We start from the raw sequence: 110141 nt of genomic DNA on the forward strand, positions 1-110141 counted from the left end.
TCGCCACTGCAAGGGATCGGTGCCGGCTAGGTCGGTCTGTCCCGTTTCGCCGGACTTGGGGGCTCTGCCGCGGTCAGGCGGATGATTTGCCGGGCGAAGAATGCTCCGGTGAGGATCACGCCGAACAGTCTCAGCGTCTGCATGGCCAGGACCAGGCCGGCATCGGAATGGGTTTCCACCGCGATGATCGCCATCGCATCGAGCCCACCCGGGCTGGTGGCCAGGTACATGGACAGGAAATCCGTTCCGGTCAGCGAGGCGAGCAGCCAGGCGAGTCCGGCGCAGAGCAGGATCAGCACCAGGGCGCCGACGATCATCGCTGGCAGGCGTCGCCAGACATGACTCAGCGTCTCGCGGTCGAAGCGCAAGCCGATGTAGCAGCCGATGGCCGCGTAGCCGAATGCCAGCAGCTCGCTGGGCAGGGTGATGGTCAGCATGCCGGCCAACTGCAGGGCGGCGCCGAGCAGCAGTGGTACCAACAAGGCCCCGGCGGGTAGAAACGCAGCGGCGACGACGCCGGCCAGGATCACGCCGATGCCCAGGGCCAGATCCCCATGGCTCGTCAGCGGCGCGTTGGCGATGGCCTGGCTGACGCCGCTCGTCGCCCCCAGCCAATGGCTGACCAGGGCGCCCGCCATCACCACGCACACCACCCGCACGTACTGCATGGTGGCCACCAGGCGTGAGTCGGCGCCGTAGTCCTCGGCCATGGCCACCATCGCGGATGCGGCGCCCGGCGCCGTTCCCCAGGCGGCGGTATTGGCGGAAATACCGCCGAACCGCACGGTTCCCAGGCCCACCAGCGCACTCAGGCAGACGGTCAGCAGCGTCGCGAACAGCATGATGTGCCAGGAGGTGGCCAGCGACACCAGGACCGACCAGGTCATGGTGTGGGCGACGAGCAGGCCCACGCAGCCCTGGCCGAACCTGAAGACGTGCTTGTGCAGGCGCAGCCCCGCGCCGCACACGCCGAAGACGATGGCCACCAGCATGGGCCCCAGAAACAGGCCTGCCGGTACCCCGACGGCATGCAGGGCGTGCCCGGCAATCGCGGCGCAGAGGACCAGGGCCAGCCAGCGCAGTGCCTGGGCGGGCCATGGGAGAAGGTTGTGTTGCGCTGGCATTGGCATTCCGACGATCACGCGCGTTAGCGCTTCGAGGCAAATTATCGACAGGCTGATTCATCACGTCTATTTTCTAATCTTTTATGAACGATAACTTTTGTGAATGAATCATGGACCTGCGCGACCTCAGCTACTTCGAAACCATTGCCGAAATCGGCCACCTGGGGCGGGCTGCCGACAAGCTGAACCGCAGCCAGCCGGCCTTGACCAAGAGCATCCAGCGGCTCGAGGAGTCGCTCGGCGCGCGGCTGTTCCAACGTGATGGCCGGGGTATCAGGCTGACCGAAGTGGGTGAGCTGCTACTGATCAGAAGCAGGCAGCTGCAGGCGAGCGTTTCCGAGACGCGACGCGAGGTGCACGACCTGGCCAACGGGCTGATCGGTAACGTGCGCCTGGGATGTGCAGCCAGCATGGCCGAATACCTGCTGCCGCAGCTGGCCGCCTCCCTGCTGGAGCGGGCGCCCGAGGTCAGGCTGAGCCTGTCGATCGGCCAGGATGACGTGTTGAAAAGCTCGCTCAGATCCGGGCAACTGGACGCGATCATCAGCCCCCTGCATGCCCAGGACCCGCAGTTCGTGACCTATCCGATCCTGGAGGACGAGGCGGTGGTGGTGGCCAGCGTCGACCATCCGATTTTCGCCGCGCCATACGGCCTTGCCGATTTGACCCGCTACCGCTGGATACTGCCGTCGCCGGCGGTTTCTTCCAGGCGCTGGGTCGACAACCTGTTCGCCGTGCACAAGTTGGCGGCACCTGTGGTGCAGATCGAAACCAACACCATCTCCATGCTTCCCAGGCTGATCGCCCGCACCCATCTGTTGAGCTTTCTGGCCAGGGAAACGCTGCAGTTCAGCCAGGGCATGAACAGGCTGCGGGAAGTGCAGTTGCCTGAAACGACCATGCAACGAACCGTGGCGGTGACCGTCCGGGCGGGAGGCTATCTGCCCTCGGCGGCGGCCACCCTGGTCTCGATGCTGCGCGAGAACGGCCGCCGGTTCTTCAGTGGCGACTGAATGACCATCGAGTAGCCGGGCGCCATTGCCGACGTTTTTCTCCAGCGAGCGCTTGACGAGGTAGAACGATCGTTCTACCTTAAGGCCATGAACAAGACGACGACCGATACCCGCGAAAAGATCCTGGCCAGCGCCGAGCAGCTCATCTATCGGAACGGAATTCATGCCACCGGCATGGACCTTCTGGTGAGAACGTCGGGCGTCGCCCGGAAAAGCATCTATCGCTACTTCATGACCAAGGACGAAGTGGCCGAAGCCGCGCTGAAAGCGCGGGATATCCGCTGGATGTACTGGTTCAGAACCGAGTGCGACAAAGGGGCTACGCCCCAGGCCCGCATCCTGAGCATGTTCACCGTGCTCAAGGGCTGGTTCGAATCCGAGGGCTTCTGCGGGTGTGCGTTCATCAACACGGCGGGGGAGGTGGGCGACCCCGATGACCCCATCCGTCAGCTCGCCAGGCTGCACAAACAGAAATTGCTGGATTACACGCTCGAGTTGACCGGGCAATTGAATATCGAGCACCCGCAGGCACTGGCCAAGCAGTTGCTGGTATTGATCGAGGGCGCGATCACCATGGCACGTGTGATGGGTGATTACAGCGCCGCCGACAGCGCAAGGGATGTTGCGCAGCTGTTGTTAGAACAGGCCTCGCCCTGACGACCTGAGCTTCAAAGACGTTACCCCAACCGATCTATCCACGTTGCCTGGAGGCACTACCATGCCTGATGCCCAAACTCGCCCGCCACTTCCGCCGTTCACCCGCGAAACCGCGATCGAGAAAGTACGACTCGCCGAAGATGGCTGGAACAGCCGCGATGCCGAAAAGGTCTCGCTCGCCTATACGCTGGACACCAAGTGGCGTAACCGCGCCGAGTTCGCGACCAACCGCGAGGAGGCCAAGGGCTTTCTCACCCGCAAATGGGAGAAAGAGCTGGACTATCGCCTGATCAAGGAGCTGTGGGCCTTCACCGACAACCGCATCGCCGTGCGCTACGCCTACGAATGGCACGATGACTCGGGCAACTGGTTCCGTTCCTACGGCAACGAAAACTGGGAGTTCGCAGCCGATGGCCTGATGCACCGCCGCTTCGCCTGCATCAACGACATGCCCATCAAGGAAAGCGAGCGCAAGTTCCACTGGCCACTCGGCCGCCGCCCGGACGATCACCCGGGGCTGACGGAACTGGGTTTGTAAGCATCAGCCTGCCGGACAGGCCCCCGACGGTCGTGCTGTCGGGGGCGTCAACCGCGCCGCGGAGTGCCTGCCGCTGTAGCAGGACGCCATGGCGGACCTCACGCACCTGGGTGAGCCCGATCCTCAGGGACCGGTAGTGGCAAGTCCTGGGGTTTCGAGGGCTGGACCTCATCGGGCGCGACGGTCGAGATGGCATCGAGCGTACGCTGCCCGTTCAGCGGCCCGACCCGCGCCTGCAGCACATCTGCCAGCTGCCTGAGCCGGCTCTCGGTGAGCCCGACATTCCTGCTGATGCGGATATGGGACTGCAATTGCGATTGCACGCCGGCGGCTTTGCCAGTCGGGGTTGTCATGTTCGAAGACCGCACCGAACAGGTGGTTCAGGCAGTCATCTATGGCAGGCGCGACTTCGAACAGCGGGCCTTCACCGACTGGACGATCAGTTTGGCCTGGTTCGCCCGGAGACGGCCGAGGTACCGACCTTCGTTCGTGGCACTTGGGGCAAACATGGTGGTGCGGTAACCACCCGTGAGGTGGCCGAGCGGCGTGAGCGCACCAGCCCGGCGAGCAGCAATCCGATCATCTTGCAGGTGCGCTGGTGATCCGGCGGCAGGTCCTTTCAGCGCGATGCCCGCATGCCCCTGGTATCGCCAGGTGGTGCCGGGAGTGCGGTTGGACCGGTCGTCAGCGTGGCACCGCCCGTCAGGCGCCAGTCAGTTTTGCTGAACAACGGCTTTCCCAGGGGACACGAACCCAATAGGAACGAAAGCGCCATCGGCGCTCCTTTGAACTGACTTGGAGAACCCAGATGAAGGCAATCGTCTACAACGGCCCGCGTGACGTCAGCGTCCAGAACGTCCCAGATGCGAAGATCGAGAGGCCAACGGATGCGCTCGTTCGAGTCACCTCCACCAATATCTGTGGCTCCGACCTCCATATGTACGAAGGCCGAACCACCTTCGAGACCGGCCGCGTCTTCGGCCACGAGAACCTCGGCGAGGTGGTCGAGGTCGGCGCGGGGGTCGAGCGGGTCAAGGTGGGAGACATGGTCTGCTTGCCCTTCAACATCGGCTGCGGTTTTTGCGAGAACTGCGAGAAGGGCCTTACCGGCTATTGCCTGACTGCCAACCCAGGCAGTGCCGGCGCCGCCTATGGCTTTGCCGAGATGGGTACCTATGACGGCGGCCAGGCGGAATTGCTGCGCGTTCCCTTCGCGGACTTCAACTGCCTGGTGCTGCCCGAGGATGCCAGGGAGCGCGAGGACGACTACGTCATGCTCTCCGACATCTTCCCCACCGGATGGCATGCGACCAGGCTGGCGGGGCTGCAGCCCGGGGAGTCCATCGCCATCTACGGCGCCGGCCCGGTCGGCCTGATGGCGGCGCACGCCGCGCTCATCCAGGGCGCTTCGCAGGTCTTCGTCATCGACGATCAAGCGGACCGCCTGAAACTGGCCGCCCAGATGGGCGCCACGCCAATCAACTCGGTCGAGCAGAAGGCCGTCGACGAGATCCTCAATTACACCAATGGCAAAGGCACCGATCGCGGTTGCGAGTGCGTGGGCTACCAGTGCTGCGACAAACATGGCCATGAGGTGAATCACCTGACCATGAACAACCTCGTCGCCTCGACCAAGGCGACCGGTGGGATCGGCGTGGTCGGGCTGTTCGTTCCCCAGGATCCTGGGGCTGAAAATGCCTTGGCCAAAGAGGGCAAGATGGCGTTCGACTTCGGTGCCTTCTGGTTCAAAGGGCAGAAAATCGGCACCGGCCAGGCCAACGTCAAGGCGTACAACCGCCAACTGGCGGAGCTGATCCACCACGGGCGCGCCACGCCTTCGCAGATCGTTTCCCATCGGTTGAAGCTGGACGATGGCCCAAGCGCCTACAAGCACTTCGATGCCCGTGACCAGGGCTGGACGAAGGTAGTGATGAAACCGGCTGCGTGAGGCTCCGGGGAGCCGCCTTACCCATGAGGCGGCTCCCCCTCATGGCGTGGGTACGGGGCCCGCTGCTGGCTGCCGAGGCGGTGCCCACCGCGGAGCGAAAATCGCTGGTCTGGCGCGGGTTCGCCAGCGGCCGTTGACAGGCGAGCGCACGAGGATGCCGTGGGCCAGGTGCTCGGGCATCGAGGTGAGTCGTTTCGGTGACAGCCCGGGCGGATCGTCCACGGGCCATTGGTCATTTGTGACAAGCAAGCCCTCTGTCCGATGGTGTATTTTTGCCCGGTCTCGAGGGCTACCCGGTATCTGCAGGCCTTGCCTGCTTGGCCGCGGGAGCATCCGCTGGCGGGCCGTACCTGACGATGGAAACAGCATCCCGCACGTCTGTCTTTCGAACCCCGGCAGCAAGGGCGCAGTCCATTGCAGGGTTTGTCTGCCATTCTTGCAGCCCCCAGGACAACCCGTAATCAAAGCCGGCTACGCCAGCATGGCTATCCTCCGATCATTCTACGTTGGCCGGACTCGTCGCCGGAGAGCAGTGGTGCGTGTGAACCAGAACCTGAATCACCTTTCTCGCGAAGAACTGGAAGCGGAAGTGCTGCGATTGCGCGCAGCGGTGCATGGCGCCGAGCGGACGGCTGCCCCGCGAGCCATCGCGGAAGCAGCGCCAAGCCAGCGTGCGGCGCGCCAATGGGCGGTATTCGACAGCGCCGTGGATTTCGCCATCATCCTCATCGACCCCTCGGGGACGATCACCAACTGGAACTCGGCCGCTGCACTGGTGTTCGGCTGGAGCGCTGAAGAAATGTGTGGCCAGCCGGCGGATCGCTTCTTCACGTCGGAGGATCGCCAGACGGGCCGGGTCGAACACGAGATGCAGCAGGCGCTGCGAGAGGGGCGCGCATCGGACGAACGCTGGCATATCCGCAAGGACGGGCAGCAGATCTGGGCCTCCGGCGAAATGATGCCGCTGTTCGCCGACAACAATGTCCACCTGGGCTTCATGAAGATCCTGCGTGACCGCACCCGTGAACACCTGGCCGGTCGTGCGATGGAGGAAGCCAAGGAGCGTTACCGCCTCGCTTCCAAGGCGACCAACGACGCGATTTGGGACTGGGACCTGGTGGCCAATCACGTCCTCTGGAACGATGCGCTCGAGCACGCCTATGGCCATGCGCTGGCCACCATAGAAACCAATGGTGATTGGTGGATGGCGCAGATTCATCCGGACGATCGGCAACGTATCGATACCTCGATCCATGCGGTCATCGATGGCGAGGGCACTGCCTGGACGGACGAATATCGATTTCGTCGCCAGGACGGCACCTACGCCGAAGTGCTCGATCGAGGGCACGTGATCCGCAATGTGCAGGGCAGGGCCGTGCGCATGATCGGTGCCATGCTCGACCTGACCCAGAGTCGCTCGGCGGCCACCGCGCTGCGCAAGAGCGAGGAGCGATTCAGGACCATCGTGGAAACCATAGAGACCGCATTCGCCATCGTCGAAGTCAAGTTCGACGAGGCCGATCGCCCGGTGGACTACCGATTCATCGAGGTGAATCCGGCCTTCGAGCGCGAGGCGGGGGTCAACCTGCGCGGTAAATGGGTGACCGAGTATGCCCCGGATCTGGAGCAGTTCTGGTTCGACACCTATGGAGGTGTGGCCAAGACACGCGAGCCGGCGACGTTCGAGAGCTATGCCGAGGCCTTCGAACGCTGGTTCGACGTGCGTGCCGTTCCGGTCGGCGACCCTGCAGAGCGGCAGATCGGCGTCTTTTTCAATGACGTCACCGCCCGGCGAAATGCCCAGGAACGTCTACGCATCAGCGAAGCGGTCGCCCGCGAAAACATCGAACGGGTGCAGCTCGCCCTTGCCGCCGGCGCGATCATCGGCACCTGGCACTGGGACATCCCGAGCGATCGCTTCACCATCGACAGTGCCTTTGCCGACGCCTTCGGTCTCGACCCTGCTTTGGGGCACAGCGGTCTTTCTCTCGAACAGGTCAACGCGACGGTACACCCGGATGACCGCGCGGGGCTGGTGGCGGCCATCAACGATGCCATCACGCGCGGCGGTTCCTATGCCCACCAGTACCGGGTGTTGCGTGCGGACGGCAGGTATTACTGGATCGAGGGCAACGGCCGCGTGGAGTATGCGCCGGACGGCACGCCGCAGAGCTTTCCCGGCGTGCTGATCGATGTCGAGGAGCGCCGCACGCTGGAAGCCGAACGGGATCGTGCCACGGCAGCGCTGCGAGCGCTCAACGAGACCCTGGAGCAACGGGTCGCAGCGCGCACCGCCGAGTTGATGCAGACCGAGGAGAAACTGCGCCAATCCCAGAAGATGGAGGCGGTCGGCCAACTCACCGGTGGCCTGGCACACGACTTCAACAACCTGCTCACCGGCATATCGGGCTCCCTGGAGCTCATGGGCGTGAGGATGGCGCAAGGGCGGGTCAACGACCTGGAAAAATACCGGCTGGCGGCGCAGGGGGCGGCCAAGCGGGCATCTGCATTGACGCACCGCTTGCTGGCGTTTTCACGGCGACAGACCCTGGACCCCAGGCCGACGGACATCAATGCGCTGATGCTGGGCATGACCGATCTGATCCAGCGTACCGTAGGGCCGAGCATCAGCGTGGAGACCGTAGGCGCCACGGGGCTGTGGTCGGCGCGGGTCGACGCCAGCCAGCTGGAAAACGCGCTTCTGAATCTGTGCATCAATGCCCGTGATGCCATGCCAGACGGCGGCCGGATCACCATCGAGACGGCCAATCGCTGGATGGATCGCAATGCCGCCCGCTCCCATGACCTGGAGGAGGGGCAGTACCTGTCCATCTGCGTGACCGATACCGGTACCGGCATGACGCCGGATGTGATCGCCAAGGCATTCGATCCATTCTTCACCACCAAGCCCATCGGCCACGGCACCGGGCTGGGCCTGTCGATGATCTACGGGTTTGCCAAACAGTCGGGCGGGCAGGCGCGCATCTACTCGGAGGTCGGCCTGGGAACGACGCTGTGCATCTACCTGCCACGCTATCTGGGTGACGCCGTGATCGAGCAGGAGGAACCCGGCCCGCGGGACGAACCGCGGGCCCAGTCTGGCGAGACGATTCTCGTGGTCGACGATGAGCCCACCGTTCGGATGCTCTTGGCCGAGGTGCTGGGAGAGCTTGGTTACACGGTGATCGAGGCGGCGGACAGCATGGCCGGGCTCAAGGTACTGCGCTCCGATGTGCGTATCGATCTGCTGATCACCGACGTAGGCCTGCCCGGCGGCTTGAACGGTCGGCAGATGGCCGAGGCTGGGCGTGACGTCCGCCCCGGTCTGGGGACCTTGTTCATCACCGGCTATGCGGAGAACGCGGTGATTGGCAACGGCCATCTCGAAGCGGGGATGCAGGTGCTGACGAAGCCGTTTTCCGTCGACACCCTGACCGCGCGCGTCAGAGAGCTGATGGGGGATTCCTAGGCTGCGCCGGGCGGGGTGCCATCGCAGCCCGGTCGATCCGGGCTGCCCCGTCGCAAGTCAGCGGGGGCAGCGGGTAGCGAACCCGTGCCTGTGGAATCCGCAGCACTGTATGAAACGCTTATCGCAGCCGCCATGCCCCAGGTTGGCCAGGGGGGCGATACGGAGCGACCCTGGCGACCGACGAGTGGTTAAGTGGGACTTAAAACGCCCGTTGACATCTACGCGCCATCAACCAAAATCTTCCTTCAACTTCAGGGAACATCTGTTGATGGCGAAGATGCCTCTCAAGGTGGCGGTGCTTCATATCAGGCAGTACTTCCAACCATTGGTCGTGAACATCACCCCCCTTACCAGCCGTACCATGGATGTAACGTTACTCGACCCGAAAACCGGCGAGTCCGTTACCCTCCAGGCTATTCCTTGCCGCAGAATGATTTCGCCCGCCGAGCTTTTCCAGCTGATCAACCTGATCGAGTCACAGGCCGAGGCCCGCATGCCCAGCGTGTTCTCCAGCCACTTCGTGAACAAGCTGCACCAGCTGTGAAGTGTGGCGGGACAAACCGCACGGCCATGGCGTAAAATTTTCTGAACGTTCCCTCGAACACTTTTTCTCATCTGCATGGCTAGAGCAGATCAGCATGAACACCTACATCCAGCAATTTGCGAGCGCGGTCGCTGAGCGCTTCACCGTGGTAGTCGAATCGCATCAGGGAATGGTGAGATTGCAGTGCCTGGATAACGCTGGCCAGCTGATTACCACCCGCGTGTTCACTGACCGACAACTTCGCAACGGCGCGCTGGTTTGCATGGTACTGGCCGATCTGAAGCTCTCGCTCTACCAGCAGGACGGTCACCCTCCGCTTACCCCGCTACCCGAAACCCACCACCCCAGCGCGTCCTGATCACGGCAACGCCTCGCAGTCGCAAGAAAATCCCTGCCCAGCGCTTCGATTGCCCCTTCGGCGTCCTGCTCTCCGTTCGTGGGCTGGTCGGGAGGCTCCAGCGATAGCGGTTCCTCCGGCGGGGAGGCGGTGGGTCAGGGCATCAATCGGCTGCCATGTCTGCGAGCCGATCCATCGCGCCTCACCGGTACCTCGACCGCGGCCCACAATGCCTTGCTCGAACGCACGGCGTACGGCGTCCACCTGCCGCGCCAGAGCCGCGTCATGGGCTGCCAAGCGTCACGGGCTCTCACCCATTGCTGACACACACATCGGCCAGCTTCAGATAGCTGAGCGTCTGCGTGTTTCCCTGTGAGTTCTCGTAAGTCATTTTCACCTGCACCACCTCGCAGGTCGTCGATTGCGGTTCCTCGATGCGAATGACCCTGGCGATATCCAGCTTCATGCCGTAGGTATAGGCCGTGGTTTCGCCACGCTCTTCAGCCTGCAATGGCGAGCTGTTCAAAACCCAGAGGCCCAGCAGGCCTGCGATCAACCCGGTTTGACGTTTCATCCGAACTCCACAAGGCTGAGGACCCGCAGCCTGAACGGTCCTGCATAAGGCCCAGGTCGCGAGCGCACCTGAGCCGGTGAAAAGCGCCTAGCGCCTGGCATGTCCGCGCCAGGCACCTGCTGGCCGAGCCTGATCACCTGCGCACGGCGAGTGCCTCGGTAGTGGCCTGCGGGGCAATGCCCATGGTCCGGTGCAGCTCGACCCAGCGCCGTGATACATCGCTGCCGGCCTGCACCTGGCTGCGCTGGATGTCGAACAGACTGCGCTCGGCGTCCAGCACCTCCAGCAGTGACACGGTGCCCACCTCGTACTGGTTACGCGCCAGCTCGACGGCGCGCGTGGCGGCAGCCGCGGCCTGGTCCAGACGCTGGCGACGTTGCCAGTCCTGGCCATAGGCGTGAATGGCGCTCTGGGTTTCCCGCAGTGCCTGGCGCAGCGAGGTCTCGTAGGCCAGGAGCGCCTGGGCCCGGCGTGCATCGCTGGTTTCGATGCCAGCGCGAATGCGCCCAAAGTCGAACAGCGGCTGCAGCAGCCCAGCGGTCAACGACCAGGCAGGCGCGCTGGCCCCACGCTCGAACCCGCCCAGGGCGCCCAGCGTCAACTGCGGGTAACGCGCCGCCCGGTTGGCAGCCAGCACCTCACCCGCCGCCTGCAGGCGCTCTGCGGCGGCGCGGACATCCGGCCGTTCCCGCAGGATCTCCACGGGCACCTCGAGCAGGCTCGTCAGGGCATCCTGGCGCGGCTTGCGCAGCGTCTCGGCGCCCTGCGCGAGGATCGCGTCGACCGCCTGCTGCTCGGCCGCCAGCAGGTAAGCCAGCGCGTAACGCGCATCGGCCTGTTGCTGCCGGGCAAGGGGAATTTCCGCCTCGGTCACCTGCACCTGGGCTTCGATGCGCTCGACATCGAGACGATTCACCGTGCCCTGGGCGAAGCGCTCACGGGTGACCCGGGCGGTTTCCCGCTGTGTGGCGCTGGCACGGGTGGCGATCGCCAGTTGCTGCTGCGCCAGGCGATAGCTCAGGTAGGTGTTGGCGACTTCCGCCATCAGCCCGATGCGCAAGCTGCGATAGTCCTCGGCGGCGGCCCGCAGCTCGGCGTCGCCGGCGTTGCGCAAGGCCCGCAGCCGTCCGGATACATCCAGCTCCCAGGCCAGGTCCAGGCCGTAGAAATGCGTGGTGGTGCGGCCGTCCTGGGCGTTGCGTGAAGCCCCGTAATCGGCGCCGATGGCGATGTCGGGCAGCAGCGCAGCCGCTGCCTGGCTGCGCTGGGCGCGCCGTTCGCGGACCCGCTCGGTGGCGCTCAGCAGGTCCAGGTTGTCACGCAGCGCCAGGCCGATAAGGCGCTCGAACGACCGATCCTCGAAGCTCTCCCACCAGCGTGGCGACAGGGCAGCCAATGCCGAAGGCGTCGTGGCTGGCGCCGCCACCAGCGTCGGCCGGGCTTGCTCCTGGCTCGCACAACCGGCCAGGCCGAGCACCGCCATCAGCGCGAGCGAGGCTCGCCTGTACAGGGGCCGCTTCATAGCGCACCTCCCGATGGCTGTGCAGCCCCGGCCTGGTTGTGGCGCCGCGACAGGCGGTCCAGCGCCAGGTAGACCACCGGCGTCGTCAGCATCGTCAGCACCTGGCTGAGCATCAGCCCGCCGACGATGGCCACGCCCAGCGGCTCACGCAGCTCGGCCCCGGTGCCGAACGCCAGCATCAGGGGCACCGCGCCGAGCAGGGCGGCCAGGGTGGTCATCAGGATCGGCCGAAAGCGGGTCAGGCAGGCCTGGTGGATCGCCTCCCGTGGCGACAAGCCCTCGACGCGCTGGGCATGCAGGGCGAAATCGATCAGCAGGATGCCGTTCTTCTTGACGATGCCGATCAGCAGGATGAGCCCGATCAAGGCCATGATCGAGAAGTCCAGTTGCCAGGCCCACAGCAGCAGGATGGCGCCGATGCCCGCCGAGGGCAGCGTCGACAGGATGGTCAGCGGGTGCACGAAGCTCTCGTAGAGCACACCGAGGATGATGTAAACCGCAAGCATCGCGGTGAGGATCAGCAGCGGCTGGCTGGCCAGCGAGGCCTGGAACGCCTGGGCCGCCCCCTGGAAGGTGCCGGTGACCGACGCCGGCATACCGACCTCCAGCTGCAGCGCCTCGAGCTGGGCCACCGCATCGCCCAGGGCCACACCCGCGCTGAGGTTGAAGGAGATGTTGGCCGCCGGCAGCATGCCGTTGTGGGCGATGACCTGGGGGCCGCTCTCCTGCGCCTCGAGGCGAGCGAAGGCGCGCAGCGGGACCATCTCGCCGGTGGTCGGCGAGCGCAGGTGGAAGAACGCCAGGCTCTCGGCGTTACCGCGCTGCGCCGTGCTCAATTCGAGCACCACCTGGTACTGGTTGGTCTCGGTCTGGTACTCGTTGATCTGCCGCTGGCCGAAGGCGTCATACAGGGCGTTGTCGACATCGGCGGCCGAGAACCCGTAACGGGCCGCCTCGTCCCGGTCGATGGTCAGGCGGGTGATGTTGGCGTCCAGCTGCAGGTCATGGGAAACGTCCTGGAACGCCGGCATCTGCCGCAGGCGCTCGGTGAGCGTCCGGGTCCATTGTGCCAACTCGGCACTGCTCTGCGCGCGCAGCACGTACTGGTACTGGGCACGTGGCACCCCAGCGCCGATGTTGATGTCCTGAGCGGCCCGCAGGAACACCTGAATCCCGGGCACCTGGGCCAGTTGCGGGCGCAGGCGGTCGATGACCTGGCTGACGTTCTCATCACGCTGCCCAGGGTCATTCAACACCAGCCAGATGCGCCCATTGCCGATGGAATCGCTGGAGGCGCCTCCGACGCCGTGGTTGTAGCTGATGACTGCCGGATCCTGGCTGAAGATCGCCTCAAGCTGCTTGTGCTTGGCGACCATCTCGTCATAGGCGATATCCGGCGCGGCCTGGGTGAAGCCAATGATGAAGGCGGTGTCCTGCAGCGGGAAGAACCCCTTGGGAATCATCACGAAGCTGGTCACGCTCAGGACCACGCTGAGCATGAAGATACCGAGCATGCTGCGTTGATGGTCGAGCGCCCACCGAAGTGCGCGGTCGTAGCCCCTGACCAGTCTGCTGGTGAAGCCCGGGGTGCTGCCCTCGCGGTGTTTGGGAGCCTGCATGAACAGCGCCGCCAGCGTCGGCACCAACGTCAGGCAGACCACCACGGAGATCAGGATGGCCGCGGTCGCCGTCAGCGCAAACTCACGGAACAGGCGGCCGATCACGCCGCCCATGAACAGCAGCGGAATGAACGCCGCCACCAGCGAAACGCTGATCGAGACCACGGTGAAACCGATCTCGCGCACGCCTTTCAGCGCCGCGCCATAGCGGCTTTCGCCTGCCTCCAGGTGGCGGTGGATGTTCTCGACCACGACGATGGCATCGTCGACGATGAAACCCACGGCAATCACGATGGCGACCAGCGTCAGGTTGTTCAGGCTGAAGCCCGCCAGGTACATCACCGCACAGGTCGCTATCAGGGAAACCCCCAGTACGGTTGACACGATCAGGGTTGCCGACCACTGGCGCAGGAACAGCGCCATCACCCCGACGACCAGCACGATGGCGATCACCAGGGTCAGCATGACTTCATGCAGCGAGGAGCGAATGGTGCGGGTACGGTCATTGAGCACCTCGACCTCCATGGCCGCCGGCAGCGCCGCGCGCAGGCCTGGCAGGGCGGCCTGGATACGCTCGGCGGTGGCCACGATATTGGCTCCCGGTTGGCGCCGGATCACCAGGGCGACACCGGGGCGGCCATTGGGCCAGTACTGGGTGTAGTCGTTTTCCGCGCCCAGCTGGACGGTGGCGAGGTCCTTGATCCGCACCGCCGAGCCATGGCGATAGGTGACGATGATGTCGGCGTACTCGTGCGCCTCGAACAGCTGGTCGTTGACCGCCAGGGTGGAGATACGGTTGTCGCCGAACAGCGCACCCTTGGGCAGGTTGACGCTGGAGCGCTGTACGGCCTCGCGGATATCGGCCAGTGTCACCCCGGCGCCGGCCAGCACCTCCGGGCGCGCCTGGATGCGTATGGCAGGCCGTTGCTGGCCGACGACTTCGATCAGGCCGACGCCCTGGACCTGACTCAGCTGCCGCGCCAGGACGGTTTCGGCCTGGTCGCTGAGTTCGGTCATCGACAGGCTGTCGGAGTTGGCGCTGAGGATCAGGATCGGACTGTCCGCCGGGTTGACCTTGCGCCAGGTCGGCAGGCTTGGCATGTCTTCGGGCAGCCGCGCCGCGGCGGTGTTGATCGCGGCCTGGACTTCCTGGGCCGCGCTGTCGATGTCTTTTTCCAGGCTGAACTGCAGGTTCAGGGTAAGCTGGCCGAGGGAGCTGGACGAGGTCATCTCGGTGATCCCGGAAATGGTGCTGAGCTGCACCTCCAGCGGTGTCGCCACCGACGAGGCCATGGTCTCGGCGCTGGCGCCCGGCAGGCTGGCGGTAATCTGGATGGTCGGGAAATCCGCCTCGGGCAGGGGCGCGATCGAGAGCCGTGGAAAGGCCAGAATACCCAGCAGTACCAGGGCGATGGTCAGCAGAATGGTGCCAACCGGATGATCCATGAACCAGGCATACAGGCTGCGACCGGTCATCAGAACACCCTCCGCTCGGTCACTGCAGCCGCCTGGGCCTCGTCGAGAATGCGCACGGCAATTCCCGGACGCAGCCTGGAGTGCCCATCGACCACCACGGTATCGCCCGCGCTCAGGCCGCTGACCACGGCGAACTGCTCATCGCTGTGGCGCACCTGGACCGGTTGCGGCGCGACGCTGCCGTCCACCACCCGCCAGACCAGCACCTGATCGCTCCCTAGGCGCAGTGCCCGCTGCGGCACCACCAGGGCATCCGGCAAGGTCCGTACCTGCAGGTTCACCGTGACCGACTGATCCGGCCACAGGCGGCCATCGGGGTTGGCGAAGTCGGCCTTGACCCGGATCGTCCCGCTCTGGCTCAGGACCCGGTTGTCGAGCAATGCCAAACGCCCCTCGCCGAGCAGCTCACCGCCGTGCCCCGCGTACGCCTGCAGCGGCGCCGGATCGTTCTCGCGCGCGAGCAGCGCCTGCAATTGCGGCAACATCCCCTGGGGCAGCGCCACCTCGACGCTGATGGGGTCCAGCTGCACCACGGAGAACAGCCCCAGCGCGTCGCCGACCCTTACAAAGGCGCCTTCATGCACGTTGTGAATCCCCACCCGACCATCGTTCGGCGCATGGATGCGGGTATGGGAAAGCTGCACCTGGCGCGCCGCCACGCTGGCTTGCTCGGTGCGTACGGTGGCCCGCAACTGGGCCACCAGGGCACGCTGCTGATCCAGGGTCTGGGTTGAAATGGCCTGGCTCTTGGCCAGCGACTCATAGCGGCCCAGGTCCAGGCTGGCGGACGCCAATTGGGCCTGGGCCACGGCCAGTTGTGCCTTGGCCTGATCCAGGGCAGCCACGATGCTGCGATCATCGATGCGTGCGAGCAGATCGCCACGCTTGACGAACTGCCCTTCCTTGGCCGGCAGCTCGACCAGCAGACCATCGACCTGCGGGCGAATCTCCACGCTGCGCTGGGAACGCACGGTGCCCAGTGCGCTGACCATTACCGGCACCGCGCGCTGCGCCACCGTGCCGACCCGTACGGGCACCGCCGCCGGCGCCACTGCGCCAGTCGTGGCCACCGATGATGAAGGCCAGAAGTAGAGACCACCGGCAACTGCCGCGCAGCCCGTGAACAGAGCCGAACCAAGCCATTTTCTGAACGCATTGGGCATAGCCACGACATTCCCCTCCCCCTAGATGATGGTCGCACTCTAGGGCGCAGAGACTGACGTCAAGGTGACCGCTTACTGACAGGAAAATGTCAGGCGCTCGCAAAGGCCTGGCCGCCGAAACGGCGCGCGACAATCAGCGAAGCGTGTCGCTGGTCAGGGAGAAGCCGAAGGTATTGAGCCCCTGTTCGCTGCGGGCAAACACACGACCGCCATGCATGGACGCCACTGCCCGCACGATGGACAGGCCCAGGCCATGGTGCGCGTCGCTGCGCGCCCTGGCGGCGTCGGCACGATAGAAGCGCTCGAACAGGTGCTCCAGATGCGCGCTGTCGATAGGCTCACCGGCGTTGGACACGCTCACCTCGGCCTGCAGGCCGTCGCGCACCAGGCTGACCGTGATGGTGCTCGCCGGCGCCGCATAGCGCGCGGCATTGTGCAGCAGGTTGGCCAGGGAGCGATGAAACAGGCGCCGGTCGATGCGCACCCGCATGTCGCCCTGGATGACCACGTTCAGCTGCTTGTCGAGCAGGGCGGGCTCCAGGTATTCCACGGTCTTGGACGCCTCCTCGTACAACGAAACATCGCTCAGCTCGGTGGCTCGCTGCCCGCTTTCCGCCCCGGCCAGGAACAGCATGTCGTTGACGATGTTGCCCATGCGCTCGAGCTCTTCCAGGTTGGACTGCAGCAGGTCCTGAAGCTCGTTGGCGTCACGCTCGTGGACCAGTGCCACCTGGGTCTGGCCGATCAGGTTGGTCAGCGGGGTACGCAGCTCATGGGCGACGTTGGCGTTGAAGCCTTCGAGCTGACACCAGGCCGCTTCCTGGCGCGCCAGCGCGCCGTTGAACGACACCGCCAGTTCCTGCAACTCGGCCGGTAGCGCTTCGGTTTCCAGGCGCTGCTTCGAGTCGCCGGGCGGCAGGCTGTTGGCCTGGTTGCTCAGGCGCCGCACCGGCTCCAGGCCAAAGCGCGACACCCAGTAACCGAGCAGCACCGCCAGGGCGATGCCCAGTGCCGAGGTGAGGATCAGGGTCTTGGTGAAATTGCCCAGAGTGGCCATAAACGGCGTCGAATCCAGACCGACGATGAAGCGCAGCTGCGGGCGGTTCCCCTGCGCGGGTATGGTCTTGCTCAGCAGCATCATCGGGCAGTGCTGGCCGGCTATCTCCATGATCGCGAAGCCGTCGGCATGCCGGGAGCGATCCACGCCATCCGGCATCGCGCCGCCATAGCGGTAAACCGGGTCTTCGCTCAGTACCCAGTAGCGCACCCGCTGGTCCGCGGGCGTCAGGCTGTCCAACTTGTCGCGCATCACCGCCCACATCGCCGGCGATCCATACTTCGAGAGCACCGGGTCGAGCACCGAATGGCGCAGGGCCAGCTCGTTGTGCATCTGGGTTTCCAGCGACTGCTTCAACGAGCAGCGCAACAGCACGGCGCTGGTCGAGGTGATCACGATGGCTGCCAACGCGAACATCAGGGCCAGCCGCCTGGCGATTGATCCCTTCATACCGGGCTGTCGCCTGGCCGGCCACTTTCTTCACGGCTTTCCAGCACGTAGCCCATGCCGCGCACGGTGTGCAGCAGCTTGCGTGCATAGGGGGCGTCTACCTTGGCACGGACACGCTTGATCGCCACCTCGACCACGTTGGCGTCGCTGTCGAAATTCATGTCCCAGACCTGTTCGGCGATCATCAACTTGGAGAGGATTTCGCCCTGGTGCCGCGCCAGCAGGCTGAGCAGGGAGAACTCCTTGGCCGTGAGATCCAGGCGCAACCCGGCTCGGGTGACCTTGCGCGCCTGCAGGTCCATCTCCAGGTCGTCGATGCACAGGTGCGTGAGGTCGGCGCTATCGCTGGCGCGGCGACGGATCAGCGCCTGAATCCGCGCGACCAGTTCGACGAACGAGAAGGGTTTGCCCAGGTAGTCGTCGGCACCTTCGCGCAATCCGCGCACGCGATCGTCCACCGTGCCCCGGGCCGACAACATGATGACCGGGGTCTTCTTCTGCAGACGCAGCCCCTGCAACACACCGTAGCCGTCCTTGCCTGGCAGCATCACATCGAGGACCACCACGTCGTAATCCAGTTCGAGCGCGCAATGCAGGCCGTCGATGCCGTTACTGGCGACATCGACGATATACCCCAGCTCGGTCAGACCCCGATGCACATAGGAAGAGGTCTTTTCTTCATCCTCGACGATGAGCAAACGCATACGGCACCTCCTCTCATTGGGCGCAGGCCGGCATGGAGCGCCTACCGCCCAGATCACTCCCCAGCATACCGGGCACCGGTTGTCTGCAAGCTGACCGCTCCCTGACATTTCTGTCAGAAAAGCCCGACTCTCCGTTTGCACCGCGATACCGCGGAGCAGCAGGCCGGACGCTCTGTCACGGTCAGGCTTCAGCCGGCTGGCGTGCCCGCAGCAGGCTGGGCCTCGGGCTGGCTTCCCGGCAGGAAGCGCGCCACGTCGATGGCGTCGATCTGATCCGGGTGCAGGTGGCGCTCGGCGTAGCGCACCGGCATTTCGCTGCGCAGGAACAGGGCGAACAGGTCGCCATCGATATGCCCGTTGTCGCGCAGCCTGGCGAGGATCTCGATGGATTCGGAGAGGGTCTTGGCCTGCTTGTACGGGCGGTCGGAGGCCGTCAGGGCTTCGAAGATATCGGCGATGGCCATGATGCGCGCCGGGATGGACAGCTGGCTCTCGTCCAGCTTGCGCGGGTAGCCGGTGCCGAGCAGGGTTTCGTGGTGGGTGCCGGCGTACTCGGGCACGCGCTTGAGGTTCGACGGCAGCGGCAGGTTTTCCAGCATGACGATGGTCTGGATGATGTGCTCGTTGATCTTGAAGCGCTCCTCGGCGGTCAGCGTGCCCTTGCTGATGCTCAGGTTGTAGAGCTCGCCATGGTTGTAAAGGTGCTCCGGCACGCTGATCTGGAAACCGTACCTGGGGTCGAAATCCTTGGTTTCCGGGCGCGGGAAGATGTGCTGCGGCTTGTCGGCCAGCAGCCGCTCGCGCGCCGGCAGTGGCTCGACGGGCAGCTCGGCCACACGCAGCAGCTCGGCCTGGGAGAGCCCCAGGCGGTCATCGAAATGCCGCAGCCAGGTGCGTTCTGCCGCTTTGTGCAGGGTGCCAACGTGCTCGGGGTTCATCAGTTCGCTGCCGATGTTGCAGCCGGCGATAAAGGCAAATTCCGCCTGCAGCGCCTGGGCGGAGGCCTGGTACTGCGCGTCGGCCTGTGCACGCTCCTGCCCATCGAGCAGTTGCTGCAGGCGTTCGAGCTGGGCGTCGCGCAGCAGCACCTCGAAGCGCATGCGCACCTCGTGGATGCGGTTGTAGATGGTTTCCAGCTTGGTGGCCTTGTCGACCACGTGCTCGGGTGTGGTGATCTTGCCGCAGTCGTGCAGCCAGGCGCCGATACGGAATTCGCGCCACTCGTCTGCGGTGGTGAAGCGAAAGCTCGCCAGTGGTCCTTCGTCCATCTCGCTGGCCGCCTCGGCGAGCATCATCGCCAGCTCCGGCACCCGCTCGCAGTGGGCGCCGGTGTAGGGGCTCTTGGCATCGATGGCGCCGGCGAGAATCTCGATCATGCCGTCGATCAGCGCCCGCTGCGAATCGATCAGGTTGTGGTTTTCCAGGGCCACGGCGGCCTGGGAGGCGAGGGCGCCGATAAAGGCCACCACCGGCGGCGAGAAGGCGATGACCTGGCCGGTTTCCACGTCCAGGGCATTCATGAACTGCAGCACGCCGATCACTTCACCACCGCGTGGTGCCAGGGGCACGGTGAGCATGGAGACGGTATGAAAGCCCGATTCGGCGTCGAAGCGGCGGGTGCCGCTGAGGTCGAAGCGGCTTTCGCCGTACACGTCGTCGATCACCACGGTTTCGTTGTGCAGCGCCGCGTAGGTGGACACGTGTCGTTCGTTGGGCAGGCCGGTGTGCGGGTCGTGCAGGGGAATCTCGACCGTCGGCAGCTCGTCGTCCATGGAGCGCAGGGCGAAGCGCAGCGTGCCGTGCTCGGTCTTCAGGTACATGGTCGCCGCCTGGGCATTACAGGTGCGCTTGCCCTGCATCAGGATATGGCGCAGCAGGGCGTCACGGTCGCGCTCGGAGGACAGCAGCAGACCGTTTTCCACCAGGCTGGCGAGCTTGAGCTGGGAGGCCTGCAGCGCCTGGGTCTGGCTTTGCAGGGCCTCTTTCATTTCGATGTGGTTGCGGTTGAGGGTCTCGATCTCGGCGAACAGCGAGGCCGGCGGCAGTTCGCCGGAAAAATCCATCTGGCGGATCTTCTGCGTGTCCTGCACCAGCAGGTCGATGGTGCGATCGATGCTCTGCATACCGCCCAGCACCAGCGGCATGGTGCACAGCAGGATGCCGACGGACAGGCCCAGCACCAGCAGGGGCGGCGCCCCCAGGGTCAGGGCGAGCAGCGGCGCCAGCTGCAGCAGCAGGAACAGGGTGACCACCAGGCTCCTGCTCCTGAAGCGTAGTCTGAATCGCTGCTTGATTTGCCCTGATGACATACTGCAACCTGCGCTACGGTCCCATCGCGTATTTCACGTACCATCCGACCAGGCAACGGTGCTGCGGCTGGATGTGCAACGCTCAGTTCGACTCAGGGAATGAGATTAAAAAAGGAGAGTACTGTGTTTGCACCTTTCAGGATATGGCCACTTGCTGGCGTATTGCTAGCAACTTCGGTTTTTGCCGCCGAACCCCGTTCGTCGATCGGTTACGTGATGAAGGTCCAGGGTGAGGCTAGCGTCACCCGGGACGGCGCGACCGTGCCGGCGACGATCGGCACGCCGCTGTATGTCGGCAGCACGGTGAAGACCGGCCCGGCGGGCTCCATGGGCGTGACCCTGGAGGACAACACGGTGATGTCCTTCGGCCCCAACAGCGAGCTGACCCTGGACGAATTCATCTTCGACCCCGCCCAGGACGACCTGAAGCTGAGCGCCAAGATCAGCCACGGCACGCTCGACTACATTTCCGGCACCATCGCCAAGCTCAAGCCCCAGGCCGTCGAGATCAACACCCCGACCGGCACCATCGGCGTGCGCGGCACGCACTTTCTCGTCAAGGTCGATTGAGTGCCAAACGCTATGTTCTCCAATCGACTGCGTGCGTTCGCCATCCTGCTCTGCGCACTGCTGGCCAGCGGCTGCGCATCCAAATCCTACGTGGTACTGGTGGAAAGCCCGGACGGCAGCACCGGCGCCATCGAGGTCAAGACCGACAAGGGCATGACCCGGGTCGACCAGAAAGGCTATGCGGTCAACCTCGACGGCAGCAGCGCCAGGCCCTTCCAGGTCGAGCCGCCCAGGCTCGAGAAGGATTTCTCCGCCGCGCGGGCCGCCCAGCCGGCGTTGCCGAAAAGCTACCTGCTGTATTTCAGGACCGGTGGCGCCAGGCTCACCGAGAAGTCCCAGGCGGAAATTCCCGAGATCTTGCAGACCGTGCGTGACCGCGGGCCGTCGGCGGTGTCGGTGATCGGTCATACCGACACCGTTGGCAGCAAGATCGACAACGAGGACCTGGGCCTGCTGCGCGCCCGCGCCATCGCCCGCCAGTTGCAGGAGAACGGCCTGCAGGCGCTGGAGCTGGTGGTGACGTCCCACGGTGAGGGCAACCTGTTGGTGAAGACCCCGGACAACACCTCGGAGCCCGCCAACCGCCGGGTGGAAATCACCGTTCGCTAAGGCCCGCCTTACTTGCTGGCCATCACCAACCGGTTACCGCGCTCGCCGCTGCGCAGGCGCTGCAGGTGATAGGCCACCAGGCCATCCCGGGGGCGCTGCCCGGCGAGCGTTTCGAACGCCGCCAGCGCCTCGTCAGCGCCACTCGCCATCAGGCGGTAGGCCGCCTCGTAGGCCTCATCGCGGTCAGTTACCGGCACGGCCATCGCCTCCAGCGGTTCGAACACCGGCACGGTCTCGGCCTTGCCCTTGAGCAGCACCTCGCCGACCGGGCGCATCGGCACCTCGGGGCAGCGCTCGCGGATGGCGCCGGACACGCAGACCAGGGTGCCGATCTGGCCGTTCAGGCTTTCCAGGCGCGAGGTGGTGTTCACCGGATCACCCAGGGCGCGGTAATCGAAGATCACCGCGCCGCCGAAGTTGCCCACCACCACCTCACCGCTGTGCACGGCGATACGGGTCTGGCCGAAGGTGATGCCGCGCTCGCCCAGAGCGGCGACGTAACCCTGGGCGAAACGGTTGATCTCCAGGGCGCAGGCCAGGGCGCGCTGCGGGTGATCGGCCTGGGGAATCGGCGCCGAGAACATGATCGCCACCGCGTCGCCGACGATGCGATCCAGGGTGCCCTCGTGGCGAAAGGCGATGGCGATGACCTGTTCCAGGTACTCGTTGAGCAGGCTGACTGCCGCCTCGGGGGCCTGGCGCTCCATCATCGCCGTGAAGCCGGTGATGTCGGTGAACACGAAGCTGCAGCTTTGCCGCTGCCCACCGAGTGCCAGTTGCTCGGGGTGGGCGACCAGGTGACTGACCAGGTTGGGCGACACGTAGCGCGAGAAGGCTTGCTGGATCCAGCGTTGCTCACGCTCGGCGGCCATGTGGCGCACGATGCTGGCCGCGCCGTAGACCAGCATCAGGCCCAGCGACGGGGTGAACAGGTCGAGCAGCAACCGGTGCGTGGCGAAGCCGTACCAGGCAGCCAGGTTCAACGCTGCAACCAGCCCCAGCATCAGCAGTGCCGACAACAGGGCCGGGGCGTACAGCGCCGCTATGCCGAGCATCAGGCCGCCCAGCAGCAGGGCCAGACCTTCTACCGCCGTGGCCCAGCCGGGGCGCAGCAGCAGGCTGTCGGTCAGCACCTGTTCCAGGGCCTGGGCGTGGACCTCGACGCCGGGAATGATCCCGCCCAGGGGGCTGAAGCGCAGGTCCTGCAGGCCCTGGGCGGAGGTGCCGACCAGGACGATGCTGCCGTCAAGCGGCGGCGCCGAGCCGTCCAGCACCTGCCAGGCGGGGATGCTGCGGCTGGCCTGGGGCCGGGTGAAATACACCCACAGCTCGCCGCTGGCCGCCGTGGGGATCTGCACCCGGCCGATATCCACCCGCTGCACCCCGGCATCGCTGCTGATGATCCGGTAGCGCCCCGTGCGCTGGGCCACCCGCAGTGCCTCGGCGACCAGCGAGGGGCGCAGCTCGCCGGCCAGGGACACGAACAGCGGCACCCGCCGTACCACGCCATCGGCGTCGGGTCTGAAGGTCATGGCGCCAAGCCCGCGGGCGGCCTGCTCCAGCTGCGGCAAAGGGCGCGCTGCACCCTGGAAGGCGGGCACGAAAGCCAGTGGCGAGGGGCCTTGCTGCACCAGGCCGAAGCGGCTCAAGGGTGGCCCGTCGACCCCCGGGCTCTGCTCGGCGGCAAAGCCGAGCACCACATTGCCGCGCTCCAGAACCTCGGCGAATTGCCCGTCGTGGTCCGGCAGGGCCGCCAACTGCGTGGCCAGGGCCGGCGGTAGCAGGTTGCCGCGCAGCAACTGTTCGGGCGAGGTGCGATCGGGCTCGGCGAACAATACGTCGAACACCACCGCCGCGGCACCGGCCTGCTCGAGGCGCTGCACCAGCGCGGCCACCTGGGTGCGCGGCCAGGGCCACTGGCCGATGCGCGCGAGGCTCTGCTCATCGAGGTCGACGACGCGCACCGGCGCCTCCTGGTAAGGCCGCGGCTGCCAGCGCTGGTACTGATCGAATACCGCGTGGCGAGCCTTCTGCACCAGCACCGGGTCGAGCAGAAACACCATGCAGAGGCCCAGCAACACGGCCAGGCAGAAGCCGCCGCCTGAGGAAAACAGACGAGACTTAGCCATGTATCAGGGCTCTGGGCAGGGGGGAGAACTGCAACTGGATCATGGACGGTACCTGGGATGCGGGCAGAGGGGGCGGCTGCCCCTGGCGCAAGCCTAGCGCGCAGCGGATTCGATCAAGGCGGTGATTCGTTTGGTCGCGACTTTGCCACATAAACCCCTTCCATGGAGGCTCAGCAGGGCGCCGCCTTCACGAAATCGATAAAGGCCCTGAGCGGCGAGGGCAGGTAGCGGCGCCCCGGGTAGTACAGGTACGGGCCCGAGAAACTCTGCCACCAGGGCTCCAGTACCGGCTCCAGCGCGCCGCTCTGCAGGTGCGGGCGTAGCCAGTCCTCGAACAGGTAGACCATGCCCAGGCCGTCGATGGCCGCCTGCACGGCCAGGTCGACGGCGCCGCCGATGCGCACGATCAGCGGGCCGTCGGGATCGACGCTGATGGTCTCGCCATCGCGTTGGTACTCCCACAGCGGCATGGCGCCGCTGGCGAACTTGCCGCGCAGGCAGGCGTGCTGCAGCAGGTCGCGCGGGTGCCCGGGGCGCCCGTGGGCATCCAGGTAGGCGGGCGAGGCGGCGGTGGCGCAGCGTTGCAGGCGCGGGCCGATCGGCACGGCGATCATGTCCTGCTCCAGGCGATCGTCGTAGCGAATGCCGGCGTCGCAGCCCGCCGCCAGCACGTCGACGAAGCTTTCCTCGGCAATCACCTCCACGCGGATGTCGGGGTAGGCTTTCAGGAACGGGGTGATCAGCCTGGGCAGCACCAGCCGCGCGGCGCTCAGCGGCACGTTGAGTTTCAGGGTACCGGTGGGGCGGTCACGAAACTCGTTGACCACGTCCAGCGCCGCGGTCACTTCGCCCAGCGCCGGCACGATGCGGTTGATCAGCAGCTGGCCCGCTTCGGTCGGCAGGATGCTGCGCGTGGTGCGGTTGAGCAGGCGCACGCCAAGGCCGGCTTCCACGCGCCGCACGGCGTCGCTGAGGCTGGAGGCGGATTTGCCACTGAGCCGTGCGCCTTCCCGGAACCCGCCGGCGTTTACCACGGTGACGAAGGCCAGCAGATCCTGGATGTCAGTGTTCACTGTTCGCTCTCCCGTACGGCCCGTGCTGATTGCACTCGATTATCGGCGCAGTGGTCAACGCCTATAGTGGCCCCGACATCCACTGATCGAGGCAGATGACATGAGCAACGCCAGCCAGGCCGGGACCTTTTCTCTCGGTGAACGCACCGTCAATCGCATGGGCTACGGTGCCATGCAGCTCGCCGGGCCCCAGGTGTTCGGCCCGCCCCGTGATCGCACTGCGGCGCTGGCGGTATTGCGCGCCGCACGCGATGCCGGGGTCAACCATATCGACACCGCGGACTTCTACGGCCCGCACGTCACCAATCAGCTGATCCGCGAAGCGCTGCACCCCTATGGCGATGAGCTGGTGCTGGTCACCAAGGTCGGCGCCCGGCGTGAAGCGGATGCATCCTGGCACCCGGCCGCGACACCCGCCGAGTTGACCCAGGCCGTGCACGACAACCTGCGCAACCTGGGTGTCGAGGCGCTGGACGTCGTCAATTTCCGCGCCTGGGGCACGCTGCATGCCCCCGACGAAGCGTCCATCGAGGAAGCGTTCGGCACCCTGGCCGACCTGCAGCGCCAGGGGCTGATTCGTCAGCTGGGCCTGAGCAACGTATCGGCGCTGCAGATCAGCCAGGCCCAGCGCATCGCGCCGGTGGTCTGCGTGCAGAATCACTACAACCTGTCGCACCGCGACGACGAGTCGCTGATCGCCGAACTGGCCCGCCAGGGCATCGCCTATGTACCGTTCTTTCCGCTGGGTGGCTTCTCGCCGTTGCAGTCCGAGGCGTTGTCCGGCGTGGCGGTTCGCCTGCAAACGTCGCCGCTGCGGGTGGCGCTGGCCTGGCTGCTGCAGCGCTCGCCGAACATCCTGCTGATTCCGGGCACTTCGTCTGTGGCGCACCTGCAGGAGAATCTCAGTGCCAGCGAGCTGGTGATCCCCCCGGCGTTGCTGGCCGAACTGGACGCCCTGGCCTGACAGAGACCCTTAGCGCAACAGGGACTTCTTGTAGCCGATATGCGATGCCTCGAAGCCCAGCTCTTCATAGAAGCGCTGGGCTTGCTTGCGCGTGTGGTCGCAGCTCAGCTGGATCAACTGGCAGCCGCGTGCGCGGGCTTGCTCGAAGGCCCACAGGAACATCTCTCGGCCGATGCCGGCGCCGCGGCAGTTCGGGTCGATGCGCACGGCTTCGATCTGCGCGCGCCAGGCGCCCAGGCGCGAAATGTTCGGCAGGAAGGTCAGCTGCAGGGTGCCGATCAGCTGATCCTCGTCGGTGACCACGGCCAGCAGCTGGTTGGGATCGGCGTCGATGGCCTCGAAGGCGCTGATATAGGCCGGTTGTAGCGGCGTGGAGGCCGCTTCGCGAGACTGGCCGAGCGGGTCGCTGGCCAGCAGGGCGACGATGGTTTCCAGGTCGGTGCGCTGTGCTTTGCGAAAGGTCAGGGTCGACATGGGGTGGTCTCCGGGGCGGGCAATGGATGTTCATTGCCGGAAAACTACATTAGCGCTAATGTATTTGGCAAAGGTGTGATGGAGCCGGCGATGACCGTGAAGATCGAACCTGGCCTGGGTGAGTTGCTGCGCTACGTGTCCGAGTTGGTGGAGCGCGGGGCCGAGCAGCATTATCAGGACATGGGCCTCACCTACCGCGCGCGCTATACGCCAGTGCTGCGCGCCCTCGAGGCGGGCGCCCGGACCATCACCGAAATCACCGCGCGCACCCACCTGACTCAAGGGGCGATCAGCCAGACGGTGAGCCAGATGGAGGCGGACGGCCTGATCACCCGCCAACGCGGCGCCGATGCGCGCAAGAGCGAGATCCACCTGGCGCCGGCCGGTCAACGGCTGATGCCCCTGCTGATCGGTCACTGGGCGGTGACCTTTCGCGCCATCGAACGGCTCGAAGAGGAGATCGGCCATCCGCTACGCCAGGTGTTGCAGTCGGCGGCTCAGGCGCTCCAGCATCAGGACTTCTCGCAGCGCCTGAGCGCGGCCAACGACCAGCCGTCACAGGAGTACCCGGCCATGCATGAGCCCCGCTCGACAGGCATCCGCGTGGAAGGCGGCGTGGTGGCCTTTCCCGTGCACTTCATGCGCGGCGGCACCTCCACCGGCCTGGTGATCGACGAGCGCTGCGCGCCCCAGGACATCGCCCTGCGCGAGGAACTGCTGCGCCACCTGATGGGCGTGCCGCTGCACGGCGAGGCGCCCGGCAACCGCCAGCTCACCGGCCTGGGCCGCGGCCCGGCGACCAGCAACAAGGTGTTCTTCGTCGAACTGGAAAACGCCGACGGCAAGCGGCGCCTGGTCAGCACCCTGGCGCAACTGGCCGCCAGCCACTCGGCCATCGACTGGAGCGTGAACTGCGGCAACATGTCCTCGGCGCTGCCGCTGTGGGCGCTGGACATGGGCCTGGCTGACGGCGCGAGCGGTGATTTCGAGATCGACATCCGTAACATCAACACCGGGGTGATCACCACCGGGCGGGTGCTGCGCGATGCCGACAATGCCCTGCGCAAGGTGGCGATCCCCGGTGTACCGGGGCAGTTTCCTGGGGTCGATCTGTTCCTGCATCACCCGGTCGGTGCCAAGACCGGTGCCTTGCTGCCCACCGGTAATGTGCTGGATGTCATCGGTGGTCACGCGGTGTCCTGCGTGGACGTGGCGGTGCCGATGGTGATCATCGACGCCGCCTGCTTCGGCAAGACGGCGCGCGAGCCGCTCGCCGAATTGGAGACTGATAGCGCCTTCATGCAGGCGCTGCGCGAAGTGTGGATCGAGGCGGGGCTGCGCATGGGCCTGAAGAAACGCAGTGGCGATTTGATGAGCCGGGAGGACATCGGCCGCAGCGAGACCATCCCCAAGGTGTGCATCATCGGCCCGGCCGCGGCGGGCGGCACCCTGTCGGTGCGCTACTTCACCCCGCAGACGCTGCACGCCTCCATGGCTGTATCGGGTGGCTGCTGCCTGGCCGCCGCCGCGTTGATTCCGGGCACCGTGGCCGCCCGCCTGGCGGCCGCCGCACCGCAGGTCGGCGAGCAGTTCGGCGAATATGCGGTGGCCATGGAAAACCCCGCCGGCACCCTAGACGCCACTGTGGTGGCCCGCGATATCGGCGCCGGGCTGGAGGTCAGAACCGTGGCCTACCGGCGCAGCGCCCAGGTGCTGCAGCGTGGGCATGTGCCGCTTTACAACGCTTCTCAGGAACTGACTGCGGCTTTGGTGGCGTTGAGGTAGCGTCAGCGCATCACTAACCGCTCCGGCATTTCCCAACCGCCGCCCAGTGCCCTGAAGGCGGCGATGGCGGCGCGGGCCGATTCGGTCTGGGCTTGCGCCCTGGCGTCGGAGGTGCGCAGCAGGGTCTGGTCGGCGTTGAGCACGTCGATCAGGCTGGCGGCGCCGTTCTGGTAGGCGATCAATGACGACTGCCTGGCGCTTGTCAGGGACTTCTCGCCGGCCGTCAAGGTGGCCGCCTGGGCCTCGCGGTTGACCAGCGCCGAGAAGGCATTCTCTACATCCTCACTGGCACGCAGTACCGACTGACGATAGGCCGCCAGCGCTTCGGCTTCGCGGCCTTTGGCCTGGGCGATCTGAGCGTTGATACGGCCGAAATCGAACAGCCGCCAGCGCAGGCCCAGCACGCCCGCCGATTGCGCGACACCACTACTGAACAGGTGGCCACTTTGCGTGGTGGCGCTGCCCAGCAGGGCGCTGAGCGAGAATTTCGGGTAGTACTCGCTGATCGCCTCGCCGATGCGCGCATTGGCGGCGACCAGGCGCTGCTCGGCGGCGATCAGGTCGGGCCGGCGGCGCAGCAGGTCAGCGGGGGTGCCCGTCGCCGCGAGTTGCGGCGCACGTGGAATGGCGTTCGCGGCCGCGAGTTCGGCGCGGTGGGTGCCCGGCGCGCTGCCGAGCATCACGTCCATCGCGTTCATGGCCGCATCGAGGCCCGTCTGCAAGACCGGCATGCTGGCCCTGACTTGCGAGAGCTCGCCTTCGGTCTGCTGCACCTGGTACTCGGCGGCCAGGCCCCGGGTGTGCAACAGGCGCACCTTCTCCAGCAACGCCTGCTGGGTATCGACCTGCCGCTCGGCAATCGCCAGGCGCGCCTGCAGGCCGCGGATGCTGGTGTAGATATCGGCAGTTTGCGCGGCAACCGCCAGCCGTGTGGCGACGACGCCGGCTTCGGACGCCTGGTAGTCCGCCAGAGCGGCTTCCCTGCCTCGGCGCAGGCCGCCATATACATCCAGTTCCCAGCTCGCTTCGAGGTTGGCCTCGTAGCTATTACCATAGCGGTCGTAGCCGGGCGTGGCGTCCAGCACCCGGCCCAGGGGCGTTTCCACCGATTGATAGGCACGTGCCGCCTGGCCGTTGACCGTGGCTGAGGGAAGCAGCGCCGCATTGGCAGCGCCCAGGCCGGCGCGGGCTTGCAGGACGCGGGCCCGGGCCTGGGCGATGTCGAGGTTCTGCGCCAGGGCTTCGTCGATCAACGCACTCAACTGGGCGTCGCCGAAGCCCTCCCACCAGTGGGCGAAACTGGCGGGTGCCGGCGCGGCTCGCCGCTCCACGGCGGCCTGCCCGAGGTAATGGTCGGCCAGTGGCGCGTCCGGGCGATGGTAATCCGGGCCGACCGCGCAACCTGCCGCCAGGCTGGTGCTGATCACGAGGGCAAGAGGGCGCATGGCAGGCATGGGATTTCTCGTAGGCGAAAATAGATGGTGACCATATTATATATCGGTCACTTGCTGTCAATCAGCTCACCGTGGAGTTAAGCTCTAGGCATGAACGACGACATGAACAACTCGACCACACGCGGGCCGCAGGATCACGAGATCCGCGACCAGATCATCAACGCCGCGACCCTGCATTTCGGCCACTACGGCTATGAGAAAACCACGGTTTCGGACCTTGCCAAGGCGATCGGTTTCTCCAAGGCCTACATCTATAAATTCTTCGATTCCAAGCAGGCCATCGGTGGGGTGATCTGCACCAATCGCCTGGCCATGATCATGGGCATCGTCGACGCGGCACTGGCCGACGCGCCGAGTGCCTCGGAGAAGCTTAGGCGCCTGTTTCGCTCGATTTCAGAGGCTGGCAGCGATCTGTTCTTCCACGACCGCAAGCTCTACGACATCGCGGCGGTGGCCTCGCGTGACCAGTGGCCGTCGGTCAAGGCGCACGAGCTGCGCATTCGCGAGCTGATCCAGCAGATTCTCCTCGAGGGCCGTGAAGCGGGCGAATTCGAGCGCAAGACGCCGCTGGACGAAACCACCAACGCGATCTTTCTGATCCTGCGGCCCTACGTCAATTCCGCCCAATTGCAATACAACCTGGGCGACGCTGCCGAGGCCGCCGCGCACCTGCCGGCGCTGATATTGCGCAGCTTGGCTCCGTAGTCATGCGCCTGTGACCATTGACAATATTGGTCACTGGTTTAAGAATGAGGTTCCTGAATTGCTCTTGAGTGATGGAACCCATGCGCCTCGTGCCCGCCGTTCTTGCTGTTTGCCTGCTGCCTCTCGTCCTGGTGGCGTGCGGCGATTCGTCTGTCCAGAAAGACCCCCGCAACAAGCCGCCGCTGGTTCGGGTGGCAGCGGTCGAGCAGGCAGCCGGGGCCGCTCGTTCCTTCACCGGTGTGGTGGTCGCGCGGACCCAGAGCGACCTTGGCTTTCGCGTCTCGGGCAAGGTGCTGGAGCGTCTGGTCGACACCGGCGAAACGGTCAGGCGCGGCCAGCCGCTGATGCGCCTCGACCCCATCGATCTGCAGCTGCAGGCGCGGGCCCAGCAGGAGGCCGTCGCCTCTGCCCGGGCGCGGGCCAGGCAGACGGCTGACGACGAAGCCCGTTACCGCGGGCTGGTCGCCGCCGGGGCGGTGTCGGCCTCGGCCTACGATCAGATCAAGGCGGCTGCCGATTCCGCCAGGGCGCAGCTCAGCGCTGCCCAGGCCCAGGCCGATGTGGCGCGCAATGCCACCGGTTACGCCGCCTTGCTGGCCGATGCCGACGGCGTGGTGATGGAAACCCTGGCCGAGCCCGGCCAGGTGGTCAGCGCCGGGCAGCCCGTGGTGCGGCTGGCGCGAGCAGGTCAGCGCGAAGCCATCGTGCACCTGCCGGAAACCCTGCGCCCGGCGCCGGGTTCGAGCGCCCAGGCTGCCCTGTATGGCAACCGCGGCGCCTCCGTTACGGCCAGACTGCGCCTGCTCTCCGAGGCAGCCGATGCCACCACGCGGACCTTCGAGGCCCGCTATGTGCTCGACGGTGCGCTGGCCCAGGCGCCGCTCGGTGCCACCATCACCCTAGATATCGCCGCGGCGAGCGATGCAGCCCAGGCGCTGCAGGTGCCTGCTGCCGCGCTGTACGACCCGGGCAATGGCCCCGGTGTCTGGGTGGTCGCAGGCGAGCCGGCGAAAGTCGCCTGGCGCCCCGTTCAGGTAGTCGGTATCGGCGATGAGGCGGCGCGTGTCGCCGGCCAGATCAATGCTGGCGAGCAGGTGGTGGCCCTCGGTGCCCACCTGCTGCGTGATGGCGAGGAAGTGCGGCGTGCCCAGATTGCTGTGCCTGTAGTCGCTGGGAGCCAGCCATGAGCGAAGGCCGTTTCAACCTGTCGGCACTGGCGGTTCGCGAGCGGGCCATCACCCTGTTTCTCATTCTGCTGATCGCGCTGGCCGGCACCTTGGCGTTCTTCCAGTTGGGCCGCGCCGAAGATCCGCCCTTCACCGTCAAGCAGATGACCATCATTTCCGCCTGGCCGGGCGCCACTGCCCAGGAAATGCAGGATCAGGTCGCCGAACCACTGGAAAAGCGCATGCAGGAGCTGCGCTGGTACGACCGCAGCGAAACCTACACCCGTGCGGGCCTGGCGTTCACCATGGTGTCGCTGCTCGACAGCACGCCGCCTGCGCAGGTGCAGGAGGAGTTCTACCAGGCCCGCAAGAAGCTCGGTGACGAAGCCAGGAACCTGCCGGCTGGGGTCATCGGGCCGATGGTCAACGACGAGTTCTCGGACGTGACCTTCGCGGTGTATGCCCTGAAGGCCAGGGGCGAGCCGCAACGCCAACTGGTACGCGAAGCCGAATCGCTGCGTCAGCGCCTGCTGCATGTGCCGGGGGTGAAGAAGGTCAACATCATCGGCGAGCAGGCCGAGCGCATTTTCGTGTCCTTTTCCCATGACCGGTTGGCGACGCTGGGCGTGACTGCACAGGACATCTTCGCTGCACTCAACAGCCAGAACTCGCTGACCCCAGCCGGCTCGGTGGAAACCTCCGGCCCGCAAGTGGTGATGCGCCTGGATGGCGCGTTCGACACCCTGGCGAAGATCCGTGACACGCCGATTGCCGTGCAGGGGCGCACCCTGAAACTTGCCGACGTGGCGACCGTGGAGCGTGGCTACGAAGATCCCGCCACCTTTCTGGTGCGCAACGGTGGCGAGCCCGCGCTGCTGCTCGGCGTGGTGATGCGCGAGGGTTGGAACGGCCTCGACCTCGGCGCGGCGCTGGATGCGGAAACGGTGAGCATCAATGACGCCATGCCGCTGGGCATGACGCTGGACAAGGTCACCGACCAGGCGGTCAACATCAGCTCGTCCGTCGATGAGTTCATGGTCAAGTTCTTCGTCGCCCTGCTGGTGGTGATGCTGGTCTGCTTCATCAGCATGGGCTGGCGCGTGGGCGTGGTGGTCGCGGCTGCCGTACCTTTGACCCTGGCCATCGTCTTCGTGGTGATGGCGGCCACCGGCAAGAACTTCGACCGCATTACCCTGGGTTCGCTGATCCTCGCCCTGGGCCTGCTGGTGGACGACGCCATCATCGCCATCGAAATGATGGTGGTGAAGATGGAGGAGGGCTACGACCGCTTCAAGGCATCGGCCTACGCCTGGAGCCACACTGCGGCGCCGATGCTCTCCGGTACGCTGGTCACCGCCATCGGCTTCATGCCCAACGGCTTCGCGCAGTCCACGGCCGGTGAGTACACCGGCAACATGTTCTGGATCGTCGGCATCGCGCTGATCGCCTCCTGGGTGGTGGCGGTGGCGTTCACTCCTTACCTGGGCGTGAAACTGCTGCCCGAGATCAAGCAGGTCGAAGGTGGCCACACGGCCATCTACGACACCCGCCACTACAACCTGTTTCGCAGCCTGCTGGGGCAGGTCATCGCGCACAAGTGGCTGGTAGCCGGGGTGGTCTTCGCCGCGTTCGTGGTGGCCTTGCTGGGTATGGGACTGGTGAACAAGCAATTCTTCCCAACCTCCGATCGTCCCGAGGTGCTGGTCGAACTGCAGATGCCGTACGGCACCTCCATCGAGCAGACCAACGCCACGGCTATCAAGGTCGAGTCCTGGCTGCGCGAGCAGGAGGAGGCCAGGATCGTCACCACCTACATCGGTCAGGGTCCACCGCGCTTTTTCCTGGCCATGGCACCGGAGTTGCCCGATCCGTCGTTCGCCAAGATCGTGGTGTTGACGGACAGCCAGGAATCCCGCGAAGTCCTCAAGCTGCGCCTCCGTGAGGCGGCCTCCGAAGGGCTGGCGCCCGAGGCCAAGGTGCGCGTCACCCAACTGGTGTTCGGCCCGTATTCACCGTACCCGGTGGCCTACCGGGTAATGGGGCCCGATGCCATGCAGCTGCGCGAGATCGCCAGCCGCGTGCAGGCGGTGTTGCAGGCCAGCTCGATGATGCGCACGGTGAACGCCGATTGGGGCCCGCGGGTGCCGACGCTGCACTTCTCCCTGGATCAGGATCGTCTGCAGGCCGTTGGCCTGAGTTCCAACGCCGTGGCGCAGCAACTGCAGTTCCTGCTCAGCGGCGTGCCGATCACCGCGGTGCGCGAGGACATCCGCGCCGTGCAGGTGGTCGGTCGCGCGGCGGGAGAGATTCGCCTCGACCCGGCGAAGATCGCGGGCTTCACGCTGGTTGGCTCAGCGGGCCAGCGCATTCCGCTGTCCCAGGTCGGCGAAGTGAACGTGCGCATGGAAGACCCGGTCCTGCGCCGCCGTGACCGCACGCCGACCATCACTGTGCGCGGCGACATTGCCGAGGGGCTGCAACCGCCGGACGTGTCCACGGCCGTGTGGAAAGACCTGCAAGCGATCATCGAGACGCTGCCGGCCGGCTATCGCATCGAGATGGCCGGCTCCATCGAGGAGTCCGGCAAGGCCAGCAAGGCGATCGCGCCGTTGCTGCCGATCATGATCGCCCTGACGCTGCTGATCATCATCCTGCAGGTGCGCTCGATCGCGGCCATGGTCATGGTGTTTCTCACCTCGCCGCTGGGCCTGATTGGCGTGGTGCCGGTGCTGCTGCTGTTCCAGCAGCCGTTCGGCATCAACGCGCTGGTCGGGTTGATCGCGCTGTCGGGGATCCTGATGCGCAACACGCTGATCCTTATCGGGCAGATCCACCATAACGAGCGCGAAGGGCTCGCTCCGTTCCAGGCCGTGGTCGAGGCCACCGTGCAGCGCGCTCGCCCGGTACTGCTGACGGCGCTGGCGGCGATCCTCGCCTTCATCCCGCTCACCCACTCGGTGTTCTGGGGAACCCTGGCCTACACCCTGATCGGCGGCACCTTCGTCGGCACCATCATGACCCTGGTGTTTCTGCCGGCGATGTACGCCATCTGGTTCAGGATCCGCCCGAACGATGAACCCAAAGGCGCGCACGCCTAATCCCGGGCGAGCAGCGCCGGGCTGCTCGTCGCCAACCTGGCTGAGAGGCTGCAATGATCAATTTCTACAAGCACAAGCGCATCGTGGTAACCGGTGTCGGTATCGTCGGTCCGCTGGGCTGCGGCACCGAAACGGTGTGGCAACGTTTGCTGGCCGGGCGTTCGGGCATTGGTACGCTGCCGGTGGCCATTACCGAGGGCACTGGGGTAACGGCGGGTGGGCAGGTGCCTACGCTCGAGGAGGACGCGGTCGCTGGCTACCAACCCGACCTCGTTATCGCGGCCAAGGAACGCAGGAAGATGGATCGCTTCATCGAGTTCGCCCTGGTGGCCGCGCACGAGGCATTACAGCAGGCGGGCTGGCAGCCCAATACGGAAGAGGCGCGGCAGCGTACGGCGACGATCATCGCGTCGGGGGTGGGCGGTTTCGGCGCGATGGCCGAGGCCGTCCGAGTAACCGACGCTCGTGGGCCACGCCGGCTGTCACCGTTCACTGCGCCGTCGTTTCTCGCCAACATGGCAGCGGGGCACGTGTCCATAAGCCACAGTTTCAAGGGTCCGCTCGGCGCACCGGTCACCGCCTGCGCGGCCGGTGTGCAGGCGATTGGCGATGCGGCCCGACTGGTCAGAAGTGGCGAAGTCGATATCGCCATCTGTGGCGGTACCGAGGCGGCTATCGATCGCGTCACCCTGGGCTGCTTCGCGGCTGCTCGCGCGCTGTCGACTGGTTTTGCCGAGCGGCCGCAGGAGGCGTCGCGCCCCTTCGACCGTGACCGCGACGGATTCGTCATGGCCGAAGGCGCTGGGTTGCTGGTGATCGAGTCACTCGAACACGCACTGGTGCGCGGCGCTACGCCGCTCGCCGAACTGGTGGGTTATGGCACCAGCGCCGATGCCTATCACCTTACCGCCGGCCCCGAAGATGGCAGCGGCGCGCGCCGTGCCATGCAACTGGCGCTGCAGCAGGCAGGCGTGAAACCTGAACAGGTGCAGCACATCAACGCCCATGCCACCTCCACCCAGGTTGGTGACAAGGGTGAGCTGGCCGCCATTCAGGCGCTGTTCGGCGCCAACGCGGGTGTGGCGATCAGCTCGACCAAATCCGCAACGGGCCATTTGCTGGGAGCCGCCGGCGGGATAGAGGCGATCTTCACCGTGCTGGCGTTGCGTGACCAGATCGTGCCGCCGACCCTGAACCTCAACAACCCGGACGAAGCCGCCGCGGGGCTCGATCTGGTCGCGCTGAACGCCCGGTCTATGCCAATCACCCATGCACTTTCCAATGGCTTCGGCTTTGGTGGGGTGAATGCCAGCGTGCTGTTTCGTCGCTGGGAGGGCGCATGATGAGTGCGCAGCCAGAAAGCGTGACGAGTGTGTTGCCCCTGCGGGGCGGTATCGCGCTGACAGGCAGGGTCGTCGCGTTGCTGGCGGGGCTGTCGGCGATCAGCATCCTGTCCACCAACATTATTCTTCCGGCGTTCCCGGCGATCGGCCTGCAACTGGGGGTGTCCTCCCGCGAGCTCGGGCTGACGCTCTCCAGCTTCTTCATCACCTTCGCGCTCGCGCAACTGGTGGTGGGGCCGCTGGCCGACCGTTTCGGCCGCAAGCGCCTGGTGCTCGGTGGGCTCACACTGTTCGTGGTCGGCTCCCTGGTGGCCGGCCTGGCGAGTTCGTTCGGCATGCTGATCGCCGGTCGGGTGATCCAGGCCCTGGGCGTCTGCGCCGCTGCGGTGCTGGCGCGGGCCATCGCCCGTGATCTGTTCGACGGCGAGACGCTGGCTCGGGCCCTGTCACTGACCATGATCGCTACCGCCACGGCCCCCGGTTTCTCGCCGCTGCTGGGCAGTTTGCTGACCACCGCCCTGGGCTGGAGGGCGATATTCGTAATAGTGGGAATTGCCGCCGTCGTCATCGCGGTTTTCTACGCCCGTGGCCTTGGCGAAACGCTGCCACCCGAACGCCGCGTCATGCAGTCGGTGCCGCAGGTGATGGCGTATGGTCGCCTGCTCGGCGACGGCCGCTTCATTCTGCCCGCCGCGGCCGTGAGCCTGCTGATGAGTGGCCTGTTCGCCTCCTTCGGCGCGGCACCGGCGATCCTGATGGGCGGTATGGGGTTGTCCTCTCTGCAGGCCGGGCTGTACTTCGCGGCGACCGTGTTCGTGGTGTTCGCTGCCGGTATGGTCGCGCCACGCCTGGCCCGGCGTTTCAGCAGCCGCCGGGTCGCCAGCTTCGGCCTCGCTACCGCGGCTGTGGCTGGCGGCCTGCTGTTGATCGGCCCGAGCGACCCCGGCCTGGCCTGGTACTCGCTGTCGATGGTCACGTTTCTCTGGGGCATGGGCCTGGCCAACCCGCTGGGCACCGCCATCACCATGGGGCCGTTCGGCAACGAAGCGGGCCTGGCCTCCGCGCTGCTCGGCTTCCTGACCATGGGCGCGGCGGCGATCACCACCTGGCTGGTGTCGGTATTGGACTTCGCCCCCGTGACCACCTTGGGCGCGACTCAGGCGGTGGTTTGTCTGCTTGGCCTGGGGTTGTTCGGGATGAGCAACCGGCTGGCAAGGTTAGCGAGTCATCAGTAACGGGCTGCGGCCGATGATGATCCGGCCTGGTTCAGTTCGCTGACGTCGCTGCGGAACCTGGCCAGATCACCGCTTGCGCCACGATCACGTCCTTGCCGTTGAAGGTGAGGGCCGGGGCGCCGTGAAGTTGGTAGCCCATCTCCAGGGCGGCACTGACCCGCCGGCAGAAGTTGGCGTCATCGGGGCCGGTCAGTACGCGGTAGATGGGCAGGTCGTCTGGTGGGCGATTCATGGGGGCGGTTCCTTCAAGCGGTCGGGCGTGCGTTTATGAACAGCGCGCACGGCGACGTCAAGCGCGCTTCTTTCTTGTCACCGGGCACACCCGTGATCACGGCGGGTTTCGATAGTGGCTCGGCGTTACGCCCACTTCACGGCGAAAGATCTGCGAGAAATGGCTGGCGCTCGAATAACCCACCTCCAGGCCGATGGCGATTACGCTGAGGTCGGTTTCCAGCAGCAGTTGCCGCGCCCGGGCGATGCGCAGGCGGATGAAGTAGCGTGATGGCGCCAGGCCGGTGGCGCGCCTGAACAGCCGGCTGAAGTGGTACTCGCTCAGTTGAGCGGCCTTTGCCAGCGCCGCCAGGGAGAAGTCCTCGGCCAGTTGCCCGTTCATCAGCGCGATCACCCGGTGCAGCTTGTAGGCCTGCAGGGCGTTGCCGCGTCGGCCGGTTGCTTGCTCATCCCGGTAACTGCGCAGCAGGTGCACGGCCAGTGCCTGGGCCAGGCCCTGGACGAACAGCGCGCTGGGTTCGCGGCGCTCGGCGAGTTCCTGGCGCAGTTCTTCGAGCAGGGTGCGCACGCGCTCGTCACGGCCGCCGGAGACGTCGATGAAACCGGGGGTGGCGGCCTGCTTGCCGAGCAGCTCGGTGGCCACTCGCTCGATCAACGCCGGCGAGAGGTACAGGTGCATGACTTCGAAGGTGTCGTCACCGCGGGTCTGCCAGCGCATTTCATAGGGCTGTGCGGTGCTGGTCAGGAAGAAGTCACCGGCCTGTACCTCGGCGGGCTGCCAGGCACCGCCGGGTACCCGTTCCTCGACCAGGGCCGAGCCCGCCAGCACCATCACCAGCAGCGGTTCGGCCACCGCCGGCACCAGCACCGGCTCGGCAGTGCTGCGGTGGCTGAACAACTGCACGCTGACGTCGCTGATGGCGGGCAGCCGGGGCAGGGCGATGCAGTCGCCGGGCAGGTACCGCGACAAGGCCTCGGCGGCAATGCGTGGGGCGCTGTGTTGGGCTGGGTCGGTATCGAAGGGGGTCACGAAAGCCTCTGCTGCCAAGGGTCGCCGATGGCGATGATGGCTTGCAGATTAGCGCAGGTTGCAGGTCTGGACAGCCCGTTCGGCTGCCGACAATGAGGCGGATCGAAATCTTCGCGCAAGATCCCGACAGCCTCGGCAAGGCCGCGAAAGCCGGTGCCTCATCGGTGGGCGACAGTGGAGCCGTCATCTACCGAGGCCGGCGAATACCTCGTTCGGCCTGCATTGCGGAGGAACCACCATGACGACCATCAACCATCCTGAAGTACACGAAGTCGCGGGCAAGGTGGCCCTGGTCACCGGCGCCGCCAGCGGTATCGGCAAGGCCATCGCCCGGTTGCTGCATGGGCGCGGCGCCAAGGTCATCGCCGAGGATATCGACCCCGCCGTCGAGGCGCTGGCTGCGCCGGGGCTGCTGCCCCTGGTCGCCGACATCGGCGAGGACGGCGCCGCCGAGCGGGCCGTGGCCCTGGCGGTGGCGCGCTTCGGCCGCCTGGATATCCTGGTCAACAACGCCGGGATCATCATCAACAAACCGGTGGTGGACATGAGTCGCGCGGACTGGGAGCGCATCCAGGCGGTCAACGCCACGGCGGCCTTCCTGCATTGCCGCGAAGCCATGAAGGCGATGATCCCGAACAGGGCCGGGGCCATCGTCAACATCGCCTCCTATGCCTCCTACTTCGCCTTTCCCACCATCGCCGCCTATGCCGCCTCGAAGGGCGCGCTGGCGCAACTGACCCGCACGCTGGCGCTGGAGGCCATCGAGCATGGCATTCGCGTCAACGCCGTGGGCTCCGGCGATGTGGTGACCAACATCCTCAACGAGGTGATGGACGACGGCCCGGCCTTTCTGGCCCGGCACGGCGAGGCGGCGCCCATCGGCCGCGCGGCGCAGCCGGAGGAGATCGCCGAAGTGGTCGCCTTCCTGGCCTCGGAGCGGGCGAGCTTCATGGTCGGGGCGGTGGTCATGGCCGATGGCGGCATGACGGTGACGGCCGGCTGAACCCGGCCGCCCCCTGTGGGCTAGGGCTTGAGCCGGCGCGCCAGTTCGACCACCCGTTGGCCCAGCAGCTCGGCGGTCTTCAGATCGCCGGCGCGGGGCGCCTCTTCGGCACTGGCATCGGACGGCGAGATGGCCAGGGCGCCGGCGAAACCGCCTGACCAGTTGATGTCGGCCGGGCCACTGTCTTTCTTGTTCGCGGGCATCAGCCCGGTTCCCACCCACACCTGGCCGTGTTGCTGCGACAGGGTCCAGAAGTACTGGATGGTCGAGAACTTGTCGCCGTTGACGGTCGCCGAGTTGGTGAAGCCGGCGGCCACCTTGTCCTTCAGGGCCTGCTTGATCCACAGCTTGGAGCTGGCGTCGGCGAACTTCTTGAACTGCCAGGCCGGGCCGCCCATATAGGTCGGCGAGCCATAGATGATCGCGTCCTGCGCGGCCAGCACCTCGAGCGCGCCCTCGGGCAGATTGCCGTCCTGGTCGATACGCAGCAGGCTGACCTCGGTGTCTTCCTGGGCGGCGGCACCGCGCTGCACGGCCTCGGCCTGCTTGGCGGTGTGGCCATAACCACTGAAATAGACGATGGCGACTTTGATCATGACGGGTTTCCTTCGGGGGCTTGAGGGTTCGCTAAAGCCGGGCCAGGCGGCCCGGGGTGTATTCAGGCTAGCAGGGCATCGAGCCGCTGGTTCAGGGCATCGAGGGAGGTGCCGGTGGCGGGCAGTGGCTGAACACCGTGCTCATCGATGAACAGCAGGCTCGGGTAGGAGGTGACGCCCAGCTGGCGCGCCAGGGCGAAATCCGCCTGGGCGCGGGCCAGGGTCGAGGGCGCGGCCAGCTCGTTCAACGCGGCGTCCTCGTCCAGACCGTTCGCCCGGGCGATGCTGGCCAGCGTGGCCGGCTCCGCCAGGCTGCGGCCGGCCAGGTAGAACGCCGCCTGCAGTTCGTGGGCCCAGTGTACGGCGCGTTCGGGAGCCTGAGCCCGCAACACCGCGAGCGCCTTGGCAGCGTCCAGCGAGTCCATGACCGCCGTGCCCTCGCGTAGCAGCGCCTGGTAACCCTCACCGAATACCGCGCCGGTCAGGCTGGCGATGCGCGCGTTGGCCTCCGGGATATGCGGGTAATGGGCGATCGCGCTGGCGCGGCTGCCGAGAAACAGGCCGCCGCTGATCGCGGTGAACGCGACCCGCTGGCGGTTGGCCGCTTCGAACTCACCCATGCGCTGTGAAAAGCCCCAGCACCAGCCGCAGTACGCATCCATGACGTACAGCACCGCGGGTTCGGAAAGGTTCGGTGCCTGACCATTGGCTTGCATCACCATTTGCCTGCTCCTGCGCCGATCCTGGCATCGGCATCGAGGTAGGTGGCCTGCATCGAGGTGGCGCCGGGCATCAGGGGGCGGGCGGCAACCAGGCGGATATCGGACTGGACGGTGGGCATGCTGAGTTCTCGTGACGGCAGCGGCAGGCTGCGAATGACGCCACTGTATGGTTTCGCCATTCGTGGATAAACTTCACGATGATTAAATGATTGTTAACCAGATCGGTGAAATGAATGGATCGCCTCACGGCCATGCGGGTGTTCATCGACATTGCCGAGCGTGGCAGCATGAGCGCCACCGCCGACGCCCTGGATATGTCCCGGCCGATGGTCAGCCGTTACCTGGAAAGCCTGGAGGCCTGGCTGGGCGTCAGGCTGCTGCATCGCACCACCCGGCGCCTGGCGCTCACCGCGCCCGGTGAAGCGGCCCTCAAGGCCTGCCGGGACATGGTGGCGCTCGCCGATGACATGCGCGCCCAGGCCGGTGAGGCGGGCGAGGTACAGGGCCGCCTGCGGCTGACCTCGTCGCCGTCCTTCGCCGAGGCGCAGCTCACCGCCGCGGTGGTGGATTTCCAGGCGCTGTACCCCCGGGTGGAAATCGACCTGGTGATGCTCGACCGCACCGTCGATCTGGTGCAGGACCGCATCGACCTGGCCATTCGCCTCACCAACCGCATCGACGAGGGACTGGTATCGCGCCAACTGGCGATCTGCCGTTCGGTGCTGTGCGCCTCGCCCGGCTACCTGGCGCGGGCCGGTTCGCCCCAGGTGCCGGCAGACCTGGCCGCGCACCGTTGCATCACCCACAGCAATGGGCTGGCGCCTTCGTACAACCTGGCCAATGGCGGCAAGGTCACCCCCGTGGCTGCGCGGGGCACGCTCTCGGCCAACGAGACCTCCATCCTCAAGGCGGCCGCGCTGGCCGGTGCGGGAATCGCCATGCTGCCGGCCTACTATGTGGGCGAGGAACTGGCACGGGGGACGCTCGAGACGGTACTGGCGGACTACGCCCTCGACACCATCGCCATCCAGGCCGTGTACCTATCGCGTCGCCACCAGCCGTTGCCGCTGCGCCTGCTGATCGACTTCTTCGCCGACCGCTTCGGTGGCGAACTGGCGCCCTGGGACAGGCCGCCGACGGCTTAGACCGCGATGAGCCGGGCCGAGCGTGGATGCACCGGCGACCTTTCAGCCGCACTCGCCACCGGTGGCCACACCGTCGAGCAGCCATTGGCGGAACACCCCCAGCGCCGGCAGTACGGCGTTGCGCTTGGGGTAGGCGAGAAAGTAGGTGCGGCCGCTCGCAACCGGCGTTCCGGTGGTGCGTAGCTGGCCCTGGCGCAATTCTTCCTCGACCAGCACCTGGGGCACCAGGCCCACGCCGATGCCGGCGCGCACGGCCTGGATCAGGTGCGAGGTCAGCTCGAAGCTGGGGCCGGCCTGCAGCTGCGTGCTGCTCACGCCATGCCGGGCGAACCAGGTGGTCCACATTGGCGGGTGGCTGGCGACCTGCAGCAGCAGTTGCCCGGCCACCCGCTCCGGCGTCAGCGGCTCGCCGACATCGCACATCGCCGGGCTGGCGATCAGCACCATGGATTCCTCGAGCAGCGGGTGGGCCACCAGCTCCGGCCAGGCGCCGTCGCCCACGCAGATCGCCGCGTCGAGCTGGCCGTCGCTGAAATCGGCCTGGATGCGCGAATGGATGTGCACCTGTACGCCCGGATTGGCGGCATAGAACTCGTGCAGCCGGGGCAGCAGCCATTTCGAGCCGAAGGTGGGCAGCAGCGCCAGGCGCAGGGTGCCGCCGCCGGAGCCGTAGTCGATGGCCTGCAGGGTCGCGTTGCGAATGCGCCCCAGGGCGTCGGACAGGGTGTCGGCATACAGCCGGCCCACGTCGGTGAGTACCACGTTACGGCCCTCGCGCTGGAACAGGGTGATGCCCAGGAAGGCTTCCAGCGCCTGCACCTGGCGGCTCACCGCGCTCTGGGTCAACGCCAGTTCGGCGGCTGCACGGGTATAGCTCTGGTGGCGCGCCGCCGACTCGAAGGCCAGCAGCAGGGACATCGAGGGCGTCAGTCTGCGCAGATTCATTCATAAAACTCATGGGTTGCCACGGCAAATACCCTTGTAGCACAGGCATGCACTCTCGAAAATGCTCGCTATTAACCGCCTGATGTAATCGCCCGTTAGAGGCGTGCAACCGCCCACAGGGAGATAAACCGATGATCGCCAGCCTGAGCGCTCCGCAACCGACCCAGGCCCGTTACCTGGCCTTTCTCGACGCGCTCGGCGCCGCCGGCTTTCGTGGCGAGATCGCCCGTGACCACGCCAGCCGCACGGTGCTGGCCACCGACAACTCCATCTACCAGCGCCAGCCCCAGGCGGCGGTGTTCCCCCTCGATGAAGACGACGTGCAAGTGCTGGCACGGGTGGTCAGCGAGCCCGCGCACCGCAGCGTCAAGCTGACGCCGCGCGGCGGCGGCACCGGCACCAATGGCCAGTCGCTCACCGACGGCGTGGTGGTCGACCTGTCGCGGCACATGAACCGCATCCTGGAGATCAATGCCGAGGAGCGCTGGGTGCGGGTGCAGGCCGGGGTGGTCAAGGACCAGCTCAACGCCGCGCTCAAGCCCCACGGCCTGTTCTTCGCCCCGGAGCTGTCGACCTCCAACCGGGCCACCATCGGCGGTATGATCAATACCGACGCCAGCGGCCAGGGCAGCTGCACCTATGGCAAGACCCGCGACCACGTGCTGCAGCTGACCACCATCCTGCTCGGCGGCGAGCGCCTGCACAGCCACCCGGTGGATGAGTCGACCCTCGGCGAGCAACTGGCCCGCAGCGACCGCACCGGCCAGGTGTACCAGTGCGCCGAGCAGATCCAGCGCGAGAAGGCGGCGTTGATCGAGGCGACCTTTCCGAAGCTCAACCGCTGCCTGACCGGCTACGACCTGGCGCACCTGCGCGAGGCGGACGGGCGCTTCAACCTCAACAGCGTGCTGTGCGGCTCCGAGGGCTCCCTGGGCTTTATCGTCGAGGCGCGCCTCAACGTGCTGCCGATTCCCCAGTACTCGGTGCTGGTCAACGTGCGCTACGCCGGCTTCATGGATGCGCTGCGCGATGCCCGCAACCTGATCACCCTGCAGCCGCTGTCCATCGAGACCGTGGATTCCAAGGTGCTGCTGCTGGCGATGAACGACATCGTCTGGCACGGCGTCGCCGAGTATTTCCCCGAAGACCCCCAGCGGCCGACCCTGGGCATCAACCTGGTGGAATTCAGCGGCGACGACCCCGACGAGGTCGACGGCCGCGTCGAGCGCTTTATCCAACACATCCAGCAGGACGCCAGCGTGGTGCGCCTCGGTCACACCCTGGCCAGCGGGCGGGCGGCGGTGTCGCGGGTCTACGCGATGCGCAAGCGCGCCGTGGGCCTGCTCGGCAACGTCGACGGCGAGGTGCGCCCCCAGCCATTCGTCGAGGACACGGCGGTGCCGCCGGAAAACCTTGCCGACTTCATCGCCGAATTCCGTGCGCTGCTCGACGGCCACGGCCTGACCTACGGCATGTTCGGCCACGTCGATGCCGGCGTGCTGCACGTGCGCCCGGCGCTGGACATGAAGGACCCGAAGCAGGCCGCGGCCATCCGCCCGATCTCCGATGCGGTGGCAGCCCTGACCCGGCGCTATGGCGGCCTGCTGTGGGGCGAGCACGGCAAGGGCGTGCGCTCGGAATACGCGCCGGCGTTCTTCGGTGAGCTGTATGCCTCGCTGCAGGCGCTCAAGGCCGCGTTCGACCCCTACAACCAGCTCAACCCCGGCAAGATCGCCACGCCCCTGGGCAGTGACGAGGCGCTGCTGAAGATCGACGAAGTGACCCTGCGCGGCGACCTCGACCGGCAGATCGACGAGCGTGTGTGGCAGAGCTACGGCACGGCGGTGCACTGCAACGGCAACGGCGCCTGCTACAACTTCGACCCCGACGACGCCATGTGTCCGTCCTGGAAGGCCACCCGCCAGCGTGTGCATTCGCCCAAGGGCCGCGCCTCCCTGGTACGCGAATGGCTGCGCCTGCAGGGTCAGGCCGGCGTGGACGTGCTGGCGCCGATCGCCAGCGGCCCGCTGGATTTCTTGCGCAGCCTGCCGAGCCGCTGGCGCCATTCGCGCGTAGGCGATGACGACTTCTCCCACGAGGTCTACGAGGCGATGGCCGGTTGCCTGGCGTGCAAATCCTGCGCGGGGCAGTGCCCGGTGAAGGTCAACGTGCCGGAGTTTCGTTCGCGTTTTCTGGAACGCTACCACCAGCGTTACCTGCGCCCGCTGCGCGATTACCTGATCGGCTCGCTGGAATTCAGCCTGCCGTTGTTCGCCCGCGTGCCGCGGCTGTACAACGCGGTGATGGGCTCGCCCCTGGTAACGCGCCTGCTGGCCGAGCGCATCGGCATGGTCGACAGCCCGCTGCTCAGCGATTTCGACTTCAAGGGCCTGGCGGCGCGCCATCGCCTGGCGACCGCCACGCCGGCCGAGCTGGGGCGCCTGAGCGCGGCGGAGCGGGGCAAGAGCCTGATCCTGGTGCAGGACGCCTTTACCCGTTATTTCGAAACGCCGGTATTCGCCGCCTTTATCGAACTGGCCAGCCGCCTGGGCTATCGCGTGTGGCTGGCGCCGTTCATGGCCAACGGCAAGCCGCTGCACGTGCAGGGCTTTCTGCCGGCCTTCGAGCGCACCGCACGGCGCACCGCGAAAGGCCTGCAGGCGCTGGCCGGCTTCGACATCCCGCTGGTGGGACTGGACCCGGCCATGACCCTGGTCTATCGCCAGGAGTACCGCAAGATCGCCGGCCTCCAGTGCCCGGACGTGCTGCTGCCCCAGGAATGGCTGCTCAAGGCCCTCGACGGTCAGCCCAGGCTGCCGGCCAAGGGCGTGGCGTTCCGGCTGCTCGGCCACTGCACCGAGAAGACCAACGCGGCGCCCAGTGCGGCGATGTGGGTGAAGGTGTTCGAGCAGGCCGGGCTGCAGGTGGCGGCCGAGGCCACCGGTTGCTGTGGCATGTCCGGCACCTACGGGCACGAGGCGCGCAACCTGGAAACCTCACGGACGATCTTCGCCCAGTCCTGGGCACGGGCGCTGGATTCCGACGCCACCGCCGAGCCCCTGGCGACCGGCTATTCGTGCCGCAGCCAGGTGGTGCGGCTGAAGAACGCCACGCTGCGCCATCCGATCCAGGCGTTGCTGGAGCATCTGCAATAACGGGATGGTTGGTGATGCTTCCTGCCGCAAGGTAGGGCAGGGAGCATCGCGGCGGGACTGGGATTTTCGCGGGCACGGACTGGGCGTCCCCGCCCGCTCCCACGGGGGAGGGCGAGCCTGCGATTACGTTTAATCGTAGGATGGGTCGGGCCGCGTAGGTGAAAGCCATCGGCTATTCATGGGTTCCACTCATCCTACAGTCTTGGCGCCTAGGCGTAGGGTGGACGACGCTTCACCTACGCGGCCCGACCCGTCCACCGCTTTGCGATCGCAATGGTGGATGAAAAGAGCGTCATCCACCCTACGTAGCTGCTTCTGCCTTGTAGTAGCTTCATCAGTGCCGCCTAAAAAGACCGTGAACAGGTTCTAAAGGATCACCCGCAGGCACTGGCCGGCGTGGTAGAGGGAGAAGCCCGCCTCGTAGTAGCAGCTGCGCAGCCCGGCGCTGCGCAGCGTTTTCATCCGCGACAGGGGAATGGGCAGCACGCTGCTGTCGCTTTTGAGCAGGTAGTCGGCCAGGGCGCGGCCGACCACGGTGCCGGTGGTGTTGCCGCGGCCGTTGTAGCCGGTCACCGCGACCACCCCGGGCGCCGGCTCGAACAGCTTCATCAGGTGGTCCGGGGTGAAGTCGATGCAGCCGGTCCAGTGCATTTCCCAGTCGACCCTGCCGAGGTGCGGGAAGTAGTGCCCCTGGATGCGATCGGCCCAGCTGCGCACGAACCAGTCCGGCTTGTTGTTCGACTTGCCCATGCTGCCCAGCAGCAGGCGGCCCTGATCGTCACGGCGGATGCTGCTCAGTACCGTGCGGGTGTCCCAAGAGCCTTGGCCGTGGGGCAGCACGGCGTCAGCCGCCGCGCCGCTCAGCGGCCCCGAGGCGACCTGGTAGTAATAGCCGCGAAAGAAGCTGCGCTGCACCTCGGTCCAGTCGCCCTCGGTGTAGGCGCCGGTGGAAATCACCACCTTCTCGGCCATGACCGAGCCCTGGGCGGTGCGCACCCGCCAGCCATCGGCCTGCCTGTGCAGTTCGCTCACCGGCGATTGCTGGTGCAGCACGCCGCCCAGGCGCAGCACGGCCGTGGCGAGGCCCTTGGTATAGCCCATGGGGTTGAGGGTGCCGGCGCGGCGATCGAGCAATGCGCCGGTGATCTTGTCGGTGCCGCAATACGCCACGCAGGTGGCGCCGGTCAGCAGCTCGACATCCGCGCCACGGCGGCGCCACTGTGACTCTCGGGCCTTGAGGTCTTCCAGGCCGGCGGCGTTGTGGGCCATGTGCAGGGTGCCCTGGTGGCGCGCCTGGCAGTCGATCCGGTAGCGCGCGATGACGTCGAACACCTCTGCCGGCGCCTCGCCCAGTACCCTGTTGAGGCGGCCGCCGACCTGTTCGCCCAGCGTGGCTTCGACATCGTCAGGCTTGATCCAGGTGCCGGCATTGACGAGGCCCACGTTGCGCCCGGAACCGCCATGGCCGACCTCGAAGGCTTCCAGTACGCACACGCGCTGGCCCGCCTCGAGTAGCTGCAGCGCCGCCGACAGCCCGGTGATGCCGCCGCCGATCACGCACACATCGACCTTTACCTCGCCAACCAGGGCAGCGGCGCTGATCGGCGCCGGCGTCGCCACTTCCCAGAGACATTTTTGCTGGAAGCCACTCATCACGCGTTCCTCTCCAGATACCGCTGGCGGTTGGGTCACCGGCTTGCAGCAGGGCTCACGCACTGTGTGGGAGCGCGCCATGCGCGCGAAATCGCGGGCATGGACTAGGCGTCCCCGCGTGCTCCCACAGGTTGCTCAAAGTCAGTCGAACACGATGCCCTGAGCCAGCGGCAGTTCGCGGGAGTAGTTGACGGTGTTGGTCTGCCGGCGCATGTAGGCCTTCCAGGCATCGGAGCCGGATTCGCGGCCGCCGCCGGTTTCCTTTTCGCCGCCGAAGGCGCCGCCGATCTCCGCGCCGCTGGTGCCGATATTGACGTTGGCGATGCCGCAGTCGCTGCCGGCCGCGCCCTGGAAGGCTTCGGCCTCACGCACGTCGGTGGTGAAAATGCACGAGGACAGGCCCTGGGGCACTTCGTTGTTCAGGCGCAGCGCCTCGTCGAAATCGTCGTAGGCGAGCACGTAGAGGATCGGCGCGAAGGTCTCGTGGCGCACCACCGCGGTCTGGCCCGGCATCTCGACGATGGCGGGGCTGACGTAGTAGCCGTTGGGGAAGGCTTCGGCCAGCTGGCGCACGCCACCGAACACCTGGCCGCCTTCGTCGCGGGCCCTGGCCAGGGCGTCCTGCATGGCGCTGAATGCCTGCTTGTCGATCAGCGGGCCGACCAGGTTGCCCTGGCGCGGGTCGCCGATGCGTACCTTGGCATAGGCGGCCTTGAGGCGGGCGAGCACCTCATCCTTGATCGAGCGATGGACGATCAGGCGGCGCAAGGTGGTGCAGCGCTGGCCGGCGGTGCCGACGGCGCTGAACAGGATGCCGCGCACCGCCAGGTCGAGGTCGGCGCTGGGGGCAAGGATCATGGCGTTGTTGCCGCCAAGCTCCAAAATGCTGCGCCCGAAGCGGGCCGCCACCCGGGGCGCGACTTCGCGGCCCATGCGGGTGCTGCCGGTGGCGCTGATCAACGGCACGCGCGGGTCATCGACCAGCGCCTGGCCGGCTTCGCGGTCGCCGATCACCAGTTGCGCCAGGCCCTGCGGGGCGTCGTTGCCGAAGCGGGCGAGGGCCTTGTTCAGCAGCGCCTGGCAGGCGAGGGCGGTCAGCGGGGTCTTTTCCGAGGGTTTCCAGATCACCGCGTTGCCGGCCACCAGGGCCAGGGTGGTGTTCCAGGCCCACACCGCCACCGGGAAGTTGAAGGCGCTGATCACGCCGACCACGCCCAGCGGATGCCAGGTTTCCCGCATATGGTGGCCCGGGCGCTCGGAGGCGATGGTCAGGCCGTAGAGCTGGCGCGACAGGCCGACGGCGAAGTCGCAGATATCGATCATCTCCTGCACTTCGCCCAGGCCTTCCTGGGTGATCTTGCCAGCTTCGATCGACACCAGTTCGCCGAGGTCGGCCTTGTGCTCGCGCAGCACTTCGCCGAACAGGCGCACCAGCTCGCCGCGACGCGGCGCCGGCACCTTGCGCCAGGCCAGGAAGGCGTCGTGGCCCACGGAGATCTTCGCCTGTACGGCGTCGGCGCCTTCCAGGTTAAGGCTGCCGATCTGGCTGCCGTCGATCGGCGTGTACACCGCGTGCTTACCGCCCTGACAGGCGCTGGTGCTGACACCGAGGCGTTCGAGTAGCGGGTCGACCATGGCGATCTCCTGAGCTGAAGTTGAAATCCGTGATTAGGATCAGTATTAATCCCGAACCTGCCCTCAACAAACGACCTTTAGGCACCATGTCATTCCGCCATGGAATCAAGTTGCCCGGCCTTAACCCGAGACACCCATGTCCAAACGCCTGCTGCCGACCATGACCGCCCTGCAATGTTTCGAGGCCGCGGCCAGGCACCTGAGCTTCACCCGCGCCGCCCAGGAACTGCACCTGACGCAGAGTGCGGTGAGCAAGCAGGTGGCCCAGCTCGAGGCCATGCTCCAGCACCCGCTGTTCCATCGCGTGCGTCGGCGGTTGCAGCTGGCGCCGGCAGGCGAGCTGTACCTGGCCGAGGTGAACAGGATCCTCACCCAGGTGGACATCTCCAGCCGCTACATCCTCTCCTACGGCGGCGAGACCGAGGTGCTCAAGGTGGCCACCCAGCCGACCTTCGGGGCGCGCTGGCTGGTGCCGAACCTCAAGGGTTTCTCCAAGCGCCACCCCAGTATCCACCTGGACATCACGAACGCGCTCGAGCCCTTCGACCTGGTGCAGGCCAAGGCCGACGTGGCGTTCTTCTACGGCACCGGCTCCTGGCCGGGCGCCACCTGCATCGAGCTGTTCGGCGAAGAGGTGATTCCGGTGTGCGCGCCGGACCTGCTGCCCGAGGAGCCGCTGCTCGATGCCGGCGACCTCACCAGCCTGGTGCTGCTGCAGTGCACCTCGCGCCCCGGCGCCTGGCACGAGTGGTTCGAGGAGCAGGGCATCAGCACCGAGAACAGCTACCACGGGCCGCGTTTCGATACCTTCTACCTGTGCATCCGCGCCGCCGAGTCCGGCTGCGGCGTGGCCCTGGTGCCGCGTTTTCTGGTCCTGGAGGAGCTGCAGGAAGGCAAGCTGGTGATCCCCTGGCAGCACTACAAGCCCAGCCAGGGCGCCCACTTCATCGCCTTCGCCGAGCAATCCGCCGAGGTGCCGAAGGTCAGGGCGCTGATCGACTGGATTCTGGAAAAGGCCCGGGCCGGTACGGGCGGCGTTCAGCCAGTTCCTGAATTCAAGGAATGATGGCAGCACTTTATTTCGCTTGTGGAACGGCCCTGCAACTCGCTTTGATAGGCGTATGCTGCTCCGCCACCCGACAGCGGAGGGCTGCGCCCGGAGGCGTGAGGGGCACCCTAAAAGCGACAGGAGGCTTTCGCCATCATGAGCACCCGAGGATTTGTCGATCCGTCTGCCATTCGCGCGCAGTTTTCCAGCGCCATGTCCGCGATGTACCGCGCCGAAGTGCCGCTGTATGGCGACCTGCTCGACCTGGTGGCGCAGACCAACGCCGGGGTGCTGGCAGGCTGCGCGTCGCTCAGGCAGCAGCTCGAGTGGACCGGCGAGATCGAGCGCCTGTCCATGGAGCGCCACGGCGCGATCCGCGTCGGCACGGCCGAGGAGCTGTCGACCATTCGCCGCCTGTTCGCGGTCATGGGCATGCAGCCGGTCGGCTACTACGACCTTGGCTCGGCCGGGGTGCCGGTGCATTCCACCGCCTTTCGCGCGGTGCACGAGGCCGAGCTGCAGGTCAGCCCGTTTCGGGTGTTCACCTCGCTGCTGCGCCTGGAACTGATCGAGGACGAAGAACTGCGCGCCCTGGCCGCGGCGATTCTTGCCAAGCGCGACATCTTCACCCCGCGGGCACGGGCATTGATCGCGCAGCGCGAGGCCGAGGGCGGCCTGAATGCCGCGGACGCCGAGGCGTTCGTCAGCGAAGCCCTGGAAACCTTCCGTTGGCACACCGAAGCCACGGTGACTGCCGCCGAGTACGACCTATTGCATGGCCAGCACCGCCTGATCGCCGACGTGGTGGCCTTCAAGGGCCCGCATATCAACCACCTGACGCCGCGTACGCTGGATATCGACGCGGTCCAGGTGGCCATGCCCGGGCGCGGCATCACGCCCAAGGCGGTGGTGGAGGGGCCGCCCCGGCGCCAGTGCCCGATCCTGCTGCGCCAGACCAGCTTCAAGGCGCTACAGGAGCCGGTGGCGTTCGTCGGTCAGAGCGGCGCGACCGGCAGCCATACCGCGCGGTTCGGCGAGATCGAACAGCGCGGTGCGGCGCTGACCGCCGCCGGTCGCGCGCTGTACGACAGGCTGCTCAACCAGGCTCGCGAGGATCTGGGCGAATCACCCAGCGAGGCCAATGCCCAGCGCTATGCCGACTTGCTGGAACAACGCTTCGAGGCCTTCCCGGACAGCTATCCGGCGATGCGCCGTGAAGGATTGGCGTATTTCCGTTACTTCGTCACCGACGCGGGCAAGGCCGCACGCCATGACGAGGCGCGGCCACGCAGCCTGGAGGCGCTGATCGAGACCGCCCAGGTGCATTTCCAGCCGCTGGTGTACGAGGACTTTCTGCCGGTAAGCGCCGCGGGGATCTTCCAGTCCAACCTCGGTGACGACGCCCAGGTCAGCTACGCCGCCACCGCCAACCAGCAGGCTTTTCAGGCCGCCCTCGGCGCCACGGTGCACGACGAGCTGGCGCTGTACGCCGAGACCCAGCGCCGCTCCCTGGCCGAGTGTGCGCGTGAGCTGGGGCTGGAGGCGCTGGTCTGATTCGCAGCGGGCATCGCGTTAACGACCCTGGCCAGGCCCCTTGCGCGGATCCTGGTCAGCGGTTGCCAGCCCCAGCTCGCTATCCACGCTGACGGACTGCTCGCTGACCACCGCCAGCACGGTGGTGGTCAGGGTGTAATACATCTCGCGGCTGGTCACCTGGCGGCCATCGGCATAGGTCACGCTGAAGCTGATGCCGCCCTCGCCAGGCACCTTGAAGGCCACCGTCTGCCCCGGCCGGATCGAGCCCAGGTCGCGGCTTTGGTCACGCCACTGGGCCACCACCTGCACCGCCGCGGCCGACTCGTTGCGCACCTGGGCGGTCGGCACCGCCCAGTACAGCACGCCAGCGAACAGCGCACTCAACGCCGCCAGAATCACTGCCAGGGCGATCGCCAGCTGTTTGAGTCTGTGCTTCATGGTGTTTTCCCGGTGCCCGTTGGTGTCTTCTGCTGGTAGCGCTGGCCACCCGTACGGCATTGTAGGTCTGCCGGGCGTTGCCTGATGTGAAGCGCCTGGCTAATCGGTGCGCCCGGCGCATTTCAATCAGGAGCAATCAGGAATCTCATGGATATCCGCACCACACGAAAGGATGACTGGACACTGCTGAAACGGATCCGCCTCGCTGCACTTCGGGACACGCCGACCGCCTTTGGCGTGAGTTACCAGGCGGCAGCGGCCGACAGCGACGCGCAGTGGCAGGTTCGGGCGGCGGGCGAGAGGACGCAATTTTGGTTGGCGCTCGACGACGGCAGGCCGGTTGGCCTGGTGGGCGCCGGGTTTCGGGATGCCAGCCGCTATGAGCTGATCGCCATGTGGGTCGAGCCGGCGGCGCGGGGCAAAGGCGTGGCGGACGAATTGGTGGGAGCGGTGAAGGCGCGTGCGGTGGCGCTGGGCCTGGAGGCGCTGTTTCTCGAAGTCGCTCCCGGGAACACCCGCGCCGTGCAGTTCTACCAGCGGCACGGTTTCGTGTTTCTGGACGAATGGGAGCCCATCGACAGCCACCCGCATATTCTGGCGCAGAGCATGCGCTGGAGCTGCAAATAGCGGTTGGAGAAGAGACGAGGCACCTGGGGCAGGTGCCTCGTGGTTCGATCAGCCGAAGATCAGCGTCGAGACATAGAACAGGCCGGCGGCCAGGGCCATGGAGGTGGGCAGGGTGAGCACCCAGGCCAGCAGGATATTGCTGATGGTGCTGCCCTGCAGGCCGCTGCGGTTGGCGACCATGGTGCCGGCCACGCCCGAGGACAACACGTGGGTGGTCGACACCGGCAGGCTGTAGACGTTGGCCAGGCCGATGGCGCAGGCCGCGGTGATCTGCGCGCTCATGCCCTGGGCGTAGGTCATGCCCTGCTTGCCGATCTTCTCGCCGACGGTCTTCACCACGCGTTTCCAGCCGACCATGGTGCCGATGCCCAGGGCCAGGGCCACGGCAAGGATCACCCAGAAGGGCGCGTACTCGGTGGTGGCGGTGAGGTCCTTGCGCAGCTTGTCGAGGTCGGCCTTGTCGCGGGCCGACAGCTCGGGCAGCTTGCCGACCTTCTTGGCCGAATCGTCGAGGCACAACAGGTAGCGACGGATATCGATACGCGCTTCTTCGCTGAGGGTGCGGTAGTCGGTCACGCCGTCGAGGGTGCGCAACAGGGCGCTGATGGTGGGTTCGGTGAGCTTGGGGTCGCAACGGAACTGCCTGGGCAGCTCGGTGTTGGCGGGTTTACCCAGGGCCAGGAACTCGTTCAGGGTCGGCGCGTTGCGCTGGTAGAACTCGCCCAGGTGAATGGCCGCATCACGGGTGCGTTCGATCTGGTAGGTGGTGGTATTGAGGTCGAGCACGAACTTGGCCGGCACGATGCCGATCAGCACCAGCATGATCAGGCCGATGCCTTTCTGGCCGTCGTTGGAGCCGTGCACGAAGCTCACCGCCATGGCCGAGACGATCAGCACCAGGCGGTTCCAGAACGGTGGTTTGTTCTTGCCCTTGGTTTCCTTGCGCAGCACCGGCGTGCTGTGCACCTTGGGGGTCGGCATCCAGTATTTGAGCGCCAGGAACAGCAGGGCGGCGACCACGAAACCGGCGATTGGCGAGAAGATCAATGACAGGCCGATGTCCATCGCCTTCTGCCAGTTCACGCCATCGCCCAGGGGGATGTCGGTGAGCAGCGCGTTGGCCAGGCCGACACCGAGGATCGAGCCGATCAGGGTGTGCGAGCTGGAGGCCGGAATGCCGAAGTACCAGGTGCCCAGGTTCCAGGTGATCGCCGCCGCCAGCAGCGAGAACACCATGATCAGGCCGCGGCTGGTGTTGACGTTGATCAACAGCTCCACCGGCAGCAGGTGGACGATGGCATAGGCCACGCCGACGCCGCCAAGCAGCACGCCGAGGAAGTTGAAGATGCCGGACATGACCACCGCCAGGTTTGGCGGCATGGCCTTGGTGTAGATGACCGTGGCCACGGCGTTGGCCGTGTCATGGAAACCGTTGATGAATTCGAAGGTGAGGACGAAGAGCAGGGCGAGTGCGAGGCTCAGCGCCAACCAGGCATCAAGCCCGCTGAATAGTTCGAACATGGAGGGTTACGTCTGGCTCGTGAGAGAGGTGGGTTGTTCCAGGCAACGCGTGGTTTTGTTGATCGATGCGTTGCCTGGCAGCCGCCGGCCCTGATGAGGGACCGGACAGCCTGCGTTGCGCTCGGCAGTCGTTGGGTGAGCGCTGAAGCGATTTGCCATGCCTGCGATGCTCTCTACCCGTGGAATGCCAAGGCACGCCGCCAGGCAATGCCCGGCAGCGTGTAGTTGGTTTGCGGGCGGCGTCTGCGAGGGCTGGAACGTGCCAGGGGCGGGCTGAATCTGCCCGTGACCAACGGTTTTTCCACTGCAGCCCAGGCTCGAATCATGCCACCTGAAATATCTGGACGCGATTTACCTCGAAAATCGTTCCGGACACAACTAGTGGCGCATAAAGAATCCATATTTTTTGATCTGTGCCGGGGTGCGTCAAGCGGCCCCTCAGGCCTTGAATAGCAGATTGGGTAAAGCGTCGCATCGCTGAGTGCGATGTCACAGTGCGGCCGCGATACTTTGGGATAATAGGTGTAGAACGCGCGCTGGCGACGCAGCGGGGTGTGTTCATCGAGAGCAACCTGCGACGCAGCATCGTCATGTTGTCTGGGGGAGCGAGTCTTCTCGCCGGCCTGCCGATGGACCACAAACCGTTTGTCGGGCGGCGCAGTCTGCAGGGTAAACCGCTGGAATCCTTGGCCTGAAACAGGCGCTAAACAAGCCACCTGCGGGGGCTCACGGGGATCTGTATCCTTGTGGTTTTGTCCACTTAGGGAGCGTGCAGATGGCGAACACGGAACAGGGCATCCTGCGTGGCTCGATTGCCATGGCCCTGCTGGTGGCGGTCTTCGGGGTGGTCATCGGCCTGGCGTCCGGGTCGTTCTCCATCGTCTTCGACGGCGTCTACTCCCTGGCCGATGCCAGCATGAGCGGCCTGGCCCTGATGGTGTCCACGCTGATTCGCCGGCACACCTCGGAGAGCGAAGCCAGCCGCCGGCTGGCTGAGCGGTTCAACATGGGTTTCTGGCACCTGGAACCCATGGTGCTGGCGCTCAACGGCACCTTGCTGTGCGGCGTGGCGGCCTATGCGCTGATCAACGCCGTCGGCAACCTGCTGTCCGGCGGCACGCCGCTGGAGTTCGGCCTGGCGTCGCTGTATGCCGGCATCGCCACGCTGATCTGCTTTGCGTTCGCCTGTTACGAGTTTCGCGCCAACCGGCGCATCCGCTCGGATTTTCTCGCCCTGGATGCCAAGGCCTGGGTGATGTCCGGGTGCATTTCCCTGGCCCTGCTGGTCGCCTTCGTCATCGGTCATCTGACCGAACAGACCCGCTACGCCTGGCTCGGTCCCTACATCGATCCGGCGGTGCTGGCGGTGATCTGCCTGGTGATTCTGCCGCTGCCGCTGGCCACCATCCGCCAGGCGCTGGCGGATATCCTGCTGGTCACCCCGCCAGCGCTCAAGCAGCACGTGGACAGCGTGGCCCAGGCCATCGTCGAGCGGTACGGCTTCATCAGCTACCAGGCCTACGTCGCCCGGGTCGGCCGCGCCCGGCAGATCGAGCTGTACTTCATCGTGCCGGCGGACTGGCCGGCGCAAACCCTCGACGAATGGGACGCCCTGCGCGACGTCATCGGCCAGGCCCTTGGCGAAGAGGGCCCCAACCGCTGGCTGACCATCGCCTTCACCACGGATCCGCAGTGGTCGCGGTGAGGGCTTGCCGTCGAGTACGCCAGTAATTATGAATTAGGCAAGCGCCTGCCCGCGCGCTCGGGTTTCTGTCAGTACGCTTTCATTGGGCGCCGCTGTGCGTTTACCCATTGCTGAGTTACCTAAAAACTGGCTCGTCGTCTGCCTAGCGGTTAAGGTTCGCCATCTTCAGAAATACCCGGCCCGGAGGCGTGTGCAACGCTCTCTGGCATCTGCTCAAGGAATACCTCGCGTGAACCAGCAAAACCTCGCCGATTTCATCTGGAACGTGGCCGATGTGCTGCGCGGCGATTTCAGGCAATCCATCTACGGTCGCATCATCCTGCCCTTCGCGTTGCTACGCCGCCTTGAGTGCGTGCTTGAGCCGACCCGTGACGAGGTTCGTGCCCAGTATCAGGCGATGAAATCCAGCAGCGTCGATCTGGATCTGATCCTGCCCGCTACGGCCAAGGCCAAGTTCTATAACGTTTCGCAGTATGACCTGGCTACGCTGGGTGCTACCGATACCCGCGCTAACATTGAAGACTACATCGCCAAGTTTTCCGCCAACGCGCGGCAGGTGTTCGAGCACTTCTCCTTTTCCGACTGGCTGGTGCAGCTCGACAAGGCCAAATTGTTGTACCTGGTCACGCAGAAATTCGCCGCCATCGACCTGCGCCCCGAGGTGCTGAGCAACCACGAAATGGGCCTGGTGTTCGAGCACCTGATCCGCAAGTTCGCCGAATCCGCCAACGACACCGCCGGAGAGTTTTTTACCCCGCGTGATGTGGTACGCCTGACCACCACCCTGGTATTCGCCCCCGATCACCGCGCCCTCAACCAGGAGGGCGCAGTACGCACCGTGTATGACTGCGCCGCCGGTACGGGCGGTTTTCTGTCTTCGGCCATCGAACTGGTCAAGGATGAATGGAAGGCCCCGGCGCGCATCGTGCCCTACGCCCAGGAGCTGAACCCGGAAACCTATGCCATCTCCGTGGCGGACAAACTCATCCAGGGTTTCGAGACCAAGAACATCAAGCTCGGCAACACCCTGTCCAACGACCTTCTGCCCTCCGAGCGCTTCGACTACTGCCTGGCCAACCCGCCGTTCGGCGTGAAGTGGGAGAAGGTGCAGCCGCAGGTGCAGGTCGAGCACAGCCAGCATGGCTTCTACGGGCGCTTCGGCCCTGGCCTGCCGCGTGTGGGCGATGGCTCATTGCTGTTTCTCATGCACCTGCTGTCCAAGCGCAAACCGCCGGAAGAGGGCGGCACGCGCATCGGCATCGTGCTGTCCGGCTCGCCGCTGTTCAACGGCGGCGCAGGCTCGGGCGAGTCGGAGATTCGCCGCTGGATACTGGAGAACGACTGGGTGGAGGCGATCATCGCTCTACCCAATGACCTGTTCTACAACACTGGCATCGGCACCTATGTCTGGGTGCTTTTCAACCACAAGGACGAACTGCGTAAAGGCAAGGTGCAGTTGATCGACGCCACCGCCATGCACGCGCCCATGCGCAAGAGCCTGGGCAACAAGCGCAAGTACCTGTCCGAGGCGCAGATCGCCGAGATCGCCAAGCTGCACGAAGCCTGTGAAGACGGTTCGAATACCAAGATATTCGCCACTACCGACTTCGGCTACCGCCGCATCACCGTCGAGCGCCCGCTGCGCCTGCGCTTTGCCGTGACGCCGCAAAATCTCGCCGCCTACCGCGAGGCCAAGGGCGCTGATCAGATCGACGCCTTCGCCAGCGTGAGCGGCGAGTTCGACAACCTGCCGGCCTTCCTCAAGGCCGCTGGTATCAAGAAGCTCGGCAAGGCCGCGCTGAAAGCCGCACTGGCCTGCTTCGGCGAACGTGACCCCAACGCCCAGCCGATGCTCGATGACAAGGGCAAGCAGCAGCCCGACCCCGAGCTGCGCGAGTTCGAGAACGTGCCGCTGAGCCAAAACGTCGACGACTACTTCGCCCGCGAAGTGCTGCCCCATGTGCCCGATGCCTGGATCGACACCGGCAAGCTCGACCCCAAGGACGGCCAGGTAGGCATCGTTGGCTACGAAATCAACTTCAATCGCTATTTCTACGTCTACCAGCCGCCACGCCCGCTGGCCGAGATCGACGCTGACCTCAAGGCCGTGGAAGCCGAGATCGCCGCGCTGCTGGGTGAGGTGACGGCGTGAGTCAGTACAAGCCGTATCCGGCCTATAAGAATTCCGGGGTGGAGTGGTTGGGGCGGGTGCCGGAGCATTGGCAGGTAGCTCCCCTCAAACGCGACCTTTCTTTTCTGACAAGCGGATCGCGAGGGTGGGCTGAGCACTATTCCGAAATTGGTGCTTTGTTCTTGCGAATTGGAAATCTCCGGCGAGATAGCCTTGAGCTGGACTTGTCTGACATTCAGTTTGTGGAGGTGCCGGCCGGGGCAGAAGGCGAACGAACCAAAGTTCTCGCCGGTGATGTGTTGTTCTCGATTACTGCTTATCTAGGATCTGTCGCTGTAGTGCCTGAGGGGTTTGTCGCAGCTTACGTCAGTCAGCACGTAGCGCTAGCTCGAATAGCAGGGAATTTTCTTTCGCCACATTGGGTTGGCTATGTTGCACTTTCCTGGGTGGGCAAAACTTACCTTGAGTCTCAGGGATACGGCGGAACCAAAATTCAGCTAAGCCTTGATGACATTGCCAATATGGTTATGACAGTGCCTAGCTCAAAGGAGCAGGAGACTGCTGTTCATTATCTCGACCGCGAGACCGCTCGCATCGACGCACTCATTGAAAAGAAGACCCGCTTTATCGAACTGCTGCGCGAAAAGCGCCAGGCGCTGATCACCCATGCCGTCACCAAGGGGCTTGACCCGAACGTGAAGATGAAAGACTCCGGCGTGGAGTGGTTGGGGGAAGTGCCGGGGCATTGGTGTGTGCTCAATTTCCAGCGATGTGTGTTCATTGCAGAGGGGCAAGTCGATCCAGAGGTATCCCCATATCGGGAAATGACATTGCTTGCGCCGAATCACATCGAGTCTGGCTCAGGATTGATTCTTTACACTGAAACAGCAGCAGAGCAGAGCGCTGAGAGTGGCAAATATCTTTGCCAGAAGGGGGATGTTGTCTACAGCAAAATTCGCCCAGCACTGAGAAAGGTTTGCATAGCACCTGATGTGAGCCTCTGTAGTGCTGACATGTACCCGATGCGTGGTCATTCGGGAATGAGCAATCAATATCTTTTCTGGTTCCTGCTTTCTGAACCTTTTTCGGCATTCGCTGTGCTAGAAGCTGATCGTGTGGCTATGCCTAAAATCAATCGTGAGTCATTGAACAGTGCTCAGCTTCCTATGCCTCCTGCCGAGGAGCAAAAAGAGATCGTTGCATCTTTAGCCCAGGCCACTGCAAGGCTGGATGACTTGAGAGTCAAAACCGAACACAGCATCACCCTCCTAAAAGAACGCCGCTCCGCTCTGATCACCGCTGCCGTAACCGGCCAGATCGACCTGAGGGAGGTGGTGTGAGCCGTATGGTGGATCACGCTTTATCGATCCACCGCGCGGTCTTGCAGGCGGCTGCCTGCCGCCGTGCCTTACATCTGTGGATGAACAGAGCGCGATCCGCCCCGCGTGATATGGTCCGCTTCACTCTTCCTCGCTAACACCTGACAAGGATGTGCCATGACCCAAGGCCGCAGCATTCGACTCTTTCTGGTGGACGGCACGCCCAATGGCCTGCTCACCGCCGAGATCATGAACTGGACGGGCCACGTGCTGACTGGCCCGCGCAGCAAACTTGCGGAGTTAGTGCAGCGCCCGGAGTGCGCGCGTACCGGTGTGTACTTTCTGGTCGGCCCCGACCCGGACGACAGCCTGCGCACCCGCGTGTACATCGGCGAGTCCGATGATGTGGCACAACGCCTGAAAAGCCATAACCGACCGGAAGAGGCGGGCGGCAAGGACTTCTGGGAGCGCGTATGTCTGGTCACCAGCAAGGATCAGAACCTGACCAAGGCCCATGTGAAGTACCTGGAAAGCAAGTTGATCGGTATTGCCACAGCCGCCGGCCGCTGCGTGCTGAGTAACGGTACGGCACATGAATACATTGGGCTGCCAGAGTCCGACCGTGCCGATATGGCGTTTTTTCTCGAGCAGATCCGCACGGTGCTGCCGGTGCTGGGCTTCGAGTTTCTGCGTGAACTCAGCAAGCCCTCGGCGACATTGCTGGCCTCTACGGCGGCACCAGTCAATCGCTCACCGCGCTTCATGCTGGAGGTTCCGCGCTATCGCATCGCTGCGCAGGGTCAGGAAGTCGATGGTGAGTTCTTCGTGTTCAAAGGTTCCAAGGCCCGCCCAGACTGGGTGGGGACAGAGCGTGGCTATCAGAGCCTGTTCAAGCAACTGGTCGCCGAGGGGATGCTGGTCGCTGATGGCAGCGAACACCTGACGTTCAGTGACGACTGTGCTTTCAGCAGCCCCAGTGCTGCGGCTGCCGTCGTGTGTGGCCGCTCTGCCAACGGGCGTACCTCTTGGCTGGTCGAGGGGACCGGCCAGACTTATGCAGCCTGGCAAGACCAACAGTTGAGTTCGCTTCAGCCGTCAGTGGAGGACGCATGAGCGCGTCCAACCCAGATACCACGCTGCAACCTTTGCTCACCGAACTGGCCGAGCTGATCCGGCAGGCGCGACAGCAGGTCCTGCGTGCGGTGGATGCGATTCAGGTGCAAACCTGCTGGGAAGTGGGGCGGCATATCATCGAATTCGAGCAGGGTGGGCAGGCACGAGCCGCCTACGGCAAGAAGCTGCTGGCAACACTGGCCAATGGGCTGACGGCCGAGTTCGGCAAGGGCTTCGATGAGCGCAACTTGCGGCATATGCGCGCCTTCTACCAGGCATTCCCGATTTGGAACGCACTGCGTTCCGAATTGAGCTGGACGCACTATCGCACCCTGCTCAAGGTGGAAAACGACAGCGCCCGGCAGTGGTACATGAACGAGGCCGCCACGCAGAACTGGAGCACCCGTGCGCTGGAACGGCAGATCGGCACGCTGTACTACGAGCGGCTGCTGGCCAGCCAGGATCGCGCAGCTGTCGAGCAGGAGGCCGCGAGCAACCTGCAGGCGCTGGGCAAGAGCCCACGTGAGTTCGTGCGTGACCCGGTGCTGCTGGAGTTTCTCGGCCTGCCCAATGCCGGCACCTTGCTGGAAAGCGAGCTGGAGCAGGCGTTGATCGGTCAGTTACAGCAGTTTCTGCTGGAGCTGGGCAAAGGCTTCGCCTTCGTCGGTCGGCAGCAGCGCATCAGCACCGAGAGCAAGGATTTCTATATCGACCTGGTGTTCTACAACTACCTGCTCAAGTGCTTCGTGATCTTCGATCTCAAACGCGGCGAGCTGACCCACCAGGACATCGGCCAGATGGACATGTACGTGCGCATGTTCGATGACCTTAAACGCGGCCCGGAGGATGGCCCGACCGTGGGCATCATCCTCTGCGCGCAAAAAGATGCGTCCCTTGTGCGCTACTCGGTATTGCAGGGCAGCGAGCAATTGTTCGCCAGCAAGTACAAGCTGGTGCTGCCCAGCGAAGAAGAGCTGCGCGCCGAACTGGATCGGGAGCGGGCGCGCTTGGCCGAGCAGCGCGGGCTGTATGACACGCGGGCGTGAGCCCATTGAGTTGATGGTTGCTGGATTGCGAGGGATGGCATGAGCCACGTGCACCACGAATTTGAACTGGAGCGACATATCGTCGAACAACTGGCTGCAGCCGGTTGGCTGGTCGGTAGCTCCGCGAACTACGACGCAGTGCGTGCGCTGTACAGCGAAGATGTGCTGGCCTGGCTGGAGGCCAGCCAGGCTGAGGCAATCGCCAAGCTGCGTGCGCTCAATGGGGCTGGCACCGAAGCCGCGTTGCTCGATCGCCTGGTCAAGCAACTGGAGAACAAGACCGACGGTGGCACATTGAATGTGTTGCGCAGCGGTTTCTCTATCGCTGGCGCCGGCACCCTGGCCATGAGCCAGGCGCTACCCGAGGATGCTCGCAACGAAACGGTGGCCATGCGTTACGCCGCCAATCGCCTGCGGGTGGTGCCGCAACTGCGTTATTCGCAGGATAAGGCCGATGAACTCGACCTGGCGTTGTTCATCAATGGCATTCCCGTGGCTACGGTGGAGCTGAAGACCGATTTCACCCAGTCGGTGGAGGCGGCCATGGCGCAGTACCGCCAGGATCGTCGTCCGGAGCGCAAGAGCGGTGGCAGCGAACCGCTGCTGACCTTCAAGCGTGGCTCGGTGGTGCACTTCGCCATGAGCGACAGCGATATCCGCATGAGCACGCAACTGGCAGGGGGCGAGACGGTGTTTCTGCCGTTTAACCGGGGCAATGATGGCGCCGCCGGCAACAAGGCCGAGGGCGATGATTACCCGGTGAGCTATCTGTGGAAGACCGTGCTGCAGAAGGATAACTGGCTGCATATCTTCCACCGTTTCGTGCTGTTGGAGCGCAAGGCCCAGCAGGACGTCAACGGCAATACCCGGTTCAAGGAGCGACTGGTTTTCCCGCGCTTTCATCAATGGGACGGGGTGACGCGGATGATCGATGCGGTGCGTCGTGAAGGCGTTGGCCAACCCTATCTGATTCAGCACAGCGCTGGTTCCGGCAAGACCAACACCATCGCCTGGACAGCGCATTCGCTGATCCGTGTGCGTCGCCCTGATGGCGAGCCGTATTTTCATAGCGTCATCGTGGTGACTGACCGCCAGGTGCTGGATCAGCAGTTGCAGGAGGCGATTCGCCAGATCGACCACCAGGCCGGCGTGGTGCGCGCCATCGACCGGGAGCAGTCAAGCCTGCCCAAGAGCAAGCAACTGGCCGAGGCGATGCTGGCGGGCGTGCCGATCATCGTCTGCACTTTGCAAACGTTTCCCCATGCACAGAAGGCCATTCTCGAAGAGCGCAACCTGCGTGATCGCCGCTTCGCCATCATTATCGACGAGGCGCACAGCTCCATGGGCGGCAGCACGGCGGACGATCTGCGCTACGTGCTCACCGGGCAGAGCGAGGATGAGTGGAAAAAGCTCTCGCGTGATGAGCGTTTGTCGGTTTGGCAGTCGTCGCGCAGCCGGCCGAATAACGCCAGCTACTTCGCTTTTACCGCCACGCCCAAGCACTCGACGCTGAGCCTGTTCGGTCGCCCGCGTCAGCCCGAGTTGCCAGTCAGCGAAGGCAACCCGCCTGTGCCGTTTCACCTGTACACCATGCAGCAGGCCATCGAGGAGGGGTTCATCCTCGATGTGCTGCGCAACTACACCAGTTACGACGTGGCGCTGCGCATTGGCAGCGAGCTGGTGGGCGACAAGCGTGTGGACGAGAAGAGCGCGCGGCGCAAGCTGGCCAAGTGGCTGTCGCTGAACCCGGTGAACGTCGGGCAGAAGGTGGAGCTGATCGTCGAGCACTTTCGCAAGAACGTCGCTCACCTGCTCGGTGGCCAGGCCAAGGCCATGGTGGTGACCAGTTCGCGCGCAGCCGCGGTGAAGTATCACCTCGCGCTGGAGGATTATTGCAACCGGCGCGGCTACGCCAATGTACGGGCGATGGTGGCGTTCTCCGGTGATGTGCCCAACCTTGATGTGGATCTGAAAGCACCGCTGGCCGCCAGCCTGCCGGACGAGCATGCCTTCAACGAGCAGAACCTCAACCCCAGGCTGGGCAAACAGGACATGCGCACGCTGTTCGATACGCCGCATTACCAGGTGATGATCGTCGCCAACAAGTACCAGACCGGTTTCGACCAGCCCAAGCTGGTGGCCATGTACCTGGACAAGAAGATTTCCGGCGTGGAGGCGGTGCAGACGCTGTCACGGCTGAACCGTACTTATCCAGGCAAGGATAAGACCTACGTCATCGACTTCGCCAACGAGGCCAAGGAGATACTCGAAGCCTTCCAGACCTTCTACCGCGATGCGCGGATGGCCGATATTCAAGACCCCAACATCGTCTTCGACATCCGCCAACGCCTGGATGGCATGCACCTGTACGAGCGCGCCGAAGTAGAGGTATTCGGTGATGCCATCATCGATCCCAAGGTCACCCACCAGAAACTCTATGCGCTGACCCAGCCTGCCACCGACCGCTTCAATGGCAAGCTCAAGACCCTCACCGATGCCATCGAACAGTGGGAGCGGGCTTTGCTCAAGGCCGAAGAAGTTGGCGACGAAGCAGGCGCAGCCTATGCCGACGCGCAGCGCGCGGAGTACTGCAAGCAACGCGACGCGTTGTTGATCTTCAGCGAGAGCCTGTCCAAGTTCGTGCGTTGCTATGAATACATCGCGCAACTGGTGGACTTGGGCGACCCGAGCCTGGAAGCCTTCGCCAGTTTCGCCCGCCTGCTGCGCAAGCGCCTCAAGGGCATTGGCGCCGAGCAGGTGGATTTGGGCGACCTCAAGCTCAGCCATTACCGAGTCAAACCAGGCGAGCGGCTCGATGGGGTGGTGCAGCAGGGCGAGAGCCCTGGTCTTTATGGAATTACCGACAACGGTCTACGTGAAGCGCGTGACCGCGAGAAGAAGTACCTGACAGAGCTGATCGAGCGCCTTAATGCTGCGTTTGGCAAAGACGTTTCCGATACTGATCAAGTCATGTTGGCGCTGCAGGTTTCCGAGAAGCTGCGTGGCGATCAACTGGTCATGGCGCAGATTAATAACAACAGCCGCGAGCAGGCGATGAGGGCTGATTTGCCGGTTCGGGCCATCGAGGCCATCGTCGGGGCCATGAGCAGCCACACCAGTATGGCGACCAGGCTGCTGAGCGATGAGTCGACACGCGAGTTGTTCATCACTGTGGTGTACGAGCTGCTTAAACGTGATGTAGGGCCGCAGTTACTTGGTTCCGCGCGGCTGTAGGCAATGAGAAAAAACGGCCCTGACCTCACGTGATTGCTGACGCGAGAGCCTTGTGACCAGTAGGTGCTGAAGCGTCCGCCTGGTGAGGTCAATTTTTGAATGGGGCTGTAGAGAATGGGCATACCTACCAACGACCGAGACTGGTTGCTGCGCAGCCCTGATCAGGGGCGGGTGGAACGCATCGAGGCGTATTTCAGCGGCCATGGCTACGACCCTCATCGCCACGACTCCTACGCCATCGGCCGCACCTTGTCCGGTGTGCAGAGCTTTCGCTATCGGCGCGCCATGCGCCACAGCCTGCCCGGCGGCACCCTGGTGCTGCACCCGGACGAGCTGCACGACGGCATGGCCGGCACCGACGCCGGCTTTCATTACCGCATGCTGTATATCGACCCGGTGCTGATCCAGCAGGTGCTTGGCGGCAAGCCGCTGCCCTTCGTGGTTGGCGGCTTGAGCGATGACCCGCGCCTGCGCAGCGCTACCGAATCGTTCATGCAGGCGATGGACAACCCGCTGGAGTCGCTGGAAGAAGACGACGCGATCTACGACCTGGCCCGCGCCCTCGAAGCCGTCGCCGGCAAGCCCCGCGGTCGCCGCGCCTTCGATTACCCCGCCACGCAGCGGGCGCGCGAGTACATCCATAGCCGCAACGGCGCGAGCGTTACCCTGGATGAGCTGGAGCACGTCAGCGGGCGCGATCGCTGGAGCCTGTCGCGGGACTTTCGCGCGCTGTTCGGCACCAGCCCCTACCGTTACGTGACCATGCGCCGCCTGGAGCGCTGCCGTGAGTTGGCCTTGGCGGGCATCGGCCTGGCCGATGCGGCGCTGATCGCCGGGTTCTTCGACCAGAGCCATATGACCCGGCATTTCGTGGCCTGCTTCGGCCTGTCTCCGGCGCGCTGGCTGAGCATGGTGAAGTTGCAGGATCGTACAAGATAGCGCCCGGGGTGCCTCGCTAGAGTGGTGAAAACCAACCGAGGAACCACCTGTGAGCCAGCCCAATCCCTCCACCAAGCACCCCATCAACCTGATCCGCAAGCTCGACCTGATCGCCGAGCAATGGTCACCTCGCGTGGTCGCGGAAATGAACGACTACCAATTCAAGGTGGCGCGCCTGCAGGGCGATTTCATCTGGCATGCCCATGCCGAAACCGACGAAGCCTTTCTGGTGCTCGACGGCCAGTTGCGCCTGGATTTTCGTGACGGCTCGGTAACCCTGGGCAGCGGCGAGCTGTACGTGGTGCCCAGGGGCGTGGAGCACAAGCCCTATGCCGAGGATGAGGTGAAGTTGCTGCTGATCGAGCCGCGCGGCGTGCTTAACACCGGGGCAGAAGGCGGGGAGCGTACGGCGATCAATGATCTGTGGATCTGACCGCCGGGCTGGCGCCCAGGGGCGCCAGCCTTCGTAACGGTATCAAGTGCCGCTTTTCACCTTGGTCCAGATCCGCGTGCGGATGCGGTCGATGTTCAGCGGCATGGCTTCCAGGGCGTAGAGTTTTTCCATCACGTCATCGGGCGGGTAGACGGTGGTATCGGCCTTGAGTGTCGGGTCGACCAGCCCGTCTGCCTGGCTGTTGCCATTGGCGTAATGCACATGGTCGCTGATGGCGGCGATCACCTCTGGCTCGAGTAGGTAGTTCATCAAGGCGTAGGCAGCCTTTTCATTGGGCGCATCCTTGGGCATGGCGACCATGTCGAACCACATCGGCGCGCCTTCCTTGGGAATCACGTAGGCGATGTCGACGCCGTTGCCGGCCTCCCTGGCGCGGGCGCTGGCCTGCATGATGTCGCCGGAGAAGCCGACCGCCATGCACACGTCGCCATTGGCCAGCTCACCGACGTACTTGGAGGAATGGAAGTAGGCGACGTTCTTGCGCATCTCCATCAGCAGCGCTTCGGCCTTCTTGTAGTCCTCGGGCTTCTGGCTGTGGTGCGGCAGGCCCAGGTAGTGCAGGGCGATGGGCAGCATTTCCGGGCCATTGTCGAGAATCGCCACGCCGCATTTGCTCAGCTTGGCCATCAGCTCGGGCTTGAAGATCAGGTCCCAGGAATCCAGGGGCACGTCGCTTCCCAGCACCGCCTTGACCTTCTCGACGTTGTAGCCGATGCCGGTGCTGCCCCACAAATAGGGGAAGCCGTGCTGGTTGCCCGGGTCGTTTCCTTCCAGGGCCTTGAGCAGCGTGGGGTTGAGGTTCTTCCAGTTGGGCAGCTGGCTCTTGTCCAGCTCCTTGAGTGCGCCACCCTGAATCTGCCGGGCCATAAAGTGGTTGGAGGGGAACACCACGTCATAGCCGGAGCGCCCGGCCATCAGTTTGGCGTCGAGGGTTTCGTTGCTGTCGTAGACGTCGTAGTGGGGCGTTACGCCGCTGGCCTGCTGGAAGTTCTTCAGCGTGTCGGGGGCGATGTAGTCGGTCCAGTTGTAGATGCGCACATCTTGCGCCGCCTGGCTGACCGAGGCGACGAGCATCAGCGGGATAAGCGTTTTCAGCATGGGAGACCTCAACCGTTGTTGTCGATGTTGTGGAGGCAGCAGTCAGAAAATCAGTACATAGGTCTTGCGCAACGTTTCTTGTATGTCCCACACGCCAGTGGTGTTGGCCGGCAACATCAGTGCGTCGCCAGCCTTGATTTCGATCGGTTCGCCCACGTCGGGGATAAAGGTGCAGCGCCCGGCGATGAAGTGGCAGAACTCCTGCTGCACGATCTGCCGGCGCCAGCGGCCGGGCGTGCATTCCCAGATGCCGGTTTCCACGCCATCGTCGCGCTCCACGCAGGTCACCGAGGTGACGGCCGCGGGTTCGCTGAGCGGCACGGCGACCGGGTTGTGTTCGTCGAGTGCAACGCGTGCGGTGTCACGGAAATGGGTGATGGTCATTGCTTGCAACCTTACATTGAGAAGAGAGCGTTCACTTCATGAAGCCTTCCATCAGGCTGGCGATACGCTGCGCCATGTAGCGCTGCCAGGGCCGGCTGGATGGGTCGGCCAGCAATTTGTCTTCGCGCACGAAGCTGCGGATGATCGCGTTGTACCCCAGCCAGCGGCAGGGCTCCGGCTCCCAGCGTGGCAGGTCCTGAACACGGGTATCGTGGCGCACCCAGGGTTGGCGGGTGAGCAGGGTGCTGTGGCCGAGAATCAGGTCGGCCAGGGTGCGGCCACCGAGGTTGCTGGCGCCCACACCTTCGCCGCCATAACCGCCGGACAGGGCGATGCCGGCGCTGCGGTCGCAGAGCATGTGCGGGTGGAAGCGCCGCGCCATGCCCAGGTTGCCGCCCCAGGCGTGGGTGATGCGCACGCTGCGCAGCTGCGGGAACAGTTCGCTGAACAGGTAGCGGCGCAGGCCACGCTCTTCGTCGCTGAGGTTGAAGTCGCTGCGCAGGCGGCTGCCGAAGCGATAGCCGCCGCGGGCGCCGAAGATCAGCCGGTCGTCGCGGCTGCGCTGGCCGTAGGTGACCTGGCGGCTGGCTTCGCTGAACGCCTGGCCGCGCTCCAGGCCGATTTCCGCCCAGGTCGAGGCCGGCAGCGGTTCGGTGGCGACGATCAGGCTCTGCACCGGAATCTGGTGGCGCCCCAGCGGCGGCAGCCTGGGCGAGTAACCCTCGACGGCCGGTACCACCCAGTCGGCGCGCACCTCACCGGCCTCGCAGCGCACGCTGCCGGCCTGCCAGCCCAGGGCCGGGGTGCCTTCATAGATGCTCACGCCCATGGCCTCGACACAGCGCGCCAGGCCGCGCACCAGGCGCGCCGGCTGGATGGTCGCGCAATGCGGCGTGTGAATCGCTCCGTAGGCGCCCGGGATGCGCAGGTGCTGGGCCAGTTCTTCGGCGGGCAGCCAGCGATAGTCGTCCTCGTTCAAGCCTTCTTCGCGGTAGCCGCGCAGGTATTCGCGCAGGCGCAGCTCCTGCTCCGGGTAGCGGGCCGCGCAATACAGCACACCGCCCTTGCGGTAGTCGCAGTCGATGCCTTCGCGCTCCAGCACCTGACCGACCTCGTCAGGAATGCCGTGCAGCAGGTCGTAGGATTCGCGCCGTGCCTGTGGGCTGAGGCCGGCGAGCAGGCGATCCTCGCCGAGCAGGTTGCCCATCAGCCAGCCGCCGTTGCGCCCGGAGGCGCCGAAGCCGGCGATCTTTGCCTCGAGGATGACGATACGCAGGTCGGGCGCCTGGCGCTTGAGGTAGTAGGCCGTCCACAGCCCGGTATACCCGGCGCCGATGATGGCCACATCGGCCTGCAGGTCGCCGGGCAGCGACGGGCGCGGGGTCAGCGGCTCATCCAGTTGATCCATCCACAGGCTGATGTTGCGCCAGTCGTTCATGCACCGCTTCCACACGAGATGTATGGGGCAAGCCTAGTGGCCGACTCAGCAGTTGTCTTGCGTGCGTGTCCGCGCGTAAAGGTCTTTCAGATAGGCCTTTGGCGTCATTCCGGTATGCCGGCGGAAGGTGCTGTAGAAGGCGGTCAGGGAGTTGAAGCCGGCTTCGAAGGCCAGTTCGTCCATGCGCCGCAGGTCGTTGCCGGCCTGCAGGCGCTCGAGCAGGTGCTGCAGGCGCGCCTGGTTGACGTAACGGTAGAAGCTCTGGCCGAGCACCTGATTGAGCAGGTAGGACATCTGGTTGCGGCTGTAGCCGGTAGCGCTGGCCACCTGCTGCAGGCTCAGGGCCGGGTCGAGAAACGGCTGACGACGCTGGAAGTAATCCTGCAGGTCCTGGGCCATGAAGCCCAACTGGCGGGTCGACAGGCCCAGCTTGCTGATCGCCGCGCTGCTCTGGATCGGCGCTCGCGCATCGGGGCCTTCGTGCACCAGCGAGGCATATTCGTTGACTCGCCAGATCAGCCCGTCGCGCACGGTGATGGCTTCGGCGGTGCGAAACGACACCAGCCCCTCGCCGCCATGCAGCGTGGTGCGGTACTGGATAAATGCGGTGTGGCCGTCGATACGGATGCGGTCGGTATGCTCCAGCGCTTCTTCCGGGTGGCGCGGCATGGTGCTGAGCACGTAGTCGCGCAGCTCGGCCAGGCCCATGCTGCGGTTGAGAAAGAAGTCGCGGTACTCGACCTCGGGATGATAGAGCGCCATCACCGCGTCAAGGTCGCGGTATTTCCAGCTGTAGTGGTAGCGCAGCACGGTTTCGCGGGTGCGTTCGGTCTGGGCGGGGTCGTCGGGAAGCTCGGGCATGCCGGTTGGGTCCAGAGGTCTGCGGCCAGCTTGCCCGACTGCACCGGCCATCTCAAGTGGGGCAGGCGGGCACATGAGGTGGATCTTTCGTACATGAGTAAAACTTGTTTTTAACGTTAGTACGTTGAGTTTGTTTCATCTGCCTTGACTCCCGACAATGCACGCCATCGTTTATGCATTGGAGATATCGCCATGGCCCTGGCACACAGCCTCGGATTCCCCCGGATCGGACGTGACCGCGAACTTAAGAAAGCCCAGGAGGCGTTCTGGAAAGGTGAACTGGACGAAGCCGGCCTGCGCGCCGTGGGCCGCGAGCTGCGCGCCCGCCACTGGCAGGTGCAGAAGGATGCCGGCATCGACCTGCTGCCGGTGGGCGACTTCGCCTGGTACGACGGGGTGCTGGCCCACTCGCTGACCTTCGGGGTGATTCCCGAGCGCTTTCGCCCGGCGGATGGTAAGCCAACCCTGGACACCTTGTTCGCCATGGCCCGTGGCGTCAGCGGTGAAGGTTGCTGTGGTGGCGCTCACGCCCAAGAGATGACCAAATGGTTCGATACCAACTACCACTACCTGGTGCCCGAGTTCACCGCCGACCAGCAGTTCGCCCTGAGCTGGGAGCAGCTGTTCGAGGAAGTCGCCGAAGCCCATGCCCTCGGCCACAGCGTCAAACCGGTGGTGATCGGCCCGCTGACCTACCTGTGGCTGGGCAAGCTCAAGGGCGAGGCCCAGGGCTTCGACAAACTGGAGTTGCTCGAACGCCTGCTGCCGCTCTACGGGCAGATCTTCCAGCGCCTCGCCGAGCAGGGGGTGGAGTGGGTGCAGATCGACGAGCCGATTCTGGTGCTCGATTTGCCCCAGGACTGGAAGAACGCCTTCGAGCGCGCCTACAACATCTTGCAGCGCGAGCCGCTGAAAAAGCTGATCGCCACCTACTTCGGTGGCCTGGAAGACAACCTCGGCCTGGCCGCCAACCTGCCGGTGGACGGCCTGCACATCGACCTGGTGCGCGCGCCAGAACAGTACCCGACCATTCTCGACCGCCTGCCGGCCTACAAGGTGCTGTCCCTGGGCGTGGTCAATGGCCGCAACGTATGGCGCTGCGATCTGGAGAAGGCCCTGGCGGTGATCGGCCACGCCCACAGCCGCCTCGGCGAACGCCTGTGGATCGCGCCGTCCTGCTCGCTGTTGCACAGCCCCGTCGACCTGGCCCGTGAAGAAGGCCTGGATGCGGAACTGAAAAGCTGGCTGGCCTTCGCCACCCAGAAGTGTGCAGAAGTCGCGCTGCTGACGCGGGCCGTCAACCAGCCCGATGCCCCCGGGGTACACAAGGCGCTGGCCGAAAGCCGCGCCGTGCAGGCCAGCCGGGCGGCGTCGCCGCGCATCCACAAACCCCAGGTGCAGGCGCGTCTCGCCGCGGTGAAAGCGGGCGACAGCCAGCGCCGTTCGCCTTTCGCCCAGCGTATCGCCAAGCAGCGCATTGGTTTGGCCCTGCCGCCATTCCCCACCACCACCATCGGCTCCTTCCCGCAGACCTCGGCGATTCGCCTGGCCCGCCAGGCGTTCAAGCAGGGCAAGCTGTCGCTGGGCGATTACACCGATGCGATGCACAGCGAGATTCGCCATGCGGTGGAGATTCAGGAACGCCTGGGCCTGGACGTACTGGTGCACGGCGAGGCCGAGCGCAACGATATGGTCGAGTACTTCGCCGAGCAGCTCGACGGCTACCTGTTCACCCGCTTCGGCTGGGTGCAGAGCTACGGCTCGCGCTGCGTCAAACCGGCGATCATCTACGGCGACCTGAGCCGCCCGAAAGCCATGACCGTGGAGTGGATCCGCTATGCCCAGAGCCTGACGGGCAAGGTGATGAAGGGCATGCTCACCGGCCCGGTGACCATGCTGATGTGGTCGTTCCCCCGCGAGGACGTCAGCCGCGAGGTGCAGGCTCGCCAGCTGGCCCTGGCACTGCGCGACGAGGTGGTAGACCTGGAAGCGGCCGGCATCAAGATCATCCAGATCGACGAGGCGGCGTTCCGCGAGGGCCTGCCGCTGCGCACGGCCGAGTGGCAACGCTACCTGGACTGGGCGACCGAGTCGTTCCGCCTGTGCGCCAGCGGCGTGGGCGACGAAACCCAGATCCACACCCACATGTGCTACAGCGAATTCAACGACGTGATCGAGTCCATTGCCGCCATGGATGCCGACGTGATCACCATCGAGACCTCGCGCTCGGACATGGAGTTGCTGGACGCCTTCGAGGCCTTCGAGTACCCCAACGAAATCGGCCCGGGCGTGTACGACATCCATTCGCCGCGGGTGCCGGACACCGCCGAGATGGTCAAGCTGATGCGCAAGGCGGTGCAGCGCATCCCGGCCGAGCGCCTGTGGGTCAACCCGGACTGCGGTCTGAAAACCCGCGGCTGGCCGGAGACCGAGGCGGCGCTGGTCAATATGGTGGCGGCGGCGCGACAGCTGCGCAGAGAGCTGGCGTGAGATTTCGGGTCGTCACCAGTTAAACCCTGCGGTGTCGCCAACGACCCGTTCTCATGTGGGAACGGGCGAGGGTGCCTGATCCATGCCCGTGATATCGCGCGCATGGCGCGATCCCACACATGCAGGCGCTGCCTGATGCTGGCATCGCGGGCTTTGGCCGATAGCTGTTCAGCCCGCCAGATACTGCTCGGTCGACACCACCGTCGCATAGGCAAATGCCAGGGCCGCCATATAGGCCGCCTGCACCTGCGCGGCCGGCACCTGCTGGCCTGCGAATTCCTGATCACGGGTCGCGCAGGCATCGTGGATCACCGTGGTGGCGTAACCGAAATCGGCGCTGGCGCGGGCCGCGGCGTCGATGCACATATGGCTCATGGCGCCGACCAGGGTGACCTCCTGCACGCCGGCCTTGTCCAGCTGCGCTTTCAGATCCGTACCGAGAAACGCATTGACCTTGTGCTTGAGCACAACCGGCTCGCCGGCCAACGGCTTCACGTCGCTGTGGATCTGCGCACCGCTGGAGCCGGGCGCGAAGAAGGGTGCATCGGCGCTTTCGAACTCATGGCGTACATGCACCACCGTATCACCGGCAGCGCGGGCAGCGGCGAGCACGCGGGCGGCGTTGGTGGCGGCGGCGTCCATGCCGTGCAGGGTCCACTTGCCGCCTGTGAAGTAGTCGTTCTGGATGTCGATGAGGATCAGGGCGCGTTTGCTCATGTTGGTTTCCGTGATGGGGGTGGTCTCCCCACATTAACCCGCCCGCTGCCAAAGCGGGAGGTGCAGGAGGCGGGGCGGGTGCTGCGGCACTCATCCCGATTCACGAATGGCACCATCTCACACCGAGTCTTCTGCCGCCTTGCCCGCCGGATTGTCGCGGGTGGGCATGGCGAGGATTTCCGGTAGCACGTCGCGGGCGAACACGGCGTGCAGGCGCCATAGCTCGGCGACCGGGTCGCGATGGTGGTCGACGCGAATGTCCCACAGCGGATAGTCCTCGCGGTCGACGATATAGATCACCGCCGAGGACTCGCCTTCGCGATCGCCGCCACGGTCATCGCCCGCTTCCAGGGCGTCGATCAGGCGCTCTACCAGCGGGCGCTCCTCACCCAGGCGAAAGGCATCGGCGACGGCATCGAGCACCTGCGGGCCGGCCAGGCGGTTGCCCTGCACCGAGAACTGCTCGCCGGACAGCGAGCCGGCCCAGGGAATGCACTCGCTGCCCGTCCAGCACACGCTGTCGCCGTTACGGTCGATCAGCGCCAACTGGCGCAGCTGCATGCAGGGGTCGGTGTCCATCAGCTGCTTCAAGGCGGCAGGCGCCGAATGGCCCGCGCGCAGCAGCGCCAGGCCGTCTAGCCCCAGGTACGGGTTGACCTGGGCCTGGGTCGCCACGGCACCTGCGCCAGCGGCGGCATGGCTGAGCAATTTGCCCACGGCGGGCATGGCGGTGGCGGCGGCAACGCCGAACTGGCCGGTTCTCGGGCAGCGGGCAACGATGGAAAAGGTCATGGCGGCTCCTCTGTGCGCGTGTGGCTTAGGCCCCGTCCCGCGAGTGATCGTTCCGCGTGTCGTGCTATCGGTATTTGTTGATAAGCATTATCATTCGCCGTCTTGCCGCTTCGCTTCTGTCCGCATCGCCACGAGCAGCCGTTTACATGGTCGATTTCCCGTCCTCGCCCGAACCTCGCCAGCCCGATCCGTCCGTGACGGAACCGGTGCAACCTGACGCGTTTCTGCGCACCTTTCTCGCCCGTCGTGAACAGATGGAGGCGGTATTGCGCCGGCGCGTCGGCTGCAGGGCGACTGCGGCGGATCTGCTGCAGGAGCTGTTTCTGCGCTTCTGGCGGCGGCCCGGTGCACCGCTCGAAGACCTGGGCAGCTACCTGATCCGCAGTGCCCACAACCTGGCCATCGACCACCTGCGCAGCGAGGGAGCACGTACCCGTAGCGAGGCCGGCCTGCTGCCCGAGCAGCGCGGCGACTTCAGCCTTTCACCGGATGCGGCCCTGGAGGCGGGCAGTGATCTGCGCCGCGTCGACGCGGCCTTGCGGGCGTTGCCGGCGCGCACCCGGCATATCTTTCTGCTCAACCGCATCCATGGCCAGACCTACGGGCAGATCGCCCGCAGCATGGCGCTTTCCCAGAGCGCGGTGGAAAAACATATGATGCGCGCCCTGCAAGCCTGCAAGGCCAGCGTCGTCGATACGCCGGCCGTCCCTTCACACGGAAGCGTCGCGCCATGAGTCAGCCAACCTATCGGCAGCAAGAGCCGCTATCGAGCATCGAACAGGACGCCTGGCTGTGGCTCGGCCGCCTGCAAGGGCAGCCCGGCGATGCCGTGCAGATGGCTTTCGAGCGCTGGCTGGCCGCCGCCCCCGAGCATGTCGACACCTTCGTGCGCATGCAGCGGCTCTGGCACCTGAGCCGCCCGGCCGCCCAGCGCCTGGCTGATGAGGAGCACGCCGCCCTGCAGCAGTACCTGCGTGCACCGAAGCCTCAGCGCCGGTACTGGGCGCCAGCCCTGGCGATGGCTGCCTGCCTGCTGCTGGTGGTGTGGGCCGGCGGCTGGCAGCCGCTGCGCTGGGCCGATGACCTGGGCGCGGACTGGGTGTCGGCGCCGGGCGAGGTGCGCAGCGTAACCTTGGCCGATGGCTCGAGCGTGGTGCTGGACGCCGACAGTGCCATCGCCGTGCGCTACAGCGCGGGCGAACGCCATGTGGAGCTGCGCCGCGGCGCGGCGTACTTCAGCGTGGTGCCGGGGGAGATTCCCTTTACCGTCGCCGCGGCCGGTGGCGAGGCGCGGGTGCTCGGCACCCGTTTCGAGGTGCGCCGCCTGGGCGAGGGCGCCCGGGTGTCGGTGCTGCAGGGGCGGGTGGCGGTGCGCGGCGGGCCGTTGGAGGCGCCGCGGGTGCTGACGGCCAACCAGCAGCTGAGTTTTGCCGATGGCGTCAGCGGCAATCCCCTGGCCGTCAATACCAGTGCCCTGACCGCCTGGCGCGATGGTCGCCTGAGTTTCTACCGCGCGCCCCTGGGCGAGGTGCTCGATGAACTAGGTCGTTACTACCCAGGGCGCATCGTGCTGCTCAACGACGGGCTGCGCGGCAAACGGGTCAGCGGCAGCTTCGCCAGCCAGGATCCCGGGGCGATTCTCGATGCCTTGCAGGGCGTGGTCGGCTTCGAGCAGCACAGGGTGCTGGGGCGGCTGATCATCCTGCGCTGAAAATATTTTCCGGCAGGGGTGAGGTACGTGCAGGTGGCGTCCGTGTAGTGCTGTGAATGCGACTTTTTCGCACTGAGCCAGCCCCCGAGATGAAGAACATCATGAATCACCGCATCAAGTGCCGACAGGATGTCGCCCTGAAACACGTCAGTCTGGCCGCCTGGCTGCTGGGCACTTCGCTGCTGCCCCTGGCACCGGGCGTGCTGGCCCAGGCCGCTGACGAGCAGGCCGCGACCTACGCCTTCGCCATCGCCGCCCAGCCGCTGCCCCAGGCGCTGGACGCCTTCAGCCGCACCACTGGCCTCAACGTGGTGTACACCGATGACGCGCCTTACAGCGTGCAGGCACCGGCCGTGCAGGGCCGCCTGAGCGCCGAGCAGGCGCTGGCCCGGTTGCTGGCCGGCTCCGGCTTCACCTTCGCCCGGGCTGGCGCCACCACCGTGACCCTGCAGGCGCTGCCCGCCGACGGCGTGGTGAACCTCGGTGCGGTGAACATCCAGTCGCAACGCACGCCGAGCACCAGCTACCAGCCGCCGGAAACCACCTCGCTGACCCGCAGCGACACGCCGCTGCTGGAGATCCCCCAGGCGGTGGCCGTGGTGCCGACCCAGGTGCTGCAGGACCAACAGCCGCAGACCCTCGACGAGGCGCTGGTCAACGTCAGCGGCATCACCCAGTCCAACACCCTGGGCAGCACGCTGGATGCGGTGATGAAGCGCGGCTTTGGCGACAACCGCGATGGCTCCATCCTGCGTGACGGCATGCGCACCATCCAGGGCCGCAACTTCACCGCCACCGCCGAGCGCGTCGAAGTGCTCAAGGGGCCGTCGTCGATGCTCTACGGCATTCTCGATCCAGGCGGCGTGATCAACGTGGTGAGCAAGAAGCCGCAGCTGGAGAGCTACCGCGCCATCACCGGCCGTGCCTCGACCTACGGCCACGGCAAGAACGGCAGCGGCGGCACCCTGGATATCACCGGCCCGCTGGGCGAAACCGGCCTGGCCTACCGCCTGGTCGCCGATTATGACGACGCCGACTACTGGCGCAGCTTCGGCACCAACCGCGACAAGACCTTCGCGCCCTCGCTGGCCTGGTACGGCGAAGACACCACGGTGACCCTCAGCCACGAGTACCGCGAGTATTCGGTGCCGTTCGATCGCGGCACGGTTTTCCGTAACGGCAAGCCGCTGGACATTCCCGCCGAGCGCCGACTGGACGAGGCCTACAACATCACCGATGGCCGCTCGCACCTGACCCTCTTCGACCTGTCGCACCAGCTCAACGACGACTGGAAGGCGCACTTCGCCTACAGCTACAACCGCGACCGCTACGACGATTACCAGGCGCGGATCTTCCGCGAGCCCACCTCGCAAACCAGCAACGCTTACACACGCCGGCTGGACGGCACCCGGGGCGCGGTCAGCACCTCGCACTTCGCTACCTTCGACCTGGATGGCAAGGTGCAGCTTGGCGGCATGCAGCACGACCTGTTGATGGGCGTGGACCACGAATACCGCAAGTTCTACCGTGAGGACCTGCTGCGCCAGAACACCGCCGTCCGTTTCGACCCGTTCATCCCGGTCTACGGCAACGTGCCGGTGCCGACAACGGTGGTTGCCAGCGACAGCGACCAGACCGATCGCGTGGTCACCCAGTCCGCGTTCTTCCAGGATTCGGTGCACCTCAACGAGCAGTGGATCTTCGTCGCCGGCGCCCGCTATCAGCTCTATGACCAGATGTCCGGGCGCGGCCGGCCGTTCAACAGGAACACCGATATCGATGGCCAGGTCTGGGTGCCGCGCGTCGGCCTGGTGTACAAGCTCAACGACGAGCTGTCGCTGTATGGCGGCTACACCGAGTCGTTCAAGCCCAACTCGACCATCGCACCGCTGACCAATGGCGCCTCCATCAACGGCGTGCCGCCGGAGGAGGGCAAGAGCTGGGAAGTCGGCGCCAAGCTGGATAGGCCCGGACGCATCACCGGCACCCTGGCGCTGTTCGATATCGTCAAGGAGAACGTGCTGGTGACCCAGACCGTGGGCGGTGAAACCTTTGCCACCGGTGCGGGCGAAGTGCGCTCCCGCGGTGTCGAGCTGGACGTGACCGGGCAACTGACCGATGACCTCAGCCTGATCGGCACCTACGCCGTTACCGATGCTGAAGTGACAAAGGACCCGGAACTCAAGGGCAATGGCCTGCAGAACGTCGCCCGACACACCGCGTCGCTGTATGGCGTCTACGACTTCGGTCAGCTGTTCGGTGCGGATCGTGTGCGCGCCGGTGTGGGGGCTCGCTACGTGGGTGACCGGGAAGGCGATGCGGCCAACAATTTCACCCTGCCGTCCTATACCGTGGCCGATGCCTTCACCAGCTACGACACCCGCCTGGGCGACAACAAGCTCAAGCTGCAGCTCAACGTGAAGAACCTGTTCGACAAGACCTACTACAGCTCTTCGGTGAACAACCTCGCTGTCTCCGTCGGCGAGCCGCGCCAGCTGCAGCTCTCCAGCACCCTGGAGTTCTGACGAGGCGGCATGAACGCAAAAGCCCGGCACTAGGCCGGGCTCTTGTCTACCGCAGGGCGATGCTTACTGCACTTCCACCGCCAGGCTTTCGGCGATCTTCTTGTTCCAGATCGCGGGGCCGGTGATGTGCACCGACTCGCCATTGCTGTCGACGGCGACGGTAACCGGCATGTCCTTGACCTCGAACTCGTAGATCGCTTCCATGCCCAGCTCGGCGAACGCCAGCACCTTGGACTTCTTGATCGCCTGGGCGACCAGGTAGGCCGCGCCGCCGACGGCCATCAGGTACACGGCCTTGTTGTCCTTGATGGCATCGATGGCGGTCGGGCCGCGCTCGGATTTGCCGATCATGCCCAACAGGCCGGTCTGTTCGAGGATCTGCCGGGTGAACTTGTCCATCCGCGTGGCGGTGGTCGGGCCGGCCGGGCCCACCACTTCGTCGCCGATCGGGTCGACCGGGCCCACGTAATAGATGAAGCGGCCTTTCAGGTCGACCGGCAGCTGTTCACCCTTGTTGAGCATCTCGACCATGCGCTTGTGCGCGGCGTCGCGGCCGGTGAGCATCTTGCCGTTGAGCAGGATGGTCTCGCCCGGCTTCCAGCTCTGCACGTCTTCCGGGGTCAGGGTGTCGAGGTCGACGCGGCGCGCCGACGGGCCGGCTTCCCAGACGATTTCCGGGTAGGCGTCCAGAGGTGGTGCCTCCAGCTCCGCCGGGCCGCTGCCATCGAGCACGAAGTGGGCGTGGCGGGTGGCGGCGCAGTTGGGGATCATGCACACCGGCAAGGAGGCGGCGTGGGTCGGGTAATCCATGATCTTCACGTCAAGCACGGTGGTCAGGCCGCCCAGGCCCTGGGCGCCGATGCCCAGCTGGTTGACCTTCTCGAACAGCTCCAGGCGCAGTTCTTCGATCTTGTTCTGCGGGCCGCGAGCCTGCAGTTCATGGATGTCGATGTGCTCCATGAGCACTTCCTTGGCCATCACCGCGGCCTTTTCGGCGGTACCGCCGATGCCGATGCCGAGCATGCCCGGCGGGCACCAGCCAGCGCCCATGGTCGGCACGGTCTTGAGTACCCAGTCGACGATCGAGTCGGACGGGTTGAGCATGGCCATCTTCGACTTGTTCTCGGAGCCGCCGCCCTTGGCCGCGACGTCCACTTCCACCTTGTCACCGGGGACGATGGAGTAGTGGATCACCGCCGGGGTGTTGTCCTTGGTGTTCTTGCGGGCACCTGCCGGGTCGGCCAGGATCGAGGCGCGCAGGACGTTTTCCGGCAGGTTGTAGGCGCGGCGTACGCCTTCGTTGATCATGTCGTCCAGGCTCATGGTGGCGCCGTCCCAGCGCACGTCCATACCCACTTTGACGAATACGGTGACGATGCCGGTGTCCTGGCAGATCGGGCGGTGGCCGGTGGCACACATGCGCGAGTTGATGAGGATCTGCGCCATGGAGTCGCGGGCGGCCGGCGACTCTTCACGCAGGTAGGCCTCGTGCATCGCCTGGATGAAGTCGACGGGGTGGTAGTAGGAGATGAACTGCAGGGCGTCGGCGACGCTCTGGATCAGGTCGTCTTGCTTGATCACGGTCATGTGGGGCGCTCCCTTGTAGGGCAGGAACTTCAAATGCCGGAACGTTGCCGGCGCGTTCTAAAAGGCGCGGCAGTATACCGCGGGGGCGGCGCCCGGGACACCCGTTGGGCACCAGCGATAACGCTACACGGCCGCTAGGCTTTTTCATGGCGCACGGTTAGAGTGGAGGCCAGTTGCCAGTATGGGAGGGAGCCCATGACCTCCAGCAACCAGCCATTCAATAAAAATACCCTGCAGTGCCTGCTGCTCAAGCGCTTCGGTATGGCCGTGGCCACCTACCTGTCGATCACCGCCATCGTGCTGGTCGCCTATTCCTGCGATCTGTTCAGCGTACCCGGCAGTGCGGTCATCCTGCTGGTGGCCGCCACCGTCATCAGCCAGGCGGCGTTTCTCGGGGTGTTCGTCAGCGGTCGCAACCTGGGTTTCGGCGACCCGAGCCTGACCGAGGTACAGGTGCTGGTCGCCCTGGGGCTGACCACGGCGTTGGTCGCCATGCTCGACCACGGGCGCGGCACGTTGCTGGTGGTGTATCCCATGTCCATGCTGTTCGGCCTGTTCCAGCTGCGCACCTGGGCGTTCTTTCGTTGTGCCTGCCTAGCCTTTTTCGGTTTCCTGGCCATCAATCTCCACGAGATCCACGCAGGTACCACCCGCGACCTCGGCCTGGCGGTGTTGCAGGTCTGCGTGCTGGGCCTGGTGCTGGCGTGGCTGAACCTGTTCGCCTGGTACATGCAGCAGATGCGTCAGCGCATGCGCAAACGTCGCTTCGCCCTGCAGGCGCACCAGGAAACCCTGCGCGGCATGATGCGCCAGCTCGAGCACATGGTGGCCACCGACGAGCTCACCGGCCTGTACAACCGGCGGCATTTCCTGCGCATGGCGGCCCAGGCGCTGGAGGGCCTGACGCCCCTGCGCCAGCATGGCCTGGCGTTGATCGACCTGGATCACTTCAAGAGCATCAACGACCGTTTCGGCCATGCCGCCGGCGACCGCGTGTTGCAGGCCTTCGCCAGCGTGGCCAGCGCCTGCCTGCGCGACGGCGACATGATCGCCCGCTACGGCGGCGAGGAGTTCGTGCTGCTGATACCCGATACCGATGCCGAGTCCTTCCTGGCGTGCTGCGAGCGCCTGCGCGTGGCGTTCAGTGAATGCGAGCCGGTTAATGTTAAGGTGCCCAATCTCAGCCTGTCCGTGGGAATGACCCTGGTGACCATGCACGATGATCTCGATGAGGCCCTGCACCGGGCCGACCAGGCGCTCTACCAGGCCAAGCGCAGCGGCCGCAATTGCAGCGCCGCGACCTGGGATCTGGTCGATGCCTGAAGTGCGCGTGGGCGGGCGGCGCTGGGATGTGGCCGCTGCCAGCAACCTGCTCGATGCGCTGCTCGGCGCCGGCGTTGCGGTGCCGTACAGCTGCCGCGCCGGCAGTTGCCAGGCCTGCCTGGTGCGCTGCGTGGCAGGCGAGCCGCACGATGCCAAGCCCGAGGCCCTCGATGCGCAGCGCCGTGAGCAGGGCTGGCGGCTGGCCTGCCAATGCAGCGTGGTGGAGCCCCTGCAGGTGGAGGTGTTCGACCCGACCCGCGACGCCATGCCGGCGCAGGTGCAGGCCGTGCAGTGGCTCAGCGAGCGGGTATTGCACCTGCGCCTGCAGCCGCAGCAACCCCTGCGTTACCGGGCCGGCCAGCATCTGCTGCTATGCACGGCCGATGGCATCGCACGACCGTATTCGCTCGCCTGCCTGCCAGGCGAGGATGCCGACCTGGGGTTTCATATCGATTGCGGCCGGCCCGGCGCCTTCTGCGATGCCGCCCGCCAGCTGCAGGTCGGCGACAGCCTGCACCTGGGCGCGTTGAGCGGCGCTGCCTTGCATTATGACCCGGACTGGCAGGAGCGCCCGCTGTGGCTACTGGGTGCCGGAACCGGCCTGGCCCCCTTGTGGGCGTTGCTGCGTGAGGCGCTGCGTCAGGAGCATCAGGGGCCGATCCGCGTCGTGCACCTGGCCAGCACGGGTGCCGAGCATTACCTGGCGGACCCATTGCTGGCGCTTGCCGAGCGCCATTCGCAGCTACAGGTCGAGTTGATCGAGGCGGCCGCCATGCCGGCATTCCTGGCCGCCTTGCGCCCCCCTTCACGGCAAACGGTGGCCTTGCTCTGCGGTGGCCCCGAGACCGTAGAGGCCCTTTCGCGGCGCCTGTACCTGGCCGGCCTGCCGCGCAGCCAGCTACTGAGCGACCTGTTCCTGCCCCACGCCTGATCCCGAAAAGAAAAGGCCCGCGTCAAGCGCGGGCCTCTATCCTTGCGGTACCAGTCCTCAGACCAGTGCATCACCGACGTGCAGGATCTTCATGCCGTTGGTGCCACCGATGGTGTGGTAGCTGTCACCCTTGGTCAGGATGACCCAGTCGCCCTGCTCGACGAGGCCGCGCTTGAGCAGCTCGTCCACCGCTGCCTGGCTGACTTCGCCTGGGGGCAGGGCTGCCGGGTCGAACGGAATGGTGTACACGCCGCGGAACATGGCCGAGCGCGCCTGGGTGTCGCGGTGCGGGGAGAACGAGTAGATCGGCACCGAGGAGCGGATGCGCGACATGATCAGCGGCGTGTAGCCGCTCTCGGTCAGGGCGATGATCGCCTTCACGCCGGGGAAGTGGTTGGCCGTGTACATGGCCGCCAGGGCGATGCTCTCGTCGCAACGCTCGAAGGTCTTGCCGATGCGGTGGCTGGAGCTCTTGCCGGTGGGGTGACGCTCGGCGCCCAGGCAGATGCGCGCCATGGCCTGCACGGCTTCCAGCGGGTAGGCGCCGGCGGCGCTCTCGGCCGACAGCATGACGGCGTCGGTGTAGTCGAGCACGGCGTTGGCTACGTCGGACACTTCGGCACGGGTCGGCATCGGGTTCTGGATCATCGACTCCATCATCTGGGTCGCCACGATCACCGCCTTGTTGTGACGACGTGCGTGGAGAATGATCTTCTTCTGGATGCCTACCAGCTCGGCATCACCGATTTCCACACCCAGGTCGCCACGGGCGACCATCACCACGTCGCTGGCCTTGATCAGGCCGTCGAGGGTTTCGTCATTGGCTACCGCTTCGGCGCGCTCGATCTTGGCGACCAGCCAGGCTTTGCCACCGGCTTCGTCACGCAGCTGGCGGGCGTATTCCATGTCCGCCGCATCACGGGGGAAGGACACGGCCAGGTAATCCAGGTCCATTTCCGCCGCCAGCTTGATGTCGGCCTTGTCCTTTTCGGTCAGGGCCGGGGCGGTCAGGCCGCCACCGCGACGGTTGATGCCTTTATGGTCGGACAGCGGGCCGCCGATCAGCACCACGCATTCCAGGGTATCGGGAGTGGTGCTTTCCACACGCATGACCACGCGACCGTCGTCGAGCAGCAGCTCGTCGCCCACGCCGCAATCCTTGACTAGATCCGGGTAGTCGATGCCGACCACCTGCTGGTTGCCCTCGGTCAGCGGATGGCTGGTGGAGAAGGTGAAACGGTCACCGACCTGCAGCTCGATACGCTTGTTGGCGAACTTGGCGATGCGGATCTTCGGGCCTTGCAGGTCGCCCAGCAGGGCCACGTGGCGGCCATGCTTGGCGGCGATGTCGCGTACCAGCTGGGCGCGTGCCTTGTGTTCTTCCGGCGTGCCATGGGAGAAGTTCAGACGGGCGACATCCAGCCCAGCCAGGATCAACTTTTCCAGCATCTGCGGCGAGTTGCTGGCTGGGCCGAGGGTGGCGACGATTTTGGTGCGGCGAACGGTCATGCGCGGACTCCTAGATTGAAGCAGACCGCGAGGCTACTACGCCGCCGCGCTGTAGTCATTGTTCCGCTGCACTACTTTTCGCCGGCAACTTGACCACCAGCAGGTCGCAGTCCACCGATTCGAGCAGGCGTTCGGCGGTGTGGCCGATAAGGATGGTGTCCAGCCGGCCGCGGGCAATGGCGCCCATCACCAGCAGGTCGATTTCGTGCTTGCGCACGAAGCGCGGCAGCATGTTTTCCGGGGCACCCTCGAGCAGGTGAGCGGCATCCGGTTCGATGCGATGCTGGCGAACCAGGTCATCGAAGGCCTTGTGATGCTGCTGCGCATCGTCGTTGACGTACTGCTGGTAGGTGGCCAGCAGCTCGGTGTTGTTGAGCAGGGTGCGCGGCAGCGGCGCGTGACAATGCACGATATCGGCGTGCATGCCGAGGGCCGTGGCGAGCGCCTGGCTGGTGTCTATCAGGTGGTGGTCCAGGGCTGCCGGCTTGTCGTCCTTGTGCAGGGGATCGACGGCGGTGCACAGGTTGTGCCCGCGCCATTCGGCGTGGTGCACCAGCCACAGCGGGAACGGGCAATGGCGCATCAGTTGCCAGCAGCTGTCGGTCAGCAGCAGGCGCCGTAGCAGGTTGTTGTGGGCAGCGGACTTGAGCACCAGATCCGGCTGCAGTTGTTCGGCGGTTTCCAGCACCGTCTCGTGCAGGCGCTTGCCCCAGCGAACCTCCTGCTCAAGGGCCAACCCTTCGCGCCGCAGCGGTGCCAGCAGCTCCTGCAGCCAGGTGCCGCGCTGTTCGAGCAGGGCTTGCCGGGCCCTGTTCTGCAGGCTGTTTTCCAGCAGGCTGCCATCCAGGGCGGCGCTATACTCCACCAGCAGCACATGCAGGCGCGCCTGGGACCGGCGGGCCAGCCAGGCGGCTCGTTCCAGGGCCGGGTGGCTGGGTTGGCTGGCGTCGATCACGACCAGTAGCTTTTCGAGTTTCATGGGGGGCGACCTCGCGAAGTGATTGTCTGGCATTGCAGCCCATCCTCAGGGGGCATGCGTTGACCTGCATCAGCCTAGAAGACCGCCGCCGATTGTTCGCCCTCCAACGCAATGCAGCATGTTGCGACCGTTCAGTTTTTCCGGGGGGCGCCGATACGCTGCTCATTGGAGGAGAAACCCATGCGTATTCTGTTACTGCTGTGCTGTGTGCTGGTCGTTGGCGGGTGCACCCGCATGTCGCTCGACCATCATCTGAACAAGGCCTATCAGGCCTATGACCGGGGCGATTGCGAAGACGCCTTGCTGTATCTGTCCCAGGCCGAGCGCTCGAGCCGTTCGCGCAGCTACGTACAGCCGGAGATTTCCCTGCTGCGCGGGCAGTGCCTGGAGCGGCAGAACCTGTACCTGGATGCGGCGCAGACCTACCAGTTCATCATCGGCCGCTACCCGGCCAGCGAATACGCGTTTCGTGCCCGTGCACGGCTGGAAACCCTGCGTCAGCTCGGCCATCATGGCGTGCCGGAGCCCGCCAAGGTATCGCCTGCCGGAGCGCTCTGACGGCTAAGGACTGCTTGCCTGAGGAAGGCCGCAATGCGTGCGTTGATAGGTCTGTTGTTGTTGCCCTGCCTGGCCTATGGGCAGGTCTATCGCTGGGTCGATGAAAACGGTCGGGTGCATTTCGGCCAGCAGCCTCAGGGCGCCACTGCCCAGGTCATCGAGGTGCGCCCCCAGGCCGTCGAGCGCGACCCCGCCGCTCGGGAGCGCGAGCAACGTGCCGAGCGTTATTTTCAGGCGCGTCGCGACGAGCAGGCCCAGGCGGCGCAAGAGCGCCGCGAGCAGCAGGCGCAGCTGGCCAGGGAGTGCGCCCGGTTGCGTGCCGCGCTTGCCTCGATGCCCGAGGGGCGTCGCTATTACCAGCCGGGCGCCAATGGCGAACGTCACTACTACAGCGATCAGGAACTGGACGCGGCGAGAGCGCAACTGGGCAGCCAGTTGTCAGGCCGTTGTCAATGAGCGCTGGTCAGCTGGCCGGGTAGGCGGCATACTCGACCGATACTCATAGCCTTCTGCCATCATGAACGCCAATCGCCATATCGAGCGGCATCAGTTGCCGTACTACCTGAACGTCTTCAATGCCTTTACCGACAAACCGATCGGTCACCTGGGCAACGTGTCGGCGGACGGCCTGATGCTGATCAGCCAGTTGCCGGTACTGGTGGGCGGCTGCTTCGACCTGCGCTTGAAGATTCCCGGTTGCGACGGCTTTCGCTATATCGACTTCACCGCCACCTGCCTGTGGTGCCAGGAAGATGTCACGCCCGGCAGCTTCGATTCCGGCTTCGCCCTGGAAACGCCACCCGAGGATTATCTCGAGATGGTCGAAGCGCTGCGCTATTACTTCAGTTTCCACCCGCTTGCCGCTTCGGTATGACGGCCTGCCAGGCGTGATCCCGCGCCGCCGCGCGGGTTCCGCATGTTTTCTCCCTGTCCGTGTAAGTCATTACTTACAAGCGCTGTAAGCCGAGGTGTCGGTTTGGCGCTGGAAAGCCGACGCTTGTGATTTTATGAGATTCAACCTGTTGAAATTAAAGGATTATTTATTTTGCGCGCCGAGCGGATGCGCCATCCTTATCGGCTGGCAGGGCGTTGTGATAAATCCATGGGGCGTTAATATCTGAACCGTGCTTAGGGACAAGCGCAGGTCGTCAGGGACAATGACCAGGACATCGCGGGACGCGATTCATCAGGATGATGAGTTGGGAGTTTCAGGGAATAGGGACAAAAGAGTGGGCGGGTAAAACCGCCCCTTTTTTTTGCCCGCAGAAAAGTTTCGGCGGCGCTGCCTGGTGATCGCACGCCCTAGCCACTTCAATCAGGCGCCCATGAAAAATGCCGCTCCCTCTCGGGTAGCGGCATCTTCGCTCGCGGCCGGTGCCGCCTCGCTCAGCGCTCGAGGTGCTGCAGCTTGTCTTTCACACCATCCCACTCTTCGGCATCGGGCAGGGCGTCTTTGCGCTCGGTGATGTTCGGCCAGACTTCCGCCAGTTCGGCGTTGAGCTCGATGTACTCCTGCATGCCATCGGGTATCTCGTCTTCGGAGAAGATGGCCTGCGCCGGGCACTCGGGCTCGCAGAGCGCGCAGTCGATGCATTCATCCGGGTGGATCACCAGGAAGTTCGGGCCCTCGTAGAAGCAGTCCACCGGACAGACTTCCACGCAGTCGGTGTACTTGCACTTGATGCAGTTGTCGGTGACGACGAAGGTCATTTCTAGTTTTCTCCTCGGGCTACGGCAGCGAGCGGTTTCTCAATAGGCCGCTCTCAGGCTCTGGAATGGGCTTGCGGGCCAGGCTAAAGGCCGCAGCGCTCCCGGAGCGCGCGGGATTCTATCAGCTAGTTGGCGCTGGCGTTAGACCCGCGCCTTCCATGCATATAACAGTTCGAGTGCCTTGCGCGGGCTAAGGTCATCCGGATCGACCAGCTGCAGCTCCTCCAATACCGGGTGCGGCAGGCTGGCGAACAGATCGCTCTGCATCGGTGCGGCGGATTTCCCGGCGCCCTGGGGCGGCAGGTCATGGGGCAGGCTGGTGGTTTCCAGGCGCGCCAGATGCTCGCGGGCACGCAGGATCACCGGGGCCGGCACGCCGGCCAGTTGCGCCACTGCCAGACCGTAGCTCTGGCTCGCCGGGCCGGGCAGCACGTGGTGCAGGAAGACGATGCGCTCGTTGTGCTCGGTGGCGTTGAGGTGCACGTTGGCCACCGCCGGCTGGCTTTCCGGCAGTACGGTCAGCTCGAAGTAATGGGTGGCGAACAGCGTGTAGGCACGCAGGCTGGCCAGCTGTTCGGCAGCGGCCCAGGCCAGGGACAGGCCGTCGAAGGTACTGGTACCACGGCCCACTTCGTCCATCAGCACCAGGCTGCGGTCGCTGGCGTTGTGCAGGATGTTGGCGGTCTCGCTCATCTCCACCATGAAGGTCGAGCGGCCACCGGCCAGGTCGTCGCTGGAGCCGATACGGGTGAAGATGCGATCGACCATCGACAGCTCGCAGCGCGCCGCCGGCACGAAGCTGCCGATATGGGCGAGCAGCACGATCAAGGCGGTCTGGCGCATGTAGGTCGACTTACCGCCCATGTTCGGGCCGGTGATGATCAGCATCCGCGTGGCATCGTCGAGCTTCAGATCGTTGGCGACGAACGGCGTGGTCAGCACCTGCTCGACCACCGGATGGCGGCCTTGCTCGATCAGCATGCACGGCTCGTCGACGAAACGCGGGCGGTTGAGGTCCAGGTTCAGGGCGCGTTCGGCCAGGTTGCTCAGCACGTCCAGTTCGGCCAGCGCCGCGGCGCTGTCCTGCAGCGGGCCGAGGTGGCCGATCAGCTGCTCCAGCAACGCTTCGTAGAGCTGCTTTTCCCGGGCCAGCGCGCGGCTCTTGGCCGACAGCGCCTTGTCTTCGAACTCCTTGAGCTCGGGGGTGATGAAGCGCTCGGCGCCCTTGAGGGTCTGCCGACGGATGTAGTCGGCCGGCGCCGACTCGGCCTGCTTGCTCGGCAGCTCGATGAAGTAACCGTGCACGCGGTTGTAGCCGACCTTGAGGTTGGCCAGGCCGGTGCGGGCCTTCTCGCGGGCTTCCAGGTCCATCAGGTACTGGCCGGCGTTCTCGCTCAGCGACTGCAGCTCGTCGAGTTCGGCGTCGTAACCGGTCTTCAGCACGCCGCCATCGCGAATCACCGCCGGCGGGTTGTCGATGATCGCCCGCGACAGCAGTTCGGCCAGCTCCGGGTAGGTGCTGATCGTCGTGGCCAGTGACACCAGGTGCGTGCATTCGAGCTGTGCCATGGCCTGCTGCAGCTCCGGCAGGGCGCCGAGTGCGTCACGCAGGCGGGCCAGATCCCGTGGGCGCGCATTGCGCAGGCCGATACGGGCGAGGATGCGCTCCAGGTCGCCGATTTCCTTGAGTTGCGGCTGCAGGGTCTCGAACCGGTAGCGGTCCAGCAGGCAGGCGATCGACTCCTGGCGCGCTTCGAGCACCGCACGGTCGCGCAGCGGGCGGTTCAGCCAGCGGCCGAGCAGGCGGCTGCCCATGGCGGTCTGGCAGCGGTCGACCACCGATTGCAGGGTGTTGTCGCGACCACCGGCGAGGTTGACGTCCAGCTCCAGGTTGCGGCGGCTGGCGCCATCGAGGATCACCGTGTCGTCGATGCGTTCATGGCGCAGGCTGCGCAGGTGGGGCAGGGCGGTGCGCTGGGTTTCCTTGGCATAGGCCAGCAGGCAGCCGGCGGCGCCGATGGCCAGGGTCAGGGTTTCGCAGCCAAAGCCCTTGAGGTCCTGGGTGCCGAATTGCTGGCACAGGCTCTTCTGCGCGGTATCGCGCTCGAAGTCCCAGGGCGCGCGACGACGCGAGCCGCGGCGCTTCTCGGCCGGCAGCCCCTGGGGCCAGTCATCGGGAATCAGCAGTTCGGCCGGGTTGAGCCGCTCGAGCTCGGCCAGCAGGTTTTCCCAGCCTTTTATTTCCAGCACGCTGAAGCGGCCGCTGGTGATGTCCAGCACGGCGAGGCCGAACAGGCGTTCGTCACCCAGCACGGCGGCCAGCAGGTTGTCGCGGTGCTCGTCGAGCAGGGCTTCGTCGCTGATGGTGCCGGGGGTGATGATGCGCACCACCTGGCGCTCCACCGGGCCCTTGCTGGTGGCCGGGTCGCCGATCTGCTCGCAGATCACCACCGATTCGCCGAGCTTGACCAGCTTGGCCAGGTAGCCTTCGACGGAGTGAAACGGAATGCCGCACATCGGAATCGACTGGCCTGCCGACTGTCCGCGGGCGGTCAGGGTGATGTCCAGCAGCTTGGCGGCCTTCTTGGCGTCCTCGTAGAAGATCTCGTAGAAGTCGCCCATGCGATAGAACATCAGCTGATCCGGGTGCTGATTCTTCAGTCTCCAGTACTGCTGCATCATCGGGGTGTGGCTGGAAATCTCGCTATTGCTGGGCTTTGCGGCGGTCTGTCTATTGGACATGGGCTTTTTGTCTAAAACTCGTCTGAATTCTTTGGCATGTTCGGGGCGTGCGCGACGGCGTGTTTCCGGCCCCGGATATAGCGCTGGGTCATGCGACGGTCGGTGTGGCCACCCAGCTTCTGGGCGTCCTTTCCTTCACCATCCGCGTCGGTGAGCGATTTGGCACGCAGATCGTGGATGGTCACGTTGGCGATATTGGCCTGCTCCCGAGCCCTGGCGAATGCGTCTTTAACGGTGGCATATGATACCGGCTTGCCGCCACCGCGGGTGCAGAACAGGGTGAGTCCTCGAACCTTGCGAGGCAGGGCCTTTGCTCGGTCTATTACCGCCTGGATGTCTGGCGTCATCATGACGATCAGCTTGGCGCCGGTCTTCTTCTGCGTGAATTCGATGCCCTCGGCGGAAATGTCTGCCAGGCGGATGGCGAGCACGTCGCTGATGCGCTGGCCGGTTAGGTAGGCGAGCTCGAAGATTATCCGCATGTACTCTGAGCACTGGGCCATCAGGGCGTGGAACTCTTCATCGGTGACATAGCGGTCGCGCTTCTTCTCGGCGTGCCGCCGGATCCCGGCGCACGGGTTGCTGTCGACCAGCTGCCACTCCAGCGCGTACTGGAACACGATGCGCAGAAACGAAAGGATGCGGTTGCACATGTTCGGCGTGCTGGCCAGGTTCACCTTGATGGCCGCGACGTGCTTGGGCATCACGTCGCGCGGCTCGAATTCGGCCAGGATGTCTTTGAGCCTTGCGCCCGCGATCTCGTACTGAGCCACACTGTTGGCTGCCAGGTTCCGGCAGTGATGCTCGAGCACATCGTCGATCAGCTTGGCCATGCCGCCCTGAGCTGGCGCCATCATGTGCTTGGCGTAGGCCAGCAGGGCCGCCTGGTAGTCGGTGTCCAGGCGGATCCACTTGCCCTTCTTCACCAGGTAGTAGGCACCGTGCTTCTGGTACATGCAGGCCGGCAGGTGCCGATCCTTCTTTCGCGGCCGCATGGCTGCTCCCTCCCTTCTAGCCCGTCAACCGCAGGCGCGGCTCTCTCTTCTGTTTGTTGCCCGATACGCTGAGGCGCGATAGTACGACCTCGCGCAGCACCTTGGGCACACCATCCCCGCCGACGACGTAACCGAACCCCTGTTCCTTCAGCCATTTTATCTGGGCGGAAGGGCGGGCGTAGCCGGTCAGCTCGGCCACTTCATCTTGCGATAGAAACATAGCGACCTCGATCCCGGCCGTGGCCGGAGTGGGGTTATTGTTCGATGCGTTTGAACTCGACGAGCCAGACCCAGGGGTTGGCGTGCCACGAGTCATCGCCGTTGATGGACGCCCATAGCCCGGCGAAACCGTGGATTACGGCCTCCTTGCATTCGTGCCGGCTGGGCGATGTTTCGAGGAACTGCCTGCACATGGCCGAATCACCGCCCTCGGCTTCGGCCTGGTCGCCGGTTATGTCCTGTAGGCGCTCGACGCGCACGTCGGTAACTTCGAGAAGGATGCGGCATGCGGCGCGAGGCATGTGGATGCTCGGCCTCCATTCGCCACGTTGGGAGTCGTACAGATTGATCCATGGGTCTGGCTCGCCCGCCGCCACGCTGATCTCACGCTCGCTGTCATCAGCCCGATAGCGCAACTCGTACTCGCTGCTGTAGCCGCCCTCTTCGGAATACCCCGCCAGCATCTCGACAGACCAAGTCTCACGCACCCACAGCCGGTCGCCTGGTTGACCATACGGGCAGGTCAAGCTGCATTCGCCGTCACTCCACCAGGCACCGAATACTTCCGGGCCGGCGTCCTGATTGCCTTGGCGGTCAGTGACCGTTGTGTTGAACCGCTCGACGGTAACGCTGGCGCCGTCGTGCGGCTGCACCTTCATCGCACGGCGCTTCACCGTCTTCCGGCCGTCGAGGATGGCGCGGACCATGGGGCCGCTGAACAGGATGGGTCTTTCCTTGATTGCTGACATAGCGACTCCTCAGGCTTGGGCAGCCAGGGCGGGCTGGGTGGTGTGGGTGGCTGGCCCGCGAAACTCGCCGGCTTCGGGCAGGAATTTGTGGTTTGTGAAGACGGGGATGCCGAGCTGTTTGGCGCGGGCGACTTCGGCGAGGGTGCCGGTGCTGTTCTGCCAGCCGGGCACCAGGACGACGGCGGCGCATTTCTCCATCAGCAGCATGGTGCCGGTCAGCCAGAAATCGTCGGGGTGGTCGAGCTGTTCTTCCATGTGGGCGGTGTTGAGGTGCGGGCACACGGGGAACCAGCCTTGTGCGGCGGCCTGGACGGCGACGGCCCGGGCGTTGGCGATGTTGCTGGTAATGGCTACCCGGTCCGGCCCGCGGTACGGGCCGGCGATGTAGATCAGGTGCTTGGTCATGACGAATCCTCACCGCCGGCGCGGCCGGCATTCTGGTTGTTGGCGTTGGGTCAGGGCTTGGCTGGTGGGGTGCAGCGCAGGCAGGGGCACTCGGCCACTTTGAGGCCGGTGCCTCGGCAGTAGGTGGGGCGGGTCATCCAGGAACCTCAGGAATAGCTGTACTTCAGGTACTTGCCTTTCGGCAGAGGTATCCAGATCTCGCCGCAGTAATCGTCGCCGGAAGGGCTGCCGCCGCTGCGCTGGTCGATGTAGATGTAGCGGAAGGCGGTGCCAGGCTCATCCTGCCGTTCACCGGCGTGCGTGTCTGTCAGCTCGAAGTCATAAACGGGACCGCCGTCGTAGTCGATGAACTGATTTATGCTGGCCAGCTTTCTTGGGCTCACCAGCATCGCGACTTCAGCCATGATCTTGCGGCGCTGATCGTCATGCATCTTGTAATGGTCCGCCATCGATGCTGCATAGCCCGCGTCGAGATGGCACATGCGGGCAATCATGGCTTCGGTCACGGCTGCTCTCCGTGCTGGCGGCGGTGGGCAGACTCAGGAACGCCGGCGTTATGCGCCTTGATCAGATCATGCGCCTGACTTTCAGGGATGCCGCTGGCAATGTGGCCTGATCGCTCGCCATGGATCGCTATCAGCGTATCCCTGTGATCACCGCAAGCGGCGAACCATCGTTCAGGATTCTGCTCACCGCTTACAGGGTGCGGGGCGGCGGCGAGCAGGTAACGCCAGAAAGCGTCCGAGTCATTGAAGGCACTGTGATCATCACATAGAAGATCAATTGCATTGAGAATTGCAGGTGCAGGCTCAACCGGCACCAGCTTCCACCCATCCGGCACCGCCACGCCCGCAGGCTGCTCGTGCTGGATCGAGACAATCTCCTTCAGCAGTGCCGAGCGATACTGCCCCAAGCTCTGGAAGGTGGCGGCGTGGCTGTCGTTACCGATAAGCTGGGCTAGTTGGTTCAGGTGTGGTGCGGGCATAGGTTCACCTCGCCGCGCTGGCGGCCATGGTTGGTGTGGGATACTGGGTGGGCTGCAGGCCTGCTGGCGCGTCTGGCAGGGTGGGCCGGTGGGTCTGTAGCAATTTGGTAAAACTTCGGGCGGCAGCCGGCGGGGAGCTGGCTACGCTTGGGGCAGGACCACTCACGAGAAGGAACTCGCTATGGCTAGCGCCGCTTCTGCATTCGCTGTTATCAACGAACCCATCACTTTCCAGAAAATCGCCCGCGATACGAGCGTCGCCCTCGACGTGATCGAGGCGTGGGTGACGCATGCCCGGTCCTATGAGGACGGGAGCGGTTATCTGGTGTTTTTCAAGGCCGACACCCCGGGCGAGGTGCGGCAGCTGATCCCGCGGCTGACGCCGACCAACCTGCTGATTGTGCTGGCGGCCTGACGGGCGCCGGTTACAGCAGCTCGTCCAGCGGGCCGCGGGGGCAGAGGCTCCACGGCACCTGGATCTTGTGTTCCGGCAGGCGGCAGTGCCAGGCCTGCTGGTACATCTGGCCATCTACGAACTCGACGCCCTCGATGGTGAAGGCGAGCACGGCGATGCTGTCGACGTGGGCGTCGTAGAGCTCTGGCAGTTCGGATACGCCTGGCCCGGTGTAGGCGTGGGCGACGGTGGCCTGGCGGCCCAGGGGCGTTTGCAGCGATTTGTTCATCTGCACGCACGCGCTGATGCGCGGTGCGCTGCTGAACGCCTTCTTGGGTTTGCGCTTGCCGCGCTCGAAGAGGGGGATCACTTCGTATTGCATGGCCGAACCGTGAATAACTGTATGGATGAACAGTATTCTAGGTTCGGCTCTGGCGGGGCGTCGAGGGCTGTTCGTCTGGAGCTCAGCGGGTGCCGGTCTTGAGGCCGTCTAGGTAGTTGACCTCGGCCTGCTGCCGTGGCTGCTCGCGCGCAGGCGGCTTGCCGGCGTTCACCTGGGCCTGCAGGGCGTCGAGCAGCAGCGACTGGCGGGCCTGGCCTTCGAGGTGGGCCTCGATGGCGCGGATGATTTCGGTGTTCATGCTGCTGTGGTTGTCGCCGGCCAGGTCTTCGATGGCTTTGCGCATGCCGTCGGGCAGGCGGACGACGAATTTGTCGGCGGTGCGTGAGTTGAATCCGGGGTTCGACATGGTGGCTTTCCTTAGGGTGATAGCTTACTGACACATTCTGTGGCATTCGTTCAGGCCAGGCGCTGAGCGGTATCACAGTTCGCGGTTACGCCGCCGCCTGCTGGCGCCAGGCGCCCACGGCCTGGTAGATGCGGTGGGCCTGTTCTTCGTCGAGGGACACGCTGTCGGGAATGGCTATCCAGGCGTGGCCGATTACGTGCTTGGGGTTGCAGCCGGCGATGAGGTCGGCGATGGGCTGTTCGAACAGGTCGGGCAGCCGGGTGATGATGTGGATGCCGTCGAGCTCGTACTCGACCGACTTGGCCCACTGCCGGCCGCCGTCCTGACAGATTGCGGACATGTACACCGTCCAGTGGTGGGCGATGTCGCAGAGGGCATCGGCCACGGGCTGCGTAGTGATCTTGCGGCAGGTCTTGTAGTGCAGCATGAGCTGCACCTCGGGCACGCTGGCGTCGACGATGCAGGCCCGGTGCACGCGCAGCAGGCTGCGCATGGCGCGCTCGACCCGGGCGCGGGGGTTGTTCGGCTTGCGTTTCATGGTGACTCCATCGGGCGGCTACTCCACCCAGCAGTGGGGCCAGATGCCTAGGGCGTAGGCCAGCGCTTCGTCGTGGTCGCATTTGGAGCCGACCATGGGGAAGCGCTTGCCGCAGGGCAGGCATACGAACCAGCAGGCTTTCATGGGGTGGTCACGCGGTGCGTGATCCATTCTGTTTCGTGCGGCGTCATCATCAGCGCCGAGTGCTGATGCGTGCCGTCGAGCAGCAGGTGCATGAGCTGGCGCGCACGTGCGGTTATCGCCTCGGGTTGGCTTGGGAAGCGCGGGTAGTTGATCAGGCCGACCACATAGCCGAGCTCTTCGCCGCCGGTGTAAATGAAGTTGGTTGCCTCGATGGTGACGCATAGACCTTCGCGCAGGCATTCCTGGCGGATGATCTGCTTGGCGACTTCGATTGGGCCGGAAAGGTAGATGCGCACCCAGTGCGTATCAGCGACAGTCGTATTCATCAGTGGTTTACCTCGTGGAGCTTGATGTCCGCCTCGGCGATCTCGCAGAAAAACGAGCACGACATCGACGGCTCGTCCTGCAGGCGTCCACCGTCTGGTGGGATTTCGGTCAGGGCGATTCGCTCACCGGTAGCCCGGTCTCGGAAGATGTAGGCAGAAGGGCCGATGTCCGCCTCGATCGACGCGCACTCGTTGAAATCTTCAGGCAGAACCTTGCGCATGTGATTCCAGTACCCCAGGCCGCCTTTGCAGCAGCCCTTGCAGTTCGCGTTTGGGAAGCCCAAGGCGTACATGCGCGGCAGTTCGATCCCGGCGCGCTGAACGATGGCGAAGCAGTCGTCCTTGGTCAGGCCAGCGTCAACCAATGGCGCTATGAGGTCGATGTTGTTGCGGTCTATGAAGTTGTCGTACCGGTCACGTTCGTCCGCCGTGTAACCAAGCACGATCACGTCGTCAGGCCGGCGCCATGCGTCAAGCACATCACGCTTCAGCGCCTTGCTGCACGGCGCGCCGCGCATGCCTTTTATGTAGCGCTTCCTGCGCCAGACCTCGCGAACCGATGCGCCGTACTTCTCGTCGCGAAGCACGATTACCTTCTGCCCGAACCACGTCTCGCAGTCCTCGAGAAAGCGGCGATTGTCTTCGTCCTCTTCAACGATGAAGCTGTTGATGATCACCACTTCATGGGTGGCCGAATACTGAGCCAGGGCGAGTTTGGTCGCGACCGCCGAGGCGGCGCCACATGAGAACTGGCAGACGATCCTGGGTTTGTTCATGGCGATTTCCTAGCAGGCGCCGGCCTCCATGGCTGGATGCGGCGTACTGGCGAAGTGGTGTTGGGTGGGCTATTACAGGTGACCGGCATGGTGCCGGATCACGGAGAGATGAGATGGCAACTACCAAGGCTAACGATGAGTACAAGCCCAAGTGCCCGAAGTGTGGAGGCATTAACTTCGCGGCAGTTCACGACCGCTATCTGCACAACGCGGACAAATCCATCGCGCTGATTGTTTGCGCAGATGAAAGTTGTGAGGTTGTAGTGGCAGCGCTCCCAAATGAGGCCGTGTGGGATAGCTGATCAGCCATCCCCCGGATCCCGCCGCAGCTCCCGCTCGCTCTCTTCGATAAAACGCCTCGCCACGTTTTCCGATATCTGGATTTCGTGGCGCGGCAGGGCGAGCGCGGCGGACGAACCTTCAGGGCCTAGGGCGTGGGCGTTGAGGATGAGGCGTTGCACGGCGTCGGCCTGTTCGGTGATGCCGTGCCAGGCCATCAGCTCGGCGAGTTTGGCGTGGATGCCGGGTCGCACTCGGTGGCGCAGCTATTTCTCGTCCCACTCTTTGCGCTTTTGGGCGGCCTTGGCGCTTCGGGCTTTTTGGGGTTGGGGCATTAGGCCTCCTGCTGCGCTTCGGCCTGGGCCTGCTGCAGCGAGCTGAGCTGTTCAGCGGAAAGCTCGACCGCTCGCTTGGCCGGGCTCCAGGAGAGCGGCGCCGATTTCTTGATCGCCTGGTTGAGCACCTCGAATGCAGCGATCAGCTCATCCGGCACCTCGCCATCTTCGGGAAGGTCATCAACGAAGTAATCGTTAGGGTCGAGCTGGCTGGGGTAATTCGGCTCGCAGTGCTGTAGGCGTAGCACGTCGATGCTGTATTCGCCGTCGCTCACCGCATCTAGAAGCTCATCCAGATCGCGGAAATAGCGGTCGCCATCGAAGTCGGTCACGTAACTGTTACCGTCCCATGCTTCACGCGGTAGTGCCGCCCATCGCTCGTCGTGCTTTTTCTTCTCGCAAGGCTGGCACCAACTGTTGCGCTTCATGATGGTGCCGCAGGTCTTGCAGGGCATGTGAGTGCAGCCGCAGTAGCGTGCCATGTGCTCGGCGTCGGCGCGGGATAATGGCCAGAAGGTTCCATCGGCTGACAGCCAGCCTTCGACGCTGGTCAGCTTGGCGGCTTGCGGGGAGTCGTAGTCGATGCGTGCAGGCTCTTGAGTGGTCATGGTTCACACCTCGTTGAGATTCATCTTCGGCCCGCGCCGGATGCGGTGGTCGCGCAGGCGGTCCATCACGGTTTTGGCGCTGAGGCCGGTGGCTTCGCACATCTCTTTGATGCTGGCGCCGTTGGGTGCCATGCGCTGGAGGGTGGCCAGGCGCTCGGCGGCTTTGCGCTTTTTGGCGGTGTCGGCCGTGTGGCGCTTGTGGTCGAGCTGGCGCAGGGCGCGGCTGGGTTTGGCCTTGGGCTTGCCGGGGCTGGTGATGACGAAGGGCAGCTGTTTGTTGCCGGCGGTGACGATGGGCAGGGTTGGCACGGGGCCGTGCTGGCGCTCGTATTCGGCCATGAGGGCAGCGAGCTCGGCGCTTTTGTCGGTGCGGGGCTGGAGGCTGGGTGCGTCGATCATGGTCAGGCCTCCAGGGGGTGGCCGCTTTCGAGGTGCTTGGCCAGTTGCTCGGCTTCAAGGTAGCTCTGGCGGAAGCCGAGGCAGCGGCCGGTGTCGGCGTCGAGGATTTGCACCATGGCACCCTTGATGAACAGTTGGGTGGCGCGCGGTTTGATGGCGACGCGCTGCTGGGTTTGCTTGCGGGCCTCGGCGCTGCGGCGCAGGAGGGCGGGGATGGCGTCGAGGCTGGCGCGGGCGCGCTGGAGTGCGTTCATGCTGGGCTCCTGGCGATGTGCAGGTTGAGTGCGGCGATGAGGATGCGGGCTTCGTGCATGGCGTCGTCGAGGGCGTGGTGTTTGAGGCCCACGAACTGGACGCTATGCGCGGCCTCGGGGTATAGGTCGGTGATGGTGCGCAGGTCGCGGTCGGTCTTGTCCGGCCAGGGGCGCGGGATGTGGGCGCGCTGGTAGGCGGTGCTGGCGATGACGTTGTCGAAGGTGGCGCCGTTGCCCCACACGTAGCGTTTGCCGTAGATCGCGTCGGGCCTGTCGATGAATTCCGACAGGCGTAGCAGTGCGCTGCTGATGACCAGGCGGTCGCCTTCGTGGTAGATCTCGCGCCGCGCTTCTTCGCTCTGCTTCAGCCACCACTCGATGGTGCCGGCGTCGGTTTCGCCGCCGAAGGCGATGGCGCTGTCTACGTCGACGCGGATGTAGAGGCCGTCACCGATGACGCCGTTCTCGATGCGCACGCAGCCGATGGTGGCGATAGCGGCATTGGGGCCTTTGCCGAGGGTTTCGAGGTCGAGCACGTAGTGGGTTGCGCGCAGGAGGGGGTGGAGGGATTCGATGGCTTGGGCGATGGGGGTTAGGGTCATGATTGTTCTCCCTGCTGTGCGCTCAGAGCAGCTTCTACTGAGTCAAAAACTGCCTGCAAATCGCTCAGATTGGTCAGCCCTGAAGGCTTAAACACTTTCTCGAATGTCAGTTCCCCGATCAGGTATTTATCAGCAGCGGCTGCGAGCAGCGCATTACACTCGCGCCACTTCGGAGATAGCTGACCGCATACGGAGCATGACGATCTTGGATATGGCTTGCCTTCAGCTGCCAGCCGCTGACGGCACCCTTCCGGAGCGGCCGCCCCCGCAGGCTGTACAGATGCGCGTTCATTCCACTCACGAACAGCAACGGCATAGCCTGGCTGTTCCTCGCCGTCATCTTCCTGGATGCCAACCGGGCCGCGCGCCATGCATGCCGAATGCTCGTCCACCATGCCCTGGCAAATGACCACCGACGAACTGTTATCAAGGCGCTCAACGAGAGCATCGCTTTTGCCGCAGAACGGGCACGGCAGGATTTGTTGATCACTCATGACGATCTCCTTGCTTCACGCCGCGAACGGCAGGTCTTCGGCCTTGCGGGCGATGCGCACCTGGTAGACGGTGCGCGGCGCGGTGGGGCGGCGGACGATTGGGGGTTGGGGGAGGTGGCCGGTGCCCAGCAGCAGGGCGAGGGCGAGCGGGGCGATGATTCCGCGCTTCCAGGCCTCGAGCACGGCGCCGTGGGCGGTGCGCTGGTTGCCGAGCTTGAGGCGGGCGTCGTCGAGGCGCTTGCTGACGGCGCATTCGCTGATGCCCATATCGCGGGCAATCTGCTTGAAGGGCTTGTCCTGCGCGACGCCGAGCAGCGCCTGCAGCTGGCGCAGCGGCAGCCCCGCATTCAGCCGGCCACGCCAGCCGGGTACGGTGATGGTGTTTTCCATGGTTCTTCCTTGGGTAACCGCATTGGCCCAGCCACCAGGCGCGGGTGACCAAACCCTGCGTGAATAGCGCAGGCCTGGGGGCTGGCCGATGCGGTTGCGGTGTGGATAGCGCGGCCATTTGGGCCGCGCGTTTCGCGGGTTGGATCAGTCGTAGATGCCGTAGCTGAAATCGTCATCGTCGCAGTCGACGACGATCTTGCTGGCGCCGTAGTAGAGGGCTGCAACGAGCTTGTCGAACTTCGAGCGGAACTTGATGACCTGGCCGATCTTGTCGCCATCAAGCCGAGCTGCGTAAACAGAGCCGATCTTGTTGCCGCGCTCGTCGCGCTCTGGTTCCCGGCGGTCGAAGGAGATGTGTATGGCGTTATCCAGGCTGTACTCGCTACGGCCACGGAAGCTGCCTTCATCTGGCTGCTTGTCGAAGTAAATGTGAAGGCCGCCGTAGTCCGAATTTTGGAAGCGGATATCCGGCGCTTCCCAGTGATTCTCAGCAGCGCTCTCTTTGTGCTCTTCGATAAACGCTTCCATCAGGTCGTTGAGGCTGATGAATTCAGGCATCTGATCCTTCTTCAGCACCTCGTCGATCGATTCCTGAGCGCGGCGCACCATGTCCGCTTCAACGCCGCTGTTTTCCCAGCGATCCTGCAGCGCCTTGGCGATCATGGCGTTGTAGCGGGTCAGTTCAAACACCGAACCCAGGTTGGCCGGCAGTGCGGCCTTGATGGCCTCCTCGACCTGCTTGCCCATATCGCCGTAACGACCAAAGCAGTTATCGATGACCTTGGTGAACATCACCTGAACGTGCTCGTCGATGATTTCTGCCGGTTTGCCGCTCTCTGCGAAGGCCGTTACGCGCTCGACCAGTAGCTGTTCCAGTGTCTGCTTGCTCATGTCCCGCTCCTTGCTGTTCGGTTGATTTCCCAGATGCCCCTGTCGCCAAGGGCATCGAGTGAAATCTGTCTTGCGCCGCTGCGCGCCCAGGTCATTCGCACGGTTGGGTCAGCACCTCGTTTGCAGCTCGGCCCCTCTGTTGGCTCTGCTGCAGTACGCCGGTCGCTGGTGCGCGCTGCGGTGTGTTGCTCACCTGACTTTCTGTCGCCCCACAGGTGATGGCCGGGGCTGCCTCGCCGGTTGCCCGGCTAGCTGTTCATGGCGCTGGTTGTTAAAGAGCGGTTCGAGGCGGTGTGCTGCTTCGATGGCTCAAATATCAACTACAGGTTGAGATATGTCAACTATCAGTTGATGTTTTTGATTGTGACGGTGCAGCCCTATAGCCTTGTGCCTTCACAAGGAGGGCTCCCAATGAAATGGATGTTCGTGCTGCTGGCGCTGCCTGCGGCTTCTGCGTTCGGTGATGTTTACAAGTGCCCCGATTCCAGTGGCCGTGTGACGTTTACGGATCAGCCTTGCGCCGGATCTAGCGGGCAGAGGATCGAAATTGCGCCGCTGGCGCCTGCCGCTTCTTCCCGCGCAGTGGAGCCCGCCAATGACGATGAAGCCCGCAAGTTCATTTACGTCGAACTGCCGGAAATAGAGCGCGAGGCGCGGGAGCTCATGCGCTCGAACGACCCAGCGCAGCAGGAGTTGGGCCGGCGCATGGCGTGGCAAGCGCAGCGCGCCCGCGAAGCACACGAGGAAGTTGAGGCGGCAAAAGCCGCGAGAGCCGAGACCAAAAGGAGGTACGAGGATGCGTATCGCAAGTTTGGCGGCTATTAGCCTGGCACTGCTTTGCTCAGGCGCTGAGGCGGACGTTTACAAATGCACCGATGCAGCGGGCCGCGTGTCTTTCTCGAAGGTGCCGTGTGGCGGCACGCTCGGTAACGAGGCCGACAAGGTCGAGATCAAGCCCAATAAGATCGGCGGCACACTGGGCGTATCCAAGGAGCAGCAGCGCATCTGGAAACAAGAGGAGCAGCGCAGGGCCGCAGAGGCGCCATCGCTTCCGGCCTATCGGCCACCAACCTACTGCAAGAGCTACAGCAGCACCGCCCTGCGTAGCATTGTTGTTGGCAGGGGCGTTGAGCCCGGGATGACGATGAGTGATGTACAGCGTTCGTGGGGGCCGCCGACGCGGGTGAATGGCTCGGCTGACCCCATCCAATGGGTGTACCGCTGGCGCTCGAGCGTGGCCTACGTGTATTTCATTGACCGCTGTGTATGGCAGATGGAAGGCAGTTATGGCGGGTAGGCGTCATTCACTCATCTGAAACATCGAGCCTTTGACTATCGCGCCAACGTACTGGATCGATTCCACCTGGTGCTCGTCGAGGATAACCGGCGCGTACTCGGCATTGATGCTTTCAAAGCGATACTGGCCATCCTTGAGATAGGCATACGCCTTGATCATGGATTGGCCCGCCACAGTCTTAACCAGCACCTCGTCGCCCGGGCCGAAGGCGTGATTCGGCTCGATCAGTACGAACTCGTTATGCTTGATGCGCGGCGCCATGCTGTGCCCGACCACCCGCAAGCCATAAGCGTTTTCGTCACGGCTGGTGACATTCAGAACGCCCTCACCATGGCCGGTCGGGTAGTCGAGCGCCTCGAAGTAACCCTCCACCCCAAGCATTGCCTTGCCGACCACTGGGACGCTCCTTGTCCTGACCTCGATGCGCTCGCCCTGGATATTGCTATCCATTGGCGTGGCTGATCCGTAGGTGTGCTGCTGCTCGCGCAGGACCCATGCTTCTTGCTGGCGCTTGGGCAGCACGCCGTACTCGAGCCATTCAGCCCGCACGCCTAGCCATTTTGCGAGCGTCAGCATGTTGTCTTTCTTGGGCATCGACTCACCGCGCAGCCATTTGCTAGTGGCTTGGGTGGTAGTTACGAGCCCGACCCCTTCGAGACCCTTCTTCAAGTCGATGTTTCGCCCGTGCGACTCCCGCGTTAAGTCGGGGTGGTCATTCAGGGCCTCATTGAGGCGCGCGGCGAACTGTTCGCGGATGTTTTCGATATCAACCATAGGTTGATGGTGACACGTCAGTTGATAAACAGTCATTTGATGTTAAGATCAACCGCAAGTTGATATTGAGGGCGTTGTTATGAGTGCCATTGCTGATGCGGTTACGGCTGCCGGCGGCCCAGTGAGTGCTGCGAAAGCCTGCGGCATCAGCCGGCAGGCGGTTGATAAGTGGCTTGCCAATGAGTGCTTGCCGCGCACCGATTACACCGGTGAGACGAACTACGCCCAGGTGCTGGCGCATGCGGCTGAGCAGCGTGGCGAGGGCTTCGCGGTGGAGTGGTTGCGCGATAACGCCAGGCCTAAGCCGCGGGCCGCCTGATCACGCTGCACATCCTACCCAGGCGTTGGCCGGTACGGCAGGCGGGTGAGGGGGATGGGTTTTTATCCAGTGCCCGAATCGCGGGCAATAAAAAGCCCGGTGGCTAGACCGGGCTCCATGTAACGCAACATCAAGAGGCCTGATTATGGGCATTTCCCCTTTCAACCGCAACTCAGGACGTGGCGCGCCACGTTTTGGTGTGGCGTGTTTCGTGGCGCGTGGTGTTAGCCATGGCCGGTGACTGGATCAAGTTCGAGCTGGCGACGCTCGACAAGCCCGAGGTGTGCCAGATCGCCGACCTGGCAAACATCGACCTGGATGCGGTGGTGGGCAAGCTGCTGCGCGTTTGGGGTTGGTTCGATCAGCAGACCGAACTGGGTAACGCTCCGAGCGTTACCAAAAAGTTACTGGATCGTTTGGTTGGCGTTAGCGGCTTCTGCGATCACATGGTTTCGGTCGGTTGGCTGATCGAGGCGGAAGGGGTGATCAGCATCCCGAATTTCGACCGCCACAACGGCAAGACCGCCAAGAATCGCTCGCTCACGGCTCTGCGTGTGGCCAGCCACAAGAAAGGTAACGGCAAAGGTAACGCTGCGAGCGTTACCCAGCCGTTAGCAGATGCGTTACCTAGAGAAGAGAAGAGAAGAGTTAAAAGCAATACCCCCTTACCCCCTAATGCGCCGAAGCCCAAACCGGCGAAGTTCGACCCGCTGAAGGCCTGCCCGGCGAACGTGACGCCAGCGGTGTGGGCGCAGTGGGTGGCCTGCCGCAAGGAGCAGGGTAAGCCGCTTAAGGAAACCACCTGCACGGCCCAGGCTGAGCAGCTGGCTGGCCACCCGAACCCTGACGAGGTGATTCGCCGCTCGATCGCCGGCGGCTGGCAGGGCCTGTTCCCGGACAAGGTGACCAGTGCGAGCGTGCACCAGCACCCGGCCAGCAAGCACACCAATTTCGATGATCTCGACTACACCGCTGGCACTCGCCAGCTGGAGGACGGCAGCCGTGCGTTCTGACAAACCTGTGAACCTCGATATCGCGCCGCTCGAGCGTACCCTGGGCGTGGTGGCGAAGGAGCTGGCGCGCTGTGACAAACCTGGCCACGGGGCGTACGCCTCGATCACCAGCAGCAAGTCGTCGGTTCCGAGCGGTTGCCCGGTGTGTGCCGAGGAGGCGCGCCGTGTGGCCGACGAAGCGGAGCAGGGCGAGCAGAGGGCCCGGGCGGTGCGTGAGCGGATGGAGCGCCGGCTGGGCGAGGCGATGATCCCCAAGCGCTTCCAGGGCAAACGGTTCGATGCGTACCGCGCGGAGACGCCTGAGCAGCAGCAGGCGCTGCGCATCTGCGAGGCGTATGCGCGAGACTTTCCGCAGAACTACGAGGCCGGGCGCTGCCTGCTGCTGCTGGGCACGGTGGGCACGGGCAAGACGCACCTGGCGAACGCCATCCTGCACGAGGTGGTGACGCGCCACGGGATGCTGGGCGTGTACCGCACGGTTACGGGGATTCTGCAGTACGTGAAGGGCAGTTACGACCACGCCGCCACGTACAGCGAGGCCGAGGCCTTCCAGGCGCTGGTGGCGCCGCACCTGCTGGTGATCGACGAGGCCGGCGCGACGAAGGCGACGGAGTTCGAGCTGGCCACGCTGTTCACGGTGATCAACGGCCGGTACGAGCAGCAGAAGCCGACGGTGGTGATTTCCAACCTGGAACTGGACGGCCTGCACCGCGCCATCGGTGACCGCTGCGTGGACCGCCTGCGCGAGGGTGGCGGCCGCATGGTGCCGTTCAAGTGGCAGAGCGCCCGCCGGGGTGTGGCATGACCGGCGCGCAGGCCCAGGCCCTGCAGCAGTTGCTGCTGGTGGGCTTTCGGGTGGAGCAGATGGGTAAGCGGGTGATCAGGGTGCAGCGCGGGAACGATTACCGGCTGGTGCTGCAGGACGGTGGGTTGAAGCGGGCGATGGGGGCTAGGCGATGAATTTTTTCGAACTTATTGGAGGTGTTGAGGTGGCTCAATTGAATTGCGATTGCAACTGGAATCCAGATCGTCATGCGGACAGCTGCCCTGCGCGCCACCACGAGTATTTGTCCTCATTGGCCAGCAAGTGCCAGGCCGTAGCGAGCTGCTTGAGTTACAGCGGTGGTGAGCATGAAGAGTCAGCTAAGCGCACCCTCAAAGATGCGCAGCACGCACTAGACAGTGAGTCTGTCCGCGTGAGCAATACCAGTGATGGCGTGCTGATAAGGAACGCGCTCGGCAAAGCCCGGCACATGACCTTTCGCGAAAGGATTGCATTCTGGATGCTTCGCGGTAAGACGGAAATCCGCCCGTGAGCCTCCTGCGCATCCGCATCGTCCCAAACCGCCAGCACTGCTACCGCACGCCTGACGGCTACGTGCTGTTCAGCTGCCGCTACCAGCATGCCCGCGTTGCGGTGATCCGCCCGGGCGAGGGCGTGCCGTTCGTGTACTGCCTAACCGCCTTCGGCGCAACCGATGCCATCGAGGCGGATCGTGCCGCCAGGGCGGTGCGCTGATGACCAGCCCAACGATCGAAGATCTGCTGGCGCTTGCTGAGGCTTGCCAGGATTTAGAGGGTAGCAGGCAAGTGCGCCCATGGCGTGACGGAAGTCCTGACAGGTTTCGCGACACCGTGGTGTACATGTTCGGCGACGACATCGAGATGGCCAAGGCCTTGATTGGCCAGATCCACGCGCTGCAGGCGCAGATCCGCGCTATGCGCGCCGAGCAGGAGGCCAGCTGATGGCAAAGAAACCAGGCTTCCGCACCCTTGGCGACGTGGTCGAGTGGTGGCTGTCGCGCATCGAGGGCGATCGCACGCGCAGCGAGAAGTACCGGGCGAGCATGGCCTGCCTGATGCGCAAGCACGTGCTGCCGCGCGTGGGTAAGGTGGCGCTGCGCAAGGTGGACCGGGTGACGCTGGACGACCAGCTGGTGTTCCCGATGCACCAGGAGCTGGCGCCGCGCACGGTGCAGAAGGCGCTGCAGGGCCTGCGCCAGGCGTTCGCCATGGCCGAGACCCAGAAGCGCATGGACAGCAACCCGCTGGCCGGCACGACCTTTCGGGACTTCTACAAGGGCAAGCTGCGGCCGAAGCCGGCGGCGCTGTCGAGGGTCGACCTGGCCGAGCTGGTTCAGCACCTGGTGAGCGTGTTCAACGCCGACCCGGCAAAGGGCATGTTGCCGCTGATGATGCTGGCCCACGGCACTCGCATCGCCGAGACGCTGGCGGCGCGCTGGGGCCATGTGTCGCTGGATGAGCGGGTGTGGGTCATCCCGGAGGCGAACACGAAGAGCCGCCGCGAGCATGTGCTGCCGCTGACCACCCAGGTGCTGGGCCTGTTGCGCCGGTACCGCGCCGCGCTGCCGGATGCTCGCCTGAAGACGGCCTGGCTGTTCCCGGTGCGCGGTGGTGCTGGCATGGCGCTGACCAGCGGCCACGCGCTGATGCGTGAGGTAAGCGGCCGCCAGTGGACCAGTCACGACCTGCGCAAGCTGATGCGATCCAGCCTGGCGGACATTGGCGTCGATCACATGGTTGGTGAGCTGCTGATCAACCACGCCCTGGGCGTGACCACCGAGACCTACCTGACCCGCGACGCCATGGACCGCCGCCGCGAGGCACTGGAACGCTGGCATGCCCGCCTCGACGAGTGCGGCTTTGCCGATGCACACGGCCAAAAAGTGGCCGTTCCTGCACTTCTTAAAAATGACTGCAAGCCAGAAGCGGCGGGCGATAGCGCCGTTTCCGGTATTTCTACGTGGGGAGGGTGAAAAATGGCCTGTGATCGGTGTTTCTTGACCCAGGGCCGGGAAGGCGAGAAGGGCTCGTGGTGCACCACCTGCGGTGAAAAGCGCTTCGATGTAGACCAGCGGGTGTGTGGTGATTGCGCGCACTACAGCTCTCACGGGCGCATCGGTAACTGCCGACGTCATCTCATGGCTGTCAGTCCGACGATGAACGTCACCTTCAGCGTTGAGGAAGGCAGTTGCTGGGCTGCTGCGGAGACTCAGACATGCGCCTGACCGCCACCCACCAGTACCAACGCTGCGAGATCTGCCAGGGCTCCGGCGTGTACCGAGGCATCTACCACCTAAACGGCTGTGTGGCCTGCAACGGCGCCGGCGTGGTGCTGGCCGGCGGCGAGGCTATGACACCGGAGCAGGCGATCGCCTACCTGCGCCAGGAGCTGACCGCCGCCGAGCGCCGAGCACCACGGCCAGCGCGCCAGGCCATCGCCGGCGATGCCGAACGTTACCAGCAAGCCAACACACGCGGCCCAGGCGGCACGCATTACTCGGGGGATTGAGCATGGCTGAAGCGATCAAGAGCTGGCGGCTGGCCAAGCCGAGTACACGCCGCCCGGCGGTGGACTATGAGGGCATGGAGCAAGCCGCGCTGTTCAACTGGCTGCGAGTGCGCCACCCGGTCGCCGCCGGGATGGCATACCACGTGCCCAATGGCGGGCACAGGGTGAAGGCGGTGGCCGCGAAGCTGAAGGCCCAGGGCGTGAAGGCTGGCGTCAGCGACATCGTGCTGCCCATGGCGCGCGGTGGGTTCTTCGGCCTGTACATCGAGTTCAAGGCTTCGGCGCCGCATAGCGCCGTGGTCAGCCAGTCACAGCGGGACTTCCTACATGACGTGGCGCAGCAGGGCTATAAGGCGGTGGTGTGCCGCGGGATGGATGAGGCAATCAAGGTGATCGACGCGTATCTGGCGAGCGCGCCGACTGTGGCGGTGGTTCAAGTGGGGGAAGGGCGATGATTTATCCGAGCGTGCAGAGTGCAGTGGTATCGGCCCTGGCGGCCGAGTGCATCGACAACACCAGTAAGCAGGCCTGGCAGAAGCTGATCGACCTGGACACGGTGCGGGTTGGGTCGGGTGTATCCGGCTCGGATCGCATGCAGGCTGACTGCTGGGTGTTCGCCCGGCTGCACAGCCAGCTGATCCCCAGGCACTGGAACGCGCTGGTGGCGAAGTTCAGCACGCACAAGGCGCGGAAGGTGCAGGCGATCAGCGCATTGGTGCCGATGGTGGCGTCACCGTCCAAGCAGCTGTTCAAGGCCAAGGCGGTGACGGTGTGGGCCATCCCGAAGTTGCGAGGGGTAGAGGGCAAACGCTCTGCCGACATCATCGTGCTGCCGGCCGAGTTCTACGATATGAACACCTGGGACCTAGACGGCCGCCCGGAGTCGACCCGGCGCGAGTGGCGCCGCAACATCCACAAGGTGCTGGAGGAGATGGTTGGCGAGGCTCTGAAGGCTGCCGAAGAGATCCTGCTGGCCGAGGGTGTGCTGCACCAGCAGGCCGCATAATTATCTGTTGACACAACGCCAGCGCTCCATCACTATTTTTCACATCCTGCCGATCTTACGTATGAAGGATCGTCACACAGAAGCCCCGCCATTGAGCGGGGCTTTTTCGTTTCTGCACCCAGACCGGGACAAGCCCATGTTCGAAGCCTTGCCCACAACTATTTCGGGCTGGCTTGGGTGGGCCGCCATGGCCTTGGTAACTGCCGTCGTCTACTTCCCGAAAGCCTGGGCCGAGCGCCGAGGGGAGAGCCGGGAGAACGACAGGCTGATTAATGCACTCGCCGAAGAGCGGGCCCTTCGAAAGGAAGCTGAGTCTCAGCTCGAGCAAGCCAACCAGCAAATCTACGCCCTGATCCGGGAGTTCAGCGACATCAAAGCAGCCAATGCCCAGATGGAGCTGAAGATCAGTTACCTCACCAGAGAGATCGAGGCCCTGCGGCAGCAGCTGCAGCGGAGTGACCAATCATGAGTGACGAAGAACTGAAGCGCCGGATGGGTAAAGGCCGGCGCCTGTGGGACCACCACGGCAGCTGGTTGCTGCTGGTGGTGATCGGTATCAGCTGCTTCATGGCTGGTGGCCAGTTCCAGGCCTATAGCAACGAGAAGACGCTGAAGACTGTGATCGAGTCGCACGAGCGGCAGGATGCTGATCGGGTGAAGCGTATCCGAGAGCTCCTGGCGGACAACAAGCTGTTGACCGATCAGCTTGGCCCTAAGGTTGAACGTGCTGCCAAGACCGCTGAGCGGGCCGCCGTGAAGGCCGAGCAGGCCGTAGAGAAGGCTGCTGAAGCTTCGCAGCCTTCAGCGGAGCGCTGAGATATGCCAGTCCGCCCCCTTAAGCCCTGCGCCTGGCCAGGCTGCAGCACGTTAGTGCGCGGCGACTACTACTGCGGGCGGCACGCGCCGTTGGCCGCCGAGAAGCAGCAGGCAGCCAGGCGCACGGTGCACAAGCGCTACAACGAGCGCCGTGATGAGTCGGACGCGTTCTATAAGACAGAGCGCTGGAAGAAGCTGAGCGCCTACTACCGCAAGAAGCATCCGGTGTGTGAGCACTGTGACAACGCCGCAAGCGACATCACCGACCACATCAAGCCCGTGAAGACTCACCCAGAGCTTGCAACGGACTGGGACAACCTGCGAGCACTGTGCCGGCCATGCCACAACAGAATCGGCGAGCGTGTTGGTCTGGTGCGTGAAGGCGCGAGCCGAGCAGCGGGCTGATCGCCCAGAGGGGTGGGGGTGGGTCAAAAGTCTGGACCTGCAGACCGCCCGAACGACGGGGGGAGCCAAATTTTCACACCCGCGAAAAATGAAATTCAGGAGTTCGGCCCATGCCTGGTGTTGCAGGGCGATCCGGCCGGCGCCCGAAACCCACGGCCAAGAAGGCTCTGGCGGGAAATCCTGGTAAGCGGGCGCTCAATAGAGCTGAACCCAAGTTCGCCGAGATAACGCACGTTGACCCGCCCGAGTGGATGCAGCCGTTGGCCATCCAGATGTGGCAGACAGTCGTGCCGGAACTGCTCGCGCAGCACATCGTGTGCATCACCGATCTGCATAACGTCGAAGCGTTCTGTACTGCCTACGCCAACTGGCGCTCCGCTCAGGAGCTGGTGGTTCAGCACGGGCCGATTGTTGAGTCGGCGATGGGCAGCCCCATAAAGAATCCGGCACTCACCGCTGCCAAAGAAGCCATGTCCCAGATGGTCACCTTCGGCGCGATGCTGGGCCTCGATCCATCGAGCCGTTCCCGCCTGATCGGCGGCAAGAAGGCGAAAGCCGCAAACCCATTCGCAGATCTCGTCTGACCGCAGGCTCACATGGCAACGAAGTACCCCAACGTCGAATCCGCGATTCGGTGGGGGAAGCGTGTCATTGCCGGCAAAGTGCCGTGTTGCAAGTACGTGCGGGAGGCGGTTGAGCGCCATTTTTGCGACCTGGCCAAGAGCCGGGGCGCCAGGTTCCCGTATCGCTTCGACCCGGCCAAGGCCGAGAAGAAGCTGCGGCTGATGCAGATGCTCCCGCACACCAAGGGGGAGTGGGCATTCAAGCGGCAGCTGGTCACACTTGAGCCGTGGCAGCTGTTCGGCTTCGCCATGACCTTCGGCTGGGTGCGCAAGCACACGGGCTTTCGCCGGTTTCGCGTCAGCTACTGGGAGGTGCCCAGGAAGAACGGCAAGAGCGTGGTCGCCGCTGGCGT

Annotated in this window: 114 protein-coding genes (1 of these 114 only partly in view); 59 read left to right on the plus strand and 55 right to left on the minus strand. The window is 64.9% G+C overall.

What is annotated here, in order from left to right:
• Nucleotides 1-26 precede the first annotated feature (26 nt).
• Entirely contained in the window at nt 27-1130 is a 1104-nt protein-coding gene (locus K8U54_RS17410; RefSeq protein ID WP_249906996.1) for an AbrB family transcriptional regulator, read from the minus strand.
• A gap of 104 nt (nt 1131-1234) precedes the next feature.
• Between K8U54_RS17410 and K8U54_RS17415 the strand changes: the two genes are divergently transcribed.
• The 3 genes from K8U54_RS17415 (at nt 1235) to K8U54_RS17425 (ending at nt 3332) form a co-directional block, all read left to right on the plus strand.
• Nucleotides 1235-2137, plus strand: coding sequence for a LysR family transcriptional regulator (locus K8U54_RS17415; protein ID WP_249906997.1), 903 nt, complete (start codon nt 1235-1237; stop codon nt 2135-2137).
• An 87-nt stretch (nt 2138-2224) separates the two neighbouring features.
• On the plus strand, nt 2225-2794 hold the full coding sequence (locus tag K8U54_RS17420) for a TetR/AcrR family transcriptional regulator (protein ID WP_249906998.1): 570 nt from the start codon (nt 2225-2227) through the stop codon (nt 2792-2794).
• A gap of 61 nt (nt 2795-2855) precedes the next feature.
• The gene (locus K8U54_RS17425) at nt 2856-3332 is read left to right on the plus strand and encodes a DUF1348 family protein (protein WP_249906999.1); all 477 of its coding nucleotides are present in this window, start codon (nt 2856-2858) and stop codon (nt 3330-3332) included.
• Between the two features lie 98 nt (nt 3333-3430).
• Here K8U54_RS17425 and K8U54_RS17430 read toward each other — a convergent pair whose 3' ends face one another.
• On the minus strand, nt 3431-3685 hold the full coding sequence (locus tag K8U54_RS17430; protein WP_249910519.1) for a hypothetical protein: 255 nt from the start codon (nt 3683-3685) through the stop codon (nt 3431-3433).
• 455 nt (nt 3686-4140) lie between these two features.
• On the opposite strand from K8U54_RS17430, the gene K8U54_RS17440 reads away from it, so the two are divergent.
• The 4 genes from K8U54_RS17440 (at nt 4141) to K8U54_RS17455 (ending at nt 9651) form a co-directional block, all read left to right on the plus strand.
• Nucleotides 4141-5280 carry a glutathione-independent formaldehyde dehydrogenase gene (locus tag K8U54_RS17440; RefSeq protein ID WP_249907000.1) on the plus strand — a complete coding sequence of 380 codons (1140 nt, stop codon included), beginning with the start codon at nt 4141-4143 and terminating at the stop codon, nt 5278-5280.
• 592 nt (nt 5281-5872) lie between these two features.
• Nucleotides 5873-8749, plus strand: coding sequence for a PAS domain-containing protein (locus K8U54_RS17445; protein WP_434060032.1), 2877 nt, complete (start codon nt 5873-5875; stop codon nt 8747-8749).
• A gap of 268 nt (nt 8750-9017) precedes the next feature.
• Nucleotides 9018-9293, plus strand: coding sequence for a DUF1652 domain-containing protein (locus K8U54_RS17450; RefSeq protein ID WP_249907001.1), 276 nt, complete (start codon nt 9018-9020; stop codon nt 9291-9293).
• Between the two features lie 94 nt (nt 9294-9387).
• Nucleotides 9388-9651 (plus strand): hypothetical protein, encoded by a 264-nt coding sequence (locus tag K8U54_RS17455; RefSeq protein ID WP_249907002.1) that lies wholly within the window; start codon nt 9388-9390, stop codon nt 9649-9651.
• A 289-nt stretch (nt 9652-9940) separates the two neighbouring features.
• On the opposite strand, the gene K8U54_RS17460 is transcribed toward K8U54_RS17455, so the two are convergent.
• The 7 genes from K8U54_RS17460 to K8U54_RS17490 form a co-directional block, all read right to left on the minus strand.
• Entirely contained in the window at nt 9941-10204 is a 264-nt protein-coding gene (locus tag K8U54_RS17460) for a DUF2790 domain-containing protein (protein WP_249907003.1), read from the minus strand.
• A gap of 133 nt (nt 10205-10337) precedes the next feature.
• Entirely contained in the window at nt 10338-11726 is a 1389-nt protein-coding gene (locus K8U54_RS17465; protein WP_249907004.1) for an efflux transporter outer membrane subunit, read from the minus strand.
• A complete protein-coding gene (locus tag K8U54_RS17470; protein ID WP_249907005.1) occupies nt 11723-14821 on the minus strand; it encodes a multidrug efflux RND transporter permease subunit in 3099 nt (1032 codons plus the stop codon). The genes K8U54_RS17465 and K8U54_RS17470 overlap by 4 nt, the downstream gene beginning before the upstream one ends.
• Nucleotides 14821-15984 (minus strand): efflux RND transporter periplasmic adaptor subunit, encoded by a 1164-nt coding sequence (locus K8U54_RS17475; RefSeq protein WP_249910464.1) that lies wholly within the window; start codon nt 15982-15984, stop codon nt 14821-14823. Before K8U54_RS17475 ends, K8U54_RS17470 begins: the two co-directional genes overlap by 1 nt.
• 133 nt (nt 15985-16117) lie before the next feature.
• A complete protein-coding gene (locus K8U54_RS17480; protein ID WP_249907006.1) occupies nt 16118-17491 on the minus strand; it encodes a heavy metal sensor histidine kinase in 1374 nt (457 codons plus the stop codon).
• Nucleotides 17488-18195, minus strand: a complete 708-nt coding sequence (locus K8U54_RS17485; protein ID WP_249907007.1) for a heavy metal response regulator transcription factor — start codon at nt 18193-18195, stop codon at nt 17488-17490. The genes K8U54_RS17480 and K8U54_RS17485 overlap by 4 nt, the downstream gene beginning before the upstream one ends.
• 188 nt (nt 18196-18383) lie before the next feature.
• Nucleotides 18384-20447 carry an HD domain-containing phosphohydrolase gene (locus tag K8U54_RS17490; protein ID WP_249907008.1) on the minus strand — a complete coding sequence of 688 codons (2064 nt, stop codon included), beginning with the start codon at nt 20445-20447 and terminating at the stop codon, nt 18384-18386.
• 273 nt (nt 20448-20720) lie between these two features.
• On the opposite strand from K8U54_RS17490, the gene K8U54_RS17495 reads away from it, so the two are divergent.
• Together K8U54_RS17495 and K8U54_RS17500 are read left to right on the plus strand one after the other, a co-directional pair.
• On the plus strand, nt 20721-21074 hold the full coding sequence (locus K8U54_RS17495) for a FecR family protein (RefSeq protein ID WP_249910465.1): 354 nt from the start codon (nt 20721-20723) through the stop codon (nt 21072-21074).
• 12 nt (nt 21075-21086) lie between these two features.
• Nucleotides 21087-21683 carry an OmpA family protein gene (locus K8U54_RS17500; protein WP_249907009.1) on the plus strand — a complete coding sequence of 199 codons (597 nt, stop codon included), beginning with the start codon at nt 21087-21089 and terminating at the stop codon, nt 21681-21683.
• A gap of 8 nt (nt 21684-21691) precedes the next feature.
• On the opposite strand, the gene K8U54_RS17505 is transcribed toward K8U54_RS17500, so the two are convergent.
• On the minus strand, nt 21692-23812 hold the full coding sequence (locus K8U54_RS17505) for a CHASE2 domain-containing protein (protein ID WP_249907010.1): 2121 nt from the start codon (nt 23810-23812) through the stop codon (nt 21692-21694).
• A 170-nt stretch (nt 23813-23982) separates the two neighbouring features.
• Complete coding sequence (locus K8U54_RS17510) at nt 23983-24885, minus strand: LysR family transcriptional regulator (RefSeq protein ID WP_249907011.1); 903 nt, start codon at nt 24883-24885, stop codon at nt 23983-23985.
• Between the two features lie 100 nt (nt 24886-24985).
• On the opposite strand from K8U54_RS17510, the gene K8U54_RS17515 reads away from it, so the two are divergent.
• Nucleotides 24986-25849: an oxidoreductase gene (locus K8U54_RS17515; protein ID WP_249907012.1), complete on the plus strand. Its 864-nt coding sequence runs from the start codon at nt 24986-24988 to the stop codon at nt 25847-25849.
• A 9-nt stretch (nt 25850-25858) separates the two neighbouring features.
• Here K8U54_RS17515 and K8U54_RS17520 read toward each other — a convergent pair whose 3' ends face one another.
• Nucleotides 25859-26323, minus strand: coding sequence for a GNAT family N-acetyltransferase (locus tag K8U54_RS17520; RefSeq protein WP_249907013.1), 465 nt, complete (start codon nt 26321-26323; stop codon nt 25859-25861).
• A 90-nt stretch (nt 26324-26413) separates the two neighbouring features.
• On the opposite strand from K8U54_RS17520, the gene K8U54_RS17530 reads away from it, so the two are divergent.
• Nucleotides 26414-28108: a PrpF domain-containing protein gene (locus tag K8U54_RS17530; RefSeq protein ID WP_349654557.1), complete on the plus strand. Its 1695-nt coding sequence runs from the start codon at nt 26414-26416 to the stop codon at nt 28106-28108.
• Between the two features lie 2 nt (nt 28109-28110).
• Here the strand turns inward: K8U54_RS17530 and K8U54_RS17535 are convergent, their stop codons facing one another.
• A complete protein-coding gene (locus tag K8U54_RS17535; protein WP_249907014.1) occupies nt 28111-29562 on the minus strand; it encodes an efflux transporter outer membrane subunit in 1452 nt (483 codons plus the stop codon).
• A gap of 90 nt (nt 29563-29652) precedes the next feature.
• On the opposite strand from K8U54_RS17535, the gene K8U54_RS17540 reads away from it, so the two are divergent.
• The 5 genes from K8U54_RS17540 to K8U54_RS17560 all read left to right on the plus strand — a co-directional run bounded on the left by K8U54_RS17540 (nt 29653) and on the right by K8U54_RS17560 (nt 37109).
• Nucleotides 29653-30267, plus strand: a complete 615-nt coding sequence (locus K8U54_RS17540; RefSeq protein WP_249907015.1) for a TetR/AcrR family transcriptional regulator — start codon at nt 29653-29655, stop codon at nt 30265-30267.
• 80 nt (nt 30268-30347) lie between these two features.
• On the plus strand, nt 30348-31454 hold the full coding sequence (locus K8U54_RS17545; RefSeq protein WP_434059955.1) for an efflux RND transporter periplasmic adaptor subunit: 1107 nt from the start codon (nt 30348-30350) through the stop codon (nt 31452-31454).
• Nucleotides 31451-34531: an efflux RND transporter permease subunit gene (locus tag K8U54_RS17550; RefSeq protein ID WP_249907016.1), complete on the plus strand. Its 3081-nt coding sequence runs from the start codon at nt 31451-31453 to the stop codon at nt 34529-34531. The genes K8U54_RS17545 and K8U54_RS17550 overlap by 4 nt, the downstream gene beginning before the upstream one ends.
• 53 nt (nt 34532-34584) lie before the next feature.
• Nucleotides 34585-35874: a beta-ketoacyl-ACP synthase II gene (fabF, locus tag K8U54_RS17555; protein ID WP_249907017.1), complete on the plus strand. Its 1290-nt coding sequence runs from the start codon at nt 34585-34587 to the stop codon at nt 35872-35874.
• Nucleotides 35874-37109 (plus strand): multidrug effflux MFS transporter, encoded by a 1236-nt coding sequence (locus tag K8U54_RS17560; protein WP_249907018.1) that lies wholly within the window; start codon nt 35874-35876, stop codon nt 37107-37109. The genes fabF and K8U54_RS17560 overlap by 1 nt, the downstream gene beginning before the upstream one ends.
• A gap of 31 nt (nt 37110-37140) precedes the next feature.
• Here K8U54_RS17560 and K8U54_RS17565 read toward each other — a convergent pair whose 3' ends face one another.
• Nucleotides 37141-37341, minus strand: a complete 201-nt coding sequence (locus K8U54_RS17565) for a DUF1737 domain-containing protein (RefSeq protein ID WP_027905761.1) — start codon at nt 37339-37341, stop codon at nt 37141-37143.
• 96 nt (nt 37342-37437) lie between these two features.
• Nucleotides 37438-38370: a helix-turn-helix domain-containing protein gene (locus K8U54_RS17570; protein WP_249907019.1), complete on the minus strand. Its 933-nt coding sequence runs from the start codon at nt 38368-38370 to the stop codon at nt 37438-37440.
• A 238-nt stretch (nt 38371-38608) separates the two neighbouring features.
• Between K8U54_RS17570 and K8U54_RS17575 the strand changes: the two genes are divergently transcribed.
• Nucleotides 38609-39373 (plus strand): SDR family NAD(P)-dependent oxidoreductase, encoded by a 765-nt coding sequence (locus K8U54_RS17575; protein ID WP_249907020.1) that lies wholly within the window; start codon nt 38609-38611, stop codon nt 39371-39373.
• 20 nt (nt 39374-39393) lie between these two features.
• On the opposite strand, the gene K8U54_RS17580 is transcribed toward K8U54_RS17575, so the two are convergent.
• From K8U54_RS17580 to K8U54_RS25205, 3 genes are all read right to left on the minus strand, one after another.
• Nucleotides 39394-39969 (minus strand): flavodoxin family protein, encoded by a 576-nt coding sequence (locus tag K8U54_RS17580; RefSeq protein WP_249907021.1) that lies wholly within the window; start codon nt 39967-39969, stop codon nt 39394-39396.
• 62 nt (nt 39970-40031) lie between these two features.
• Nucleotides 40032-40691 carry a DsbA family protein gene (locus K8U54_RS17585; RefSeq protein WP_249907022.1) on the minus strand — a complete coding sequence of 220 codons (660 nt, stop codon included), beginning with the start codon at nt 40689-40691 and terminating at the stop codon, nt 40032-40034.
• On the minus strand, nt 40685-40810 hold the full coding sequence (locus K8U54_RS25205) for a hypothetical protein (RefSeq protein WP_283939376.1): 126 nt from the start codon (nt 40808-40810) through the stop codon (nt 40685-40687). Before K8U54_RS25205 ends, K8U54_RS17585 begins: the two co-directional genes overlap by 7 nt.
• A 114-nt stretch (nt 40811-40924) precedes the next feature.
• Here K8U54_RS25205 and K8U54_RS17590 point away from each other — a divergent pair, with 114 nt between their 5' ends.
• Nucleotides 40925-41836 (plus strand): LysR family transcriptional regulator, encoded by a 912-nt coding sequence (locus K8U54_RS17590; protein WP_249907023.1) that lies wholly within the window; start codon nt 40925-40927, stop codon nt 41834-41836.
• Nucleotides 41837-41878: 42 nt separating this feature from the next.
• On the opposite strand, the gene K8U54_RS17595 is transcribed toward K8U54_RS17590, so the two are convergent.
• Nucleotides 41879-42781 (minus strand): LysR substrate-binding domain-containing protein, encoded by a 903-nt coding sequence (locus K8U54_RS17595; protein WP_249907024.1) that lies wholly within the window; start codon nt 42779-42781, stop codon nt 41879-41881.
• Nucleotides 42782-42912: 131 nt separating this feature from the next.
• Here K8U54_RS17595 and ydiJ point away from each other — a divergent pair, with 131 nt between their 5' ends.
• Nucleotides 42913-45936, plus strand: a complete 3024-nt coding sequence (gene ydiJ, locus K8U54_RS17600; protein ID WP_249907025.1) for a D-2-hydroxyglutarate dehydrogenase YdiJ — start codon at nt 42913-42915, stop codon at nt 45934-45936.
• A gap of 366 nt (nt 45937-46302) precedes the next feature.
• Here ydiJ and amaA read toward each other — a convergent pair whose 3' ends face one another.
• Both amaA and amaB read right to left on the minus strand, forming a co-directional pair.
• Nucleotides 46303-47589 carry an L-pipecolate oxidase gene (gene amaA, locus K8U54_RS17605; RefSeq protein WP_249907026.1) on the minus strand — a complete coding sequence of 429 codons (1287 nt, stop codon included), beginning with the start codon at nt 47587-47589 and terminating at the stop codon, nt 46303-46305.
• A 141-nt stretch (nt 47590-47730) separates the two neighbouring features.
• Complete coding sequence (gene amaB, locus K8U54_RS17610) at nt 47731-49224, minus strand: L-piperidine-6-carboxylate dehydrogenase (RefSeq protein WP_283939377.1); 1494 nt, start codon at nt 49222-49224, stop codon at nt 47731-47733.
• Nucleotides 49225-49360: 136 nt separating this feature from the next.
• Between amaB and K8U54_RS17615 the strand changes: the two genes are divergently transcribed.
• The gene (locus K8U54_RS17615; protein WP_249907027.1) at nt 49361-50290 is read left to right on the plus strand and encodes a LysR substrate-binding domain-containing protein; all 930 of its coding nucleotides are present in this window, start codon (nt 49361-49363) and stop codon (nt 50288-50290) included.
• Nucleotides 50291-50428: 138 nt separating this feature from the next.
• Nucleotides 50429-51826 carry a 2-oxoadipate dioxygenase/decarboxylase HglS gene (hglS, locus tag K8U54_RS17620; RefSeq protein ID WP_249907028.1) on the plus strand — a complete coding sequence of 466 codons (1398 nt, stop codon included), beginning with the start codon at nt 50429-50431 and terminating at the stop codon, nt 51824-51826.
• Nucleotides 51827-51844: 18 nt separating this feature from the next.
• On the opposite strand, the gene K8U54_RS17625 is transcribed toward hglS, so the two are convergent.
• A complete protein-coding gene (locus tag K8U54_RS17625) occupies nt 51845-52246 on the minus strand; it encodes a hypothetical protein (RefSeq protein ID WP_249907029.1) in 402 nt (133 codons plus the stop codon).
• A gap of 147 nt (nt 52247-52393) precedes the next feature.
• On the opposite strand from K8U54_RS17625, the gene K8U54_RS17630 reads away from it, so the two are divergent.
• A complete protein-coding gene (locus tag K8U54_RS17630; RefSeq protein WP_249907030.1) occupies nt 52394-52873 on the plus strand; it encodes a GNAT family N-acetyltransferase in 480 nt (159 codons plus the stop codon).
• A gap of 48 nt (nt 52874-52921) precedes the next feature.
• On the opposite strand, the gene K8U54_RS17635 is transcribed toward K8U54_RS17630, so the two are convergent.
• Nucleotides 52922-54394: an inorganic phosphate transporter gene (locus K8U54_RS17635; protein WP_249907031.1), complete on the minus strand. Its 1473-nt coding sequence runs from the start codon at nt 54392-54394 to the stop codon at nt 52922-52924.
• A gap of 775 nt (nt 54395-55169) precedes the next feature.
• On the opposite strand from K8U54_RS17635, the gene K8U54_RS17640 reads away from it, so the two are divergent.
• From K8U54_RS17640 to K8U54_RS17675, 8 genes are all read left to right on the plus strand, one after another.
• Entirely contained in the window at nt 55170-56099 is a 930-nt protein-coding gene (locus K8U54_RS17640) for a cation diffusion facilitator family transporter (protein WP_249907032.1), read from the plus strand.
• Between the two features lie 229 nt (nt 56100-56328).
• Complete coding sequence (locus tag K8U54_RS17645) at nt 56329-58251, plus strand: type I restriction-modification system subunit M (RefSeq protein ID WP_249907033.1); 1923 nt, start codon at nt 56329-56331, stop codon at nt 58249-58251.
• A complete protein-coding gene (locus tag K8U54_RS17650) occupies nt 58248-59570 on the plus strand; it encodes a restriction endonuclease subunit S (protein WP_249907034.1) in 1323 nt (440 codons plus the stop codon). The genes K8U54_RS17645 and K8U54_RS17650 overlap by 4 nt, the downstream gene beginning before the upstream one ends.
• A gap of 156 nt (nt 59571-59726) precedes the next feature.
• Entirely contained in the window at nt 59727-60662 is a 936-nt protein-coding gene (locus tag K8U54_RS17655; protein ID WP_249907035.1) for a GIY-YIG nuclease family protein, read from the plus strand.
• Nucleotides 60659-61708, plus strand: coding sequence for a PDDEXK nuclease domain-containing protein (locus tag K8U54_RS17660; protein WP_249907036.1), 1050 nt, complete (start codon nt 60659-60661; stop codon nt 61706-61708). The genes K8U54_RS17655 and K8U54_RS17660 overlap by 4 nt, the downstream gene beginning before the upstream one ends.
• Nucleotides 61709-61747: 39 nt before the next feature.
• Nucleotides 61748-64942, plus strand: coding sequence for a type I restriction endonuclease subunit R (locus tag K8U54_RS17665; protein ID WP_249907037.1), 3195 nt, complete (start codon nt 61748-61750; stop codon nt 64940-64942).
• A gap of 114 nt (nt 64943-65056) precedes the next feature.
• Complete coding sequence (locus K8U54_RS17670; RefSeq protein ID WP_249907038.1) at nt 65057-65881, plus strand: AraC family transcriptional regulator; 825 nt, start codon at nt 65057-65059, stop codon at nt 65879-65881.
• A gap of 49 nt (nt 65882-65930) precedes the next feature.
• Nucleotides 65931-66314: a cupin domain-containing protein gene (locus tag K8U54_RS17675; RefSeq protein ID WP_434059956.1), complete on the plus strand. Its 384-nt coding sequence runs from the start codon at nt 65931-65933 to the stop codon at nt 66312-66314.
• A 42-nt stretch (nt 66315-66356) separates the two neighbouring features.
• Here K8U54_RS17675 and K8U54_RS17680 read toward each other — a convergent pair whose 3' ends face one another.
• Genes K8U54_RS17680 through K8U54_RS17695 form a run of 4 tightly spaced genes read right to left on the minus strand, consistent with a single transcriptional unit; the run spans nt 66357 to nt 70116 of the window.
• Nucleotides 66357-67433: a polyamine ABC transporter substrate-binding protein gene (locus K8U54_RS17680; RefSeq protein ID WP_249907039.1), complete on the minus strand. Its 1077-nt coding sequence runs from the start codon at nt 67431-67433 to the stop codon at nt 66357-66359.
• A gap of 42 nt (nt 67434-67475) precedes the next feature.
• The gene (locus tag K8U54_RS17685) at nt 67476-67817 is read right to left on the minus strand and encodes a cupin domain-containing protein (protein ID WP_249907040.1); all 342 of its coding nucleotides are present in this window, start codon (nt 67815-67817) and stop codon (nt 67476-67478) included.
• 31 nt (nt 67818-67848) lie between these two features.
• Nucleotides 67849-69255 (minus strand): NAD(P)/FAD-dependent oxidoreductase, encoded by a 1407-nt coding sequence (locus K8U54_RS17690; protein WP_249907041.1) that lies wholly within the window; start codon nt 69253-69255, stop codon nt 67849-67851.
• A 45-nt stretch (nt 69256-69300) separates the two neighbouring features.
• Entirely contained in the window at nt 69301-70116 is an 816-nt protein-coding gene (locus K8U54_RS17695) for a helix-turn-helix domain-containing protein (protein WP_249907042.1), read from the minus strand.
• Between the two features lie 192 nt (nt 70117-70308).
• Between K8U54_RS17695 and metE the strand changes: the two genes are divergently transcribed.
• The gene (metE, locus tag K8U54_RS17700; protein ID WP_249907043.1) at nt 70309-72606 is read left to right on the plus strand and encodes a 5-methyltetrahydropteroyltriglutamate--homocysteine S-methyltransferase; all 2298 of its coding nucleotides are present in this window, start codon (nt 70309-70311) and stop codon (nt 72604-72606) included.
• A 168-nt stretch (nt 72607-72774) separates the two neighbouring features.
• Here the strand turns inward: metE and K8U54_RS17705 are convergent, their stop codons facing one another.
• Together K8U54_RS17705 and K8U54_RS17710 are read right to left on the minus strand one after the other, a co-directional pair.
• Complete coding sequence (locus K8U54_RS17705) at nt 72775-73323, minus strand: cysteine hydrolase family protein (RefSeq protein WP_249907044.1); 549 nt, start codon at nt 73321-73323, stop codon at nt 72775-72777.
• 117 nt (nt 73324-73440) lie between these two features.
• Nucleotides 73441-74115 (minus strand): DUF1028 domain-containing protein, encoded by a 675-nt coding sequence (locus tag K8U54_RS17710; protein WP_249907045.1) that lies wholly within the window; start codon nt 74113-74115, stop codon nt 73441-73443.
• A gap of 146 nt (nt 74116-74261) precedes the next feature.
• On the opposite strand from K8U54_RS17710, the gene K8U54_RS17715 reads away from it, so the two are divergent.
• The 3 genes from K8U54_RS17715 to K8U54_RS17725 all read left to right on the plus strand — a co-directional run bounded on the left by K8U54_RS17715 (nt 74262) and on the right by K8U54_RS17725 (nt 78351).
• Nucleotides 74262-74849: an RNA polymerase sigma factor gene (locus K8U54_RS17715; RefSeq protein WP_434059957.1), complete on the plus strand. Its 588-nt coding sequence runs from the start codon at nt 74262-74264 to the stop codon at nt 74847-74849.
• Nucleotides 74846-75826, plus strand: coding sequence for a FecR family protein (locus tag K8U54_RS17720; protein ID WP_249907046.1), 981 nt, complete (start codon nt 74846-74848; stop codon nt 75824-75826). Before K8U54_RS17715 ends, K8U54_RS17720 begins: the two co-directional genes overlap by 4 nt.
• Before the next feature lie 101 nt (nt 75827-75927).
• Entirely contained in the window at nt 75928-78351 is a 2424-nt protein-coding gene (locus K8U54_RS17725) for a TonB-dependent siderophore receptor (RefSeq protein WP_249907047.1), read from the plus strand.
• Between the two features lie 63 nt (nt 78352-78414).
• Here the strand turns inward: K8U54_RS17725 and K8U54_RS17730 are convergent, their stop codons facing one another.
• Nucleotides 78415-79938: a fumarate hydratase gene (locus K8U54_RS17730; RefSeq protein WP_249907048.1), complete on the minus strand. Its 1524-nt coding sequence runs from the start codon at nt 79936-79938 to the stop codon at nt 78415-78417.
• Between the two features lie 195 nt (nt 79939-80133).
• Here K8U54_RS17730 and K8U54_RS17735 point away from each other — a divergent pair, with 195 nt between their 5' ends.
• On the plus strand, nt 80134-81261 hold the full coding sequence (locus K8U54_RS17735; protein WP_249907049.1) for a GGDEF domain-containing protein: 1128 nt from the start codon (nt 80134-80136) through the stop codon (nt 81259-81261).
• Nucleotides 81254-82192 carry an iron-sulfur-binding ferredoxin reductase gene (locus K8U54_RS17740; RefSeq protein ID WP_249907050.1) on the plus strand — a complete coding sequence of 313 codons (939 nt, stop codon included), beginning with the start codon at nt 81254-81256 and terminating at the stop codon, nt 82190-82192. The genes K8U54_RS17735 and K8U54_RS17740 overlap by 8 nt, the downstream gene beginning before the upstream one ends.
• Before the next feature lie 57 nt (nt 82193-82249).
• Here K8U54_RS17740 and pyk read toward each other — a convergent pair whose 3' ends face one another.
• The gene (gene pyk / locus K8U54_RS17745; protein WP_070885605.1) at nt 82250-83701 is read right to left on the minus strand and encodes a pyruvate kinase; all 1452 of its coding nucleotides are present in this window, start codon (nt 83699-83701) and stop codon (nt 82250-82252) included.
• A 55-nt stretch (nt 83702-83756) separates the two neighbouring features.
• Complete coding sequence (locus tag K8U54_RS17750) at nt 83757-84680, minus strand: universal stress protein (protein WP_249907051.1); 924 nt, start codon at nt 84678-84680, stop codon at nt 83757-83759.
• A gap of 180 nt (nt 84681-84860) precedes the next feature.
• Here K8U54_RS17750 and K8U54_RS17755 point away from each other — a divergent pair, with 180 nt between their 5' ends.
• The 3 genes from K8U54_RS17755 to K8U54_RS17765 all read left to right on the plus strand — a co-directional run bounded on the left by K8U54_RS17755 (nt 84861) and on the right by K8U54_RS17765 (nt 86112).
• Nucleotides 84861-85238 (plus strand): tetratricopeptide repeat protein, encoded by a 378-nt coding sequence (locus K8U54_RS17755; RefSeq protein WP_249907052.1) that lies wholly within the window; start codon nt 84861-84863, stop codon nt 85236-85238.
• Between the two features lie 33 nt (nt 85239-85271).
• On the plus strand, nt 85272-85694 hold the full coding sequence (locus K8U54_RS17760; protein ID WP_249907053.1) for a DUF4124 domain-containing protein: 423 nt from the start codon (nt 85272-85274) through the stop codon (nt 85692-85694).
• Between the two features lie 61 nt (nt 85695-85755).
• A complete protein-coding gene (locus K8U54_RS17765) occupies nt 85756-86112 on the plus strand; it encodes a PilZ domain-containing protein (protein WP_249907054.1) in 357 nt (118 codons plus the stop codon).
• A gap of 512 nt (nt 86113-86624) precedes the next feature.
• Here K8U54_RS17765 and fdxA read toward each other — a convergent pair.
• From fdxA to K8U54_RS17805, 8 genes are all read right to left on the minus strand, one after another.
• Nucleotides 86625-86948 carry a ferredoxin FdxA gene (fdxA, locus tag K8U54_RS17770; protein ID WP_070885600.1) on the minus strand — a complete coding sequence of 108 codons (324 nt, stop codon included), beginning with the start codon at nt 86946-86948 and terminating at the stop codon, nt 86625-86627.
• Nucleotides 86949-87089: 141 nt separating this feature from the next.
• Nucleotides 87090-89690 (minus strand): DNA mismatch repair protein MutS, encoded by a 2601-nt coding sequence (gene mutS, locus K8U54_RS17775; RefSeq protein WP_249907055.1) that lies wholly within the window; start codon nt 89688-89690, stop codon nt 87090-87092.
• A gap of 11 nt (nt 89691-89701) precedes the next feature.
• Nucleotides 89702-90685: a tyrosine-type recombinase/integrase gene (locus K8U54_RS17780; RefSeq protein ID WP_249907056.1), complete on the minus strand. Its 984-nt coding sequence runs from the start codon at nt 90683-90685 to the stop codon at nt 89702-89704.
• A 16-nt stretch (nt 90686-90701) separates the two neighbouring features.
• Nucleotides 90702-90905, minus strand: coding sequence for a DUF4224 domain-containing protein (locus K8U54_RS17785; protein ID WP_249907057.1), 204 nt, complete (start codon nt 90903-90905; stop codon nt 90702-90704).
• Between the two features lie 34 nt (nt 90906-90939).
• Entirely contained in the window at nt 90940-91653 is a 714-nt protein-coding gene (locus K8U54_RS17790) for a hypothetical protein (RefSeq protein WP_249907058.1), read from the minus strand.
• A 9-nt stretch (nt 91654-91662) separates the two neighbouring features.
• On the minus strand, nt 91663-92058 hold the full coding sequence (locus K8U54_RS17795; protein WP_249907059.1) for a DUF1937 family protein: 396 nt from the start codon (nt 92056-92058) through the stop codon (nt 91663-91665).
• Between the two features lie 146 nt (nt 92059-92204).
• Nucleotides 92205-92564, minus strand: a complete 360-nt coding sequence (locus K8U54_RS17800) for a hypothetical protein (protein ID WP_249907060.1) — start codon at nt 92562-92564, stop codon at nt 92205-92207.
• Nucleotides 92561-93043 (minus strand): hypothetical protein, encoded by a 483-nt coding sequence (locus K8U54_RS17805; protein ID WP_249907061.1) that lies wholly within the window; start codon nt 93041-93043, stop codon nt 92561-92563. Before K8U54_RS17805 ends, K8U54_RS17800 begins: the two co-directional genes overlap by 4 nt.
• A 181-nt stretch (nt 93044-93224) precedes the next feature.
• Between K8U54_RS17805 and K8U54_RS17810 the strand changes: the two genes are divergently transcribed.
• Nucleotides 93225-93458 (plus strand): hypothetical protein, encoded by a 234-nt coding sequence (locus K8U54_RS17810; RefSeq protein ID WP_249907062.1) that lies wholly within the window; start codon nt 93225-93227, stop codon nt 93456-93458.
• Between the two features lie 10 nt (nt 93459-93468).
• On the opposite strand, the gene K8U54_RS17815 is transcribed toward K8U54_RS17810, so the two are convergent.
• The 6 genes from K8U54_RS17815 to K8U54_RS17835 all read right to left on the minus strand — a co-directional run bounded on the left by K8U54_RS17815 (nt 93469) and on the right by K8U54_RS17835 (nt 95970).
• Complete coding sequence (locus K8U54_RS17815; RefSeq protein ID WP_249907063.1) at nt 93469-93819, minus strand: hypothetical protein; 351 nt, start codon at nt 93817-93819, stop codon at nt 93469-93471.
• Between the two features lie 82 nt (nt 93820-93901).
• A complete protein-coding gene (locus K8U54_RS17820; protein WP_249907064.1) occupies nt 93902-94186 on the minus strand; it encodes an Arc family DNA-binding protein in 285 nt (94 codons plus the stop codon).
• 85 nt (nt 94187-94271) lie between these two features.
• Nucleotides 94272-94724 (minus strand): hypothetical protein, encoded by a 453-nt coding sequence (locus tag K8U54_RS17825; RefSeq protein ID WP_249907065.1) that lies wholly within the window; start codon nt 94722-94724, stop codon nt 94272-94274.
• Nucleotides 94725-94742: 18 nt separating this feature from the next.
• Entirely contained in the window at nt 94743-94868 is a 126-nt protein-coding gene (locus K8U54_RS25210) for a hypothetical protein (RefSeq protein WP_283939378.1), read from the minus strand.
• Nucleotides 94865-95194, minus strand: coding sequence for a hypothetical protein (locus K8U54_RS17830; protein ID WP_249907066.1), 330 nt, complete (start codon nt 95192-95194; stop codon nt 94865-94867). The genes K8U54_RS25210 and K8U54_RS17830 overlap by 4 nt, the downstream gene beginning before the upstream one ends.
• Complete coding sequence (locus tag K8U54_RS17835) at nt 95194-95970, minus strand: hypothetical protein (protein WP_249907067.1); 777 nt, start codon at nt 95968-95970, stop codon at nt 95194-95196. The genes K8U54_RS17830 and K8U54_RS17835 overlap by 1 nt, the downstream gene beginning before the upstream one ends.
• Nucleotides 95971-96083: 113 nt before the next feature.
• Between K8U54_RS17835 and K8U54_RS17840 the strand changes: the two genes are divergently transcribed.
• Complete coding sequence (locus K8U54_RS17840; RefSeq protein ID WP_249907068.1) at nt 96084-96272, plus strand: hypothetical protein; 189 nt, start codon at nt 96084-96086, stop codon at nt 96270-96272.
• Here the strand turns inward: K8U54_RS17840 and K8U54_RS17845 are convergent, their stop codons facing one another.
• The 8 genes from K8U54_RS17845 to K8U54_RS17880 all read right to left on the minus strand — a co-directional run bounded on the left by K8U54_RS17845 (nt 96273) and on the right by K8U54_RS17880 (nt 100222).
• Nucleotides 96273-96503, minus strand: coding sequence for a hypothetical protein (locus K8U54_RS17845; protein WP_249907069.1), 231 nt, complete (start codon nt 96501-96503; stop codon nt 96273-96275).
• A gap of 80 nt (nt 96504-96583) precedes the next feature.
• Nucleotides 96584-97192: a hypothetical protein gene (locus tag K8U54_RS17850; protein WP_249907070.1), complete on the minus strand. Its 609-nt coding sequence runs from the start codon at nt 97190-97192 to the stop codon at nt 96584-96586.
• Nucleotides 97193-97195: 3 nt separating this feature from the next.
• Complete coding sequence (locus K8U54_RS17855; protein ID WP_249907071.1) at nt 97196-97591, minus strand: hypothetical protein; 396 nt, start codon at nt 97589-97591, stop codon at nt 97196-97198.
• A gap of 2 nt (nt 97592-97593) precedes the next feature.
• Nucleotides 97594-97845 (minus strand): hypothetical protein, encoded by a 252-nt coding sequence (locus tag K8U54_RS17860; protein ID WP_249907072.1) that lies wholly within the window; start codon nt 97843-97845, stop codon nt 97594-97596.
• A complete protein-coding gene (locus K8U54_RS17865; RefSeq protein WP_249907073.1) occupies nt 97842-98447 on the minus strand; it encodes a 3'-5' exonuclease in 606 nt (201 codons plus the stop codon). The genes K8U54_RS17860 and K8U54_RS17865 overlap by 4 nt, the downstream gene beginning before the upstream one ends.
• The gene (locus K8U54_RS17870) at nt 98444-98941 is read right to left on the minus strand and encodes a Lar family restriction alleviation protein (RefSeq protein ID WP_249907074.1); all 498 of its coding nucleotides are present in this window, start codon (nt 98939-98941) and stop codon (nt 98444-98446) included. The genes K8U54_RS17865 and K8U54_RS17870 overlap by 4 nt, the downstream gene beginning before the upstream one ends.
• Before the next feature lie 15 nt (nt 98942-98956).
• Complete coding sequence (locus K8U54_RS17875) at nt 98957-99331, minus strand: helix-turn-helix transcriptional regulator (RefSeq protein WP_249907075.1); 375 nt, start codon at nt 99329-99331, stop codon at nt 98957-98959.
• A gap of 144 nt (nt 99332-99475) precedes the next feature.
• Nucleotides 99476-100222 carry a hypothetical protein gene (locus K8U54_RS17880; protein ID WP_249907076.1) on the minus strand — a complete coding sequence of 249 codons (747 nt, stop codon included), beginning with the start codon at nt 100220-100222 and terminating at the stop codon, nt 99476-99478.
• A 258-nt stretch (nt 100223-100480) separates the two neighbouring features.
• Between K8U54_RS17880 and K8U54_RS17885 the strand changes: the two genes are divergently transcribed.
• On the plus strand, nt 100481-101047 hold the full coding sequence (locus tag K8U54_RS17885; protein WP_249907077.1) for a DUF4124 domain-containing protein: 567 nt from the start codon (nt 100481-100483) through the stop codon (nt 101045-101047).
• Nucleotides 101019-101519, plus strand: coding sequence for a DUF4124 domain-containing protein (locus K8U54_RS17890; protein WP_249907078.1), 501 nt, complete (start codon nt 101019-101021; stop codon nt 101517-101519). The genes K8U54_RS17885 and K8U54_RS17890 overlap by 29 nt, the downstream gene beginning before the upstream one ends.
• 3 nt (nt 101520-101522) lie before the next feature.
• On the opposite strand, the gene K8U54_RS17895 is transcribed toward K8U54_RS17890, so the two are convergent.
• A complete protein-coding gene (locus K8U54_RS17895; RefSeq protein ID WP_249907079.1) occupies nt 101523-102293 on the minus strand; it encodes a S24 family peptidase in 771 nt (256 codons plus the stop codon).
• Nucleotides 102294-102372: 79 nt separating this feature from the next.
• Here K8U54_RS17895 and K8U54_RS17900 point away from each other — a divergent pair, with 79 nt between their 5' ends.
• The 16 genes from K8U54_RS17900 to K8U54_RS17975 form a co-directional block, all read left to right on the plus strand.
• The gene (locus tag K8U54_RS17900) at nt 102373-102612 is read left to right on the plus strand and encodes a helix-turn-helix domain-containing protein (RefSeq protein WP_249907080.1); all 240 of its coding nucleotides are present in this window, start codon (nt 102373-102375) and stop codon (nt 102610-102612) included.
• 230 nt (nt 102613-102842) lie between these two features.
• On the plus strand, nt 102843-103625 hold the full coding sequence (locus tag K8U54_RS17905) for a helix-turn-helix domain-containing protein (RefSeq protein WP_249907081.1): 783 nt from the start codon (nt 102843-102845) through the stop codon (nt 103623-103625).
• Nucleotides 103615-104430, plus strand: a complete 816-nt coding sequence (locus K8U54_RS17910) for an ATP-binding protein (protein WP_249907082.1) — start codon at nt 103615-103617, stop codon at nt 104428-104430. Before K8U54_RS17905 ends, K8U54_RS17910 begins: the two co-directional genes overlap by 11 nt.
• Nucleotides 104427-104585: a hypothetical protein gene (locus tag K8U54_RS17915; protein ID WP_249907083.1), complete on the plus strand. Its 159-nt coding sequence runs from the start codon at nt 104427-104429 to the stop codon at nt 104583-104585. Before K8U54_RS17910 ends, K8U54_RS17915 begins: the two co-directional genes overlap by 4 nt.
• Nucleotides 104582-104941 (plus strand): hypothetical protein, encoded by a 360-nt coding sequence (locus K8U54_RS17920; RefSeq protein ID WP_249907084.1) that lies wholly within the window; start codon nt 104582-104584, stop codon nt 104939-104941. The genes K8U54_RS17915 and K8U54_RS17920 overlap by 4 nt, the downstream gene beginning before the upstream one ends.
• The gene (locus tag K8U54_RS17925) at nt 104938-105144 is read left to right on the plus strand and encodes a hypothetical protein (RefSeq protein WP_249907085.1); all 207 of its coding nucleotides are present in this window, start codon (nt 104938-104940) and stop codon (nt 105142-105144) included. The genes K8U54_RS17920 and K8U54_RS17925 overlap by 4 nt, the downstream gene beginning before the upstream one ends.
• Nucleotides 105144-105371: a hypothetical protein gene (locus tag K8U54_RS17930; protein WP_249907086.1), complete on the plus strand. Its 228-nt coding sequence runs from the start codon at nt 105144-105146 to the stop codon at nt 105369-105371. The genes K8U54_RS17925 and K8U54_RS17930 overlap by 1 nt, the downstream gene beginning before the upstream one ends.
• Nucleotides 105371-106402: a tyrosine-type recombinase/integrase gene (locus K8U54_RS17935; protein ID WP_249907087.1), complete on the plus strand. Its 1032-nt coding sequence runs from the start codon at nt 105371-105373 to the stop codon at nt 106400-106402. The genes K8U54_RS17930 and K8U54_RS17935 overlap by 1 nt, the downstream gene beginning before the upstream one ends.
• Before the next feature lie 242 nt (nt 106403-106644).
• On the plus strand, nt 106645-106938 hold the full coding sequence (locus K8U54_RS17940; protein ID WP_249907088.1) for a hypothetical protein: 294 nt from the start codon (nt 106645-106647) through the stop codon (nt 106936-106938).
• Nucleotides 106939-106940: 2 nt separating this feature from the next.
• Nucleotides 106941-107393 (plus strand): VRR-NUC domain-containing protein, encoded by a 453-nt coding sequence (locus K8U54_RS17945; protein ID WP_249907089.1) that lies wholly within the window; start codon nt 106941-106943, stop codon nt 107391-107393.
• A complete protein-coding gene (locus K8U54_RS17950; RefSeq protein ID WP_249907090.1) occupies nt 107390-107944 on the plus strand; it encodes a hypothetical protein in 555 nt (184 codons plus the stop codon). The genes K8U54_RS17945 and K8U54_RS17950 overlap by 4 nt, the downstream gene beginning before the upstream one ends.
• A gap of 136 nt (nt 107945-108080) precedes the next feature.
• Complete coding sequence (locus tag K8U54_RS17955) at nt 108081-108413, plus strand: hypothetical protein (RefSeq protein WP_249907091.1); 333 nt, start codon at nt 108081-108083, stop codon at nt 108411-108413.
• Nucleotides 108410-108760, plus strand: a complete 351-nt coding sequence (locus tag K8U54_RS17960) for a hypothetical protein (RefSeq protein WP_249907092.1) — start codon at nt 108410-108412, stop codon at nt 108758-108760. The genes K8U54_RS17955 and K8U54_RS17960 overlap by 4 nt, the downstream gene beginning before the upstream one ends.
• A gap of 54 nt (nt 108761-108814) precedes the next feature.
• Nucleotides 108815-109165 (plus strand): HNH endonuclease, encoded by a 351-nt coding sequence (locus tag K8U54_RS17965; protein WP_249907093.1) that lies wholly within the window; start codon nt 108815-108817, stop codon nt 109163-109165.
• A 110-nt stretch (nt 109166-109275) separates the two neighbouring features.
• Nucleotides 109276-109749, plus strand: a complete 474-nt coding sequence (locus K8U54_RS17970; protein ID WP_249907094.1) for a phage terminase small subunit P27 family — start codon at nt 109276-109278, stop codon at nt 109747-109749.
• A gap of 12 nt (nt 109750-109761) precedes the next feature.
• Nucleotides 109762-110141, plus strand: partial view of a terminase large subunit gene (locus K8U54_RS17975; RefSeq protein ID WP_249907095.1) — the start only. It continues 1348 nt past the right edge of the window; only the first 380 of its 1728 coding nucleotides appear in the window; its start codon is at nt 109762-109764; its stop codon lies beyond the right edge, outside the window.

The sequence above is a fragment of the Pseudomonas fulva genome (assembly GCF_023517795.1).
GTDB classification, from domain to species: domain Bacteria; phylum Pseudomonadota; class Gammaproteobacteria; order Pseudomonadales; family Pseudomonadaceae; genus Aquipseudomonas; species Aquipseudomonas fulva_D.

Coding starts and splice junctions, on each gene's coding strand:
- K8U54_RS17410 (WP_249906996.1), bottom strand. CDS start 1,130: ATGCCAATGCCAGCGCAACACAACCTTCTCCCATGGCCCGCCCAGGCA.
- K8U54_RS17415 (WP_249906997.1), top strand. CDS start 1,235: ATGGACCTGCGCGACCTCAGCTACTTCGAAACCATTGCCGAAATCGGC.
- K8U54_RS17420 (WP_249906998.1), top strand. CDS start 2,225: ATGAACAAGACGACGACCGATACCCGCGAAAAGATCCTGGCCAGCGCC.
- K8U54_RS17425 (WP_249906999.1), top strand. CDS start 2,856: ATGCCTGATGCCCAAACTCGCCCGCCACTTCCGCCGTTCACCCGCGAA.
- K8U54_RS17430 (WP_249910519.1), bottom strand. CDS start 3,685: ATGACAACCCCGACTGGCAAAGCCGCCGGCGTGCAATCGCAATTGCAG.
- K8U54_RS17440 (WP_249907000.1), top strand. CDS start 4,141: ATGAAGGCAATCGTCTACAACGGCCCGCGTGACGTCAGCGTCCAGAAC.
- K8U54_RS17450 (WP_249907001.1), top strand. CDS start 9,018: ATGGCGAAGATGCCTCTCAAGGTGGCGGTGCTTCATATCAGGCAGTAC.
- K8U54_RS17455 (WP_249907002.1), top strand. CDS start 9,388: ATGAACACCTACATCCAGCAATTTGCGAGCGCGGTCGCTGAGCGCTTC.
- K8U54_RS17460 (WP_249907003.1), bottom strand. CDS start 10,204: ATGAAACGTCAAACCGGGTTGATCGCAGGCCTGCTGGGCCTCTGGGTT.
- K8U54_RS17465 (WP_249907004.1), bottom strand. CDS start 11,726: ATGAAGCGGCCCCTGTACAGGCGAGCCTCGCTCGCGCTGATGGCGGTG.
- K8U54_RS17470 (WP_249907005.1), bottom strand. CDS start 14,821: ATGACCGGTCGCAGCCTGTATGCCTGGTTCATGGATCATCCGGTTGGC.
- K8U54_RS17475 (WP_249910464.1), bottom strand. CDS start 15,984: ATGCCCAATGCGTTCAGAAAATGGCTTGGTTCGGCTCTGTTCACGGGC.
- K8U54_RS17480 (WP_249907006.1), bottom strand. CDS start 17,491: ATGAAGGGATCAATCGCCAGGCGGCTGGCCCTGATGTTCGCGTTGGCA.
- K8U54_RS17485 (WP_249907007.1), bottom strand. CDS start 18,195: ATGCGTTTGCTCATCGTCGAGGATGAAGAAAAGACCTCTTCCTATGTG.
- K8U54_RS17495 (WP_249910465.1), top strand. CDS start 20,721: ATGAAGGTCCAGGGTGAGGCTAGCGTCACCCGGGACGGCGCGACCGTG.
- K8U54_RS17500 (WP_249907009.1), top strand. CDS start 21,087: ATGTTCTCCAATCGACTGCGTGCGTTCGCCATCCTGCTCTGCGCACTG.
- K8U54_RS17505 (WP_249907010.1), bottom strand. CDS start 23,812: ATGGCTAAGTCTCGTCTGTTTTCCTCAGGCGGCGGCTTCTGCCTGGCC.
- K8U54_RS17515 (WP_249907012.1), top strand. CDS start 24,986: ATGAGCAACGCCAGCCAGGCCGGGACCTTTTCTCTCGGTGAACGCACC.
- K8U54_RS17520 (WP_249907013.1), bottom strand. CDS start 26,323: ATGTCGACCCTGACCTTTCGCAAAGCACAGCGCACCGACCTGGAAACC.
- K8U54_RS17530 (WP_349654557.1), top strand. CDS start 26,414: ATGACCGTGAAGATCGAACCTGGCCTGGGTGAGTTGCTGCGCTACGTG.
- K8U54_RS17535 (WP_249907014.1), bottom strand. CDS start 29,562: ATGCCTGCCATGCGCCCTCTTGCCCTCGTGATCAGCACCAGCCTGGCG.
- K8U54_RS17540 (WP_249907015.1), top strand. CDS start 29,653: ATGAACGACGACATGAACAACTCGACCACACGCGGGCCGCAGGATCAC.
- K8U54_RS17545 (WP_434059955.1), top strand. CDS start 30,348: ATGCGCCTCGTGCCCGCCGTTCTTGCTGTTTGCCTGCTGCCTCTCGTC.
- K8U54_RS17550 (WP_249907016.1), top strand. CDS start 31,451: ATGAGCGAAGGCCGTTTCAACCTGTCGGCACTGGCGGTTCGCGAGCGG.
- fabF (WP_249907017.1), top strand. CDS start 34,585: ATGATCAATTTCTACAAGCACAAGCGCATCGTGGTAACCGGTGTCGGT.
- K8U54_RS17560 (WP_249907018.1), top strand. CDS start 35,874: ATGAGTGCGCAGCCAGAAAGCGTGACGAGTGTGTTGCCCCTGCGGGGC.
- K8U54_RS17565 (WP_027905761.1), bottom strand. CDS start 37,341: ATGAATCGCCCACCAGACGACCTGCCCATCTACCGCGTACTGACCGGC.
- K8U54_RS17575 (WP_249907020.1), top strand. CDS start 38,609: ATGACGACCATCAACCATCCTGAAGTACACGAAGTCGCGGGCAAGGTG.
- K8U54_RS17580 (WP_249907021.1), bottom strand. CDS start 39,969: ATGATCAAAGTCGCCATCGTCTATTTCAGTGGTTATGGCCACACCGCC.
- K8U54_RS17585 (WP_249907022.1), bottom strand. CDS start 40,691: ATGGTGATGCAAGCCAATGGTCAGGCACCGAACCTTTCCGAACCCGCG.
- K8U54_RS25205 (WP_283939376.1), bottom strand. CDS start 40,810: ATGCCCACCGTCCAGTCCGATATCCGCCTGGTTGCCGCCCGCCCCCTG.
- K8U54_RS17590 (WP_249907023.1), top strand. CDS start 40,925: ATGGATCGCCTCACGGCCATGCGGGTGTTCATCGACATTGCCGAGCGT.
- K8U54_RS17595 (WP_249907024.1), bottom strand. CDS start 42,781: ATGAATCTGCGCAGACTGACGCCCTCGATGTCCCTGCTGCTGGCCTTC.
- ydiJ (WP_249907025.1), top strand. CDS start 42,913: ATGATCGCCAGCCTGAGCGCTCCGCAACCGACCCAGGCCCGTTACCTG.
- amaA (WP_249907026.1), bottom strand. CDS start 47,589: ATGAGTGGCTTCCAGCAAAAATGTCTCTGGGAAGTGGCGACGCCGGCG.
- amaB (WP_283939377.1), bottom strand. CDS start 49,224: ATGGTCGACCCGCTACTCGAACGCCTCGGTGTCAGCACCAGCGCCTGT.
- K8U54_RS17615 (WP_249907027.1), top strand. CDS start 49,361: ATGTCCAAACGCCTGCTGCCGACCATGACCGCCCTGCAATGTTTCGAG.
- hglS (WP_249907028.1), top strand. CDS start 50,429: ATGAGCACCCGAGGATTTGTCGATCCGTCTGCCATTCGCGCGCAGTTT.
- K8U54_RS17625 (WP_249907029.1), bottom strand. CDS start 52,246: ATGAAGCACAGACTCAAACAGCTGGCGATCGCCCTGGCAGTGATTCTG.
- K8U54_RS17630 (WP_249907030.1), top strand. CDS start 52,394: ATGGATATCCGCACCACACGAAAGGATGACTGGACACTGCTGAAACGG.
- K8U54_RS17635 (WP_249907031.1), bottom strand. CDS start 54,394: ATGTTCGAACTATTCAGCGGGCTTGATGCCTGGTTGGCGCTGAGCCTC.
- K8U54_RS17640 (WP_249907032.1), top strand. CDS start 55,170: ATGGCGAACACGGAACAGGGCATCCTGCGTGGCTCGATTGCCATGGCC.
- K8U54_RS17655 (WP_249907035.1), top strand. CDS start 59,727: ATGACCCAAGGCCGCAGCATTCGACTCTTTCTGGTGGACGGCACGCCC.
- K8U54_RS17660 (WP_249907036.1), top strand. CDS start 60,659: ATGAGCGCGTCCAACCCAGATACCACGCTGCAACCTTTGCTCACCGAA.
- K8U54_RS17665 (WP_249907037.1), top strand. CDS start 61,748: ATGAGCCACGTGCACCACGAATTTGAACTGGAGCGACATATCGTCGAA.
- K8U54_RS17670 (WP_249907038.1), top strand. CDS start 65,057: ATGGGCATACCTACCAACGACCGAGACTGGTTGCTGCGCAGCCCTGAT.
- K8U54_RS17680 (WP_249907039.1), bottom strand. CDS start 67,433: ATGCTGAAAACGCTTATCCCGCTGATGCTCGTCGCCTCGGTCAGCCAG.
- K8U54_RS17685 (WP_249907040.1), bottom strand. CDS start 67,817: ATGACCATCACCCATTTCCGTGACACCGCACGCGTTGCACTCGACGAA.
- K8U54_RS17690 (WP_249907041.1), bottom strand. CDS start 69,255: ATGAACGACTGGCGCAACATCAGCCTGTGGATGGATCAACTGGATGAG.
- K8U54_RS17695 (WP_249907042.1), bottom strand. CDS start 70,116: ATGCCCGAGCTTCCCGACGACCCCGCCCAGACCGAACGCACCCGCGAA.
- metE (WP_249907043.1), top strand. CDS start 70,309: ATGGCCCTGGCACACAGCCTCGGATTCCCCCGGATCGGACGTGACCGC.
- K8U54_RS17705 (WP_249907044.1), bottom strand. CDS start 73,323: ATGAGCAAACGCGCCCTGATCCTCATCGACATCCAGAACGACTACTTC.
- K8U54_RS17710 (WP_249907045.1), bottom strand. CDS start 74,115: ATGACCTTTTCCATCGTTGCCCGCTGCCCGAGAACCGGCCAGTTCGGC.
- K8U54_RS17715 (WP_434059957.1), top strand. CDS start 74,262: ATGGTCGATTTCCCGTCCTCGCCCGAACCTCGCCAGCCCGATCCGTCC.
- K8U54_RS17720 (WP_249907046.1), top strand. CDS start 74,846: ATGAGTCAGCCAACCTATCGGCAGCAAGAGCCGCTATCGAGCATCGAA.
- K8U54_RS17725 (WP_249907047.1), top strand. CDS start 75,928: ATGAATCACCGCATCAAGTGCCGACAGGATGTCGCCCTGAAACACGTC.
- K8U54_RS17730 (WP_249907048.1), bottom strand. CDS start 79,938: ATGACCGTGATCAAGCAAGACGACCTGATCCAGAGCGTCGCCGACGCC.
- K8U54_RS17735 (WP_249907049.1), top strand. CDS start 80,134: ATGACCTCCAGCAACCAGCCATTCAATAAAAATACCCTGCAGTGCCTG.
- K8U54_RS17740 (WP_249907050.1), top strand. CDS start 81,254: ATGCCTGAAGTGCGCGTGGGCGGGCGGCGCTGGGATGTGGCCGCTGCC.
- pyk (WP_070885605.1), bottom strand. CDS start 83,701: ATGACCGTTCGCCGCACCAAAATCGTCGCCACCCTCGGCCCAGCCAGC.
- K8U54_RS17750 (WP_249907051.1), bottom strand. CDS start 84,680: ATGAAACTCGAAAAGCTACTGGTCGTGATCGACGCCAGCCAACCCAGC.
- K8U54_RS17755 (WP_249907052.1), top strand. CDS start 84,861: ATGCGTATTCTGTTACTGCTGTGCTGTGTGCTGGTCGTTGGCGGGTGC.
- K8U54_RS17760 (WP_249907053.1), top strand. CDS start 85,272: ATGCGTGCGTTGATAGGTCTGTTGTTGTTGCCCTGCCTGGCCTATGGG.
- K8U54_RS17765 (WP_249907054.1), top strand. CDS start 85,756: ATGAACGCCAATCGCCATATCGAGCGGCATCAGTTGCCGTACTACCTG.
- fdxA (WP_070885600.1), bottom strand. CDS start 86,948: ATGACCTTCGTCGTCACCGACAACTGCATCAAGTGCAAGTACACCGAC.
- mutS (WP_249907055.1), bottom strand. CDS start 89,690: ATGTCCAATAGACAGACCGCCGCAAAGCCCAGCAATAGCGAGATTTCC.
- K8U54_RS17780 (WP_249907056.1), bottom strand. CDS start 90,685: ATGCGGCCGCGAAAGAAGGATCGGCACCTGCCGGCCTGCATGTACCAG.
- K8U54_RS17785 (WP_249907057.1), bottom strand. CDS start 90,905: ATGTTTCTATCGCAAGATGAAGTGGCCGAGCTGACCGGCTACGCCCGC.
- K8U54_RS17790 (WP_249907058.1), bottom strand. CDS start 91,653: ATGTCAGCAATCAAGGAAAGACCCATCCTGTTCAGCGGCCCCATGGTC.
- K8U54_RS17795 (WP_249907059.1), bottom strand. CDS start 92,058: ATGACCAAGCACCTGATCTACATCGCCGGCCCGTACCGCGGGCCGGAC.
- K8U54_RS17805 (WP_249907061.1), bottom strand. CDS start 93,043: ATGCCCGCACCACACCTGAACCAACTAGCCCAGCTTATCGGTAACGAC.
- K8U54_RS17810 (WP_249907062.1), top strand. CDS start 93,225: ATGGCTAGCGCCGCTTCTGCATTCGCTGTTATCAACGAACCCATCACT.
- K8U54_RS17815 (WP_249907063.1), bottom strand. CDS start 93,819: ATGCAATACGAAGTGATCCCCCTCTTCGAGCGCGGCAAGCGCAAACCC.
- K8U54_RS17820 (WP_249907064.1), bottom strand. CDS start 94,186: ATGTCGAACCCCGGATTCAACTCACGCACCGCCGACAAATTCGTCGTC.
- K8U54_RS17825 (WP_249907065.1), bottom strand. CDS start 94,724: ATGAAACGCAAGCCGAACAACCCCCGCGCCCGGGTCGAGCGCGCCATG.
- K8U54_RS25210 (WP_283939378.1), bottom strand. CDS start 94,868: ATGAAAGCCTGCTGGTTCGTATGCCTGCCCTGCGGCAAGCGCTTCCCC.
- K8U54_RS17830 (WP_249907066.1), bottom strand. CDS start 95,194: ATGAATACGACTGTCGCTGATACGCACTGGGTGCGCATCTACCTTTCC.
- K8U54_RS17835 (WP_249907067.1), bottom strand. CDS start 95,970: ATGAACAAACCCAGGATCGTCTGCCAGTTCTCATGTGGCGCCGCCTCG.
- K8U54_RS17840 (WP_249907068.1), top strand. CDS start 96,084: ATGGCAACTACCAAGGCTAACGATGAGTACAAGCCCAAGTGCCCGAAG.
- K8U54_RS17850 (WP_249907070.1), bottom strand. CDS start 97,192: ATGACCACTCAAGAGCCTGCACGCATCGACTACGACTCCCCGCAAGCC.
- K8U54_RS17855 (WP_249907071.1), bottom strand. CDS start 97,591: ATGATCGACGCACCCAGCCTCCAGCCCCGCACCGACAAAAGCGCCGAG.
- K8U54_RS17860 (WP_249907072.1), bottom strand. CDS start 97,845: ATGAACGCACTCCAGCGCGCCCGCGCCAGCCTCGACGCCATCCCCGCC.
- K8U54_RS17865 (WP_249907073.1), bottom strand. CDS start 98,447: ATGACCCTAACCCCCATCGCCCAAGCCATCGAATCCCTCCACCCCCTC.
- K8U54_RS17870 (WP_249907074.1), bottom strand. CDS start 98,941: ATGAGTGATCAACAAATCCTGCCGTGCCCGTTCTGCGGCAAAAGCGAT.
- K8U54_RS17875 (WP_249907075.1), bottom strand. CDS start 99,331: ATGGAAAACACCATCACCGTACCCGGCTGGCGTGGCCGGCTGAATGCG.
- K8U54_RS17880 (WP_249907076.1), bottom strand. CDS start 100,222: ATGAGCAAGCAGACACTGGAACAGCTACTGGTCGAGCGCGTAACGGCC.
- K8U54_RS17885 (WP_249907077.1), top strand. CDS start 100,481: ATGGCGCTGGTTGTTAAAGAGCGGTTCGAGGCGGTGTGCTGCTTCGAT.
- K8U54_RS17890 (WP_249907078.1), top strand. CDS start 101,019: ATGCGTATCGCAAGTTTGGCGGCTATTAGCCTGGCACTGCTTTGCTCA.
- K8U54_RS17895 (WP_249907079.1), bottom strand. CDS start 102,293: ATGGTTGATATCGAAAACATCCGCGAACAGTTCGCCGCGCGCCTCAAT.
- K8U54_RS17900 (WP_249907080.1), top strand. CDS start 102,373: ATGAGTGCCATTGCTGATGCGGTTACGGCTGCCGGCGGCCCAGTGAGT.
- K8U54_RS17905 (WP_249907081.1), top strand. CDS start 102,843: ATGGCCGGTGACTGGATCAAGTTCGAGCTGGCGACGCTCGACAAGCCC.
- K8U54_RS17915 (WP_249907083.1), top strand. CDS start 104,427: ATGACCGGCGCGCAGGCCCAGGCCCTGCAGCAGTTGCTGCTGGTGGGC.
- K8U54_RS17920 (WP_249907084.1), top strand. CDS start 104,582: ATGAATTTTTTCGAACTTATTGGAGGTGTTGAGGTGGCTCAATTGAAT.
- K8U54_RS17930 (WP_249907086.1), top strand. CDS start 105,144: ATGACCAGCCCAACGATCGAAGATCTGCTGGCGCTTGCTGAGGCTTGC.
- K8U54_RS17935 (WP_249907087.1), top strand. CDS start 105,371: ATGGCAAAGAAACCAGGCTTCCGCACCCTTGGCGACGTGGTCGAGTGG.
- K8U54_RS17940 (WP_249907088.1), top strand. CDS start 106,645: ATGCGCCTGACCGCCACCCACCAGTACCAACGCTGCGAGATCTGCCAG.
- K8U54_RS17945 (WP_249907089.1), top strand. CDS start 106,941: ATGGCTGAAGCGATCAAGAGCTGGCGGCTGGCCAAGCCGAGTACACGC.
- K8U54_RS17950 (WP_249907090.1), top strand. CDS start 107,390: ATGATTTATCCGAGCGTGCAGAGTGCAGTGGTATCGGCCCTGGCGGCC.
- K8U54_RS17955 (WP_249907091.1), top strand. CDS start 108,081: ATGTTCGAAGCCTTGCCCACAACTATTTCGGGCTGGCTTGGGTGGGCC.
- K8U54_RS17960 (WP_249907092.1), top strand. CDS start 108,410: ATGAGTGACGAAGAACTGAAGCGCCGGATGGGTAAAGGCCGGCGCCTG.
- K8U54_RS17970 (WP_249907094.1), top strand. CDS start 109,276: ATGCCTGGTGTTGCAGGGCGATCCGGCCGGCGCCCGAAACCCACGGCC.